90 protein-coding genes and 5 pseudogenes (2 of these 95 only partly in view) are annotated in these 115,343 nt (G+C 62.4%); 38 read left to right on the top strand and 57 right to left on the bottom strand.

Translation table 11 applies throughout. The annotated features are described in order from the left end of the window. The 17 genes from ACK3SD_RS06830 to ACK3SD_RS06750 all read right to left on the bottom strand — a co-directional run. On the bottom strand, positions 1 to 809 hold the 5' portion of the coding sequence (locus tag ACK3SD_RS06830; RefSeq protein ID WP_481127219.1) for a polysaccharide pyruvyl transferase family protein. It extends 151 nt beyond the left edge of the window; only the first 809 of its 960 coding nucleotides appear in the window; the start codon lies at positions 807 to 809; the stop codon falls past the left edge of the window. Between the two features lies 1 nt (position 810). After that, on the bottom strand, positions 811 to 2,292 hold the full coding sequence (locus ACK3SD_RS06825) for an MOP flippase family protein (protein ID WP_481127218.1): 1,482 nt from the start codon (positions 2,290 to 2,292) through the stop codon (positions 811 to 813). A 120-nt stretch (positions 2,293 to 2,412) separates the two neighbouring features. After that, complete coding sequence (locus ACK3SD_RS06820) at positions 2,413 to 4,338, bottom strand: hypothetical protein (protein WP_481127217.1); 1,926 nt, start codon at positions 4,336 to 4,338, stop codon at positions 2,413 to 2,415. Between the two features lie 157 nt (positions 4,339 to 4,495). Beyond that, positions 4,496 to 5,401 (bottom strand): UTP--glucose-1-phosphate uridylyltransferase GalU, encoded by a 906-nt coding sequence (gene galU, locus ACK3SD_RS06815; protein ID WP_481127216.1) that lies wholly within the window; start codon positions 5,399 to 5,401, stop codon positions 4,496 to 4,498. 41 nt (positions 5,402 to 5,442) lie between these two features. Next, on the bottom strand, positions 5,443 to 6,336 hold the full coding sequence (galU, locus tag ACK3SD_RS06810) for a UTP--glucose-1-phosphate uridylyltransferase GalU (RefSeq protein WP_481127215.1): 894 nt from the start codon (positions 6,334 to 6,336) through the stop codon (positions 5,443 to 5,445). Between the two features lie 73 nt (positions 6,337 to 6,409). Next, complete coding sequence (gene wbaP, locus ACK3SD_RS06805; protein ID WP_481127214.1) at positions 6,410 to 7,843, bottom strand: undecaprenyl-phosphate galactose phosphotransferase WbaP; 1,434 nt, start codon at positions 7,841 to 7,843, stop codon at positions 6,410 to 6,412. 82 nt (positions 7,844 to 7,925) lie between these two features. Further along, complete coding sequence (cpsG, locus tag ACK3SD_RS06800) at positions 7,926 to 9,302, bottom strand: phosphomannomutase CpsG (RefSeq protein WP_481127213.1); 1,377 nt, start codon at positions 9,300 to 9,302, stop codon at positions 7,926 to 7,928. An 81-nt stretch (positions 9,303 to 9,383) separates the two neighbouring features. Further along, positions 9,384 to 10,838, bottom strand: coding sequence for a mannose-1-phosphate guanyltransferase (gene cpsB / locus ACK3SD_RS06795; RefSeq protein ID WP_481127212.1), 1,455 nt, complete (start codon positions 10,836 to 10,838; stop codon positions 9,384 to 9,386). A 16-nt stretch (positions 10,839 to 10,854) separates the two neighbouring features. Beyond that, positions 10,855 to 12,009 (bottom strand): glycosyltransferase family 4 protein, encoded by a 1,155-nt coding sequence (locus tag ACK3SD_RS06790; protein WP_137762838.1) that lies wholly within the window; start codon positions 12,007 to 12,009, stop codon positions 10,855 to 10,857. Continuing rightward, entirely contained in the window at positions 11,999 to 13,006 is a 1,008-nt protein-coding gene (locus ACK3SD_RS06785) for a glycosyltransferase family 4 protein (RefSeq protein ID WP_137762837.1), read from the bottom strand. The genes ACK3SD_RS06790 and ACK3SD_RS06785 overlap by 11 nt, the downstream gene beginning before the upstream one ends. Further along, positions 12,999 to 14,234: an O-antigen ligase family protein gene (locus ACK3SD_RS06780; RefSeq protein WP_481127211.1), complete on the bottom strand. Its 1,236-nt coding sequence runs from the start codon at positions 14,232 to 14,234 to the stop codon at positions 12,999 to 13,001. The genes ACK3SD_RS06785 and ACK3SD_RS06780 overlap by 8 nt, the downstream gene beginning before the upstream one ends. Then, complete coding sequence (locus ACK3SD_RS06775) at positions 14,234 to 15,313, bottom strand: glycosyltransferase (protein ID WP_481127210.1); 1,080 nt, start codon at positions 15,311 to 15,313, stop codon at positions 14,234 to 14,236. The genes ACK3SD_RS06780 and ACK3SD_RS06775 overlap by 1 nt, the downstream gene beginning before the upstream one ends. 105 nt (positions 15,314 to 15,418) lie before the next feature. Beyond that, positions 15,419 to 16,006 carry an acyltransferase gene (locus ACK3SD_RS06770; RefSeq protein ID WP_240775738.1) on the bottom strand — a complete coding sequence of 196 codons (588 nt, stop codon included), beginning with the start codon at positions 16,004 to 16,006 and terminating at the stop codon, positions 15,419 to 15,421. Positions 16,007 to 16,034: 28 nt separating this feature from the next. Then, on the bottom strand, positions 16,035 to 16,868 hold the full coding sequence (locus tag ACK3SD_RS06765) for a glycosyltransferase (protein WP_137762835.1): 834 nt from the start codon (positions 16,866 to 16,868) through the stop codon (positions 16,035 to 16,037). Positions 16,869 to 17,023: 155 nt separating this feature from the next. Then, positions 17,024 to 19,195 (bottom strand): tyrosine-protein kinase Wzc, encoded by a 2,172-nt coding sequence (wzc, locus tag ACK3SD_RS06760; RefSeq protein ID WP_481127209.1) that lies wholly within the window; start codon positions 19,193 to 19,195, stop codon positions 17,024 to 17,026. 12 nt (positions 19,196 to 19,207) lie between these two features. Then, a complete protein-coding gene (locus ACK3SD_RS06755) occupies positions 19,208 to 19,642 on the bottom strand; it encodes an arsenate reductase/protein-tyrosine-phosphatase family protein (RefSeq protein WP_137762833.1) in 435 nt (144 codons plus the stop codon). Between the two features lie 6 nt (positions 19,643 to 19,648). Continuing rightward, on the bottom strand, positions 19,649 to 20,782 hold the full coding sequence (locus ACK3SD_RS06750; RefSeq protein WP_481127208.1) for a polysaccharide export protein: 1,134 nt from the start codon (positions 20,780 to 20,782) through the stop codon (positions 19,649 to 19,651). 1,108 nt (positions 20,783 to 21,890) lie between these two features. Here ACK3SD_RS06750 and ACK3SD_RS06745 point away from each other — a divergent pair. Beyond that, positions 21,891 to 23,477 (top strand): TerC family protein, encoded by a 1,587-nt coding sequence (locus tag ACK3SD_RS06745; protein ID WP_481127509.1) that lies wholly within the window; start codon positions 21,891 to 21,893, stop codon positions 23,475 to 23,477. A gap of 51 nt (positions 23,478 to 23,528) precedes the next feature. Here the strand turns inward: ACK3SD_RS06745 and ACK3SD_RS06740 are convergent, their stop codons facing one another. From ACK3SD_RS06740 to udk, 5 genes are all read right to left on the bottom strand, one after another. Next, positions 23,529 to 24,617 (bottom strand): acyltransferase family protein, encoded by a 1,089-nt coding sequence (locus tag ACK3SD_RS06740; RefSeq protein WP_481127207.1) that lies wholly within the window; start codon positions 24,615 to 24,617, stop codon positions 23,529 to 23,531. A 221-nt stretch (positions 24,618 to 24,838) separates the two neighbouring features. Continuing rightward, on the bottom strand, positions 24,839 to 26,200 hold the full coding sequence (gene dcuC / locus ACK3SD_RS06735) for an anaerobic C4-dicarboxylate transporter DcuC (RefSeq protein ID WP_481127206.1): 1,362 nt from the start codon (positions 26,198 to 26,200) through the stop codon (positions 24,839 to 24,841). A 189-nt stretch (positions 26,201 to 26,389) separates the two neighbouring features. Next, positions 26,390 to 28,225 carry an outer membrane assembly protein AsmA gene (asmA, locus tag ACK3SD_RS06730; protein ID WP_481127205.1) on the bottom strand — a complete coding sequence of 612 codons (1,836 nt, stop codon included), beginning with the start codon at positions 28,223 to 28,225 and terminating at the stop codon, positions 26,390 to 26,392. A gap of 37 nt (positions 28,226 to 28,262) precedes the next feature. Next, on the bottom strand, positions 28,263 to 28,844 hold the full coding sequence (gene dcd, locus ACK3SD_RS06725) for a dCTP deaminase (protein WP_137762828.1): 582 nt from the start codon (positions 28,842 to 28,844) through the stop codon (positions 28,263 to 28,265). Positions 28,845 to 28,870: 26 nt separating this feature from the next. Next, positions 28,871 to 29,512, bottom strand: coding sequence for a uridine kinase (gene udk / locus ACK3SD_RS06720; RefSeq protein ID WP_137762827.1), 642 nt, complete (start codon positions 29,510 to 29,512; stop codon positions 28,871 to 28,873). Between the two features lie 293 nt (positions 29,513 to 29,805). Here udk and ACK3SD_RS06715 point away from each other — a divergent pair, with 293 nt between their 5' ends. Next, positions 29,806 to 30,462, top strand: a complete 657-nt coding sequence (locus ACK3SD_RS06715) for a phosphatase PAP2 family protein (protein ID WP_481127204.1) — start codon at positions 29,806 to 29,808, stop codon at positions 30,460 to 30,462. A 49-nt stretch (positions 30,463 to 30,511) separates the two neighbouring features. Here ACK3SD_RS06715 and apbC read toward each other — a convergent pair whose 3' ends face one another. Beyond that, positions 30,512 to 31,624: an iron-sulfur cluster carrier protein ApbC gene (gene apbC / locus ACK3SD_RS06710; protein WP_137762825.1), complete on the bottom strand. Its 1,113-nt coding sequence runs from the start codon at positions 31,622 to 31,624 to the stop codon at positions 30,512 to 30,514. 161 nt (positions 31,625 to 31,785) lie between these two features. Here apbC and metG point away from each other — a divergent pair, with 161 nt between their 5' ends. Further along, positions 31,786 to 33,816, top strand: a complete 2,031-nt coding sequence (gene metG / locus ACK3SD_RS06705) for a methionine--tRNA ligase (RefSeq protein WP_137762824.1) — start codon at positions 31,786 to 31,788, stop codon at positions 33,814 to 33,816. A 52-nt stretch (positions 33,817 to 33,868) separates the two neighbouring features. Here metG and rhaR read toward each other — a convergent pair whose 3' ends face one another. Beyond that, a complete protein-coding gene (rhaR, locus tag ACK3SD_RS06700; protein WP_481127203.1) occupies positions 33,869 to 34,741 on the bottom strand; it encodes an HTH-type transcriptional activator RhaR in 873 nt (290 codons plus the stop codon). A gap of 50 nt (positions 34,742 to 34,791) precedes the next feature. Then, a complete protein-coding gene (gene rhaS, locus ACK3SD_RS06695) occupies positions 34,792 to 35,610 on the bottom strand; it encodes an HTH-type transcriptional activator RhaS (RefSeq protein WP_137762823.1) in 819 nt (272 codons plus the stop codon). Between the two features lie 381 nt (positions 35,611 to 35,991). Between rhaS and rhaB the strand changes: the two are divergent. The 6 genes and pseudogenes from rhaB (at position 35,992) to ACK3SD_RS06665 (ending at position 42,519) form a co-directional block, all read left to right on the top strand. Further along, positions 35,992 to 37,463: pseudogene (rhaB, locus tag ACK3SD_RS06690) on the top strand (rhamnulokinase). After that, positions 37,460 to 38,719, top strand: coding sequence for an L-rhamnose isomerase (locus ACK3SD_RS06685; RefSeq protein WP_481127202.1), 1,260 nt, complete (start codon positions 37,460 to 37,462; stop codon positions 38,717 to 38,719). Before rhaB ends, ACK3SD_RS06685 begins: the two are co-directional and overlap by 4 nt. An 84-nt stretch (positions 38,720 to 38,803) precedes the next feature. Then, positions 38,804 to 39,952 (top strand): lactaldehyde reductase, encoded by a 1,149-nt coding sequence (gene fucO / locus ACK3SD_RS06680; protein WP_481127201.1) that lies wholly within the window; start codon positions 38,804 to 38,806, stop codon positions 39,950 to 39,952. A 51-nt stretch (positions 39,953 to 40,003) separates the two neighbouring features. Further along, positions 40,004 to 40,318, top strand: coding sequence for an L-rhamnose mutarotase (gene rhaM, locus ACK3SD_RS06675; RefSeq protein WP_137762819.1), 315 nt, complete (start codon positions 40,004 to 40,006; stop codon positions 40,316 to 40,318). A gap of 119 nt (positions 40,319 to 40,437) precedes the next feature. Then, a complete protein-coding gene (locus ACK3SD_RS06670; protein WP_481127200.1) occupies positions 40,438 to 41,592 on the top strand; it encodes an iron-containing alcohol dehydrogenase in 1,155 nt (384 codons plus the stop codon). Positions 41,593 to 41,751: 159 nt separating this feature from the next. Then, positions 41,752 to 42,519, top strand: coding sequence for an SDR family NAD(P)-dependent oxidoreductase (locus tag ACK3SD_RS06665; RefSeq protein WP_481127199.1), 768 nt, complete (start codon positions 41,752 to 41,754; stop codon positions 42,517 to 42,519). On the opposite strand, the gene ACK3SD_RS06660 is transcribed toward ACK3SD_RS06665, so the two are convergent. Then, complete coding sequence (locus tag ACK3SD_RS06660) at positions 42,516 to 43,151, bottom strand: NUDIX hydrolase (RefSeq protein WP_481127198.1); 636 nt, start codon at positions 43,149 to 43,151, stop codon at positions 42,516 to 42,518. The genes ACK3SD_RS06665 and ACK3SD_RS06660 overlap by 4 nt on opposite strands. Positions 43,152 to 43,369: 218 nt before the next feature. On the opposite strand from ACK3SD_RS06660, the gene ACK3SD_RS06655 reads away from it, so the two are divergent. The 3 genes from ACK3SD_RS06655 to ACK3SD_RS06645 are packed head-to-tail and all read left to right on the top strand — an operon-like array spanning position 43,370 to position 47,449. Further along, positions 43,370 to 44,239 carry a hypothetical protein gene (locus ACK3SD_RS06655; protein WP_481127197.1) on the top strand — a complete coding sequence of 290 codons (870 nt, stop codon included), beginning with the start codon at positions 43,370 to 43,372 and terminating at the stop codon, positions 44,237 to 44,239. Next, entirely contained in the window at positions 44,125 to 46,269 is a 2,145-nt protein-coding gene (locus ACK3SD_RS06650; protein ID WP_481127196.1) for a hypothetical protein, read from the top strand. The genes ACK3SD_RS06655 and ACK3SD_RS06650 overlap by 115 nt, the downstream gene beginning before the upstream one ends. A gap of 10 nt (positions 46,270 to 46,279) precedes the next feature. Beyond that, complete coding sequence (locus ACK3SD_RS06645) at positions 46,280 to 47,449, top strand: hypothetical protein (protein ID WP_481127195.1); 1,170 nt, start codon at positions 46,280 to 46,282, stop codon at positions 47,447 to 47,449. A gap of 60 nt (positions 47,450 to 47,509) precedes the next feature. On the opposite strand, the gene ansP is transcribed toward ACK3SD_RS06645, so the two are convergent. After that, a complete protein-coding gene (ansP, locus tag ACK3SD_RS06640) occupies positions 47,510 to 48,979 on the bottom strand; it encodes an L-asparagine permease (RefSeq protein WP_481127194.1) in 1,470 nt (489 codons plus the stop codon). A 350-nt stretch (positions 48,980 to 49,329) separates the two neighbouring features. Between ansP and ACK3SD_RS06635 the strand changes: the two genes are divergently transcribed. Next, positions 49,330 to 49,725: a YgiW/YdeI family stress tolerance OB fold protein gene (locus tag ACK3SD_RS06635; protein ID WP_168195820.1), complete on the top strand. Its 396-nt coding sequence runs from the start codon at positions 49,330 to 49,332 to the stop codon at positions 49,723 to 49,725. Positions 49,726 to 49,764: 39 nt separating this feature from the next. Here the strand turns inward: ACK3SD_RS06635 and ACK3SD_RS06630 are convergent, their stop codons facing one another. The 3 genes from ACK3SD_RS06630 to ACK3SD_RS06620 form a co-directional block, all read right to left on the bottom strand. Beyond that, positions 49,765 to 51,309 carry a methyl-accepting chemotaxis protein gene (locus ACK3SD_RS06630; RefSeq protein WP_481127193.1) on the bottom strand — a complete coding sequence of 515 codons (1,545 nt, stop codon included), beginning with the start codon at positions 51,307 to 51,309 and terminating at the stop codon, positions 49,765 to 49,767. Positions 51,310 to 51,446: 137 nt separating this feature from the next. After that, on the bottom strand, positions 51,447 to 53,876 hold the full coding sequence (locus ACK3SD_RS06625) for a membrane-bound PQQ-dependent dehydrogenase, glucose/quinate/shikimate family (RefSeq protein WP_481127192.1): 2,430 nt from the start codon (positions 53,874 to 53,876) through the stop codon (positions 51,447 to 51,449). Between the two features lie 51 nt (positions 53,877 to 53,927). After that, positions 53,928 to 55,724, bottom strand: coding sequence for a thiamine pyrophosphate-requiring protein (locus ACK3SD_RS06620; RefSeq protein WP_481127191.1), 1,797 nt, complete (start codon positions 55,722 to 55,724; stop codon positions 53,928 to 53,930). A 202-nt stretch (positions 55,725 to 55,926) separates the two neighbouring features. Between ACK3SD_RS06620 and ACK3SD_RS06615 the strand changes: the two genes are divergently transcribed. Beyond that, complete coding sequence (locus ACK3SD_RS06615; RefSeq protein ID WP_481127190.1) at positions 55,927 to 56,319, top strand: VOC family protein; 393 nt, start codon at positions 55,927 to 55,929, stop codon at positions 56,317 to 56,319. A gap of 16 nt (positions 56,320 to 56,335) precedes the next feature. Here ACK3SD_RS06615 and ACK3SD_RS06610 read toward each other — a convergent pair whose 3' ends face one another. Beyond that, positions 56,336 to 56,896 (bottom strand): flavin reductase family protein, encoded by a 561-nt coding sequence (locus ACK3SD_RS06610; RefSeq protein ID WP_481127189.1) that lies wholly within the window; start codon positions 56,894 to 56,896, stop codon positions 56,336 to 56,338. A 151-nt stretch (positions 56,897 to 57,047) separates the two neighbouring features. Between ACK3SD_RS06610 and ACK3SD_RS06605 the strand changes: the two genes are divergently transcribed. Next, complete coding sequence (locus tag ACK3SD_RS06605; RefSeq protein ID WP_137762806.1) at positions 57,048 to 58,025, top strand: XdhC family protein; 978 nt, start codon at positions 57,048 to 57,050, stop codon at positions 58,023 to 58,025. Here ACK3SD_RS06605 and ACK3SD_RS06600 read toward each other — a convergent pair. From ACK3SD_RS06600 to ACK3SD_RS06590, 3 genes are read right to left on the bottom strand one after another with little or no spacing between them, the layout of a single operon-like run. Then, positions 58,022 to 60,385 (bottom strand): xanthine dehydrogenase family protein molybdopterin-binding subunit, encoded by a 2,364-nt coding sequence (locus ACK3SD_RS06600; protein WP_481127188.1) that lies wholly within the window; start codon positions 60,383 to 60,385, stop codon positions 58,022 to 58,024. The genes ACK3SD_RS06605 and ACK3SD_RS06600 overlap by 4 nt on opposite strands. Positions 60,386 to 60,431: 46 nt before the next feature. Beyond that, on the bottom strand, positions 60,432 to 61,379 hold the full coding sequence (locus ACK3SD_RS06595; protein ID WP_481127187.1) for an FAD binding domain-containing protein: 948 nt from the start codon (positions 61,377 to 61,379) through the stop codon (positions 60,432 to 60,434). Next, the gene (locus tag ACK3SD_RS06590) at positions 61,376 to 61,867 is read right to left on the bottom strand and encodes a (2Fe-2S)-binding protein (RefSeq protein WP_481127186.1); all 492 of its coding nucleotides are present in this window, start codon (positions 61,865 to 61,867) and stop codon (positions 61,376 to 61,378) included. Before ACK3SD_RS06590 ends, ACK3SD_RS06595 begins: the two co-directional genes overlap by 4 nt. Before the next feature lie 190 nt (positions 61,868 to 62,057). Here ACK3SD_RS06590 and ACK3SD_RS06585 point away from each other — a divergent pair, with 190 nt between their 5' ends. The 4 genes and pseudogenes from ACK3SD_RS06585 (at position 62,058) to ACK3SD_RS06570 (ending at position 65,414) form a co-directional block, all read left to right on the top strand. Next, positions 62,058 to 62,402: a hypothetical protein gene (locus tag ACK3SD_RS06585; protein ID WP_481127185.1), complete on the top strand. Its 345-nt coding sequence runs from the start codon at positions 62,058 to 62,060 to the stop codon at positions 62,400 to 62,402. Positions 62,403 to 62,612: 210 nt separating this feature from the next. Further along, positions 62,613 to 62,831, top strand: a pseudogene (locus ACK3SD_RS06580) (helix-turn-helix transcriptional regulator); the annotation flags it as partial. Positions 62,832 to 63,071: 240 nt separating this feature from the next. Beyond that, positions 63,072 to 64,427 (top strand): carbohydrate porin, encoded by a 1,356-nt coding sequence (locus ACK3SD_RS06575; RefSeq protein ID WP_481127184.1) that lies wholly within the window; start codon positions 63,072 to 63,074, stop codon positions 64,425 to 64,427. Between the two features lie 12 nt (positions 64,428 to 64,439). Beyond that, entirely contained in the window at positions 64,440 to 65,414 is a 975-nt protein-coding gene (locus ACK3SD_RS06570; RefSeq protein ID WP_481127183.1) for a nucleoside hydrolase, read from the top strand. Positions 65,415 to 65,475: 61 nt separating this feature from the next. Here the strand turns inward: ACK3SD_RS06570 and ACK3SD_RS06565 are convergent, their stop codons facing one another. From ACK3SD_RS06565 to ACK3SD_RS06545, 5 genes are all read right to left on the bottom strand, one after another. Continuing rightward, a complete protein-coding gene (locus ACK3SD_RS06565) occupies positions 65,476 to 66,312 on the bottom strand; it encodes an ATP-grasp fold amidoligase family protein (protein WP_481127182.1) in 837 nt (278 codons plus the stop codon). A 182-nt stretch (positions 66,313 to 66,494) separates the two neighbouring features. Beyond that, positions 66,495 to 67,772: an oligosaccharide flippase family protein gene (locus ACK3SD_RS06560; protein ID WP_481127181.1), complete on the bottom strand. Its 1,278-nt coding sequence runs from the start codon at positions 67,770 to 67,772 to the stop codon at positions 66,495 to 66,497. A 391-nt stretch (positions 67,773 to 68,163) separates the two neighbouring features. Next, complete coding sequence (locus ACK3SD_RS06555) at positions 68,164 to 70,368, bottom strand: TonB-dependent receptor (RefSeq protein WP_481127180.1); 2,205 nt, start codon at positions 70,366 to 70,368, stop codon at positions 68,164 to 68,166. 146 nt (positions 70,369 to 70,514) lie between these two features. Next, complete coding sequence (gene yghU, locus ACK3SD_RS06550) at positions 70,515 to 71,345, bottom strand: glutathione-dependent disulfide-bond oxidoreductase (protein ID WP_481127179.1); 831 nt, start codon at positions 71,343 to 71,345, stop codon at positions 70,515 to 70,517. A gap of 103 nt (positions 71,346 to 71,448) precedes the next feature. Then, complete coding sequence (locus ACK3SD_RS06545; RefSeq protein ID WP_481127178.1) at positions 71,449 to 72,747, bottom strand: ammonium transporter; 1,299 nt, start codon at positions 72,745 to 72,747, stop codon at positions 71,449 to 71,451. A gap of 532 nt (positions 72,748 to 73,279) precedes the next feature. Between ACK3SD_RS06545 and ACK3SD_RS06540 the strand changes: the two genes are divergently transcribed. Then, positions 73,280 to 73,858 carry a hypothetical protein gene (locus ACK3SD_RS06540; protein WP_481127177.1) on the top strand — a complete coding sequence of 193 codons (579 nt, stop codon included), beginning with the start codon at positions 73,280 to 73,282 and terminating at the stop codon, positions 73,856 to 73,858. 193 nt (positions 73,859 to 74,051) lie between these two features. On the opposite strand, the gene ACK3SD_RS06535 is transcribed toward ACK3SD_RS06540, so the two are convergent. The 3 genes from ACK3SD_RS06535 to umuC form a co-directional block, all read right to left on the bottom strand. Then, entirely contained in the window at positions 74,052 to 74,723 is a 672-nt protein-coding gene (locus ACK3SD_RS06535; protein WP_481127508.1) for an FRG domain-containing protein, read from the bottom strand. A gap of 395 nt (positions 74,724 to 75,118) precedes the next feature. Beyond that, the gene (locus ACK3SD_RS06530; protein WP_481127176.1) at positions 75,119 to 75,406 is read right to left on the bottom strand and encodes a DUF3892 domain-containing protein; all 288 of its coding nucleotides are present in this window, start codon (positions 75,404 to 75,406) and stop codon (positions 75,119 to 75,121) included. 476 nt (positions 75,407 to 75,882) lie between these two features. Continuing rightward, complete coding sequence (gene umuC / locus ACK3SD_RS06525) at positions 75,883 to 77,151, bottom strand: translesion error-prone DNA polymerase V subunit UmuC (protein ID WP_481127175.1); 1,269 nt, start codon at positions 77,149 to 77,151, stop codon at positions 75,883 to 75,885. Between the two features lie 201 nt (positions 77,152 to 77,352). Here umuC and ACK3SD_RS06520 point away from each other — a divergent pair, with 201 nt between their 5' ends. After that, entirely contained in the window at positions 77,353 to 78,057 is a 705-nt protein-coding gene (locus ACK3SD_RS06520; RefSeq protein WP_481127174.1) for a CerR family C-terminal domain-containing protein, read from the top strand. Positions 78,058 to 78,083: 26 nt separating this feature from the next. Here the strand turns inward: ACK3SD_RS06520 and ACK3SD_RS06515 are convergent. Next, positions 78,084 to 78,481, bottom strand: a pseudogene (locus tag ACK3SD_RS06515) (alpha/beta hydrolase); the annotation flags it as partial. Positions 78,482 to 78,784: 303 nt separating this feature from the next. On the opposite strand from ACK3SD_RS06515, the gene ACK3SD_RS06510 reads away from it, so the two are divergent. From ACK3SD_RS06510 to ACK3SD_RS06500, 3 genes are all read left to right on the top strand, one after another. Further along, entirely contained in the window at positions 78,785 to 80,098 is a 1,314-nt protein-coding gene (locus ACK3SD_RS06510) for a CitMHS family transporter (RefSeq protein ID WP_481127173.1), read from the top strand. A 158-nt stretch (positions 80,099 to 80,256) separates the two neighbouring features. Further along, complete coding sequence (locus ACK3SD_RS06505) at positions 80,257 to 80,793, top strand: carboxymuconolactone decarboxylase family protein (protein ID WP_481127172.1); 537 nt, start codon at positions 80,257 to 80,259, stop codon at positions 80,791 to 80,793. A gap of 208 nt (positions 80,794 to 81,001) precedes the next feature. Continuing rightward, entirely contained in the window at positions 81,002 to 81,538 is a 537-nt protein-coding gene (locus ACK3SD_RS06500; RefSeq protein ID WP_481127171.1) for a sterol desaturase family protein, read from the top strand. Here the strand turns inward: ACK3SD_RS06500 and crtB are convergent. From crtB to ACK3SD_RS06465, 7 genes and pseudogenes are all read right to left on the bottom strand, one after another. After that, a complete protein-coding gene (gene crtB, locus ACK3SD_RS06495) occupies positions 81,474 to 82,400 on the bottom strand; it encodes a 15-cis-phytoene synthase CrtB (RefSeq protein WP_481127170.1) in 927 nt (308 codons plus the stop codon). The genes ACK3SD_RS06500 and crtB overlap by 65 nt on opposite strands. Continuing rightward, positions 82,397 to 83,878: a phytoene desaturase gene (locus tag ACK3SD_RS06490; protein WP_481127169.1), complete on the bottom strand. Its 1,482-nt coding sequence runs from the start codon at positions 83,876 to 83,878 to the stop codon at positions 82,397 to 82,399. The genes crtB and ACK3SD_RS06490 overlap by 4 nt, the downstream gene beginning before the upstream one ends. A gap of 3 nt (positions 83,879 to 83,881) precedes the next feature. Next, positions 83,882 to 85,048, bottom strand: coding sequence for a lycopene beta-cyclase CrtY (gene crtY / locus ACK3SD_RS06485; protein ID WP_481127168.1), 1,167 nt, complete (start codon positions 85,046 to 85,048; stop codon positions 83,882 to 83,884). Then, positions 85,045 to 86,325 (bottom strand): glycosyltransferase, encoded by a 1,281-nt coding sequence (locus tag ACK3SD_RS06480; RefSeq protein WP_481127167.1) that lies wholly within the window; start codon positions 86,323 to 86,325, stop codon positions 85,045 to 85,047. The genes crtY and ACK3SD_RS06480 overlap by 4 nt, the downstream gene beginning before the upstream one ends. Then, positions 86,322 to 87,364: pseudogene (fni, locus tag ACK3SD_RS06475) on the bottom strand (type 2 isopentenyl-diphosphate Delta-isomerase). The gene ACK3SD_RS06480 and the pseudogene fni overlap by 4 nt, the downstream one beginning before the upstream one ends. A 135-nt stretch (positions 87,365 to 87,499) precedes the next feature. Beyond that, the gene (locus ACK3SD_RS06470) at positions 87,500 to 88,402 is read right to left on the bottom strand and encodes a polyprenyl synthetase family protein (RefSeq protein WP_481127166.1); all 903 of its coding nucleotides are present in this window, start codon (positions 88,400 to 88,402) and stop codon (positions 87,500 to 87,502) included. 99 nt (positions 88,403 to 88,501) lie between these two features. Further along, complete coding sequence (locus ACK3SD_RS06465) at positions 88,502 to 89,050, bottom strand: YtfJ family protein (RefSeq protein ID WP_481127507.1); 549 nt, start codon at positions 89,048 to 89,050, stop codon at positions 88,502 to 88,504. Between the two features lie 172 nt (positions 89,051 to 89,222). Here ACK3SD_RS06465 and ACK3SD_RS06460 point away from each other — a divergent pair, with 172 nt between their 5' ends. After that, the gene (locus ACK3SD_RS06460; protein ID WP_481127165.1) at positions 89,223 to 90,236 is read left to right on the top strand and encodes a zinc-dependent alcohol dehydrogenase family protein; all 1,014 of its coding nucleotides are present in this window, start codon (positions 89,223 to 89,225) and stop codon (positions 90,234 to 90,236) included. Here the strand turns inward: ACK3SD_RS06460 and ACK3SD_RS06455 are convergent. Then, on the bottom strand, positions 90,191 to 91,129 hold the full coding sequence (locus ACK3SD_RS06455; protein WP_481127164.1) for a LysR family transcriptional regulator: 939 nt from the start codon (positions 91,127 to 91,129) through the stop codon (positions 90,191 to 90,193). The genes ACK3SD_RS06460 and ACK3SD_RS06455 overlap by 46 nt on opposite strands. A 130-nt stretch (positions 91,130 to 91,259) precedes the next feature. Here ACK3SD_RS06455 and ACK3SD_RS06450 point away from each other — a divergent pair, with 130 nt between their 5' ends. Further along, a complete protein-coding gene (locus ACK3SD_RS06450) occupies positions 91,260 to 91,784 on the top strand; it encodes an isochorismatase family protein (protein WP_481127163.1) in 525 nt (174 codons plus the stop codon). On the opposite strand, the gene ACK3SD_RS06445 is transcribed toward ACK3SD_RS06450, so the two are convergent. Continuing rightward, the gene (locus ACK3SD_RS06445) at positions 91,781 to 92,185 is read right to left on the bottom strand and encodes a helix-turn-helix domain-containing protein (RefSeq protein WP_481127162.1); all 405 of its coding nucleotides are present in this window, start codon (positions 92,183 to 92,185) and stop codon (positions 91,781 to 91,783) included. The two genes, ACK3SD_RS06450 and ACK3SD_RS06445, sit on opposite strands and share 4 nt — an antisense overlap. An 89-nt stretch (positions 92,186 to 92,274) precedes the next feature. Between ACK3SD_RS06445 and ACK3SD_RS06440 the strand changes: the two are divergent. Further along, positions 92,275 to 92,756 (top strand): annotated as a pseudogene (locus tag ACK3SD_RS06440) (DUF2938 family protein). On the opposite strand, the gene ACK3SD_RS06435 reads toward ACK3SD_RS06440, so the two are convergent. Beyond that, positions 92,695 to 93,165 (bottom strand): DUF2000 domain-containing protein, encoded by a 471-nt coding sequence (locus tag ACK3SD_RS06435; protein WP_481127161.1) that lies wholly within the window; start codon positions 93,163 to 93,165, stop codon positions 92,695 to 92,697. The pseudogene ACK3SD_RS06440 and the gene ACK3SD_RS06435 sit on opposite strands and share 62 nt — an antisense overlap. 130 nt (positions 93,166 to 93,295) lie before the next feature. On the opposite strand from ACK3SD_RS06435, the gene ACK3SD_RS06430 reads away from it, so the two are divergent. Continuing rightward, on the top strand, positions 93,296 to 93,781 hold the full coding sequence (locus ACK3SD_RS06430) for an Lrp/AsnC family transcriptional regulator (RefSeq protein WP_481127160.1): 486 nt from the start codon (positions 93,296 to 93,298) through the stop codon (positions 93,779 to 93,781). Between the two features lie 188 nt (positions 93,782 to 93,969). On the opposite strand, the gene ACK3SD_RS06425 is transcribed toward ACK3SD_RS06430, so the two are convergent. After that, a complete protein-coding gene (locus ACK3SD_RS06425; protein WP_481127159.1) occupies positions 93,970 to 94,755 on the bottom strand; it encodes a hypothetical protein in 786 nt (261 codons plus the stop codon). 294 nt (positions 94,756 to 95,049) lie between these two features. Here ACK3SD_RS06425 and ACK3SD_RS06420 point away from each other — a divergent pair, with 294 nt between their 5' ends. Continuing rightward, positions 95,050 to 96,249, top strand: a complete 1,200-nt coding sequence (locus tag ACK3SD_RS06420) for a hypothetical protein (protein WP_481127158.1) — start codon at positions 95,050 to 95,052, stop codon at positions 96,247 to 96,249. A 13-nt stretch (positions 96,250 to 96,262) separates the two neighbouring features. Here ACK3SD_RS06420 and ACK3SD_RS06415 read toward each other — a convergent pair whose 3' ends face one another. Both ACK3SD_RS06415 and ACK3SD_RS06410 read right to left on the bottom strand, forming a co-directional pair. After that, entirely contained in the window at positions 96,263 to 97,246 is a 984-nt protein-coding gene (locus tag ACK3SD_RS06415) for an NAD(P)H-quinone oxidoreductase (RefSeq protein ID WP_481127506.1), read from the bottom strand. Positions 97,247 to 97,321: 75 nt separating this feature from the next. Beyond that, positions 97,322 to 98,455, bottom strand: a complete 1,134-nt coding sequence (locus tag ACK3SD_RS06410) for a DUF1615 domain-containing protein (protein WP_481127157.1) — start codon at positions 98,453 to 98,455, stop codon at positions 97,322 to 97,324. A gap of 211 nt (positions 98,456 to 98,666) precedes the next feature. Between ACK3SD_RS06410 and ACK3SD_RS06405 the strand changes: the two genes are divergently transcribed. Then, a complete protein-coding gene (locus ACK3SD_RS06405; protein ID WP_481127156.1) occupies positions 98,667 to 100,964 on the top strand; it encodes an FdhF/YdeP family oxidoreductase in 2,298 nt (765 codons plus the stop codon). Positions 100,965 to 101,019: 55 nt separating this feature from the next. Here the strand turns inward: ACK3SD_RS06405 and umuD are convergent, their stop codons facing one another. Next, positions 101,020 to 101,439 (bottom strand): translesion error-prone DNA polymerase V autoproteolytic subunit, encoded by a 420-nt coding sequence (umuD, locus tag ACK3SD_RS06400; protein WP_137762761.1) that lies wholly within the window; start codon positions 101,437 to 101,439, stop codon positions 101,020 to 101,022. A gap of 175 nt (positions 101,440 to 101,614) precedes the next feature. On the opposite strand from umuD, the gene ACK3SD_RS06395 reads away from it, so the two are divergent. From ACK3SD_RS06395 to ACK3SD_RS06360, 8 genes are all read left to right on the top strand, one after another. Further along, positions 101,615 to 102,061, top strand: a complete 447-nt coding sequence (locus tag ACK3SD_RS06395; protein WP_481127155.1) for an N-acetyltransferase family protein — start codon at positions 101,615 to 101,617, stop codon at positions 102,059 to 102,061. 155 nt (positions 102,062 to 102,216) lie between these two features. Next, on the top strand, positions 102,217 to 103,983 hold the full coding sequence (locus ACK3SD_RS06390) for a sensor domain-containing diguanylate cyclase (RefSeq protein WP_481127154.1): 1,767 nt from the start codon (positions 102,217 to 102,219) through the stop codon (positions 103,981 to 103,983). Positions 103,984 to 104,070: 87 nt separating this feature from the next. Beyond that, positions 104,071 to 105,069, top strand: a complete 999-nt coding sequence (locus ACK3SD_RS06385; protein ID WP_137762758.1) for a magnesium and cobalt transport protein CorA — start codon at positions 104,071 to 104,073, stop codon at positions 105,067 to 105,069. 89 nt (positions 105,070 to 105,158) lie between these two features. Next, positions 105,159 to 106,415 (top strand): acid phosphatase, encoded by a 1,257-nt coding sequence (locus ACK3SD_RS06380; protein WP_481127153.1) that lies wholly within the window; start codon positions 105,159 to 105,161, stop codon positions 106,413 to 106,415. A gap of 255 nt (positions 106,416 to 106,670) precedes the next feature. Continuing rightward, positions 106,671 to 107,933, top strand: a complete 1,263-nt coding sequence (locus tag ACK3SD_RS06375) for an MdtA/MuxA family multidrug efflux RND transporter periplasmic adaptor subunit (RefSeq protein WP_481127152.1) — start codon at positions 106,671 to 106,673, stop codon at positions 107,931 to 107,933. Further along, positions 107,930 to 111,106, top strand: a complete 3,177-nt coding sequence (locus ACK3SD_RS06370) for a multidrug efflux RND transporter permease subunit (protein ID WP_481127151.1) — start codon at positions 107,930 to 107,932, stop codon at positions 111,104 to 111,106. Before ACK3SD_RS06375 ends, ACK3SD_RS06370 begins: the two co-directional genes overlap by 4 nt. Further along, positions 111,103 to 114,249, top strand: coding sequence for a multidrug efflux RND transporter permease subunit (locus ACK3SD_RS06365; RefSeq protein WP_481127150.1), 3,147 nt, complete (start codon positions 111,103 to 111,105; stop codon positions 114,247 to 114,249). The genes ACK3SD_RS06370 and ACK3SD_RS06365 overlap by 4 nt, the downstream gene beginning before the upstream one ends. 5 nt (positions 114,250 to 114,254) lie before the next feature. Further along, positions 114,255 to 115,343 carry the 5' portion of an efflux transporter outer membrane subunit gene (locus ACK3SD_RS06360; protein WP_481127149.1) on the top strand. Its footprint extends 291 nt past the window's final position, so 1,089 of the gene's 1,380 nt are visible here — the first part of the coding sequence; the start codon lies at positions 114,255 to 114,257; its stop codon lies off the right edge, out of view.

Below are 115,343 nucleotides of genomic sequence, written 5' to 3'. Positions count from 1 at the left end.
TCACCGTAGGACAAGAACAGATCATTCACGCGGTCAACCAGCTTGTCAGTATACTTATACCACAGGTTGATGGTCGGGAAGAGATGGCCCGGCACCTTATTATTGATTCTCTCCCCTCGGCACATAGCGCGGAAGAACAGACGATCGTTGTCAGTACAGATATCTTCCCAGTCAACATAGTCGCTCTGGTAGTTATTTTCGTATGGGGATTTGGTGTTCCCTTCGATATCTTTGCGGATCATCATCATCTGTTCACGCTTGATATCTTCTGGCTTCTGCTGTGGCCAGATGTTCCACATGGCGTGGGCCATATCCGGACACATGATCACTTTATCCGTAAAGTTCTCTTTAAACAGATTAAAGGAGTTAATATCACGGGCGAAGATAGTCAGGTTTTTATGCTGGCTGATGATCTCCGCAGATTTGCGCATATTCTCAAATGAGGTGAAGTGCGCGGTCTGCGGCAGCATCACCACTTTGTTGTTCGGGAAGCATCTTACCACGGTCTCACGCAGGATCTGATGGTGCAGGTAAAGGTCGCCGAAGTTGCCGCCGCCCTGCAAAACGATAATGGTATCCTTGTCGATTTTCCCGTGGTGTTTCTCCACAAATTCCCGGCTGCACTTGTCGGTATAACGCCCGACAACCTGATACTGGTTCTCTTTAAAGAATTGTTCCGTGCCTTTTAAAATAAGCAGATCGCCAACGTTCAGATGAAGCGGTACATCAAGAAAAAGAATCTTGCTGGATTTCGGCACCACATCAGTAATGACATTTAGATTGTTTTTTAGCACTTGCATATGATGCATACTATTTTACTCCTGTAGCAGATCTGGAAAATTTAGATTTTTTAAAAAGCTGCTGCTTTATTTCAAAAATGAGTTCGTTACGAGAGAAGCTCAACGTCACACCATAAACAATGACCCCAAAGGCAATCTTGCTGATCAACACAACAAAAACAGGGAAATTGGCAGGAATAATCAATCCAAGCGCATACACCCCTACAAGCATGGGTATGGTTAATTTAACCGGCAACCAAATGCTATTAACGTACTCTTTGTAGCTTTTACCCAACACCGGTTTAATCAGTACAAAGTAACTCAGCAGCGTATTGAGCGTCTGCACGCAGAGGAAGCCAATCGCCACACCTAAACCGCCACCCCATTTAGCACCGAAATAGAGCGCCGGGGTAAACAGAAAGATTTTGAACACATTGAAGTAGAAACTTAAGTTGATCCGCCCTTTCGCCATGAGCAACGAGCCAATCGGGTTACCAATGGAGCGGAGGATACCCACCACGCATAACACTTGCAGGATAGGGATAATGAAAATCCACTTCTCGCCAAAGGCAAACCGGACAAACTCATCGGAGACCATCGCCAGCCCCAGCAGCGCAGGGAAGTTCAGAATGCCCACCAGCGACAGCAACTTGTAGAAATTCAGCCGCAGCTTCTCTTGGTCATCCTGAATTTTGGCAAAGGCCGGGAAGAGTACGCGGGTAATGATTGGGTTTAGGCGGGTCGGTGGCATGACGGCCACGTTGTAGGCCAGGTTGTAGCCACCGGTCACTACTGCCCCCAGCGTACGTGCCAATACCGCGGTGGAGATATTGGTGTTGATGAAGTTCACCAGACTGTCTGCGGTCAGGAAGGCACCAAATTTGATGTTGTCCTTAACCGTAGGCAGGGAGAACTTAAAGCTTGGCCGGTAGATTTTACGTCCCAGGTAGGCAAAGGAGAACGTGCGTACGCTGGCATTGATCAGATAGCCGACCATCGCGGCCATGGCGAAGGGGTAGAAGTAGGCCACGGTCAGGGTACTGACAAAGCCGACCAGCGAACAGAAGGACTCCACCTTGCCAATGGTGTTGAACTCCAGCTCCTTCTGCATCAAGGCGCGGAACTGCTGCCCATGAGGGATCACCAGGAAGGCCAGCGCCAGCACCTTGACCAGCGTCTCCAGCCCCGGCGAGTGCAGTGCGTTGGCAATGGTGCCACTGAGGCTGAAGGTCAGCACGCTGACGGTGATGCCAATGCACACGTTCAACCAATAGAGCGTGGTCAGCTGTACTTCGGTGATGTCCTTCTTCTGGATGATGGAGTTGGAGATGCCGAAGTCTGAAATGGTATCAGCCAACGCAATCACTACCATCGCGATGGTCAACAGCCCGAACTCATGGCTGTCAATCATGCGCGCCAGCAGGGTCATCTGTAAAAAGCTCAGGCCAATGACGATAAATGTCGACATGGCGGACCATTTGGCCCCTTTCACGGTCTTCTCGCGTAAGCTCATAGTGTTGTTTCCGCTTGCCAAAAGGTCATAATGTTTCCATCCCTACATAGCGCCGGGGGCTCTCCCACCCGCCGACGCCGTGTTTGTTTGTTCGATCTGCAAGTCATTGCACGCAGGCGATCACTTCTCACCTCGCCAACCGGTTTTGCCATCCACATTGACATAGCGGAATGGCTGGCCGGGCTGGATCTCGCCCAATACACTGGTGGTGGTGCCTGCGGGGAAGGTCATCTTCTGCGGATGTGCCCAATTGTTTACCTTCTCCGCCCTGACGCCCTGCGTAATGAACTCTGCGTCGCCCTGATAGCCAAAGCTGGCGCAGTTGAGATCGTAAAGCTCCACGCCGCTGCCGGAGGCCAGGTTAACGGTGTTGATGTAGCCGCCATAGAATCTGGCCCGCGACCCTTCTGCCCCCTGCAACGCCTCAATGCGGCAGTCCCGGAACACCGTGACGGCAAATCCCGGTTTCGGCCTGCCAAGTGCCTTGATGGTGTTGATGTTGCAGCGGGACAGATGAATATCACCCTGATACTGCGCGGTGAAATTAATTAAACCGACATCAACTGAGCTCATCGTCACATTTTTTGCGTTAAAGCGTAATTCGAATTCCTCTGAAATTACGCAGTTACTGAACTGAATATCGGACGAGGCCACCACCCGGCGCGCCCGCAGATCGGAGATCGACAGTTTTTGCGCCGGATCGGAGAAGTACCAGGCGTCACAGGCCACGACATCAAAGGTGGAGAGGTGGCCAAAGTTGGTACAGATAATGCCGCCGCGCGCGTTCAGGGTATTGACCGCGCCATAGTCCACATTCAGGTTGATGGAGAGCTTCTGGCTGGTGACCGGCTGGCCGTCAGGCGCGGTCTTGGTAGTGGCGGCATCCATCACCGCGTGGTTGATGATCGAGTTGCCCAGCAGGATATAGACGTTGCGGTAGTTGAGGTTGGACGGCAGCTTGCTGTTGTCGTCATTGGTCAGGATATAGGTGCGCTCAGCGTGGATATTGTCAATCACGTCGCGCAGCACATCGATATGCAGCGAGTAGTGGTAGGCCTGCTCACTCTGGATGCTGACGATGTGCGAGGCGTTGTGGGTGTCACCGTTACTGCCCAGCTTGATCTGCGGGGTGACGATGTTGCCGCACAACTCCGCCGAGAGGCGCTGGGTGGTGGAATCCCACACCGAATCCTGGTAGATGCCGATGCCGTTGAAGTTCTCGGCGCGCACGTGGCCGATGTTCAGCCAGCTCCCCTTCATGTAGATACCGTTCAGCTTCTGGCTGCGGCTGGTGGCGCGGGCCATCAAAATCCCCTCCAGCGAGATGCTGCCGCAACGGCCACGGCCCGCCTTCTGGTTGGGCTTGCCGAGCTGGATGGCCCAGTCACCGCGGAACCGCTCGGCATCGACGATGAAGCGGCCGGTGCTGTCGCTGATGATCTTGGCGACGTCGGTCAGGTCGATGGTGCTGCTGATGCGCCACGGCCCGTTGTTGAAGTTGACCACCCCACCCCGGCAGGCCTTGATGTAGCGGCGCATATTCTCGGTGACATCCTCCTTGCCGCCGGGCATACAGCCAAAGTGGCTGGGCAGCAGCTGGTCGGTGATGCGCTTCCAGCGTTTGCCGCCCTGCGTGACAATCACGCTGCCGCCATCATCCACAGACTGGGTGTCGGCGGCGTCATACCAAAACTCGCCGCCGCCGATTGCGCCGTTGGCGATATCTGACCAGCCGGGATGGTAGCTGGCGACATCAATTTTCTGGCCGATGATGGTTGGCTCAATGGTGCGCAGCATCGTGATGTTGGAGCAGCGGCCAATCGCCTTCAGGCCATCGCTGGCGCGCATCAGGCGGCGCAGCTCCGGGCCGGTCATGTCATTGCCGGTCGGGGCCGGGAGGGCGGGCGCAGCCGGTGCCGCCTGGGATTTTTCAAGGCTGAGTAATGCGACCAGAGGTGTTCCCACCAGCACTTTGGTCAGTGCCGAGCGGCGGGAGGTATTAATGGTATTTTTGGTTTTGTCCGTCAAATTTTTAAGCAGTCGCATCAGAACCTCATGTCAGAAACCTGGAAACAGAGCGCAGAAAAAGACAGGCCCGCCGATTGCCACGGCAGCCCATGTAGCCTGTCATACGAAAAAGGAGATAAAGGGGCAAAGAACAGGCCGCCTGTGGGCGGCCTGTGGCATTGCGAAGATCAGGAGATCAGGCGTTGGCTTGCTGTTGGAACTCAGCCAACCACTGTTTGAACTCTGCGCCCTGCTTGTCATGGCGCAGGCCATAGGTAACGTAGGCCTGCATGTAACCCAGCTTTTCGCCGCAGTTAAAGGCAGTGCCCTTCAGTGCCAGCGCATTGACCGGGCTGTGGTTTTTCAGCGCGTCAATGGCGTCGGTCAGCTGGATACGGCCCCAGGCACCCGGCTCGGTCTTCTCCAGGTAGGGCCAGATGTCCGCCGAGAGCACGTAGCGCCCGACCGCCGCCAGGTTGGAGTCGAGGCCGTCGGTGTTCTCCGGCTTCTCCACCATCTTGGTGATGCGGCTAGACTCGCCCGGCTGCAGCGACGGGTTTTCGCAGCTGATAACCGAGTAGTTCGGCAGTTCGTCGGCGGACAGGGGCTGGACCAGCACCTGGCTTTCGCCGCTCTCTTCAAAACGGCGCACCATCTCCGCCAAGTTGTCGTGGCGGTAGTCGGCTTGCTGGTTGTCCACCAGCACATCCGGCAGCATCACCACGAACGGCGACCCGCCCACCAGCGGCTTGGCGCACAGTACCGCATGGCCGAGGCCGCGCGGCTGGCCCTGGCGGATGTGCATAATGGTCACACCCTGCGGGCAGATGGATTGTACCTCTTCCAGCAGGGAGCGCTTGACGCGCGCCTCCAGCATGGCTTCCAGCTCAAACGAAGTATCAAAGTGGTTCTCCACCGCATTCTTGGAGGAGTGGGTAACCAGAATGATGTCCTTGATGCCCGCCGCCACACACTCATTGATGATGTGCTGGATAATCGGCTTATCGACAATCGGCAGCATCTCTTTCGGGATCGCCTTGGTCGCGGGCAGCATACGCATACCCAGTCCCGCTACCGGGATCACCGCTTTCAACGTCGTCATAGAAGTCCTCACTCGCACTCGGTTTGAAGAGAATCAGGCTATCAGGCGTTAGCCAGCGTTTTCAGCCACTCAGCGAACTTTTTGCCTTCGGTGTCATGGCGCACGCCATAGGTGACAAAGGCTTTCATGTAGCCCAGCTTGTCGCCGCAGTCATGGGACTTGCCGCTCATGTGGAAGGCTTCCACCGGCTGCTGCTTCATCAGCAGGGCGATGGCGTCGGTCAGCTGGATCTCATCACCGGCACCCGGCGGGGTCTTCTCCAGGATCGGCCAGATATCTTTCGACAGCACATAGCGGCCCACGACTGCCAGGTTGGACGGGGCGTCTTCTTGCGCCGGTTTCTCAACCACGGCGGTCATCACGGTGCTTTCGCCCGGCGCGATGTCCACGCCATTGCAGTCCGCCACGCCATACTTGGAGACATCTTTCTCCGGCACCGGCTCCACCATGATTTGGCTGTGGCCGGTCTCTTCAAAACGCTTAACCATTGCCGCCAGGTTTTCGCGGCGCAGGTCGGCGGTGGAGTCATCCAGCAGCACGTCCGGCAGCAGCACGATGAACGGCGAGTCGCCGACCATCGGCTGGGCGCACAGCACCGCGTGGCCCAAGCCCTTGGCCTGACCCTGACGCACCTGCATGATGGTGACGTCCGGCGGGCAGATGCCCTGCACTTCCTTCAGCAGCTGGCGCTTCACGCGGGACTCCAGCACGGCTTCCAGTTCGAAAGAGGTGTCGAAGTGGTTCTCAATGGCATTTTTGGAGGAGTGGCTCACCAGCACGATCTCCTTGATCCCTGCGGCGACGCACTCATTCACGATATATTGGATCAGGGGCTTGTCGACCACCGGCAGCATCTCTTTTGGGATCGCCTTGGTGGCAGGCAACATACGTGTCCCTAGCCCAGCTACAGGTATTACCGCTTTCAAACTCGCCATAGGTTTTTCTTCCCTTTCGTATAGGTATTCACTGTTGGTTATATGTTGACGATCATTAAGAGTAGTTGATTTCTTAATATGCACCATCGCGCTTAAGCACCACATTTACCGTCTTGAACAGAATGGCAATATCGTTCCACAGGGACCAGTTCTTCACGTACCACGCATCAAAATAGACGCGGGTGTCATAATCGACATCGTTACGGCCGCTGACCTGCCACAGGCCGGTCATGCCCGGTTTCGCCATCAGGTAGTAGTCCACCTCACCGGCGTAGCGCTCCAGCTCTTTCTCGATAATCGGGCGCGGGCCGACCAGACTCATCTCGCCACGGAACACGTTCCACAGCTGCGGCAGCTCATCCAGGCTGGTACGGCGGATGAATTTGCCCACCTTGGTGATGCGCGGGTCGTTCTTCAGCTTGAAGTCCTTGTCCCACTCGGCACGCGCTTCAGCATCGGTCTCCAGCAGGTGCTGCAATACCTCTTGCGAATTGGTGACCATCGAGCGGAACTTCAGGCACTTGAACTTCTTGCCGTCGAGGCCGACGCGCTCATGGCCGTAGATCGACGGGCCGCCATCTTTCGACACCAGGTACATCAGGATGAACAGCACCGGCGCCAGCAACAGCATAATCACCAGCGAGCCGAAGATGTCGAAGGCACGCTTGATCATACGTGAGGTGCGCTTCGCCAAATTGTTGCTGACCCGCAAAATCATCACCTCATGGCTGAAGATAAATGACATGTCGGTGCCATAGAGCGGTACGCCACGCAGCGTCGGGATCACGGAGACCGAACGGCAGTGATGTTTCGCCAGGTTCTTCAGCCAGTAGTCGCGCAGCGAATGCTCCTCGAACTCCACCGCCACGATGAACTGGGTATCCTCGGTGTTGGTCAGATTCCACAGCGCCCGCTCATCCTGGATCACCGGCTTGCCAAACAACTCCGTCTCATCGCACGGGGTCACGGCATAGAAGGCCACCACGTCAAAGCCCAGCACCTCTTCGCTCTGCAGGGCCACAAAGGCCTCGCGGGCGTTTTTCTGGTTGCCGATAATCACCGTCTGCTTGCGCCAGTAACCCATCTTGTTCAGCAGGCGCTTCACGATGGAGCGCGCCAGCGGCACGGTGATCAGGATAGTGACCCAAGTCAGCAGCCAGAAGTAACGGGACAATTCCCATTTTGAGAAACCGGCCGTCGCCAGCGCAATGATGGCGAAAATCAGCAGCGTGCGCAGTGTCTCTTTCAGTTCAAACCAAAATGGCTTGCGGTATGTGTAGTGGCGCAAACGCACCCAGAACCAAACAACGGCCAGCAGGGAGAGCAGCAGATGCGCAAAGTAGAATGACGTCATTTCATGGCGCGGAATGTACTGGTAAACGTCATCCGTCATGTGACGCAGTACCGCAATGGAGAAGTAGAGCGATAGGTTGAAGAACAGAAAGTCGGATATTGCCAGTGACAGCTTAACGAAAAAGCCACTCAAATTAACATTATAAACGCGCATAATTGACTCTTCTTATATATTCATACTTGCCTGGGCGGGTATGGCCGGGCGGCAGCGATACCGTCCGGCCACGCCAAGTAAATCAATCCCGTAACAGTGTTAAAATCTCTTCGGTTTTGGCGTTCATCAGCGCGGTATTCTGGCGAGACTCGACGTTCAGGCGAACCACCGGCTCGGTGTTGGAGCTACGCAGGTTGAAGCGCCACTCGGCGAACTCCAGGCTGATGCCATCGGTCTGGTCGATGTTCAGCGCTTCAGGCGCGAAGTGATCGTAGACGCGGGCAATCGCCTCTTTCGGGTTGGCAATCACGCTGTTGATCTCGCCGGAGGCCGGGTAGGCTTCCATGCGGTCAGAGACCAGCTCGCCCAGGGATTTGTTCTTCAGGCAGAGCAGCTCGGCCACCAGCAACCATGGGATCATGCCGCTGTCGCAGTAGGCGAAGTCACGGAAGTAGTGGTGTGCGCTCATCTCGCCGCCGTAGATAGCATCCTCTTTGCGCATGCGCTCCTTGATGAAGGCATGGCCAGTCTTGGACATCACCGGCTCGCCACCCGCCTGGGTCACGATGTCGATGGTGTTCCAGCTCAGACGCGGGTCATGGATGATCTTGGCGCCCGGCTGCTTCTCGAGGAACGCCTGTGCCAGCAGGCCAACAATGTAGTAGCCCTCAATGAAACGGCCCTTCTCGTCGAACAGGAAGCAGCGGTCAAAGTCACCGTCAAAGGCGATGCCCATGTCGGCGTTGTGCTCCAGCACCGCGGCGGTGGTGTCGGCGCGGCACTCTGGCAGCAGCGGGTTAGGGATACCGTTCGGGAAGTTGCCGTCCGGCTGGTGGTGCACCTTGATGAACTCCACCGGCACGCCCTGCGCCTTGAAGCGCGCCTCGATGGCGTCCACCACGTGGCCAGCCGCGCCGTTGCCGGAGTTCAGCACCAGCTTCAGCGGGGTGGTGAAGTTTTTCAGGTTCACGTAGCCCAGCAGGTGGTCGGTGTACTCCTCCAGCAGGGAGATCTGCTTGTAGCTGCCGCGCTTGGCCGGATCGACTGGCGCGAAATCATTGGCTTCCGCCAGACGCTGCACGTCGCGCAGGCCGGTGTCGCCGCTGATCGGTTTGGCGTTCTCACGCACCAGCTTCATGCCGTTGTAGTTCATCGGGTTGTGGCTGGCGGTGACTTCAATGCCGCCATCAATACCGAGGTGGAAGGTGGCGAAGTAGATCTCTTCAGTGCCGCTCAGGCCGATATCGATCACATGGGTGCCAGCATCCTGCAGCCCCTTGGCCAACGCCAGTTTCAGCCCTTCGCTGGTCAGGCGCACGTCGCCGCCGACCACGATGGTTTCCGGCTTCAGGTACTCCCCATAGGCACGCCCGATGCGATAAGCAATATCCTCGTTGAGTTCTTCACCCAACTGGCCGCGAATATCGTAGGCTTTAAAGCATGACAATGAAGTAGGCATAGACATTTCCTTGAGCATAATATCCCACACCGACGTGCCGGCAGGCGGCACGCCCTGGTGAATAGTAAAAGTATTTAAACGTTACACGCGGCCGTAGTTATCCTGGAAACGGACGATATCATCCTCTTCCAGGTAAGAACCGGAGCGAACTTCAATTAAATCCAGCGCAATCTTGCCGGGGTTTTCCAGCGAGTGGGTCTCACCCAGCGGAATGTAGATGGATTCGTTTTCCGTCAGGATGAACTGCTCTTCGCCCTTGGTGACCTTGGCGGTGCCGGCCACAATGACCCAGTGCTCGGCGCGGTGGTGGTGCATCTGCAGCGACAGCTTCTCGCCCGGCTTCACGGTGATGCGTTTCACCTGATAGCGCGCGCCAGCGTCGATGGAGTCATACTTGCCCCACGGGCGGTAGACTTCACGGTGGATATGGTGCTCCTGGCGGCCGGAAGATTTGATCTTCTCGACGATCTTCTTCACATCCTGCACCTGATTGACGTCCGCGATCAGCACCGCGTCCTTGGTCTGCACTACCACCAAGTTCTGCACGCCAACGGTGGTCACCAGGCTCGACTCCGCGAACACATAGTTGTCCTGTGAGTTGTGGCTGATGACATCGCCCTGATGCACGTTGCCAAGCTCATCCTTGTCACTGATCTCCCACAGGGAGGACCAGGAGCCGACGTCGCTCCAGCCAGCGTCCATCGGTACCACGATGGCGTCCTGGGTCTTCTCCATCACCGCATAGTCGATGGACTCATCCGGGCAGCGCAGGAAGGCGTCCACATCCACGCGCACAAAGTCCAGGTCCGGGTCGATGGTGCCAACCGCCTCGGCACAGGCACCGCCGATGTCGGCGCGGAACTTGTTCAGCTCCTCCAGATAGCGGCTGGCGCGGAACAGGAACATGCCGCTGTTCCAGTAGTAGTGGCCGCTCTCCAGATAGCTCTGGGCAGTCGCCAGATCCGGCTTCTCGCGGAACTCCGCGACGCGGAACGCTACCTCATCCGGCGCGTTGACCGGGTTGTCGAGGGCAACGGTCTCGCCGCGCTTGATGTAGCCATAACCCGTCTCCGGGCCGGTCGGCACGATGCCGAAGGTCACCAGCTTGCCCTCTTGGGCGTAGGGGATGGCGTCGGTCACGGCGCGCTGGAAGGCGGCCACGTCCTTGATCACGTGGTCAGCGGCCAGCACCAGCATCAGCGGGTCTTCATCCGTACCCTCGGCCTGATCCACGGTCAGGGCCGCCAGCGCGATGGCCGGGGCGGTGTTGCGGCCTGCCGGCTCCAGAATGATGTTTTTGGTCAGCTTGCCCATTTCGCGCAGCTGCTCGGCCACGATAAAGCGGTGTACTTCATTGCAGATCACCACCGGATTCTGGCAGCTCAGGCCATCCAGACGCTTCAGGGTGGACTGCAACATGGTTTCGTTGCCGTTCAGGTTCAGGAACTGCTTCGGGTACAGGATACGGGATAAGGGCCACAAACGGCTGCCGGAGCCGCCTGCCATGATCACCGGGTAGAGTTTGGTCGAGTTCATGTGTTTCCCCTTACGCCTAGTAAATAATCTTTTTGGATTCGTTGAACACTTGCCATTTGGCATCCACGTACTGCTGCATCTCTTCGCGGAACCGCGCCTCCGAGAACTTGGTGGCGTTGAAGCGGCAATCCTGCGCCAGGATGTCATCGCGGTTCTGCTCGAAGCGGTTAACGGCAGCCACCAGACTCGGCACGGTCTGCTCGTCGAAGAACAGGCCGGTCGGGCGCGCCACGCCGAGCGGGCGCACGGTCTCCAGCGCCCCACCCTTGCCGAAGGCGATGACCGGCGTACCGCAGGCCTGCGCCTCCACCGGGGAGATGCCGAAGTCCTCTTCTGCGGCGAACACGAAGGCTTTCGCGCGGCGCATGTAGTCCTGCAGGGTGGCGTCATCCTGGAAGCCCAGGATCTCGATGTTCGGTTTCGCCAGGCGTTTCACCTTCTCCATCTCGCTGCCGTCACCGATCACCACCAGTTTCTTGTCTGGCATGTTGGCGAAGGCTTCCACAATCAGGTCCATCCGCTTGTAGGGCACCATGCGGGAGGCGGTGAAGTAGAACTCCTCTTTGTTCTCGTTGAGCGAGAAGCGGTCAACGTTAACCGGCGGATAGATCACATCCGCCTTGCGGCCATAGACCTTATGGATGCGACGGGCAATGAATTGCGAGTTGCCGATAAAGTGGTCTACGCCCTTGGCGGTGCGGTAGTCCCACAGGCGCATCTTGTGCAGCAGATACTTGGCCAGCGAGCCTTTCATGCCCTTGTCCAAACCGGCGCCGCGCAGGTACTGGTGTTGCAAGTCCCAGGCGTAGCGGATCGGCGAGTGCACATAGCTGATGTGCAGCTGGTCCGGGCCGGTCAGCACCCCTTTTGCCACCGCGTGGGAGCTGGAGATCACCACGTCATGGCCGGAGACATCCAGTTGCTCAATCGCCAGCGGCAGCAGCGGCAGGTAGTTCTGGTACTTCTTCTTCACCCGCGGCAGGTTCTGCGCGAAGGTGGTGGTGGCACGCTTGTTGCCGATCTTCTGGCGATCCTGGTCAGAGAGGAAGTCGATCACCGAGTAGAGATCGGCCTCCGGGTAGACTTTTACCAGCTCGCTCAGCACCTTCTCAGCGCCGGCGTAGGTGACCAGCCAGTCGGTCACAAAACCCACGCTATAGTTATTTTCCATGGTGTTCCTCAGCAATCACTTCATTCAGGGCGTTCCGCACCTTCTCTGCGGTCTTGGCCCAGGAGAACTTCTTCGCCTGAATGAATCCTTTCGCAATCAATTTTTCCCGCAGCGCCTCATTGAAGTAGAGCTGGTTGATGGCGGTGGCGATGTCGTCCACATCCAGCGGATTCACCAGAATCGCCGCGTCGCCGGCCACTTCCGGCAATGACGTGGTATTGGAGGTAATCACTGGCGTTCCACAGGCCATGGCCTCGATCACCGGCAAACCAAAACCTTCATACAGCGAGGCGAATAACAGCCCGCTGGCGCTCTTATACAATGAGGGCAGATCTTCTAAGGCCACAAAATGGGTAAAGTGCACCCGATCCGCGACCTGCAATTTTTCCATTAATGTGGTCAGTTCTTCGCTTGGCTTACCTGTAAATACCAGCTTCACATCCGGTGGCAAATTCGCCTTGGCGAAAGCCTCCAGGGTGCGCAGCTCATTCTTGTGAGCCTTGCGATTACTGACACACAAGAAATATTTGAAGTCCACATTATAAGGCTTTACGTGAACATTAAAACTTTCTGAGACGCCATTACCGACATTAACGACCTTATTAGGATTAATACCAGACCACTCAACAATGCGTCGCTTGGAAAATTCTGAAACGGTCAGAATTTTCTTGGCTTTTCGGCAGCCATTCCGGATCACCACGTCATAAAACAAACGTTTGAACTTGCTGGAGTTTTCTGGACGATCCAAATGGTTCAAATCGTGTACGGTAAACACGTAAGGTATTTTCGAAAACAGCGGCGGGATATATCCCGGAAAAAAGATCACATCGCCGCGTTTCGACAGGCTCGCCATGGCAGTTTTAATCGTGTCGCCAGGTGAAACCGGCTTACCGGTGAAATTTGCATCTTCGTACTTATTTATTCGGTTGATCTCGTTCGCGAAAGTACCAATGCCGCCGGAACCGTCCCATCGGTTGTCGTAAATAATCCTACTCATCAGTCATCTCTCTACGATAGACACAATAAAACCCGAGGTATAACCACGGATACACCATATACAACTGCGCACCCAACAAGAATGGCAATACGAAAAGGATGAAAAAGACCATGCCCATTTCGTTAAATCGGAAATAACGGATGGTGGCAATTAAAAACAGGATTACACCTATTGCGCCATTTTCAATTAATAGGTTGAAGAACCCACCCAGACCGGTTAAATCCCAGCCCGGTACAATCGGGAAGGGGCCACGGTATTCTGAGTTGTTGCGCACCAGTGAGTAGGTGCCCAGCCCTACCCCGATAAAGGGGTTGTCGGCAATGATGCGTGGGCCGATAAAGGTGGCGGCGATGCGCCCCATCACCAGCGACGGGTCATTGCCGCGCTGCTCCAGCACCTGATGCAGGTTGCTCAGGTCATCCACATAGTTCTCGGCCACCTTGTACATCACGCCGCCGCCGAGCAGCACGCCCACCAGCACCAGGGTAGAGAAGCGGAATACCCTTTTGGGCGTCAGGAAGCTGCGCAGGAACGGGTAACGGAATGCCAGTGCCAAGAAGGCAAACACCGCCGCACCCACGATGCCGGCCTTCGACTGCGAGGCCAGCAGCGCCACGCCGAACAGCGCCAGCATCAGTTTGCGCTTGAAGAACATCAGCTCCAGCAGCAGCAAGGTACTGATGTAGAGGCCGTAGGGGCCGCCCTCCACGTAGAAGCCACGCAGGCGGTGGGTGGAGCCGTAGGAGACCAGACGCGTGCCGATGGCGATATCCACCATAAACAGCGCAAAGATCCCCAGACAGATAATGGCGTTGTATTTCAGGAACTTGTTGACGATGTCGTGGAAGCTCAACCCATTGTTGCGGTAGAAGTTGAACGGCAGGCAGGCGACCACCAGACAGAGCACCAGCTCCACAAAGCGCACCAGCGAGATCACATATTTGCTCTTCAGCCCACCGTAGTTGGAGAAGTAGACGTCGCCCATCGCGCCCTTCAGCAGCGACAGCAGCATCAGCACCACAAACACCACCAAGAAAATCAGCAGCTTGGTCTCAATGCGGCGGACAAAGAACGGGAACAGCGACAGTGCCATCAACTCCCACACCTTGACCGGCCCGAGCGCGACGTCCGTCAGCTGGCAGGCGACCGCGGTCAGGAAGATCAGGATGCTCGACATTGACAGGCCGCGGCTGTTATCCAGGCTGATGGCCCGGGAGCTACTCATCATCATAAGCGTTCTTCTTTTATTGGAGTATTAAGTGGCGTCGCGCCAGCGGCCGGGCGGCTGGCCGGGCGGGCCTCCGCCTGCGTGGCGCTGATGCCGTGCTGCTCGCGCAGGTAGTCGGCAATCTTGCCGGCGAGCGCGGCCGGCTCATCCAGTGGGCCATCGACGTCATAGATGGCGCGCGCGTCCAGATAGTCCTTCATGCCGTCACGGCGTGAGGCGATGATCGGGATATGGCGCTTTTGCGCCTCCAGCATCACCAGCGGCACGCCCTCATATTTCGAGGGGATAACGATGAAATCGACGTCGTAGGCGTATTCCCAGATGGGGTTGACCCAGCCGAGGAAGGTGACCTTGATCGAGGCTGGCAGCGTGGCCGCCTGCGCCTTGAGCGCCGCCAGATCCGGGCCATCCCCCGCCACCACCACCTCAATGGCGATCGGCAGGCCGGCCAGACGCTTCAGCGCCTCCATCAGCACATCCTGCCCCTTCTGGCGGAAGCTGACGCGGCCCGGCATCAGGATGCGCAGCGTGTCGGCGCGCGGCGTGAAGTGGTAACCCACCCCACGGATCTCGGCCACCGGCGGCGGCGCGACGAAGTTCGGCAGCACCCGCACGCGCGCCTTGGGGTTCCAGCGGCGCAGGTCGTCAGCGAAGCACTCAGAGATGGTGATGTAGCGGGTGCAGCGGCGGTAGGCCACCGCGCCCAGCGCGTCCTTGATGCCCGCCAGTTTGGCGTGCATCTTGCGGAAACTGTGTGCATAGGGGATATAGGAGATCACATCCAGCTTCTGCTGCGCCGCCATGTTGACGAACACCGAGCCAAGTTCGATGTCGCCCTGGATCAGTACGATGTCATCAAAGCGCGCCGCCAGATCCTTCAGCAGGCGCGCCGCACGGGCGCGCAGCGCCAGGTTGAAGAAGGCGTGCAGGATCTCCAGCTTCTGGTGGCGCACATCATGCGGCTGCCAGGCGATGCCCGCCTGATCGAGGGTCGCCATCAGCTTCTGGTTGTCATCCGGCACCATGCAGCACAGCTGCAGCCCCTTGCGCTGAAGTTTTTTAATATGCTCGACAGCCATAAGTTCATGGCCACCCACGATGGCGGCAGTGAAGACTATCGCAATGTGTCGATCTTTAAGCATAGGCATAGGGCATACGGCTCTGTGAGTTGTCGGAAAAGGGAATCAGTGGTGGATCTGGCGCTGGCTGACCACTTTTGCCGGCACGCCGGCCACGATGCTGTAGTCAGGCACGCTCTTGGTCACGATGGCACCTGAGGCGATCACGCAGCCATTGCCCACCTGGACGCCCGGCAGGATCACGGCGCCAGCGCCGATCCAGACGTCATCACCAATGGTGACGGAGGTTTTCACGTTGTCCCACAAGGCATCTTTCATGAATTCCGTGGTATTGATTTCATGGTTACTGGCGATCATGCTCACATATTGGGAAATAATGCATTTCTTGCCGATAACTATTTCCCCGCCTGATGCCCGGATGTTGTTATATTCATTAATGGCAGTGTCCGCGCCAATCTCAATACGGCTCTGGACACCCGGCTTGGCCATTTCATCGGAACAGGTAATGACGCTCCCTTTCCCGATGGAGACGCCGGGATGGAGGATCACCTCATTTTTATCCTGCTTGAACACCGAGGCGGTTTTATCAATACGCACCCGGTTGGCGCGCATTTTTGCCCGGAATCCCACATGGGAGAGATAATTCAGTGCATCCTTCACCATCAGAAGGACGAAATAGATCGCACGGCTCATTATTATTCCTTGCTCAAGCGCGTTTGGGTTACATCAATATTTTGCGTGCCTGGTACTTAATCACGTTGACCACGTTACCGGGGTAGCACACCTGCACCATGTCCTGGATGGAGAGCTTCTCGTCGCGCGCCATCTTGTAGTTGAACAGCAGGTTCTTGCGGTGCGCCGGTTTCAGCAATTTGCGGTGCTTGGTCACGAACTGGTTGTAGCCAATCTCCAGCTTGTTGCTCTTGGTGATGCGGCCAAACTCATGCTCCAGGTGCTGGATGTAGGTCGCCTCGCCGATGTTATAGCCCTCGCCGTAGCGGGCGCTCAGGCGAACCCAGGTGTCATAGTCCTGCCAGGCCTTGAAGCTCTCATCGAAACCGCCAATCGCACGCAGGTAGTCGGTCTTGGTAAAGATCTGGCTGCCGACAATGTTCTGATAGAGCAGCGCGTCAAGCTGGATATGGGTGACCTTATTAAAGCCCACCTTCTGGTGCTTGCCGAAATTAAAGATGATGCCTGAACTCAAATAAGGGTATTTGTGGCGGTTGAAGAATTTAACGAATTTCTCAATGCGCTCTGGCAAGAATTCATCATCATCATCCAGCCCGGTAATATATTCACCGGTGGCCGCGTTAATGCCCAAATTACGTGCCGCACAGGCACCTTTTGGCGTCTCATTTTTTAGATAACGGATATTGTCATGCTTTTGCTGATAACGCTCGACCAGTTGCTGGGTATCATCTGATGAGCCATCATCGCATACCAATATTTCAATATTTTTATAGGTCTGGTTAATAACCGATTTAATTGCCCGCTCTAACAGTGACGACCGGTTATGGGTCGGAATATACACCGATACGCGTTTTTCGTTCATAGTTTCACTCTCTGCGGTTAGTGAGTCCGGATATTGACTGACCAGTAAATTGCCTGACTGCCTTCCGGCGGCGGCAGGTGAAAGTGTGGGTGCAGCGAGCCAGCAGCAGGCCAGCCCCGTTGGGGGCCGGCCAGAGAGAGGGGTGCCCCCTCCCCTTACTGTTTGGCTGATTTGTACTCGTACTCGTAGTAGCCGTAAGCGCCGTAGTAGTTGCTCGCTTTCTTGATAACGGAGTTGAGGATAATGCCCTTGATCTCAATGCCGTTCTGGTCGAAGCGGTTGATACTCACCTCGATCTCTTTCAGGGTATTGACACCGTAGCGCGCCACCATCAGCGCCGTACCGGCCTTGCGGCCCACGATGGCTGCATCGGTCACCGCCAGGATTGGCGGGGTATCGACCAGCACCATGTCATAGTGCTGGCTGGCCCACGCTAACAGCTCGTCAAAGCGCTCGTTCATCAACAGCTCGGACGGGTTCGGCGGCACCTTACCGCGGGTAATCACGTCGAAGTTGGCGACGCCACTGCTCTTCACCGCGTTCGCCACGCTGCTCTGACCAGAGAGGATGTCAGAGAGGCCCAGCGTATTCGGGATGCCCAGCAGGTCGTGGGTGTAGCCCTTACGCATATCGCCATCGATCATCAGTACGCGCTTGTTGGTCTGCGCAATCACCACCGCCAGGTTGGTACAGACGAAGGTCTTACCAATCGACGGGCTGGCACCGGAGATCATCAGGATATTGTTTTTCGCTTCCAGCATCGCGAAGTGCAGGCTGGTACGCAGGCTGCGCACGGCCTCCACTGCCAGGTCGGTCGGGTTGCCCACTGCCAGCACACCCTGCGCCTGCTCTTTGCGCTTCGTGCCTTTCTGCGCGAACAGCTCGCGGTCTTTCTTCTGCTGCCACTCAGAGAGCGGGATGCTGGCGTAGACGTTGATGCCTGCCTCTTCCAGCACCTGCGGGTTCTCAATGCCGCGGTACAGCATGATCTTCACCACAATCCAGAAGATGGAGACGATCAGGCCCAGCATGATGGCGATGATGATGATCAGGATCTTCTGCGGCTTCACGGTGCCCGGCTGGGTCAGCGCGTTGTCCACCACCCGTACGTTGCCCACGGTGCTGGCCTTGGTGATGCTCAGCTCCTGCTGCTTGTTCAGCAGCTGCATGTAGACTTCCTGACCAGCCTGCACATCACGGGTCAGACGCAGGATCTCCTGCTGAGTCTCCGGCATGGAGCTGACACGTTTGTTCAGGTTGTTCTTCTCATTCTCCAGCGTCTGGCGCTTCTCCAGCAGGGTGCGGTAAGCCGGGTGAGACTTGGTGTAGAGCTTGGAGATCTCTGCCTCACGGAAGGTCAGCTCGTTAAGCTGGCTCTCCAGGCCGACCATCTGGTCCAGCAGCGATTTGGTCTCGAGGGACATGTCCACGGACTCATTCTGCTGGCGGTAGCGGTTCAGCTTGTCTTCGGCGATATCCAGCTTGCTGCGTACCTGCGGCAGTTGCACACGCAGGAACTCCAGGCTCTTCTCAGCCTCGGCGGACTTGCGCTCTACGTTCTGCATCAGGTAGTTGTTGGCGATGCTGGCCAGCGTCTGCTGGATCAGGTCCGGGTCTTCGCCGGTCAGTGAGAGGGTCAGCACGCCAGTGTCACGGCCCGCGTCCTCGATCAGCAACTGCCCTTGGATCTGCTTGATGGCAAAGATCTCCGGACGCTTGATGATGTCAAACACCGTGCCCTCTTCTGCCTTCACATCGCTCACCAGCAGGGAGATATCCCCTTTGGTCGCCAGCTGGCCCACTTCGCCCTTCAGCAGCTCCTGACCATCCTGGCTCAGCACATAGTGCTTGCCATCGACGATCTCCAGCGACATCGGCTTGTTCATCAGTTTGGTCGGCACATTGAAGCGCGACACGGCGATCTCTGCCGGGTCCTGGCCGCTGATGCGCGCCCAGCCCTTGCCGAACACCGGGAAGTGGTGCTCCTGCACCTGGGTGTCCAGGTTCAGGTCAGCCACGGTCTTGCCCAGCACCATACGGGACTGGATCAGCTGGATCTCTGCGTCAGAACCCAAACGGGCGCTCGGCATGAGGCTGTCCATATTGTCGATGATGGCATTGCCGACCGAGGACTCCACCTGCACCATCGCGTCCGCCTTGTAGATGGGCGTCGCGAACAGGGTGTAGATGATGCCGATCACGGCAAACAGGGAGGTGATCCCGATGATCAGCCAGCGGTGATCCAGCAGGGTTCCGAGGAGTCTGCCCAGATCGATCTCGTCATTGCCGCCCACGTGGCTTGATTGAACTCTATTTTTCTCAGACATCTTTTTCCCTGATTAGCTAGTAAGTGCTTTTGCCCATTTCTGAGCCGCATCATCAAGTAAACGGTATACGGACTCGAAGGCCTCGCGACTCTTCCGATAGGGATCGGGAATATCACGTTGCTGATCCCAGTGCCCGAACAGCATCGTTTTACCCCGGACTTCCGGCGCCAGATTGGTCACCGCATCGATATGGCGTCGCTCCATGACCAGGATCAGGTCAAACTCCCTGCACATGGCGGCAGTAAGTTGCCGGGCGCTGTGCCCCTCGAGGCGTAATCCGTGTTCCTCCGCCACCTGGCTTGCCTGCTCATCGGCAGGTTTCCCCACCAGGGCGGACAGGCCGGCCGATTGGATGATCGTGTTATCGGTGTATTTACGCAGTAACCGCTCCCCGGTTGGGGAGCGGCAAATGTTGCCGACGCAAACCACCAGAATCGAATTAAACATGGTGGCTTAGAAGCTCCTGAAGTCCTGTACCGTTTCGGTCACGTAACGGATGCTGTTGATGGTCGGCAGCAACTGGCTGATCAGACGGTTCCAACGCACGACTGGCGCCGCGGTCACGTAGACGATGTCATACGGCTGCAACTGGAACTCGGTGCCCAGTACCATACTGGAGGCATCCTGGGTATTGAGCTGATAGATGTTCGCCAGCTTGCTGCCCTCTTTGCCCTTCAGCGGACGGATCACGAAGATGCCGGTAGAGTTGGCGGCGTTCTGGTCTACGCCCTGAGCATTGCCCAGCGCCTCGGCCAGCGTCATGCCACTGCGGTCCATCTTCAGGGTGGACTGACGCGTCACTTCACCCATCACGAACACTTTCAGGTCATCGTTGCGCGGCACAAACAGGATGTCGCCCGGATAGAGCAGACGGTTCTGGCCGAGGTTGCCCTCCTGCATCAAGGATTGCAGGGAGATGTGCTCCTCGCGGCCATTGTGCGTCAACACCACATTGCGCCAGTCGGCGTCGGTGGTCAGGCCGCCAGCGGCGTTGATGGCGTCCAGAATGGTCAGCGGTACGTTGGTGATCGGCTGCTGGCCGGAGGTGCCCACTTCACCGGAGACATAGACCTTCTGCGAGCGGAAGGAGGCGATGCTCACGTCCACCTGCGGGCTTTCAATAAACTGCGCCAGACGGCCGGCGATCTCGTCACGGATCTGCGTGACGGTACGGCCCAGCACACGGACGCGGCCAATATAGGGATAGAAGATGGTGCCATCGGCGTGCACCCAGTTACCGGTGTCGCTGGCGCTACGGTAAGTACCGGCTGGCGTGGTCAGCTCCGGGTGGTCCCAGACGATGATGTTCAGCACATCGCCCACGCCCACGCGGTACTGGTAATTGGCCAACTCATTTTGCAGCGCCGGGTTTTGCTGTGCGACCAGCGGGCGGATACGCATTTGCTCCACCAATTTCGGCGTGAGCGGATAGACATTAACCAATTTATCGATGTCGTAATCGGCGTCGTCCTGTTTAACTACCATTTTCCCACTGGTCGAAAGATTCTGACCAGGAATGACGGCACAGCCACTGATCAGGGTGATCGATACCAAAAGCGGTATCAGTTTTAATTTTCTATTAGCCATTGCATTATCATCACTGTCGCTGATTTTCTGAAAAGGACGTATTCCGCCGTCCCTGATAAAGTCACTGCTCAACCTTTCAAAGCCCCAAGCGTGTAGTAGAAGCATCTGGTCACTGGCGTCTCGTAATAGCGGCTGGTTCCTTAACAAAATGAGTGAGCTTGATGCGTACTATAACGATCTTTATCAAACATTCATCTGTTGAATGCTCTTAGTTAACCGATTTCATATAAATTGCTTATCAATTTCACCTGAATTCACTTCTGCCCTTTCCGGCTCACCGCCATTACTTCATTGGCAGTGCCCGCAGGCCGCTTTCATTCCTGACGGAGGGCATCATGGCGTAAGTTAAAGAAATTGACGTTAGGAATGGTCTATATCTTGGTTCCCCTGCGAATATTTCGCAGCGGAACTGTTGACCTCCCCTTTACCCGGACACGCTACCGCCCTTGGCTTGCAGCTACCAATGCACTGTACGGAGAAAACGTCAACAACCTCGCGCCCTTACGCCGGCAGACGCGGCTTCAGGCTGGGCTAAGCCCGGTACGTAAATGATAGGCTTGTCACATAACTGACAATTTATCGCCACCATTTAGGCATTGGGTTGAACGTGATATATAAATTGTGTCTAAGATTCTTATACTATTGCTCGGGTGTTACAAGCCTGTTGTAGGCCTTTGCTATTCTTTTAGGAATAAGACTACCCCCCCTATTTCCCGCCGTTTTTCGATGTCGCAAAATTGAACGACAGCCGCCTGAATAGTAAGCTCTTTCAGATTTAACTGAGGTGAGGATACTTTATTAGCCAGAATTTCAAGCGGGATTGAGAAAAATTCGTATAATTCAGACTAATCATATTGCTCATTATTTCCCGACGAATGGCGCATGTATGAGAATGGCTACAGTGAATTTAGGAATTTCCTCATATATATTTCCACTTTTACCCGCTCGATTAACTGATTAATGTCACTTAACTGCGGCAATTTTCAAATATTAATCCCCGCTCACCCCGCTGGCCGGGGGGAGGCGGATTTAAAGTTGAATTTTCAGCGCCCGGCTTACATTATGGCGGACGCGGGGTGTCCCGTATGACATTGAGGCTGTAGACGTGATGGAATGGATCGCCGATCCGACAATTTGGGCCGGGCTGGCAACCCTAGTGGTACTGGAGATCGTGCTCGGTATCGATAACCTTATCTTCATCGCCATTCTGGCGGAGAAAGTACCGCGCAAACAGCGCGACCGCGCGCGCGTGACGGGCCTGATGCTGGCGCTGATCATGCGCCTGCTGCTGCTGGCCTCTATCTCCTGGCTCTCGACCCTGACCCAGCCGATGTTCACCCTGATGGCGCACCCGTTCAGCGGGCGTGACCTGATCATGCTGGTGGGCGGCGTGTTCCTGCTGTTCAAGGCCACGGTAGAGCTGAACGAGCAGCTGGAGGCGAAAGACCATCACGATGAGGGGCCGCGCAAGGCCGCCCGCTTCTGGCCGGTGGTGGCGCAGATTGTGGTGCTGGATGCCGTCTTCTCGCTCGACTCGGTGATCACCGCCGTCGGCATGGTGGATCACCTGCCGGTGATGATGCTGGCGGTCTGTATCGCCATTGGCCTGATGCTGCTTGCCAGCAAGCCGCTGACCCGTTTCGTCAACGCCCACCCTACCATCGTCATCCTGTGCCTCAGCTTCCTGCTGATGATTGGCTTTAGCCTGATTGCTGACGGCTTTGGCTACCATATCCCGAAAGGCTACCTCTATGCGGCGATTGGCTTCTCGGTGATGATTGAGGCGCTCAACCAGCTGGCGCAGTTCAACCGGCGGCGTTTCCTCTCCTCCCACCGCTCGCTGCGCGAGCGCACCGCCGAAACGGTGCTGCGTATGCTCAGTGGCCGGCATGAGGAGACCGATCTCGACAACCACAGCGCCAACATGGTGGCTGACAGCGGCGGCGGGCAGGAGGTGTTCAACGAGCAGGAGCGGCGCATGATTGAGCGCGTGCTGGGCCTCGGCCAGCGCAGCGTCAGCAGCATCATGACCTCACGCCATGACGTGGAGTGCCTGGAGCTGAACGATCCGCCTGAAGCGCTGGCGGCGCAGCTGTCGCGCAACCAGCACACGCGGCTGATGGTAACGGAGGACAACGCCACCGATGAGCCGCTGGGGGTGGTGCATACCATCGACCTGCTGCGGCAGTTGCTGGCGCAGCAGGCGCTGGATGTGCGAGCCGTGGTGCGCCAGCCGCTGATCTTCCCGGAGCAGTTGACGCTGCTGATGGCGCTGGAGCAGTTCCGTCAGGCGCAGACCCACTTTGCCTTCGTGGTGGATGAGTTTGGCTCGGTCGAGGGGGTCGTGACCCTGACGGACGTGATGGAGACCATCGCCGGTAACCTGCCGGTGGCCGGTGAGGAGAATGACCCGCGCCACGATATCCAGCAGACCGATGAGCGCACCTGGATCGCCAATGGCTATATTCCGCTGGAGGATCTGGCGCTCTACATCCCGGTGCCGACGGATGAGAAGCGGGAGTACCACACGCTGGCCGGTTTGTTGATGGAGTATGCGCAGGCGATCCCCACACAGGGGGCGGCCTACCAGATTGGCGACTACCTGTTTGAGGCGCTGGAGGTCAACAGCCACCGCATCACGCGGGTGAAGATCACCGCGCCAGTGCAGCCGGTGGAAGAGGATTACGAAGTGTAGCCGCAGGCGGCAGGAAAAGAGGCGGAGCCGGGTCAACCGGCTCCGCTTTTTTTATGGCTGTTTCACCAAGGGCGGCAGCGGCTTGTTCAGGCCGGGGTACTGGAACAGCGCCCTGCCCGGCCCACGGTTGATCACCCGCCAGATGCCAAGGGAGATAAACACGCAGAGCGACACGCCCACCAGCGGGAAGATCAGCATCCAGATGGCCGAGAAGATGCCGTTGGCGAACAGGTGGTAGTGCACCAGCATCCCCACCACACAGACAGCGATGGCCTCGGTGATGATCTTATGGATGACATAGACCTGGAGGGTATTCTTGCCCAACCAATTGAGGCTGGCCGGGTTCATGCGGCGGTTCACCTGCTGGCAGATGACGATGCAGAGCACAATGGCGATGGCACAGTGGAAAATGCTCTTGTCCATGCCAAACCAGCCGTGCAGCAGGGCGAACGGCAGCGCCAGCATAATCGCCAGCAGGATGTTACGGCGCATCCGCAGCGCCTCAACAATCTGCTTGCCGTAGAAGCAGCCGGTGCAGAAGTAGATGGCGTTCTGCGCCACACTATTCGGCCCCCAGCCCGGCAGCAGGCCACGGGCGGCGATGTAGTTCGCCATCACCGCCAGCAGCAGCAACGGCACAACGTTGTTTTTAAACAGCTTGCAGGCCACAAAGTAGATCGCCAGCGCGTAGAGATACCAGGCGTTGGACATTGCCGTCAGCACAAACATCAGGAACTGATTGAACGAGTCGGCGTAGACCGCGCCCACCATGTTGCGCACTTCCCACTGGTCAATGGAGAGGTGTTGGTTGATGAAGGTGACGAATGCCCACTGAATCACGCACCAGAGTAGGTAGACATACACCATGTTCACCACACGCTTGGTGAACACCTGCCGCCAGGCTTTGTTGATGACAGAGTTGGTGGCCAGCAGGCCAGAGATAAAGAAGAAGGAGGGCATCCGCAGCGGGGTGAGGTACGCATTCAACGTCAGCCACCACTGTCCGAAGATGCTCTCCTCACCAATGATTTTCAACGAAGGGATGAAACTGGTCAGCATTAAGTGGTGCAAGATAACCAGCAGGATACAGGCGCCTTTCAGCGTATTGATCCACTGTATTTCGCGATCGTTTCCACTCATAACATCTCCCGGTATCAGGCCGCGCCGCGGGTCGTTAACGCAGTAATGCAGGATAGGACTGCCAGATGACAGGCGTAATAAATCCCGAAAATAATATTGCTGGCGTCAAAAAGATGTCGAGTGAAATAGGGGGACCTTCCCATGAGATTACAAATTTTTCACTTTTAACAGCAGAGGATTCTGAAACCCGCCTCTGCTATAAATCGGCGGGTTATTGGTTTTTAATGTGGTGAAACTAACAATTCAGTAGTGATAATCACTATCATTAGTCCAACCATCACCGGCACGGCAGTGCGTTTCACCAGCTTGAAAGGTGAAATCTTAGCCATTCCCGCCACCGCCACAATGACCCCGGAAACCGGCGATAACGTGCGCCCGAGGTTGGAAGCCTGCAACATCGGGATCACCAGATAGGCGGGCCGGATGCCCATTTGTGCCGCCAGCGGCGGGATCAGCTCCACGAAAGCATAAAAGGGCGCGTTGCCAGAACCGGTGGTAATGGCGGCCAGCATGGTGATGGCCACCAGCACCAGCAGCATCACCAGCGCGCCGCCGCCCGCCCCCTGCGCCAGGTCAATCAGTGCGCGGATAAAGCCGAGTGCCCCCAGCCCCTGGGCGAACACACCCGCCGCCACCAGCAGGATCACCACGCTGGCGAAGGCATCGGCCATGCCGCGGTAGGCCACCTCCAACCCACGGAACACACTGCGGGCGTCGCGGCTGCGGAGAAACTCCAGCAGCGCCGTCAGCACCAGACAGATCACCAGCAGGGTGATGATATGCAGCGACGGCCCCCACTTGCCATCAAACACCAGCACGCCAACGATAGGCAAAAAGGGCAGCAGCGCATAGCCACGTGGCGCGGCGGTAGCCGGCGCGGCATCGGGTGCCGCCGGCGCCGCCGTTTCCGCGGGCGCGCGGCGATCGAGGAAGCGTTGCCAGAAGTAGTGCGTCAGCGCCATGCCCGCGATGGCGGCCGCTGAAATGGGCAGCGTGGTGCGGAAGGCGAAGGTCACCAGCGGCATCTCTGCCGCATTGGCGGCCAGCACCACGTCACCGGAGGTGGGAGAGAGGATGATGGCGGCCGGCGAGGCACAGATGGCAGCGGCGGCCCCGCGGCTGATGCCGACGTTGACCATCAGCGGGAACAGCGTTGCCATCAGCAGCACCCCCAGCCCGGTGGCGGAGGAGACCGCCAGCGACATCAGGCAGGCCACCAGATAGGCGGCCACCATCAGCAGGTAGGGTGAGTTGATGCGGCGCAGCGGCCGCGACGCCAAACTGACCACCTGATCATTGGCGCCGATGTGGGTCATGTAGGCGGCAAAGCCACACAAAATCATGATCATCATGCCGAGGTCGCCACCCCGGCTCATCAGCAGGCTTTTGACATACTCGGCAATGTCAGCAGCCGCCCAGCCGGTGCCAGGGGTGCCCGCCGGCAGCACCCCCTTCCCCAGCGCGGCACTGATTGCCAGCAATGCCACACCACCGGCCATCAGCACACCGCTGGCCGGGTAACCTTTGATAATGTAGCGGCCAACGATTATGGTCACGGCCAGTCCGATTCCCAGCTCCAGCATACAGGCTCCTCTTGTGATTAGGGTTGTGCACAGGCGTCATGCCTGTGGGTTCATCAGCCGCGACTGTGCCGAAAATCGGCCAGTGCGATACTGATTCCCGTCAAAGCAGAAGAGGATGAAGTAGGCAAAAAAGAGAAACGCCGCCGGGCGAGCCGGCGGCGTTTCAGGAAGGGATGAGTGCACGGGGGATCAGTTGTGTTTCAGCAACTTGTTTAACGGCTGGTCAACGCTGTTACGGTTCTTCTCCACCCACTCTTTCAACGCGCGCTTCGCCTCCTGCTGGAGCTGTTTGCGCAGCACCTCATCCACCTTGAGCTGGTAGTTGAGCTGTGCCCACGGCCCATAAATTCGCAGTGGCACGGCGGTGCGGCCCAGCGCCTCAATCAGCTTGCTGTTGCCGCGCCAGCCACCGGTGACGCGGGTGGAGAGCGCCACGTCGCACTGCTCATCCGGCAGGCTGAGGGTGCCAGCGCCAGTGATGGTCAGCAGCGGCGAGACCGCCTCCAGGTTGCTGAGGGCAATGACGCCCTCTTTCAGATCGCCGTGGGCACTCAACCGATCGACCTCGGTATAACGCTCGTAGCGATCCTGCCCCTGCACCCCACCGTTGTTGCGCGCCACCGCCTGCTGGATCAGCTGCTGGATATTCAGCCCTTGCAGGCGCGCGCCCTCCATTGACATCTCCGCCTGCCCCTGCCAGCGGCGGTTGACATCCTCTGCCGTCAGCCCCTCACCCGCCAGATTGCCCGTCAGGGAGAAGCGGCCGCTCAGCGCCTGTGGCAGGCCAGCGGCGCGCAGCAGCGGCGTCAGCTCCACCTGATGCAGCACCGGTGCCAGCGCCAGCCGCACCCGATCGCCGGTGGCGTCCAGCGTGCCGGGCAGGGAGAAGGTTCCCTGCCCCAGCGTGCCGGAGAGGGTACGCAGCGCCACCTGCCCGCGTTGGTTGTCCGCCTGCACATTAAATTGCTGCACCTGCAAACCGCGCCAAGTGAGACTGGTGGCTTGCAGGCCAATCTGCGCGTCGAAGTCCGCCAGTGCCGCCAGCTCATTGGCCTCCAGATGCGGCACACGGGCAATCACTGGCGTGGAGGTGACGGTCTGGCCGCGCTGGGCGGAGCCATCGTCGCTCGCCTGCCAGCCGCTGAGGGCATCCAGGTTGAGGCGATCGGCGGTCAATGCCACCTGATAACGGGGCGTTCCCTCCAACTGGGCGCTGATCTCGCCGCGCAACTGGCTCTCATTGGCCGACAGTGACAGTTCACGCAGGGTCAGGGAGGCGGGCGACTGCTGGTAGCTAGCCTGTACGCTGCCCTGCCCCTTGATGCCGCCGGGCGGGATGCCCGCGCCCTCCAACTGGTAGTCGAAACGTGCAATCTGCCCGCTGATCGCCTGCGGGAAGCGCGAGAGATCCGCCTGTCCGGCGAGGGAGAAGGCCAGATCACGCTGGTCACGGTTGATGCGGCTGGAGAGGGTGATCTCCGCCTGACGGTGATCCTGCTGGGTCAGGGAGAGGTTGATGTCACGCACATTGATCTGGCTATTGTCGGCGCGCTGCCAGACCAGCAGGCTATCGGCCACCTGCAACCTGTCGATGTCAAACTGCCAGTGGGCGTTGTCGCCCACCTCCGCTGGCTGGCCAGCCGGGGCCACCGGCGCATCCTGCTGGCGGGCCTCGCTCTCCGGCGTCAGGCGGATGACGGCGTTCTTCAGCATCACCTGCTTCACCGCCAGCTGGTGGGAGAGCAGTGGCCACAGCTTCACGTCAAGGCGCATGTTCTCCGCCGTGACCACCGCCGCCTGCGCGCCCGGCGCCGTCAGCGTCATTGGCCCGGCGATGATGCTGAGCTGCGGCCAGACATGCCAGCGCAGATCGCCCTCCAGCGCGAGCTGGTAGCCGCTGCGCTGCTCCACCTGCCGCGCCATGTATTGACGGAAATCGTTCGGGTTCACCAGCAGCACCAGGGCGGTCATCCCTGCCACCAGCACCAACAACAGAATAGCCAACGTGGTCAGTAGTCTTCTCATGCCTTCCTCATCGTGAAGCCGCCCGCCGTCGTGAGGGCTAATCCTTGTCGATACGGCTGGCGACAGCGCCCTGCTGGTCGCGGTACTTGGCATCCTCGCGACGGTTGTAAGGTCGCGCAGCGGGGCCGGACAGCGGTTCAAAGCTGAGCGCGCCGATCATCATGCCGGGGCGCAGCGCCAGGGGCAGCTTACCTGAATTATAGAACTCTAGTACAATCCGCCCCTGCCAGCCCGGATCGATGCGGTGCGCGGTCACGTGCACCATCAGGCCCAGACGCGCCAGCGAGGAACGGCCATCTAGCCAGCCCACCAGATCCGCCGGCAGCGTCACGGACTCCAGCGTTACCGCCAGCGCCAGCTCGCCGGGGTGCAGGAAGAAGGCCTCCCCCTCCGGCAGCACGATCTCATCACTCATTACGCGATCCAGCGCGGCGCTCACCTCATGCTTCGGGCCGCTCAGGTCGATGTAGGGCGCGGTGTGGCCGCGGAACACGCGGAACTGGTTGCCGAGGCGCACATCCACGGTGGCCCCGCTGATGCGCTCTACCGGCGGGCGCGGCGTGATGGCCAGCCGCCCCTCGTCCATCCAGGCTTCAATATCTCGATCGCAGAGTCTCATGGGTCTCTTCCTTGGCGTCACGACGCCTATTCAAAAAATTGGCTGATTTTCGCTTTCAGGATGTCGATGGCGATGCGGTTCTTGCCGCCGCGCGGCACGATGATGTCAGCATACTGTTTGGAAGGCTCGATGAACTGCATGAACATCGGGCGCACCGTGCTTTGGTACTGCTGCATCACGGAGTCCAGCGAGCGGCCGCGCTCGTTGATGTCGCGCTTCATGCGGCGCAGCAGGCAGATATCCAGCGGGGTATCAACGAAGATGGAGAAGTTCATCTCTTGACGCAGGCGGATGTCGGTCAGCAGTAGGATGCCCTCGACAATGATCACCTTCTTCGGCTTCAGGTGGATGGTCTCCGGCTTGCGGGTGTTCTCGACGTAGCTGTAGAGCGGCAGCTCAATCGGCTTGCCGGCCTTCAGCATCTGGAGGTGCTGGAACAGCAGGTTATGGTCCATCGCGCCCGGGTGGTCATAGTTGATTGCCCGGCGCTCTTCCATCGTCAGGTGGCTCTGGTCTTTATAGTAACTGTCCTCAGGGATGACGCCGATGTGCTCGTCGCCCACCTGGTCGCGCAGTTCGCGATAGAGGGTACTGGCGATAAGACTTTTACCTGAGGCGGAAGCGCCGGCGATACCGATAATGACGCATTGGTGGGGCTTGTCAGTCATAGCTATTTTAAAGACCTGATTCATTGTGGGAAAGGCGCGCCCCGGCTGGGACGCTGATCGCGGCAATTATAGGGAGTTACGGGGTGGGTTGCCAGCATAAAGGGCGCGGCCTTGCGGGGCTGGAAGGCAGATCGCAACTTGGTGGCGCGGCATGGCCACTTTTAAGAACAATCATACTACTGATTATTGAACCTCTTAAGTTAACATACGGTAAATTGCCCGCCGCAGGCCCGCTCTCCACACTGGCGCGCGCGCCGCATCCGGCACCACCACTTTTCGGGACACAAGACCGCATGAACTGGCACTGGTTAACTTATTTCGGCGACAGCATGTTGCTGCTGCCCTGCGCGGCGTTGATTATCGTGCTGCTGCTGGCGAATCCCGAGACGCGCCGTGCCACCTGGCAGTGGATGCTGCTGTTCGGCATCGCTGGCGGGCTGGTCTGCCTCTCCAAGCTGGCCTTTATGGGCTGGGGCATTGGCAGCCGCCGCTTTGACTTCACCGGCTTTAGCGGCCACTCGGCGCTCTCCTCCAGCATCTGGCCGGTATTGATGTGGATGCTGACCGGCCGACTGTCGCGCCCGGTGCGCGTCACTGCCATTCTGGCTGGCTATGTGCTGGCGTTCTTCGTCGGCTACTCGCGGCTGGTGATCCACGTCCACTCACCGGCGGAAGTGGTGGCTGGCCTGACGCTGGGCTTCACCATCAGCACCACCTTCCTGCTGTTGCAGACCTCCGCCGCCGCGCCGCGCCTCTCCTACGGCCAGCTGGCGCTGGCGCTGCTGGTGCCGCTGTTTTTGATCAACACCGGCAAGGTGGCGCCGACGCAGGGGCTGCTGGAGCGCATCGCCGTCGCCATCTCGCCGGCGACCCGCCCCTTCACCCGCGCCGACCTGCATGGCATGCGGCACTACCTGCCCGCCGCGGATGGGCAGGTCAGGTTCCACTGATTCGCAGCCACAAAAAAGCCCGCCTAGGCGGGCTTTTTTATTGCGCCAATTACAGCGCGCGGAAGGAGATCTCGGTAGGGATCGGCTCACCCTGCCAGTAGAGCGCCGCCGCCACGCGCCCGGCCAGCGCGCGGTAGAGGCCAGCCAGCTCGCCGTGCGGATCGGCAATCACCGTCGGCTCACCGCGATCCAGATCCTCGCGCAGCGCGATGTGCAGCGGCATCTGGCCGAGCAGCTCGCACTGGTACTTCTGCGCCAGCGTCTCAGCACCGCCGGTGCCGAAGATAGGCTCATGGTGGCCGCAGTTGCTACAGATGTGCATGCTCATGTTCTCAACAATCCCCAGCACCGGCACATCCACCTTGTTGAACATCACGATGCCCTTCATGGCGTCGAGCAGGGCGATGTCCTGCGGCGTGGTCACCACCACCGCGCCGGTCACCGGCACACTCTGCGCCAGCGTCAGCTGGATGTCGCCGGTGCCCGGCGGCATGTCCAGCACCAGATAGTCGAGATCGGGCCAGAGGGTGTCCTGCAACAGTTGCAACAGCGCCTTGCTGGCCATCGGCCCGCGCCACACCATGGCGTTCTCGTCATCCACCAGATAGCCAATGGAGTTGGTCGCCAGCCCGTGCGCCATGATCGGCGCCATGTGGGTGCCATCCGGCGAGGTCGGGCGCTCGTGCTGGGTGCCGAGCATGTTCGGCACCGACGGGCCATAGATGTCGGCGTCCAGCACCCCCACCTTCGCCCCCTCGGCCGCCAGCGCCAGCGCCAGATTGACGGCGGTGCTCGACTTGCCCACCCCACCCTTGCCGGAGCTGATGGCGATCAGGTTGCGCACGCCCTTGATGCCGGGGCGGTCGCCCACCCGCTTCAGGGTGGCGATCTCATGCTTCAGCGTCCACTCCACGCCATGCGCGCCGGTGGCCTGCATCAGCGGCGCGCTCATCTGCTGTTGCAGCGCCTCAAACGCGCCCTGCCAGGCAAAGGGCATCTGCAACTCCACATGCAATACGCCATCCAGTACCGCGCAGTGGTGGATCGCCTTTAGCGCGGCCAGATCCTGCTTGAGTGTCGGATGGGTAAAAGCGGCCAGCTCGCGTGTGACCACAGCGCGCAGCGCCACCGGGGTATTCTGCTCAGGGGATTTAGGGAACATCCCGACTCCTTAGGAACGGTTGCCAACGAGAAATAGTGCAAGCATACCAGATCCGCCCTGCCGCTGCCGTGTACCGCGGCAAGAAACCTGTCTGGCGAGCCGCGCCGCGATCGGGTAACATCGAAGGCCCTTTTTCCTCAAACAGAAAACAATTCCACACTATGGCTCAAGTCGCGAAAAAATTATTGGTGACGTGCGCACTTCCGTACGCCAACGGCTCTATCCATCTCGGCCACATGCTCGAGCACATTCAGGCAGACATCTGGGTTCGTTTCCAGCGGATGCGCGGCAACCAGGTGCACTTTATCTGCGCGGATGACGCGCACGGCACGCCGATCATGCTCAAGGCCCAGCAGATGGGCGTGGCGCCGGAGCAGATGATTGCGGAGATGAGCCAGGAGCACCAACAGGATTTCGCCGGCTTTGGTATCAGCTATGACAACTACCACTCCACCCATAGCGACGAAAACCGCGAGCTCTCCTCGCTGATCTACACCCGGCTGAAAGAGAACGGTTTCATCAAGAACCGCACCATCTCGCAGCTCTACGATCCGGAAAAGGGCATGTTCCTGCCTGACCGCTTCGTCAAGGGCACCTGCCCGAAATGCAAATCGCCTGACCAGTATGGCGACAACTGCGAAGTGTGCGGCGCGACCTACAGCCCGACCGAGCTGATCGACCCGAAATCCGCGGTCTCCGGCGCGACGCCTGAGATGCGTGACTCCGAGCACTTCTTCTTCGACCTGCCCTCCTTCAGCGCCATGCTGCAAGCCTGGACACGCTCCGGCGCGCTGCAAGAGCAGGTGGCGAACAAGATGCAGGAGTGGTTTGAGTCTGGCCTGCAACAGTGGGACATCTCCCGCGACGCGCCCTACTTCGGCTTTGAGATCCCGGACGCACCGGGCAAATATTTCTACGTCTGGCTGGACGCGCCGATCGGCTACATGGGCTCCTTCAAGAACCTATGCGACAAGCGCGGCGACCTTGACTTTGACGAGTACTGGAAGAAGGATTCCGAGGCTGAGCTGTACCACTTCATCGGCAAGGACATCGTCTACTTCCACAGCCTGTTCTGGCCGGCGATGCTGGAGGGCAGCGGCTTCCGCAAACCGACCAACCTGTTCGTGCACGGCTACGTGACGGTCAACGGCGCGAAGATGTCCAAGTCGCGCGGCACCTTCATCAAGGCCAGCACCTACCTGTCGCACCTGGATGCCGACTGCCTGCGCTACTACTACGCGGCGAAGCTCTCCTCGCGCATTGATGATATCGACCTGAACCTGGAGGACTTCGTCCAGCGCGTCAACGCCGACATCGTCAACAAGGTGGTCAACCTGGCGTCCCGCAACGCGGGCTTCCTCACCAAGCGCTTTGACGGCCAGCTGGCGGATACGCTGGCGGATGAGGCGCTCTACAAGACCTTCACCGACGCCGGTGCCTCGATCGCCGAGGCTTACCAGAGCCGCGAGTTTGGCCGCGCCATCCGTGAAATCATGGCGCTGGCGGACATCGCCAACCGCTACGTGGATGAGCAGGCCCCGTGGGTGGTGGCGAAGCAGGAGGGGCGTGACGCCGACCTGCAAGCCATCTGCTCGATGGGCATCAACCTGTTCCGCGTGCTGATGACCTACCTGAAGCCGGTGCTGCCGTCCCTGACCGAGCGCGCCGAGGCGTTCCTGCGCCTGCCGCTGGCATGGGATGAGATTCAGGCCCCGCTGCTGGGCCACCGCGTCCAGCCGTTCAAGGCGCTGTTCAACCGCATTGAGCTGGCCAAGGTGGAAGAGATGGTCAACGCCTCGAAAGAGGACATGGCGGCGGCCGCCAAACCGGCCACCGGCCCGCTGGCGGATGACCCGATTCAGGAGACCATCACCTTTGACGATTTCGCCAAGGTCGACATGCGCATCGCGCTGATTGAGCAGGCGGACTTCGTGGAAGGCTCCGACAAGCTGCTGCGGCTGCAACTGGATCTGGGCGGCGAGAAGCGCCAGATCTTCTCCGGCATCCGCAGCGCCTACCCAGACCCGAAAGCGCTGGAGGGCCGCCTGACCATCATGGTTGCCAACCTCGCGCCGCGCAAAATGCGCTTCGGCATCTCGGAAGGGATGGTGATGGCCGCTGGCCCAGGTGGGAAGGAGATCTTCCTGCTTAGCCCGGACAGCGGCGCACAGCCGGGGATGCAGGTGAAGTAACCGCTTCACCGCAACCGCAGGGGGCGTGGCCAGTGGCCGCGCCCCCTTTTTTTCAGCCTTGGAAACGCTGGCGGTAGTCGCGCGGCGCGACGCCAAAGGCGCGGTTGAACACCACCGAGAAGTAGTTGCTGTCCTCAAAGCCACAGGCCGCCGCCACCTCGCCAATGGAACCACGCCCGTGGCGCAGCAGCGCCATCGCGTTGCAGAGCCGCAGCTGGCGCAGGTACTGGCTGATGCTCATGCCGGTCTGCTGCTTGAACAGCGCGCGCAAGGTGCGCGGGGTAAGCTGGTGGCGCGCGCAGAAGGCCTCCAACTGGAACGGGGTGGCGATGCTGCCCCGCAACGCCAGCATCAGCAGATCCATCTGCTGGGCATCGGCCAGCTCGGCGCTGTCTGGCCGGTGGCGGTAGCGCTGCAACAGCAGCGCCAGTTGCAGCAGCAGCGCCTCGGCCAACTGCAAGGAGATCGGGTCAGACTTCATGCTCTCCTGCGCCAGCGCGTCCACTTTGCAGCGCAGCGCATCCATCCCCAGCATACTCAGCCGCCAGTAGCGCTCTGGCTGGGCCACCCCCGATCCCGGCAGCAGCGCCGGCCAGTCGGCGGGCAGCCGCAGCCGGTCACGCATAAACAGGATGTTGTCCAGCTCCAGCCCATTGACCGACTCATAGCTGTGGCGGTCACGCGCGTTGACGTAGAACAGGTCACCGCAGGTGATGCGATAGGGCACGTCATTCCAGAGATGCAGGCCGTTGCCGCGCCACACGATCACCAGCTCGTCAAATTCATGGTGGTGCAGCGGGAAGAGCGGCTGTGGGTGGCGCTCCGCCACGCTGACCACCTGCTGGTCAGTAAGGAAGTAGTCTTGGTGCTGAAGTTTCAGCGGCGGCATGGTGTCGGCGTCCCCGGCATGAAGGCAAACGCCCATCCTGCCATAACGCCGCCCGCCGCACGGGGGCGGGCCGGGAAATTTGCGTGTCAGCGCACACTGTTACGCATCATCTTCGGCGAGACGGCAAACTCGCGGCGGAACTGGGTGGAGAAGTGGTTGCTGTCGCCAAAGCCACACTCATGGGCGATCTGGGTGATGCTCTGGTCAGTCTGGAACAGCCGGCGGCGCGCCTCCAGCAGCCGCAAGCGGTTCAGGTAGCGTTGCGGCGTCATGCTGGTGTGCTGCTTCACCTGCCGGTGCAGGGTGCGCAACGCCAGCGAGTAGCGATCCGCTAGCTCGCCCCAATCCACCTCCTCGGTGAAGTTGCCATCCAGCCAGCGCAGCAGCGCCTGCACGTTGGCATCACGCCCGCCAGTCGCGCCCTGCTGGCAACAGCTGCGGTGCAACAGCAGCAGCAGTTGCAGGAACTGCCCCTCGCTGGCCGCCACGCCAGCATCACTGGGGTCGGCGGCCAGTTGTGCCAGCGTCTGGATGTGGCGGCGCGCCTCCTGCAACGCCCCCTGCCCGATGTGCCAGTGCACCTGCTCGCTCTCCTGCGGCAGGAAGCGGTCAATGCCGGTCAGGAAGCGGAAGGCGTGCGGTGACCGGTAGAGCACGTTGGTCAGGTGCAGCCCCTCCACGTTCTCGAACAGGTGGTGGTCGCGGTCACGCACAAAGCAGACGGTGCCGCTGCACAGGGTGTAGGGGCGGTCATTGAAGATGTGCACCCCCGCCCCGCTCTCCACCAGCACAATCTCGTAGAAGTCATGGTGGTGCTCCGGGAAGGGCAGCTGCGGCGCGCGGGGTTCCACCGTCACGGTCATTGCCCTGGACGCAAAAAATTCATCACCTGCCAGTAACGTCATTTTGGTGCCTCCGGTCAGTCGTCCACCCGCCAGCCGCGGGCATGGAACATCAATGAATCAAAATAATGCAAGCAGACCAATCGCTCATCTGAATAGGTCGCAGTGTAAAGCGCCGCCCGTCCCCACTGCCTTGAAATGGCGGCAGACCGTGGCGTGAATGCGGTCATTTTTTCAAGATTTGGCCGCTTTGGTTGCGAACTGTGTGGCAGATCACATCCCATTAACAACTGTGGCCAAAGGATCGATGGCCGGGAAATGTGATCTGTTTCACGACGATCTTTGCCATTTTGCCAACCGCTTTTGGCGGGTGGCACTCACCGGAAGGTGGCGCGGCGCGCCACTCCCTACACTCGCTGCATAGTCTGTTAAGGGATAACCACGATGACCGTACGCAATATCGCCACAGTGGATTTAGGCGCCTCCAGCGGGCGGGTGATGCTCGCCAGCTTCCACACCGGCAGCCGCCGCATTACCCTCAAAGAGATGCACCGATTCACCAACCAGCTGGTGCAGCGCGACGGGCATCACATCTGGGATGTGGATAACCTGGAGCAGCAGATGCGCCACGGCCTGCAACTGATTGACGCCGCGGGCATCGAGCTGGACAGCATCGGCATCGACACCTGGGGCGTTGACTTCGTGCTGATCGATGCCGACGGCGAGCGCGTCGGCCTGCCGGTCTCCTACCGCGACCACCGCACCGACGGCATCATGGCCGAGGCGGTGCGCGAGCTGGGCGCGGAGTGGCTCTATGGCCGCACCGGCATCCAGCTGCTGCCGTTCAACACCCTGTTCCAGTTGAAGGCGCTCAGCCGCCAGCGGCCGGAGTGGGTGGAAAAAACCGCCCACCTGCTGCTGATGCCGGACTACTTCCACTACCGCCTGACCGGCGAGCTGAACTGGGAGTACACCAACGCCAGCACCACCCAACTGCTGGATGTGCACAGCGGCGACTGGGATCGCACGCTGCTGGACTACGCCGGTGCCCCCGAGCGCTGGTTTGGCACGCCAAGCCAGCCGGGGCGCGCCCTCGGCCACTGGGCAGCCCCTCGGGCCGCCGGGTGCCGGTGGTCTCAGTGGCGACCCATGACACCGCCAGCGCGGTGGTCGCCGCGCCACTGGCCGGTGACGACTGCGCCTACCTCAGTTCCGGCACCTGGTCGCTGATTGGCATCGACAGCGATCGTCCCTACACCCACGCCGCCGCCCGCCGCGCCAACATGACCAACGAGGGCGGCATTGAGGGGCGCTACCGGGTGCTGAAAAACATTATGGGCATGTGGCTGTTGCAGTGCGTCTGCCGCGAGCTGGCGGTAAGCGACATTCCGGCGCTGGTGGCGGCGGCGGCGCAACAGCCAGCCTTCACCTCGCTGGTGAACCCCAACGACGCGCGCTTCATCAACCCGGTCTCGATGGTCGAGGAGATCCGCTGTGCCTGCCGCGAGCAGCAGCACCCGGAACCCCAGGAGGCGGCGGCGCTGGCGCGCTGCATCTTTGACAGCCTGGCGCTCACCTACCGCCAAGTGGCGCGCGAGCTGGGCGAGCTGCGCGGCGCGCCCTTGCAGCAGCTGCACATTGTCGGCGGCGGCAGCCAGAACGATTTCCTAAACCAGCTGTGCGCCGACGCCTGTGGCCTGACCGTCACCGCCGGGCCGGTGGAGGCCTCGACGCTCGGCAACATCGGCTGCCAGCTGATGGCGCTGGGCGATGTCAAAGACGCCGCCGACTACCGCCGCCTGCTGGCCCACAACTTCCCGCTGCGCCGCTACACGCCGCAGACCCACCCTGATTTTGATACCCACTGTCGCCGTTTTGAGGCGCTCAGCCACGCTCATGAGGAGTATTCAGTATGACCGCATCCATCGACCAGGCCTGGGAACTGGCAAAACAGCGCTTTGCCGCCCTGAACATTGACGCCGAGGCGGCGCTGGCTGCCCTCGACCACGTGCCGGTCTCCATGCACTGCTGGCAGGGCGATGACGTCGCCGGCTTTGAGAACCCCACCGGTGGCCTGACCGGCGGCATTCAGGCGACCGGCAACTACCCCGGCAAGGCGCGCAATGCCCAGGAGCTGCGTGCGGATCTTGAGCAGGCGTTCGCACTGATCCCAGGGCCTAAGCGCCTCAACCTGCACGCCATCTACCTGGAGTCTGACGCGCCGGTGGCGCGCAACGAGATTGAGCCGCAGCACTTCGCCAATTGGGTGGCGTGGGCGCGTGACCACCAGCTGGGGCTGGACTTCAACCCCTCCTGCTTCTCCCACCCGCTGAGCGCCGACGGCTTTACCCTCTCCAGCGCCAACCCGGAGGTGCGCCAATTCTGGATTGAGCACTGTCAGGCCAGCCGCCGCGTCTCCGCCTACTTTGGCCGCGAGCTAGGCACGCCGTCGGTGATGAACATCTGGGTGCCGGATGGCATGAAAGACCTGACCGTCGATCGTCTGGCCTTCCGCCAGCGCCTGCTTAGCGCACTGGATGAGGTGATCAGCGAGAAGCTGGACAGCCGCCACCACATCGACGCGGTGGAGAGCAAGCTGTTTGGCATTGGTGCCGAGAGCTTCACCGTCGGCTCCAACGAGTTCTACCTCGGCTACGCCGCCAGCCGCCAGACCGCGCTCTGTCTGGATGCTGGCCACTTCCACCCGACCGAGGTGATCTCCGACAAGATCTCCAGCGCGATGCTGTTCGTGCCGCGCCTGCTGCTGCACGTCAGCCGCCCGGTGCGCTGGGACAGCGACCACGTGGTGCTGCTGGATGACGAGACGCAGGCGATCGCCAATGAGATCGTGCGCCACGACCTGTTTGACCGCGTGCACATCGGCCTCGACTTCTTTGACGCCTCCATCAACCGCATTGCCGCGTGGGTCATCGGCACCCGCAACATGAAGAAAGCGCTGCTGCGCGCGCTGCTGGAGCCGACCGAGCAGCTGAAACAGCTGGAGCAGGCGGGCGACTACACCGGCCGGCTGGCGCTGCTTGAGGAGCAGAAATCGCTGCCGTGGCAGGCGGTGTGGGATGTCTACTGCCAGCGCCACAACGTGCCGGTCGGCAGCCAGTGGCTGGAGACAGTGCGCGGCTACGAACGCGGCGTGCTGGCCCAGCGCGCCTGATTGAGTGGGGGCCGGCTGGCCCGGCCCCAGATCCAGATCTCACGGCAAAAACAGTCTTATCTTTCTCTTTAAGAGGGTTTTGCCATGAGTTTTATGCTTGCGTTACCAAAAATCAGCCTGCACGGCGAAGGGGCGATTGCCGATCTGGTCAGCCTGCTGGCGCAGCGCGCGCCGGGCAAGGCGCTGGTGGTCACCGATGGCCAGCTGGTGGATCTCGGCCTGCTGGATGGCCTGTTTGCCGGGCTGGAGGCCGCCAGCCTGCCCTATGCGCTGTTCCGGGACGTCACCCCCAACCCCACCTCCGAGCTGGTGGACGCTGGCTACGCCAGTTTCCTCGACCACCAGTGCGACTACCTGATCGCCTTCGGCGGCGGCAGCCCGATTGATACTGCCAAGGCGATCAAGATCCTCACCGCCAACCCCGGCCCGGCCACCGTCTACGCGGGCGTCGGCAAGGTGGCGCAGCCCGGCGTGTTTCTGGTGGCGATCAACACCACCGCCGGCACCGCCGCCGAATTGACCAGCAATGCGGTGATCACCGACAGCCAGCGGCACGTCAAGGAGGTGATCATCAGCACCCACCTAATCCCGGACATCGCGGTGGATGACCCGGCGGTGATGCGCGCCATCCCGGCACCGGTCACCGCCGCCACCGGCATGGACGCCCTGACCCACGCCATTGAGGCCTACGTCTCCCTTGGCGCGCACACCCTGACCGACCACTCGGCGCTGGAGGCGATCCGCGTCATCAGCCGCTGGCTGCCGCGTGCGGTGGCGCAGGGCGACGACGGCGAGGCGCGCGAAATGATGGCCTACGGCCAATACCTGGCTGGCATGGCGTTCAACAGCGCCGGGCTGGGGTTGGTACATGCGCTGGCGCACCAGCCGGGCGCGACCCACAACCTGCCACACGGCGTCTGCAACGCCATCCTGCTGCCAGTGGTGGAGGCGTTCAACCGCCCGGCGGCGGCGGCGCGCTTTGCCCGCGTGGCGCAGGCAATGGGCGTCGATACCCAGACCATGACGGAGGAGCAGGCGAGCGAGGCGGCGATTGACGCCATCCGCGCGCTCTCGGCGCAGGTCGGCATTCCGGCCGGCTTCCGGGCGCTCGGCATCCGCGAGCAGGACATTGAGGGCTGGCTCGACAACGCGCTGGCCGACCCTTGCGCCCCCTGCAACCCGCAGCCCGCCAGCCGCGAGCAGGTGCGTGCACTCTATTTGCAGGCGCTCTGAGCGCCCTATCCCGCCGGGCGCGCCTGCGCCCGGCCTTCCCGAGGAGCGAAGATGATCCGGAAAAGTTTTGTGATGCAGGTCAACCCCAATGCCCACGCGGAGTACCAGCGCCGCCACAACCCGATCTGGCCGGAGCTGGCCGAGGTGCTGAAGCAGCATGGCGCGCACCACTACAGCATCTTTTTGGATGAGAAGCGTCATCTACTGTTTGGCTTTGTGGAGATTGAGTCCGAGGCGCGCTGGGCTGCCGTGGCACAGACGGAGATCTGCCAGCAGTGGTGGAAGCACATGGCGGACGTGATGCCCAGTAACCCGGACAACAGCCCGGTCAGCGACGACCTGCGCGAGGTGTTCTACCTCGAGTGACCCCTTGCCGCCGGGCACCCGCCCGGTGCGCACACTTCCCCCTTCCGCCCGCCGCAAAACCGGCTACCCTGAACACCAGATGCCCGCACTGTTTTGCTGACGTGACTAAGGAAAAACGCATGTTCAATTTTGATTACTACAACCCGACTCGCATCCTGTTTGGCACCCAACGCATCGCTGACGCCGGCCAGCACATCCCGCCGGAGGCGCGGGTGCTGATCACCTATGGCGGCGGCAGCGCCAAAAAGCATGGCACGCTGGAGGAGGCGCGGCTGGCGCTTGGCGGCCGCGAGGTGTATGAGTTCGGCGGCATTGAGCCAAATCCCCATGTTGATACCCTGATGCGGGCGGTAGAGCTGGTGCGTGAGAAGGAGATCACCTTCCTGCTGGCGGTCGGCGGCGGCTCGGTGGTGGATGGCACCAAGTTCATCGCCGTGGCGGCGCACTACCAAGGCGATGTCTGGGAGATGTGGTCGAAACGCCAGCCGCCGCAGCAGGTGCTGCCGCTCGGCTGCATCATGACCCTGCCGGCCACCGGCTCGGAGATGAACCCCACGGCAGTGGTGACCCACACCGGCCTGGGCGCCAAGGTGGGCTACAGCCACCCGGCGCTCTACCCGCGTTTTGCCATCCTCGACCCGCGTAAATCCTACACCCTGCCGCCGCGCCAGGTGGCGAACGGCGTGGTGGATGCCTTCGTGCACGTGATTGAGCAGTATCTCACCTACCCGGTCTACGCCAAGGTGCAGGATCGCTTTGCCGAGGGGCTGCTGCTGACGCTGATTGAGGAGGGGCCGAAGGCGCTCACCGACCACGAAAATTATGACGTGCGCGCCACCGTCACCTGGTCGGCGACGCTGGCGCTGAATGGCCTGATTGGCGTCGGCGTGCCGCAGGATTGGGCCACCCACCGCATCGGCCACCAGCTCACCGCGCTCTACGACCTCGACCACGCCCAGACGCTGGCGGTGCTGCTGCCCTCCCTGCTGCACGTGCAGCGTGACACCAAACGGCTGAAGCTGTTGCAGTACGCGGCACGCGTCTGGGGCGTGACGGAGGGCGATGAGCAGGCGCGCATCACCCGCGCGATTGACCTGACCCGCGACTTCTTCGAGGAGATGGGCGTGAAGAGCCGCCTCAGTGCCTACGGCCTGCCGGAAACCTGCATCGACGAGGTGCTGGCGAACCTGCGCCGCTTCAACCTGCTGCCGCAGGGCGAGCATCAGGACATCGACGAGGTGAAGGCGCGCCGCATCCTGAGCCTGAGTTACTGACCCGCCACGGCGGGGTGTACGCCCACCTCGCCGCTGCCACCCGGCCGTTTTCCATCCCTCTGTGCTGTGACGCCGCTTTTTTGTGGCGGGCGGTTGCATGATAAAACCTGATGGCGTAACACTCCTCTGGTTTCCTCCATAAACCCAGAGGGCACCACCATGAGACTGCAAGGCAAAACGGCATTGATCACCGGCGGCAACAGTGGCATTGGGCTGGCGACCGCCAAACTGTTTGTTGAACAGGGGGCGAAAGTGGCGATTACCGGGCGCAACCCGGAGACGTTGGCACAGGCGGCGGCCGCGCTGGGGCCAGACGCTCTGGCACTGAGCGCCGACGCGCAGGACGCGGATGCACTGGCGCAGGCGCTGGAGACCATCGCCAGCCAGTTTGGCGGGCTGGACATCGTGTTTGCCAACGCCGGTATCGCCGCGCCGACGCCGCTGGGCAGCACCGCGCCAGCCGACTTTGAGACGATCCTGCGAACCAACGTCACCGGGGTGTTCCTGACGGTGCAGGCGGCGCTGCCCCACCTGCGCGACGGCGGCTCCATCATTTTGAATGGCTCGGTGCACACCACGCTGGGGGCACCGGGCTTCAGCGCCTACGCGGCCTCCAAGGGGGCGGTGCGCGCCATGACGCGGGTACTGGCCGCCGAGCTGGCCCCGCGCCGCATCCGCGTCAATCAGGTGACGCCGGGGGCGACGCGCACCCCCATCTGGCCCAGCGAGGCGGAGGCGATGGCGCGGCTGGAGGCGGGCATTGTGGCGCAAACGCCGCTGGCGCGGATGGGCGAGGCGTGGGATCTGGCGCAGGCGGCGCTCTATCTGGCCTCTGATGACGCCGCCTATGTCACGGCGCAGGAGCTGGTGGTGGATGGCGGCCTGACCGGCGCCCCGGCGGGCGCGCCGGGGGCGCGGCAGGGCTAGTCAATGATGACCAAAGGCGTCGGGCTAAGGGCATAGCTGAAGGCGTCAAGGATGTCCGCCGCAATCACCCGCTGGGTAGAGAGCGGCGGCAGGTCATCCGGCGCGAACAGCCCGACCTCCAGCGTCTCGCCGCTGGCGCGGTAGGGGGTGGCATCCACGCGGCGGCAGAGGAAAAACAGCTTGTAGTAGTCGAGGATATCCTGGGTGTAGGGGTGCTTCGCCTTGTGGCGGATGCCGTAGAGCGACTGCACCTCCACCGTCACCCCCGCCTCCTCGCGCACCTCTTTCACCACGTTCTCCCGTGGCGACAGCCCCACCTCAGCGAAGCCGCCCGGCAGCGTCCACAGCCCATCCAGCCGCTCGCGCACCAGCACAATTTTGCCCTGTTCAATGATCGCCGCACGCACATCCACCTTGGGCGTCGTGTAGCCGCGCCCGCTGTCGGCGTAGATGCCCTCAATGCGATTGATCGGCACATCGGTGATCTCCGCCAGCATGGTGCGGGCGATCTCCGCGATCTCCTGATAGCGCTCGCGGTCAAACTCATCACGGCAGTAGTGCAACCCAGTGGAGGCGATGGCGTGCAGCTTCTTGGCTTGGCGCAACCAATTATTTTCATGGGAAACAGTCATGGCATACTCCTTATGGCGAGGGAAAGCCCTGATAACAGCATGGAACCCCTACTGGCTCAAATGCTTTTTTTTCCACCTGCCCCTCCACCCCCGCCTTTCGCATAAACAGAACTCATGCGATGCGCCGCTTCGCCGGGCAGCGGCAAATCGGGCTGCTACGCTTTCCCGAGGAGCCGTGCAACCCAGGATTTCTCCCTGCTACCCCGTGAGGCGTCGTCATGGCCGATCCCATCATCAGCGACATCTTTAAGTTTGTGGCAGTGCGCCCAGCCGACCTGATCACCCCGCCGCGCAGCGCCCGGCACTTTATTGACGATGCCCGCACCCACACCGACGAGGGGCAGCGCCATTTAAAGGTGCTGGCGCGCACGCTCGCCTCACCGCAGAGGGCGCGGGAGTTCCTGCAACAGGCCGATTGGGCGGCGCTAGTGCCGCTGGAGGAGGGGCGCGACCGGCTGCTGGCCGACTACCGGGCGCAACCAGCCAGCGACCCACTGCCCAGTTTCGAGCAGGCCGGCGGCGCGGAGGAGCTGCTGGGCGGCCAGAAGCCGGAGATGCTCGCCGGGCAAGCCTTTGACCTGCTCTATGCCGCCTGGCTGGCTGGCGCGGACACCGGCCGCCAGATGGCGACGCCCACCGCCGCGCTGCAACTGCTGCACTTTTTGCAGCGCTATCAGGCGCAACAACTGCCGGACGTGCAGGCGGCGCGGGAGGCGCTGCTGGCGCGGCCGCTGATCTACGCGGGGCTGCATGAGTTCATCACCCCACCGCCGCCGCCCCGCCCACCGAACCGTCGCCGCTGTCACAGGAGAAAACACGGCTGCGCCCGCTGTTTGAGGAGTACGCCGCCACCCGCCGCCTGCTGGCCGCCACGCGCACCGAGATCCCGCGCAAACCGCTGGCCGCGCAGCAAACGGGACAGGGCGCCAGCCAGCAGCTGCTGCTCTCCAATCTGGTGCGTTTCGGCGAGGCAATGGCCGAGCAGCCGCCGACGGCGACGCGCGCCCTGCTTGGCAAGCTGTCGCTCAACGATGAGAGCAGCCTGCCGCAGGCCAACCGGGTGCTGCAACAGCACCTCACCGGCCTGACCCAGCAGGTGCTCGCCAATCAGGGACAGGCGGTGCGCGAGTTGGTGGGCGAGTATGGCTTCACCGAGATCGGCACGCTGATCCCCGGCCTTAAGCCGCCGATAGTCGAGTTCCCGGCGCAGGAGACGGCGGCGGACGTTGATATGTCCGGCCGGTTGCGGCCGCTGGGCATCGGCGATCTGATTGTGGTGAAGCAGCAGCTGGTGGCCTACCAGCCCGGCGAGGTGGCGCACATTGAGAACGTGTTGCAGGGCGAGTTCCGCGAACGCAGCCATCGGATGCTGGATCGCAGCGAAACCATTCTGTTCCAGTCCGAGGAGGACAATCAGGAGGCGGAGCGCGACACCCAATCCACCGACCGCTTTGAGCTGAAAAAGGAGGCGGAGAAGAGTCTCAACGAAGAGATGAACGTCAGCGCCGGGGTGACGGTCAGCAGCGGCTTTGGGCCGGTGAAGATCACCGCCAAGGGCGATTTCGCCTACAAGACGGCCAGTGAGGAGTCCAACAAAAACAGCAGCACCTTCGCCCATGAGGTGGTGGATCGCGCCATCAGCAAGGTGCAGAAGCGGGTGAAAAGCGAACGCACCGACAAGACCTTCCATGAGGTGGAGGAGATCAACAAGCACGGCATCGACAACAAGGCGGGCGACGGCAATATCACCGGCGTCTACCGCTGGGTAGACAAGAAGTACCATGCCCAGCTCTACAACTACGGCAAGCGGCTGATGCTGGAGTTCATCGTGCCGGAACCGGCTGCCTACTACCGCGCCTCGCAGCAGAAACGGGCGATTGCCGGGCTATCGCCGCCCACGCCGTTCCGCGATCTGGCGGGCAACGAGCTAACGCCAGCGGACATCACCGAGGACAACTACCACATCTTCGCTGGCCGCTACAGCGCCAGCGTCGAGCCACCGCCGCCGGTGTGGGCCTACGTCTCCGCCACGCTGGAACAGAGCGGCATTGTCGATGGCGTCACGCTCTCCAAATCCTCCAAGGAGCTGATCGTGCCGGATGGCTATGTGTTGCAGATGTTCACCGTGCAGGGCGCGCTGCTGTGGCACAATTTTCCCCAATTCACCTTCCAGCTGGGCGAGTGGAGCTGGCACTGGCTGGACAACAGCCACGCCATGCGCAGCGCGCAGGCCACCAGCGGCTTCGTGCCGGTCGATTTCCTGAACCTGACCGATGAGCCACTGGCACCCAAGGGCACGTTGGTGATCAGCATCGCTGGCTATGATGTGAATGCTTATGCAATTAACGTCGCGGCCAACTGCCTGCGCACCCCGGCCAAATACCAGACATGGCAGGCCACCGCCTTCGACAAGATCCGCACTGCCTGGCAGGCGTTGCAGACCGCCTACGAGCAGAAGGTGGCACAGGCGGAGGCGCAGGCTGCCGCCGTGGTGATTGAGGGGCGTAACCCGGCCGCCAACCGCGAGATTGAGAAAGGGGAGCTGAAAAAACTCTGCATCACTATGCTCACCGGCCAGCACTATAACCAGTTCAACGCCATGACCCGCCCCACTGACATCCCCGCCCAGTTGCCGGAGCTGAAACCACTGGAGGCGCTGGCTGAGGGGCGCTACATCCAGTTCTTTGAGCAGGCGTTTGAGTGGACGCAGATGACCTACCTCTTCTACCCCTACTTCTGGGCGCGCAAGGCCAACTGGCTCGCGTTGAGCAACCTCACCGATAACGACCCGCTGTTCGCCCACTTCCTGCAATCTGGCGCGGCGCGGGTGGTGGTGCCGGTGCCGCTGGAGTACAGCGAAGCGGTGCTCTACTTCCTGCAAAAAAACCTGCCGGGCCAGACGGTGGAGGGCAAGCTGTGGGGCGGCGGCCAACCGCCAACGCTGGATGAACCGGAGTTCAAATCCATCGCCTATGAGATCCGCCTCCAGACCGATGACCTTTCCGGCGCAACGCCGCTGGAGCCGAAGGCCGCCCACAGCTGGGATTTCACCCTGCCCACCACGCTGGTGTGGCTGCAATCGGACAGCAGCCTGCCCACCTACCCGGTGACGCTGTAAGGAGCGCGGCATGAGCGAGATCCCAGATGACGGGCGCAATCTGGACGGCCCGGCCTTTGATGCCCTGTGCGGCGGGTTCGCCAAACCGGTGCCACGCGGCTCGTCGGTGCCGACCATTGCCCAGGCCTACGCCAGCGCCCTCTACCGCGAGAATTTGCGGCAGCGCTACACCATTAGCGAGGTCTTTTTTGAAACCGAGTACCAGTGGGTCGGCACCGGCGACCCGCTGCTGGATCTGGCGCTTAAGCATATCGTCCCGGAGATGCGCAACTACTATGCGCGCACCAAGGCCAACCGCGAGAAGATCGCCAAATCTGCCGCGCCCGGCGACCTGAAACAGGGCAACCCGCTGCGGCCGGATGTGCTGGGGCTGGCGTTGGACGTGCCACGGCGCACCATCGTCTGCGAACTGCTGGAGATCACCACCTTCAAAGAGGCGGAGAAGTGCATCAAGGAGGATCTGCAGCCCAAGCTCGCCATTTTGCGCGGGCCGGTGAAGACCCTGCTGGAGGAGACGCTGCTGCGCAAAAACCAGCTTGGCGCCTTCCCGAGGACTTTTCAGGCCGATGGCTCGCCGTGGATCATCCCGCCGCCGCTGATTATCGTGCCGCTGTTCCCGCAGGCTGGCAGCGCCACCGCCGCCACCCGCTACCGCTGGATCTGCTTTGGCAGCACCTACCAGTACCGGCCGATGCCCTTCTTTGGCGCGGTCAACGAGCCACCAGAGATGCCAGCACGCGGCCTGATCCTCTACACCTACCATGAGGCATCGATCGAGGGGGCCAAGGTGCCCTCTGAGGTGTTCATCAAGATGCGGCAGTGGCTGGAGCAGCGCAAGCGCGCCTATGCCCGGCTGGAGTTGCTGCCGGTGCAGGAGTATACCCAGTACTGGCAGCAGAACCGCAGTGACCTGAAGCAGCTGCTCGGCTATCTGGCGGCGGGGGTCGCGATGGTGGCGGTGGTGGCGCTGGCGATCTATCTGGCGCCGCTGATTGCTGGCTCCGCCGCCGCACTGCTCAGTGAACTGGCGGTGGCCGCCAGCGCCGAGGCGATGATCGCCCAAGGTACGGCGGTGGCCGCCGCGCTCTCCACCTTCCTGCCGCAGATCATGCGCACCGCCCAGACCGCGGTGGGCAGTGCCGCCAACCTCGGCGGCCTGACCCTGTCACCGGGCTTTTGACGGCGCATAAAACAGAACGGGCGGCCAGTTGGCCGCCCGTTCGGGAGAGTGCACGTCCGATTAGCTGGGAAGGTGCTGCTCTTCGTGCGCCTGCTTCTCAGCATTGATCTCATGCGCGCGTTTACGCAGGCCAGCCCAGCCCACCGCCATCAGGATACCGATGATCGGCAGGGTCGCCACGGTGTAGGTGCCGTTCGGGTAGTCGAACGCCATCAGCACCAGCACGCCCAGCAGGAACGCCAGCGTCAGCCAGGAGGTAAAAGGCGCGCCCGGCATCTTGAAGGAGACATCCTCGACGTGGCCCTTCTTCACTTCACTGCGGAAGCGCATCTGGCAGACGATGATGAAGCCCCAAGAGCTAAGGATGCCCAGCGACGCCACGTTCAGCACGATCTCAAACACCTGCGTCGGCACGTAGTAGTTGAGCACCACGCCCACCACATAGACACAGGCGGTGATCAGGATGCCGACGTACGGCACCTGCTGGCTGCTCATCTTCGACATGATCTTCGGTGCGGAGCCACCCTGCGACAGCGAGCGCAGGATACGCCCGGTGGAGTAGAGGCCGGAGTTGAGGCTGGAGAGCGCCGCAGTCAGTACCACGATGTTCATCACACTGCCGATGTAAGGCACGCCCAGCTTGCTGAAGAAGGTGACGAACGGGCTTTGGCCCGCCTGATAGGCGTTCCACGGCAGCAGGCAGACCAGCAGCACGATGGAGCCGACGTAGAACAGCGCGATACGCCAGATAACACTGTTGATCGCCTTCGGCAGCACACTCTTCGGATCCTTGGTTTCGCCAGCGGCGGTGCCGACCAGCTCCACAGCGGCGAAGGCGAACACCACGCCCTGAACCAGCACCAGCGCGGGCAGCAGGCCATGCGGGAACAGCCCGCCATTGTCCGAGATCAAATGCAGGCCGGTGGTGTTGCCATCCAGCGGCTTGCCGGTGCCGAGGAAGATGGTGCCGACAATCAGGAACAGCGCAATCGCCGCCACCTTGATCAGCGCGAACCAGAACTCCATCTCGGCGAACCACTTCACGCCAACCATGTTCATGGTGACCACAATCGCCAGCGCGCCCAGCGCGAACATCCACTGCGGCACATCGGCAAACGCGCCCCAGTAGTGCATGTAGAGCGCCACGGCGGTGATGTCCACGATGCCGGTCATCGCCCAGTTGAGGAAGTACATCCAGCCCGCGACAAACGAGGCTTTCTCACCCAAAAACTCACGGGCGTAGGAGACGAAGCTGCCGCTGGTCGGGCGGTGCATCACCAGCTCACCCAACGCGCGCAGAATGAAGAAGGAGAACAGCCCACAAACTGCGTAGACCAGCGCCAGTGACGGCCCGGCCATCTGCAAGCGTGCGCCAGCACCCAAAAACAGCCCGGTGCCGATGGAGCCGCCAATGGCGATCATCTGTACCTGCCGGTTGCCCATGCCCTTGTGGTAGCCGTCCTCGTGAGATTCCAGCCAGCGGCGCTTGGCGGCATGGCGCGTACTCTCGGATTTCTTATGTGCTTTCATTGATATCCTAATTTCCTGTCTGCCAGCGCTCTCCCCTGCCAGGCAACCGTTTGCCAATGACAGGTGGGCAAGCGCCCGATCTCTACTCTTTTGTTGTGTTGCCGTCGCGATGACGCGGTAATACGGCGGTGAATCCTACCTGTTCTCGCGGTGAGAGGCAAAAAATCCTCATTCATAAATCGTGATTATTTATGTGATGCCACATATTCATATAATTAGAGTTGCAAGTACGGGAGAAGTGCGGGAAGCCTTCCGCACTTTGTCTGGCAAAACAGGGACTTTGTGCCATGCTTAGAGATAAGCATAACAAGCGTCGGGCCGTGCCAGACGCAGACCAAGGAGAGCACCCGATGAAAAAGATGACCATTGCTGCGCTATTGGCCCTGATGACCCTGCCGGCATTTGCCGAAGATAATGGCGGCTTTAAGGCCGAAGGCACTGCCCCGCCGCAGGAGAAGCATGATAGCGGCCTGCGTGGCACCGAGGATGCGCGTGGCGCGACCATTGAGCTGGCGCGCACCATGCACGAGGACGCGTGGGTGACGCTGGAGGGCTACATCACCAAGGAGTCCGGCACCAACCAGTACCACTTCCGCGACAAGACCGGCACCATCAACATCCAGGTTGATGAGAAGCGCTGGAACGGCGACGAAGTGACGCCAGAGGATCTGGTGATGATCAGTGGCCGGGTGAAACACAAAGGCAACAGCACGATGGTAGCCGTGGAGCACCTGGAGAAGCAGTAACCTGCCTGACCGGGGGGCGTCCGCCCCCCAAGTTGCTGGCTAGCGGAACACGCTCAGCGCCTGCCCCAACCTTGATACCTGCTGCTTCATCCGCGCCGAGGAGATCGCGCTCTCCTGCACCTGCTGCGCGTTCTGCTGGGTGATGCGCTCCAGCTCCTTCACTGCCCGGCCCACTTCATCCAGCCCGGTGCCCTGCTCCGCCGTCGCGGCGCTGATGCGCGCGATAAGTGCGGTGACGTTGCTCACCTGGCTGACGATATCTTCCATGGTGTCACCGGCGTCATTCACCTGGCGCGAGCCTGACTGCACCTTGCCGACGCTGGCGTCAATCAGCGTCTTAATCTCGCTGGCGGCGGTGGCGCTGCGCTGCGCCAGATTGCGCACCTCGCCAGCCACCACGGCAAAGCCCTTGCCCTGCTCGCCAGCGCGCGCCGCCTCGACTGCCGCGTTGAGCGCCAGAATGTTGGTCTGGAAGGCGATACTGTCAATTACGCCGGTGATGGTGCCGATCTTCTTCGAACTCTCGGCAATCTCCTCCATCATGCGCACGATCTCGCTCATCGAGTCACCGCCCCGCTCCGCCGCAGCGCTGGCCGAACTGGAGAGCTGGTTGGCCTCGCCAGCGGTGGCCGTGTTGCTGCGCACCGTGGCGGTCATCTGGTGCATGGTGGCGGAGGTCTGCTCGACGTTGGCGGCGGTCTGGTCGGTGCGGCGGCTTAGCTCCTCATTGCCCTCGGCCAGCACATCGCTGGCGTGGCGCACCGTCTGCACCTGATGGCTGACATCATCCACCAGCCAGCGGAACATCACGCCAAGCTGGCCAATGGCGCGCAGCGTCATGCCAATCTCATCCACCCGATCCAGATGATCCACGCGGTAGTTCGCACCGGTCGCCACGTCAATCGCCTGCTGGCACACCCGCGCCATCGGCCGGGCGATCTGTGCCTCCAGCCAGGCGCTCACCAGCGCCAGCAGCAGTGCCATCACCCCGGCAAAGCCGAGCAGCCCGACGCCGCCCAGCCCCAGCGCCCCGGCACCCAGCAGGCTCAACGGCCAGAGCGCCAGCAGCGGCGAGCGGATGCGCCAGCGCAGCGGCATCACCTTCAGGACGGAGCGCCAGCGGCCAAGGCCGGTGACCAGCATCACGCCCTTGTGCATCCGCCGGTTTTTTAGCGTGCCCTCGCGCATTGCTTGGTAGCGTGCGTCGGCCTCGTGCACCTCCTCTGGCGTCGGCTTGATGCGCACCGACATGTAGCCCAGCAACCGGCCATTGCGGATCACCGGATTGACGTTGGCGCGCACCCAATAGTGATCGCCACACTTGCGGCGGTTCTTCACCAGCCCGGTCCACGGCTCGCCCTGTTGCAGCGTCGCCCACATGTCAGCAAACGCCTCCGGCGGCATGTCCGGGTGGCGCACCAGATTGTGCGGCTCGCCGGTCAGCTCCTCGGCCTCAAAACCGCTGATGTTGATAAAGGCATCGTTGGCATAGAGGATCCGACTCTGGGTATCGGTGGTGGACATCAAGGTCGCATCGTCCGGGAAGGGGTAGTCGCGTTGGGTAACGGGCTGGTTATGACGCATGGGAACTCCTGTTCGCTGTGTCGGGGCAGTGGCCCCGATTCCGTCAAAAATAAACAACCTGTTTTCGGCAGCGGCCAGTAAAACTTTAGGGCGGGCAGGCGGCGATAAAAAAGGGAGCCAGCGGCTCCCTCTCTCTATCAGCCCTGCGTGTTGGGCAGCGCGTAAGCCATGATGGCATCGCCGGGTTCGGTGCCGAGGCCGCCGTGGCCGCCAGCGGCAATCACCACGTACTGGCGGCCATCCTTGCCACGGTAGGTCATCGGCGTGGCCTGCCCACCGGCTGGCAGGCGCGTCTCCCACAGCACCTTGCCGCTCGCCTCATCAAAGGCGCGCAGGTAGTTGTCTGCCGTCGCCCCCATGAAGATCAGCCCACTGCCAGTGACGATGTTGCCGCCCATCGAGAAGATGCCGGTCGGCAGCGGCGCGTTGGTGTGGGTGCCGAAGACGTTCATGTCGCGGGTGGTGCCGACCGGGCGCTCCCAGGCGATCTGGCGCGTCTTCAGGTCGATCGCCACCAGCTTGCCCCACGGCGGCGCGCTGCATGGCGCGCGCAGCGCGGTCAGCCACGGCTTGACCACTGCCGTATAGGGGGTGCCGTACTGCGGGCCGACGGCAAACTCCTTCGGCTTCGGATAGGGCTGCTTGCTCTGCCAGCCGGCCCACGGTTTCATCAGCCCCTGCTTGATCGCCTCTTCGCTGTGCATCAGCTCCATGGTGAACGGGATGTAGCTGGTGTTGGCGATCAGCAGGTGGTGCACCGGATCAATCGACGCGCCATACCAGTCCAGCACGCCATCAAAAGCCGGATAGGCGATGCTGGTGCCAAGCGCTGGCGGGGTGTACTGCCCCTGATAGCGGTAGCTGCGGAACTGCACGCGGCAGATCAGCTGGTCAATCGGCGTCGCGCCCCACATGTCACGCTCGGTGATATCCGGCGGTGCCAGCGAAGGCATCCCGGTTGAGTAGGGCTGGGTGGTGGAGAGGCGCTCACCCGGCAGCGACGGCGAGGTCGGCACCGGTTTCTCCTCCACCTTCGCCAGCGGCTTGCCGGTGCGGCGATCCAGCATAAACAGCTGGCCCATCTTGGTGGTCTGCACCAGTGCCGGAATGGTCTGGCCATCCGGGCCGGGCAGGTCAACCAGCGATGGCCCAATCGGCACGTCGAAGTCCCAGACGTCATGGTGCACGGTCTGGAAGTGCCAGCGCTCCTGCCCGCTGTCAACGTCCAGCGCCACCAGCGAACTGGAGTAGCGGTCGTCGAACGGCCGACGGTTCGCGCCATAGTAGTCCGGCGTGGCGTTGCCGAGCGGGATGTAGATCAGCCCCAGCGCCGGGTCGGCGGTGTAGGTGCCCCAGCCGTTCGGCGTGCCGCGCGTATACTCTTCGCCCGGCTGCAACGGCGCGGTCGGGTTCTGCTTGCCGAGATCCCAGGCCCACGCCAGTTTGCCGCTGCGCGGATCGTAGGCGCGCACCACGCCTGACGGCTCGCCCTGCGCCTGATTGTCATAGATCCAGCCGCCCAGCACGATGCGGTCATGCATCACCATCGGCTGCGAGGTAATGAAGTGGAAGCCCGGTGGCACCGGCCCCATCTGGTCGGTCAGGCTGACGTAGCCCTGCTGGCCGAAGGAGGCGCAGGGCTTGCCGCTGTCGGCATCCAGCGCCACCAGACGCGCGTCGCTGGTGGTGGTGAGGATGCGGCGCGGGCAGTCGCCCGGCTGCGGCGCGCCACTGGCCGGGGCGCTGGCCGCTGGCGTGGCGTAATAGGCTACGCCACGGCAGGCCAGATAGGAGTTGGCCTGGGTATCGGCGTGCGGATTGAAGCGCCACAGCTCCTTGCCGCTGGTGTCATCGAGCGCGATCACCTCACGGTGCGGCGTACAGATATAGAGGCGGTCGCCGACGTGGATCGGCGTCACCTCATCATTGAACTCGCGCCCGGCGCTGGCCTCGCCCTCGCGCGGCAGGTCGCCGGTGTGGAACGCCCACGCCGGTTGCAGTTTGCTGACGTTAGCGGGCGTGATCTGCGCCAGCGGCGAGTAGCGATCGCCGGCCGGCGTACGGCCATAGTAACGCCACTCGCTCTCCCCCGGCGCGTCGCTGGCGGGCGGCGGCGTCAGGGTGAGCGATTCCGGGTGCACGAAGCGGGTGTCACTGATGTGCCAGCCGCCCCAGAAGATGCCTGCGACCACCAGCAGGTAGACCGCCGCACTGCCCCACGCCTGCCCACGGCCGCCCTGTAGCGGGCGGGTAACCCACGGCATACAGCACCAGAGGCCGAGCAGCGCCGGGGCGAACAGCCGCGGCATCAGCCGCCAGCCATCCAGCCCCACCTCAGAGATCGCCCACACGATGCTGGCGACAAACACCAGCAGGTAGAGCCACAGCCCGGCGCGGCGGCGGCGCACCACCAGCACGCCGCTGGCGATGAGCGCCAGCCCGGCAATCACGTAGTACCAGGTGCCGCCCAGCCAGGCGAGCCAGCCGCCGGGCAGCAGGTACGCCAAGCCAAGCAGGGTAATGACCGCCCCGGTGAGGGCAGGCAAGGTAAACCATCTGCGAAACATAGCTCCATCCCTTATGGTGTATCCCGCCGGTCATGGCCGGCGGGTTATTGTTTACTTCTCTTTGTGCGGCAACACTTCATTGATTAACTGGCGGGCGGTGTCCGCGATCACCTGCCCTGCCCCCCGGTCACCCTTGATCAGCGACGAGGTGAAGGATTTCGCCTGCTGCAGCGTGATGTGCGGCGGCAGCGGCGCGATTTCCGGGTCGGTTTTCACCTCCAGCACCACCGGGCGGTCGGAGCTGAGCGCCTCGGCCCACGCGGGCTGGAGCGACTCCGGCTCATCGACAAAGATGCCCTTCAGGCCGAGCAGGTTGGCGAACTGGGCGTAGGGCACATCCGGCAGTGACTGGCTGGCCGGGTAACGCGGGTTGCCCTCCATCACCCGCTGCTCCCAGGTGACCTGATTAAGATCCTGGTTGTTGAACACGCAGATGATCAGGCAGGGGTTGGCCCAGCGACGCCAGTACTTCTGGATGGTGATCAGCTCCGCCATGTTGTTCATCTGCATCGCGCCATCGCCCACCAGCGCCACCACCGGGCGATCCGGGTGGGCGAACTTGGCGGCGATGGCATAGGGCACGGCCGCGCCCATCGACGCCAGCCCACCGGAGAGCGAGGCGCGCTGCCCGGCCTTCACCTGATAGTCCCGCGCGAACCAGTTGGCGCAGGAGCCGGAGTCCGAGGTGACAATGGCGTTGTTCGGCAGCAGCGGCGACATCTCCCACACCACGCGCTGCGGGTTGACCGGCTTGGCCTCGGCCATCGCACGATCCTTGAGCGTCTCGCGCCACGCCTCCATCTGCTTGGTCAGGCCATCCTGCCAGCGGCGATCCTGCTTGTGCTTCAGCAGCGGCAGCAGCGCGCGCAGGGTGGCGGCCGCGTCGCCGTGCAGGTTGACATCGACCGGGTAGCGCAGGCCGAGCATTCCTGGATCAATGTCAATCTGCACCGCACGCGCCTGCCCATCCTTCGGCAGGAACTCGCCCCACGGGAAGCCGGTGCCGATCATCAGCAGGGTGTCGCACTCCGCCATCATGTCAGAGGAGGGCTTGGTGCCGAGCAGGCCGATAGAGCCGGTGACGAACGGCAGGTCATCCGGCAGCACATCCTTGCCGAGCAGCGCCTTCGCCACCCCGGCACCGAGCGCCTCCGCCGTCATGATCACCTCATCCGCCGCTCCGCGCGCGCCCGCGCCGATCAGCATGGCTACCTTGCGCCCCTCGTTGAGCAGATCCGCCGCCTGTTGCAGGTCAATCTGGTGCGGCACCACATCCGGGCGACGGTAGCCCGCGCCGGATCGGGTAAAGCCGTGCGCCTGTTTTGGCTCCTCCCACGGCTCATCCTGCACATCCTTCGGCAGCACCAGCGCGGTGACGCCATTGCCCGCCACGGCGATGCGCACGCCACGGTCTATCAGATGGCGCACCTGCGCCGGGGCCGCCGCCTCCTGCACGAAGTCCGCCACGTCCATGAACATGCGGTCGAGGTTGATCTCCTGCTGGTAGTGCGCGCCGCGCGCCGTGCTCTCCGCCTGCCCGATGATCGCCAGCACCGGCACGTGGTCCTGCTTGGCGTCATACAGCCCGGTGATCATATGGGTCGCGCCCGGCCCGCCGGTGGAGAGGCAGACGCCCAGCTCGCCGGTGAACTTGGCGTGGGCAGTCGCCATAAAGGCGGCCATCTCCTCATGCCGCACCTGAATGAACTCGATCCCCTCCCCCTTTTTCTCGGCACGCTGCAATGCCCCCAGCACGCCATTGATGCCATCGCCGGGGTAACCATAGATACGCGTCACACCCCACGCCTTCAGCCGCTCCACAATAAAATCGCTTGTCAGTTTCGCCATCGTCGCTCCTCCTCTGCTGGCCACTCCACCGGGCCGTAGCCCATTGATGAGCCTTAAACATAGTGTATTTAGCGCCAGCCTGCGTCGCGGCCCGGCCGAAGGCCACCTGCGGAATGCGTAAGGGAGTGTGTCTAAACACACCATGACAATGGGCAGAAAAACCGTGGTAGGTTGAGGAAAACAGCCATCATGGAGAGACAGAATGATCCCTACCCTGCGTATCGCCCGGCCGGTCAGCGACCTGGCGCAGAGCCGCGCACTCTACCAGCATGGCCTTGGGCTGGCGGTGTTGGGCGAGTTTCGTGACCATCAGGGCTTCAGCGGCGTGATGCTCGGCTACCCCGGCGCGGCCTGGCATCTGGAGTTTACCCACTGCCAGCACCATCCGGTGATACCGGGGCCGGGCGCGGAGGATCTGCTGGTGCTCTATGTGCCTGACGTCGCCGAGTGGCAGGCGCGCGGCGCTGCCATGATGCAAGCGGGCTTCCAGCCGGTGGCGGCGTTCAACCCTTACTGGGACGCCGCCGGGCGCACCTACCTCGACCCGGACGGCTACCGCACGGTGCTGCAACAGCGGCCCTGGCCGCCAGCCTGAGCATAATTCACCCCCCCTACAGCATCTCCGGCCGAAATAGCCCGCGGCGGCTGATTACCTTACCGGCGACCATAAATACCCCGTCGCCGGTGTAGTGCAGGGTCTCCGGGTGTTTGGGGGTCGGCGCGACGTGCGCTTGCACGATCTCAAACACAAAGAAGCTGTAGCGTTTGACCAGCGCGTCCTCCACCAGCCGGCACTCGAAGTTGGCGTGGCACTCGTCAATCAGCGGTGCGCCCACCTGCGTGGCGGGCCGGGCGGTGAGGTGGAAGTGGTCGAACTTATCCAGATCCGTGCCGCTGGTGTTGCCGATGCCGACCACGGTGTCGGTCAGCGCGGTGGTCGGCAGGTTGATCACGCACTCGCGGCTATGGCGGATCAGGCCGTGGCTGTGGTTGCCGCTGGCGATCATGCAGCCCACCAGCGACGGCGTGAAGGCCAGGATGGTGTGCCAGCCCAGCGTCATGATGTTGCGTTCGCCCTGCCAGCAGGAGGAGAGCAGCACAATCGGCCCCGGCTCCAGGTAACGGCGCGCCTCACTCACCGGGAAGGCCGCTTTATGGGGATGGCGTGGCATCACAGGCTCCTTCAATACGCGGCCCGCCGCCGCCCCTTAGGCTTAGCCGAAAACCGCCGTGGCTGCAAAGTGCGGCCCGGCATTTCCCTTTCCGCCAACCGCAACCATAATTAACCCTCCTTTACCCGCCAATGAATCAACAGGATGGCCTATGCAAAGTCTTGATCTGTCGGTCGCACGCCAGGCGCAGGCGTGGATCGGCCACCAGCCGGTGTGGTTGTGTACCGTGCTCGCCACCTTCGGCTCCTCGCCACGCTCGCCCGGCGCGCTGCTGGCCGCCACCGCCGATGGCCGCTACAGCGGCTCGCTCTCCGGCGGCTGCGTGGAGGAGGACTTCATCGCCCGGCTGCGCGCCGGTGAGTTCCGCCAGCCCAGCCAGGTGGTGCGCTACGGCGACGGCGGCCTGACGCCTAACCGCGCGCTGCCGTGCGGCGGGGTGCTGGATATTTTGATTGAGTACCTGCCGTGCAACGCCGACAGCGCCCACTATCTGGGGCAGCTTGCCACCGCGCTGGCTGGTCACGGCGCGCTGACCAAATCCCTGCGCCTGCCGGGTGCCTGCCATGCGCTCACCCTGAGCGACCAGCCACCGGCCACCGGCGTGGCGCGTGACGGCGACCTGCTGACGCTGCATATCGCCGCCGCGCCACGGCTGATTGTCGCTGGCCTGTCGCCGGTGGCGCTCTACTGCGCCGGTTTTGCGGTGGCGCTGGGGTTCGAGACGGTGGTGTGCGAGCCGCGTGAGGAGGAGCTGGAAAACCTCGCGCCGCAGCTGCCGGAGGGGGTGCTGCTGGAGCGGCGTTTCCCGGCGAAGTTCATTGAACAGGGTGGCTGCCACGCCCAGACGGCGGTGGTGGCGCTGACCCACGATCCCCGGCTGGATGACCTGACGCTGATGGAGGCGGTGCAGACCGAGGCGTTCTATATTGGCGCGATGGGATCGATGAAAAACAGCCGCAACCGGCGTGAGCGGCTACAACGCATCGCCGGGCTGACCGAGCAGGAGCTGGCGCGGGTACATGCGCCGATTGGGTTGGATATTGGCAGCAAGACGCCAGCCGAGATCGCGCTGGCCGTGATGGCCGACGTGGTGGCGCACAAGAACCGCCACGTCGGCCTGGGGGGTTAGAGCAGTTTGTCGAGGGTGATCGGCAGGTCACGTACCCGCTTGCCGGTGGCGTGGAACACAGCATTGCTGATCGCCGCCGCCACACCGACAATCCCCACCTCGCCGATGGTCTTGCCGCCCAGCGCGCTCGCCAGCGGGTCTGGCTCCCCGACGTTGATGGTCTGGATCTCTGGGATGTCCGCGTTGACCGCCACCAGATAGTCAGCCAGGTTGGCGTTGAGGATGCGCCCGTCGCGCGGGTCCACCATCCCCTCCTCCAGCAGCGCCTGACCGATGCCCATCACGATGCCGCCAATCCACTGGCTCTCTGCCAGCGTCGGGTTGTAGAGCCGGCCGCAGTCGAAGGCGCTCACTACCCGCCGCACGCGCACGGTGCCGAAATCCTCATCCACCGCCACCTCGACAAAGTGGGCGCACCAGCTGTGGGCGGAGACGCCATTCACATCGGTCGCCCCCTTCATCAGGGTGGCCGTGCGGTCCGCGGTGTCACGATCCTGCTCGGTGGCGTCCGGTTCGAAGGTGTCCTGATGCACCACCAGCTCATCGTGGTTCGCCAGCGCCAGCAGGGTGCCGAAGCTGACGGTACGCCCGTCGGCGTGCAGCCCACCGGCCGCCAGCGTCACTGCTTCCGGCGGCTGGCCCTGCAACGGCGAGTTGGGCGTGGTGACCGCCAGGTTCACCAGCATCTCCCGTACCTTCAGCGCGGTTTTGTGCACCGCGCCGGTCAGCAGGTTCGCCAGTTGCGAGCCACCGGCCACCGGCGCGCGCGGCAGGCGGGTGTCGCCCAGCTCCACCTTGATATCCGAGGAGGGCACCTGCAACACCTCGGCGGCGGTCTGCGCCAAGATGGTGTAGGTGCCGGTGCCGATGTCCGCGCCGCTGCTCTGCACCGTCAGCTGCCCGTGGCGGTCAACGATGATGCGCGCCTCGCCCGGCGTGCGGTGCACCGGGTACGTACCGGCCGCCATGCCCCAGCCCACCAGCTCGCGCCCACGGCGCATGGAACGCGGTGCCGGGTCACGCTGCGCCCAGCCGAAGGCCTCGGCCCCGGCCTGATAGGCCTCGCGCAGGCGGCGGCTGCTCCACGGCAGCTTCTCCTGCGGGTCTTGATCGGCCCAGTTGCGCAGCCGCAACGCCAGCGGATCCATCGCCAGCGCGTGCGCCAGCTCATCCATCGCCGTCTCCAGCGCGTAGGTGCTGGGATTCTCGCCCGGCGCGCGCATCCAGCCGGGGTTGACGGTGTGCACCCGCACCAGCCGGTGGCGCGAGAAGACGTTGTCGCAGGCGTACATCAGCGGCGTCACCGAGTTGCTCGGCTCCTGGTGGGTATCCTCGATCGACGTCTCGTTCCAGCCATCATGGACAATCGCCAGCAGCTTGCCGTCGTGGTCAGCGCCCAACGACAGCGCCTGATGGGTGCGCGGCCGCCCGCCGTAGCCGGTGAAGGTCTGCGGCCGGGTCAGCACCACCTTCACCGGGCGGTGCAGCAGGCGGGTGGCGAGGCAGGCCAGCGCTACATGGCCGTGCGGCGTGGCCTTGCAGCCGAACCCGCCGCCGACGTAGGGCGAGATCACCCGCACCCGCTCCACCTCCAGCCCGAACCACTCGGCGATGGTGTTGCGCTCGCCGCCGACCCACTGGCTCGGCTCCCAGACCGTCAGGATCTCATCCTGCCACTGGGCGATGCAGCCATGCAGCTCAATCGGCGAGTTGTACTCGCGCGGCGTGGTGTAGACGCCATGCACCCGCACCGGTGCGGCCGCCATCGCCTGATGCGCCTGCCCCCACTCGACGTCCAGCGCCTCCACCGGCTCCGGCCGCGCCTGCGGGTCATCCGGGTCAATCAGCGCTGGCTCTGGCGCGTACTCGGCCCGCACCAACGCGGCGGCCTCAGTGGCCTGCTCCAGCGTCTCCGCCACCACCAGCGCGATGTGCTGGCCGTTCCAGCGCACCACCTCGCTCTGCAATGGCACATATTTGGCGGCCGCCGCGCCGCCGCTGTTAAACGGCGTACCGGGGTTGAGCTCCAGCTTGTCGAGGTGGGTCAGCACCGCCTGCACGCCGGGGGCCTGTTTCGCCTCCTCGATGTGCATGGCGGTGATGCGGCCATGCGGCACGGTGGCGTTCACCACCACGCCGAACAGCAGATCCTCAGGCTGGTGCTCAAAGGCGTAGCGCGCCGCGCCCTGCACCTTCAGGTTGCCCTCCAGACGCGGGCGCTTTTCGCCCAGCGCCTCCAGCGGGCGGGCCGGTGTCTGGGTCGGGGCCGGCGGCGTCAGGGTTTCGCTGGCGGCAGCTGGCGGGGTCAGGGTCTCAGCGCCGGCTTCCAGCTCGCGGCGCGGTTGATCGGTATGGCTCATGCCAGGCCTCCGGCGGTCATCAGCGCGCGTGCGATGACGCGCGGGATCAGGGTGATTTTGTAGCCGTTGTGGGCGTGGGCGACCGCCCCTGCGTGGCCAGCTCGGCGGCGCGGCGCAGCACCGCCTCCTCCAGCGGCTGGCCCTGCAACGCCTGCTCCACCTCACGGGCGCGCCACGGCACGGTCGCCACACCGCCAAGTGCGACACGCGCCTCGCGGATGGTGCGGCCATCTTCTGCCAGATCCAGCCCGACGGCGGCGCTGGCGGCGGCAAACTCATAGGAGGCGCGATCGCGCACCTTCAAATAGTGGGAGCGGCGCAGGGCGGCGCTGGCCGGGATCTCAATCGCGGTGATCAGCTCGCCGGGCGATAGGTCATGCTCAATGTCCGGCCGATCGCCGGGCAGCCAGAAGAAGCTTGAGATCGGCACCTGGCGCACCGCGCCATCCACCGCACGCAGGTGCAGCTCGGCGTCAAAGGCGGTCAGCGCCACCGCCAGATCGCCGGGATAGGTGGCGATGCAGTGGGCGCTGGTGCCGAGCACCGCATGGTTGCGGTTGACGCCATCCATCGCGGCACAGCCGGAGCCGGGCTGGCGCTTGTTGCAGGCGCGGTAGCCCTGCGGGTCACGGAAGTAGCTGCACCGGGTGCGCTGCAACAGGTTGCCGCCCAGCGTCGCCATGTTGCGCAGTTGCGCCGAGGCGGCCAGCGACAGGCTGTCGGCCAGCGCCGGGGCGGCGTCACGCACCTGCGGGTGGTCAGCGACGTGGCTCATCTTCGCCAGTGCGCCCAGCAGCAGATGGTCGTGGGTGATGTGGATGGCGTCCAGCCCCGGCAGGTGGCTGATATCCACTAGCCGCGCCGGGCGCTCCACCTCGCACTTCATCAGGTCAATCTGGGTGGTGCCGCCCGCCAAAAAACGCGTGCCGGGCTGATTAGCCCCCTGCTGCGCGGCGTCAAGGTCGCTGGCGCGCTGGTAGTCAAATGCCCTCATGCCGGCCTCCCGTGGGTCAGGGTCTCGGCCGCCTCACGTACCGCGGCGACGATGTGGGTGTAGGCACCGCAGCGGCAGAGGTTGCCGCTCATGTATTCGCGGATCTCCTCGTCAGAGCCGGCGTGCCCCTCGCGGATACAGGCCACTGCCGACATGATCTGCCCCGGCGTACAGTAGCCGCACTGGAAGGCATCATGGGCCAAAAAGGCTTGCTGCACCGCATTCAGGGTGCCGTCCGGGGCGGCCAGCCCCTCGATGGTGGTGATCTCCTGCCCCTCCGCCTGGGCGGCCAGCGTCAGGCAGCTCAGCACCCGCTCGCCGTTGACATGAACGGTGCAGGCACCGCACTGCCCCTGATCGCACCCCTTTTTCGCGCCGGTCAGCCCGGCATATTCTCGCAGGGCGTCAAGCAGGGTGACGCGTGAGTCGAGGGTAAGGGCAATCTCCTCGCCGTTGATCCTGAGCCGTAAAGGCTGTTGCTGCGCCATGATGGCCTCCTGGTCAATACACAAAGGCGGCAGGCCGGGCCTGTCGCCAGTAAGGGTTTTTACCCCTATAAGTATTGCGGTAAATCAGCAGAGAGCCAGTCCGCCCGGCGTAAGCGGACATTTCCTGCCCGCCGGGGAGGCGATCCTTGCACTACAATCATAGATTTACCCCTGACAACGGAGTTTACCCATGGCACACCCTGACCAAAACCCGCGCCGCTACTACACCCTCTATCTGGCGGAGAACCATGTGCTGGCGCGCAACGGTGACCAGCACCTGATTGACCTCGGGCTGGTGGAGCAGGAGCCGGATGGCCTGCACTATCTGCTGGACGGCGATAAGACCGAAGGCCACGGCCTGCCCGATGCCAATGCGCTGCTGGCCGACGTGGAGCGCAAGCTGACCTTCCTGTTTTTGGATGGGCAGTTCACCAGCCTGCCGGATCTGAGTGAGGAGCTGAACGAGTCGCTGGAGGGCGCGCCATCGCGCGAGATTGCGTTGGATGAGCTGGCCAGCGGTTTGGACGAGGCGTAAGGGTCAGGCGCGCTCCCTCCCCTGTATTCCCGCGCCCGCCCTACGCCCCACCTTTCAGCATGGGGTCTACGTTAACCCTGTATTCGCCCCGGCAGGATGGCGGTGGCGGCCAGCCAGAAGGCACCGCCGCCTTGGGTGGGCATGAAAGAGGCGAGGAACTGGCCGGAGAAGAGTGCCATCGACAGGCGTGCCCGCTGGGCGCCGCGGGTGGCCGACGGGCTGACGCCGGAGGCCTACCTGAAGCGGCTGCGGCTGCTCTCCGCGCGGGTGAAGATCCGCGAAACCGAGATGCCGATCACCGATATCGCCTTCCTGTGCGGCTTCAGCAACGCCTCCCACGTCACCTCCTCCTACAAGCGGCTGTTTGGCGTGCCCCCTTCGCAGGAGCGCATCGCCCCGCGCTGTCCGGTGCTGCCACTGGCCGGGTAAACCGCGACCAGTATCACGAATCCGGCGGCGGCGGCTTGCCAAACCCATTCAGCTGATAAATGATTGCCGCCGACGGATTGCTACTGCACCGCAGGCAAAACCCAGACCGCCCCTCCCTTACTTAAGGGATTGGCGGTCTGGGTTTTTTTTTGCCCCCCTTCGGCACGGCCCCTGTTTAACGGCTGCCCACGCGGCCCGGGATCGCTTTGCCTTTTTTTCATCCTGACCAAGGCCACGATAATGAAAAAATCCTCTGTCGCCCTGCTTCTCCCACTGCTGCTGGCCGCCGCCCCGGCGCTGGCCGATGACCCCGACTGGAATGGCATGGTGCTCGGCTTCGAGCCGCCGCCCGCGCCGCTGCTCGGCGAGATGCTTGGCGTCCGCCCGCTGCTGACCGACCTCGGCTTCCACTACCAGCTCGGCTACCTGAGCCAGCTGGCCTACAACGCTGGCGGCGGTTACAACCACGATGACCACGCCGCCTACATCGACCAGTTCTCGCTGACCTTTACCCAGGATCTGGAGCGCTACACCGGCATCCCGGATGCGCGTCTGGAGGGCAACATCGTCAACCGCAACCACAATGACAACCTGACCATGAAGCGGTTGCAGGATCCGCGCGTCAGCTTTAACGACCTGTCGCAGGAGAGCTACGGCGGCCAGTCCATCACCCGGCTCGGCTGGTTGACCTTCGCCCGCAGCTTTTTTGATGACCGGCGGCTCACCTGGCGCATCGGCATGATGAACAAGGTGCAGACCTTTGACCAAATCATCCCCTGCGACTTCCAGATGCTGTCGCAGTGCGGCGGCAAGTCGGCCAACTCGCTTACCTGGAACAACTGGAATGTGCACACCTGGGGCACCACGCTGGAGTACCGTCTGACGCCTGAACTGACGCTCAAGGGCGGCATCATGGAGCAGAACCCGGAGGCCGCCTCGCGCAGCCACGCCTGGAGCTGGTCAACGCGCGGCAGTCAGGGGTTCCTGCTACCGGTAGAGCTGGAGGCGCGCCCGCACCTCAACGGTTTGCCGGGAGTCTATAACCTTGGCGTGCTGTTCACCAACGCGCCGCTGGCCGATCTCTACAGCGGCAAGAGCCAGGACGCTGGCGCGACCGACCCGGAGGGCTACCGCATCCATCGCCGCACCTGGTTCCTCTACAGCGGCTTCAACCAGCAGGTGACGCAGCGCGCGGGCGATCCCAACCGCGGCCTGAGCCTCTCTTGGAGTCTGGGCGTCGGCGATCCGCGCAGCACCTATATTCACACCACCACCTCGGCCTCGCTGCGCTACCGTGGCCTGTTCGACGCGCGCCCCAATGACTGGATTGGTTTCGGCGTCAGCTATATCGAGATGAGCAACCACTACACCCGCAACTTCGCCTACCTCAATCAGGTGCGCGGCGTGGATGACTACGGCAATGCCCTCTACAGCCCGCTGCCCGGCCAGTCGATCAACGCCGAACTTTATTACCGCTTCCGCCCGCTCGACTGGCTGGAACTGCAACCGGATATCCAGTACTGGCACCACCCCGGCGGCGTGCGTGAGACACAGGACGCCTGGGTCACCGGCCTGAAAACCGTGATCTCATTCTAAGGAGCGATAACGATGCGCATCATTCTGCTGTTACTGACCCTGCTGGTCACCGCCGCCTCCGCCACCCCCGGCCGGCCGCTGCCCTTCACCCCCGACCCGGCCAAGCAGGTGCGGGTGATGATCAGCAGCGACGCCAAAAACGAGGCGGATGACGACTTTGCCGTCGCCCACGCGCTGCTGACGCCGACGTTCGAGGTGCGCGGGCTGATTGCCGCCCACTACAGCCGCACCGCCGCGATGCTGGGCAATCACCAGCCCACCATGCCAGAGAGCTATCTGGAGCTACAACGGCTGCTGGCAGTGATGAAGGCCGACGTGCCGCTGTTCCACGGCGCGCAACAGCCGTTGGGTGACACCGCCCCGCCGCTGAGCGAGGGCGCGCGGGCGATCATTGAGGAAGCGCAGCGCGCCGACAGCCGCCCGCTGTTTGTGCTGGTACTTGGCCCAGCCACCGACATTGCACTGGCGCTGCGCGCCGAGCCGTCGATAGCCGGCAACCTGACGGTGATCTGGATTGGCGGCAACCCCTACCCGGCCGGCGGCTGGGAGTACAACCTCTACAACGACCCGCGCGCCGCCGCCGAACTGTTCCGCTCCCCGGTGGCGCTGTGGCAGGTGCCGCACAATGTCTACATGTCGATGCGCGTCTCGCTGGCGCAACTGGCGCTGCGCGTCAAGCCACAGGGCGCGCCCGGCCGCTACCTGTTCCAGCAGATGCTCGACTTCAATGCATGGGCCTCGCAGCGCATCAAGCATGTGCCGTGGCCGAAAAGCGAGGTGTGGGTGCTGGGCGACAACCCGGCCATCGGCCTGCTGCTGGATGACCACGAGTACCAATACCGTATGCGTCCGGCCCCGGTGCTCAACGACGACCTGAGCTACGCGCCCGGCAGTGCCACGCGGCAGATCCGTGTCTATGAGCAGATTGACCCGCACTTTGTGCTGGAGGATCTCTTCGCCAAGCTGGCGCTGGCGTATGGGGAGTAGCGAGGGCTGGATGCTCCCCGGCCGGGTGGCCGGGGAGCGTGTCACGGGAACAACGAGCCGATCAGGCGAACTCGGCCTCACGCGGGCGGGCCTGCGGCGCTTGCAGGTGCCACTTGTCGCCCATCAGGCTGTCGAGCGTCTCACCGTAGCCGGTGCCGAAGCCGGCGGCCGGGGTCAGGGTGATCTCGCCGAAATAGAGTTTGCCGCCGTCGATGTACCAGTCCACGCGCGCGTACTCGAGGTAGCCCAGCAGTTCGATGCTCAGCGCCAGCCCCTTCTCCACCAAGGGCATCAGCTGGCTGTCGAGGGCATTTTTCCCGGAGTAGACCGTGGAGAGCTCGTTGACGTAAAACGTCCTCGACAGCTCACCCTCGAAACGATCGTCGATCAGCTGCAGCACATAGAAGATGGAACCGTCCGGCTGGCGGAACAGGTGGAATTTATAGTCCTTCAGGGCGGAGACACCGTTACCGAGGCGTTTTTCCACCAAGATTTTGCGATCGATTCTACTGTAGTGGTACTCGCCACAGGTCTTGGAGAAGTCGGTTTTCAGCCAGCGCGCGGCCTCTCGCACAATCTCATCCGCCTCCTGCTTCTGCGGCTTGTGGCTAATCAGTTTGACCATGCCCGCGCCATGGTTTGGCTTGACCACACAGTTCTCCAGTGTGCCAATATCCTGGGAAAAGCGCTGGACGTCATCATAATGGGCCAGCAGCGGGATCAGGTACTCTTCACCCACCCGTTTCGCCACATACTCGCGTACACGATATTTATCCGCCAGCATCGGGAAGTTTTCATCACTCAGGCAGGCGTAGCGCTTACGGTGAATCACTTTCTCATTAAAGGACTTGGGCTGTGAAATATTGGGGAAACGGCCAAAGCGCCGATAAAACTCCACGTTATCCCTGACCGACCACGGCATTTTATTAAAAATCAATCTGGCTATTTTTTTCATCTGAAATTCCATCCTGGTAAGATGTTTAGGTAAAAGCCCACCGCCCCCTTTGGAAAAGGCGGTGTATCACTGTGGCAAAAGGCTGATAAAGCGCCGGGAGACAACCGGCCTTCAGCAGGATTAGGTCATTTAGCGCCCCAGGCAAAACCGATACTGCCAATATGCAATTTAACGATCAGTCCATTCTTGAAGAAATAGTTCATGACGGTCAGGGAGAGCAGCTCTACCAATACCACGCTGACGGATGCGCCAATTAATCCATGCTGCTTAATCAGCAGGTAGGAGACCGGCAAACTGAATGCCAGGATCAGGAACATCTTTTTCGACAGGTAGGAGAAGCCGGAATATTTGATGACATACCGGTAGGCAATGGAGCCCATCAGCGAGAGCATGGTGCCCACGCTCAGGATCAGCGCTGGCAGGTAGGCCGCCGCATACTGTGCGCCATACAGCAGCGCGATCGCCTGCCGGCCAAACAGCGCGAAGCCGGCAATAACCAGCGCCGAGCAGAGGAACACGATGCGGTTGAGTTTGACCGCCTTCGCCATCGCCGTGCGATCGTTGGTATCAGCATAGATGGAGGGGTAGAAGGAGGTGATGATTGAGGCCAGCGCAAAGGTCCAGGCAGTCGCCAGCGTCAGCGCCACCGAGTAGATGCCCAGCTGGTAACTGCCGAGAAAATCAGAGATAAAGATCTGGTTAATGCGGGTGTAGATCGCCACCGAGATGCTGGAGAGCACAATGCTGCTGCCCGACATGATCATATATTTGGAGTACTTTTTGGCGGCACTCTTCCAGTTGCGCCCCATCATCGTGACGCTGGCGCTGCGCGTGATAAAGTCGTGGCGGCGGATAAAGAACGGGATGGCGGTGGTCAGCACAATCGGGATCGCCAGCAGCGCCGGGTCCCACTGCATTAGGGCGATCAGGTAGCGGATGCCCAGACCAATCCCCAGACCAATCACGTTGGAGATAGTGTTATATTTGGAGCGTAGCTGCGAGTTATTGTAAATCGCGTAGACATCCAGCGTGGTAAAGAAGCTGGCAATACAGACCGCGATGCAGAAAATAAACGAGGTGGTGTCATCCACGGTATAGAAATAACCCAGCACCGCCACGGAGATGGCCACATATACCGCCAGCCGCATCAGGAATGAGGAGCGAATCAACCTGACGCCGGAGTCGGGATTTTTACTGACGCGCTTGAAAATAATATTGTCGCCGCCCATTTGGGAGACAATCTGGACAATCTGGAAGATTGCCACCGCCAACGAGAGTTCACCAAACAGTGACGGGCCGATATATTTGGCGACATAAGAGGTGACGAAAAAAAGTCCAAATATAGAGATGATCTTTTCCAGCATCATCCAGATGGAATTTCTTCCAATCTTATTCAGGCCCATGCTCTAACTTCCTTTTAAAGTGGAACACTGTCTCTGTGCTAACAGATAGAGGGAGTGCATAAAATCAGCGGCGGCGTATGGCCCCTTCGCCTTTTTCTGGCTCTTTACGGCGTAACCGAGAACCACGCATCAATACCCTTTTCAAGCATTGCGTCAGACACGTTAATAAACCTTTATCCCGCCCGGCTCAAAGACGCGTCAAAAAGTAAAATAAGATTATCTTATGGTTACTTTTATCGTGTCAACAAACCGATCCCCATTTGGAAAACATTTATTTAACTTAAGTCAGCATAAACCAGATAGCTCTGATTGCCCCGCTCCCCGTCTCTCGCTCCTGCCGCGCGGGCAATAAAAAGCGCCCCGTAGGGCGCCTGTTTTCTCTGCCTGCCGATTAGAAATCGACGGTCATGGAGACCTTCACCTCACGCGGGTCGCCCTGCGTCAGGTAGCCGCCGTTGGCGGAAGACCAGTAGCGCTCGTTGGTGACGTTCTCCACGCCAGCGCGCCAGACGATGTTGTTGACCGGCAGGTTCATGTCGTAGCGCACGCCCAGATCCAGGCGCGTCCAGGCCGGCAGCTCCAGATTGTTGGCTTCGTCGGCATACTGCGAACCCGTGCGGATCACCTTGCCGGTGGCGGTCAGGCCGGTCACGCCAGGGATGTCATACTCACCCGACACCACCCAGTGGTAGCGCGGCACGCCCACGGCCTTTTTGCCGTCATAGGTGCCATCCTGCGTCTGGGTCAGGGTCGGGTCGAGCAGCGACAGGCTGCCGTTCAGGCGCACGCCATAGACCGGTTCACCATACAGGCTCACTTCCATGCCACGGGTGCGCACCTCGCCATAGTTGCCGAAGGTGTAGCTGTCGCCCGAGGCGGTGTACATGCTCTCTGGCTTCTTGATCTCGAACAGCGCCAGTGATGCCGCCACGCGGCCGAAGTCCGCCTTCACGCCAATCTCATTCTGCTTGGAGATGGCGACGCCCGCGGTCTGGCCGCCATTGGTCACGGTCTTGCCGTTGTAAGTGGTGCCAGCGGCGTCGCCCGCCTGCAACGCCTCAATGTGGTTGGCGTAGAGGGAGATGTGCTGCCACGGCTTCACCACCAGACCAAAAGCGGGCGTGACCTTGGTTTCGTCAAAGGTGTTGGACTCCACGCCGTTATAGTTGTAGTTGCGCACCGCGATGCTCTGGCGGCGCAGGCCACCAATCAGCTGCACGCGGCCATCCAGCACTGACAGGGTATCCGAGAGGTTGTAGCCCTCGTTGCGGATGCGGCTGCGCACGTGCGGGTCGCCCATGTCGCCACCGGAGTAAAGGTTGGTCAACGGCTCGCTGGTTGCCACCGGTGAGTAGATGTTGGTGGTCACCGAGGCAGAGGTCAGGGTGTAGGCGGAGCGGGTTTTGGTGTAGGTCTGCGAGTAGCCAAGGTTGATGCTGTGGTTGACGAAGCCGGTGTCGAAGCTGCCGCGCAGGCCGGTGTTACCCGCCACGGTGTCGGAGAAGTAAGGCACCGTCATGCGGCTCATGGTGGCGTCGCCGTCGTCACCCACCAGCGTCGGCGAGCCATACTTGCCATACTCGTGGTTGTGGCTCATGCCGAATGCGCCGTAGGCCGTCCAGTGCTCCGCCAGATCATACTCGCCCTTGAGCATACCGAACTCGCTCTCCAAATCGGTGTAGGCCCACTGCTGCCCGTAGTTGCCGGTGGCCTTCGGCACCTCTGGCACCGAGGTGGCGCTACCGAGGTAGACCACCGGGCGGCCGCCGTGCACCGTCTGGCGCATCGCGCCGACGTCCAGCGAGCCGCGCAGACGGTCGCCGCGGTAGTCCAGGCCGAGGCTGCCGCCGGTCAGGCGGCGCTTCTCGCCATCAATCGCCGTTTCGCCCTCGCGGTGGATCAGGTTGACGCGCGCGCCGAAGCGGTTGTCCTCACCAAAGCGGCGGCCCACGTCCAGCGATCCCCCCACCTGCGAAGAGGAGGTGTAGTCGAGGGAGACGCGGTTCAGCGGCGTGTCGTCCGCCCGTTTCGGCTCAATGTTGACGTTGCCACCGACGCCGGTGCCGCCGGGCGGCACGCCATTCAGGAAGGCGCTGGAGCCTTTGAGCAGCTCCACGCGCTCGGCGAAGAAGGTCGGCGCGATCTGGCGCGGCATCAGGCCATACAGGCCGCCGAAGGAGATGTCATCCGCCGCCAGCGAGAAGCCACGGATCACGTAGTTCTCGGAGAAGTTGCCGTAGCCGTAGCTGCTCTCAACGGAGGCGTCGTTGTCCAGCACGTCCGTCAGGGTGCGTGCCTGCTGATCCTGAATCAGTTTGGAGGTGTAGCCGATGATGCTGAAAGGCACATCCTCGGCCTTCTGCTCACCGAGCACGCCGAGGCGGCCGCCGTTGGCGATCTGGCCGTCCAGGTAGGCCGGCACCAGATCGTTGCTGCCGGCATTGAATTGGCTGTCTGGGGGAGTGGCATTGACCACCACGGTGTCACCCTGCTGGCTGGTGGGGGTGCTCTCTGCGGCACTTGCCGCACCGCTGAAGGCGAGCAGCGCAACCGCTACCCCGCCCGCGAGGGGAGTTTTTTTGAATAATGTGTGCATGCGCATAATCCCTGATAAAAAGAAATGATAATTCTTATCATTATCACGCGCATTATTGCGATGGTGGTGCCGCTTTGCAAGACTCACTGCCTCGCGCGCCGGCGATTTTTCACCCCGGCGCGCATGGAACCCGTTCCAGCCGGGCGTTACTTCACTACCGCGTCAATGTCCGCGGCGTCATGGCGCTCGGCCAGCGTCTGGGTATTGACGACCCGCCCGCGCCGCACCGCCGGACGTTCGACAATCTCCTGCGCCCAGCGCACCACGTGGGTATAGCTGTCGGCGTCGATAAAGGTCTTCGCCTCATACAGCTCGCCCAGCACCAGCCCGCCGTACCAGGTCCAGGTGGCGATGTCCGCGATGCTGTACTCCTCGCCCGCCAGGTAGCGGTTCTGCGCCAGACGCTGGTTCAGCACGTCGAGCAGCCGCTTGGTCTCCATGGTGAAGCGGTTGATCGGGTACTCCAGCTTCACCGGCGCATAGTGGTAGAAGTGGCCGAAGCCGCCGCCGACGTAGGGAGCGGAGCCTTGCAGCCAGAACAGCCAGTTGAGCGCCTCGGTGCGGCCCGCCAGATCTTTCGGCAGGAAGCGACCAAACTTCTCCGCCAGATAGAGCAGGATGGCGCCGGACTCAAACACCCGCACCTCTGGCTGGGCCGAGGTGTCGAGCAGCGCCGGGATCTTGGAGTTGGGGTTGACGCCGACGAAGCCGGAACCAAACTGGTCGCCATCGCCGATGCGGATGATGTGGGCGTCATACTCCGCCCCCCGCTCGCCGGCGGCCAGCAGCTCCTCCAGCAGGATGGTGACCTTTTTACCGTTCGGCGTGCCGAGGGAGTAGAGTTGCAGCGGGTGCGTGCCGCGCGGCAGTGCCTTCTCGTGGGTCGCCCCGGCCACCGGGCGGTTGAGGTTTTTCCAGACGCCGGCATCGCTGCCTTCGTCGCGCCATACTTTCGGCGGCTGGTAGGTGTCGCTCATGATCTCTCCTTAATGGGTAACGGACTTACTCACTGTGCCGGTTTTCCGGCGCTCCGTTTAGGTTAGTGTGCGGCGCGCCGGATGGAGAAGAAATATGTGCGCCCTACCCCTGCCGGTAACCCACCTCACCGTGGCTGGTGAGATCCAGCCCGTCGTACTCCGCCTCATCATCCACCCGCAGGCCGCGGTAGAACCGCGCGACCAGCGCCAGCGCCAGCCAACTGGTGACGGCGGAGAAAGCGATGCTGAACAGCAGCGCGCCGCCGTTGACCGCCAGTTGCTGCCACAGGCCGCGCCCGGCAACGAAGCCCAGCCCGCCGAGCGCTGGCAGCGCGAACAGCGGCGTCAGCAGCCCGCCGACCATGCCGCCCACGCCATGCAGGGCGAAGACATCAAAGGCATCATCGAGCTTCAGCCGCTGCTTGACCAGCGTGACCGCCAGCAGGCAGCAGGGCGCGGTGAGCAGCCCAACGCAGATCGCCCCGACCGGCCCGACGTAGCCGCAGGCCGGGGTGATGCCGACCAGCCCGGCCACCGCGCCGCTCACGACCCCCAGCAGGCTCGGCTTTTTCAGCAGCCGCCACTCTAGCCCCATCCAGGCCAGCGCGCCGCCGAACGCGCCCATCAGCGTGTTGAGCACCACCAGCATCGAGAAGCCGCCGACCGCCAGCGCGCAGCCGCCGCAGAACCCCAGCCAGCCAATCAGCAGCAGCGCACCGCCAGTCATGGTCATGGTCATGTTGTGCGGCGTCAGCGCCACCGAGCCGAAAAGGCGGCGGCGACCAATCATCACCGCCGCCACCAGCGAGGCGACACCCGCGTTGACGTGCACCACGTTGCCGCCGGCGAAGTCCTGTACCGACAGCGCCGCCATCCAGCCGCCGCCCCACGCCATGTGCGCCAGCGGGATGTAGTTAATCGTCGCCCAGATCGCCATGAACAGCAGCACCGCCGGGAACTTGATGCGCTCGGCAAAGGAGCCGGCGATCAGCGCCGGGGTGATGGCGGCGAAGGTCATCATAAAGAAGATGTAGGCGTACTCCGGCACGCTGCCGACCAACGACTCCACGCTGATATTTTTCAGCAGCAGCTTGTCCGGCCCGCCGAGATAGGGCTGCCACGCGCCGCCGTCGGCAAAGGCGAAGCTGTAGCCGTAGAGCACAAACAGCAGCGAGACCAGCGCGGCGACGCTGAACACCTGCATCAGCACCGACAGCACATTTTTGCTCTGCGCCAGCCCGCCGTAGAACAGCGCCAGGCCGGGCAGGCTCATCAGCAGCACCAACACCGAGGTGAGGAAGACAAAGGCGGTATCCGCGCCGTTCAGGGTATCAGCGGCAAAGGCCGGGCTGGCGCAGAGCACCAGCGCAAGGGTGGTGAGCAGGCGGTGAGTCATTGGCATGGCGTACCCCATCGTCAGGTTCCCTGCCGGGCGGCAGGCCTGTGAGCCAAGCACAACGCGTGCCAGCCGCGCGCGCTTCACCGGTGAAGCGCGCCAGCCGCCAGCCAAGGGTTTATGGGGTAAATCGTCCTGCCCCGCCACACTTTCATGCCCGCTTGCCGCGCGCACTTCACCGGCCAAAAAATCGGGCCGAGGCGGTGCCCCATTTTGCGGCAGTGGCTGACGCCGGTCAGGCCGAGGAACGCCCCATCCATTAAGAGGATCGCCAGCGCCTCCCGCAGACCCATCACCCGCTCGCTTATGTCGACAGTTATATGGAATGGAAGGGCTACAGAGATTTTTGACGCTTTACATCGCAGCAGTAAGCGATGAGCGGACAGTATGCTCCAACGATATGCAGGATACATGCAGGGCTTTTTCCTCTATAACCGGAATCAGGCATGATTGGCGTACACGCCTCCAGAAATCACAGGATCTTGTTTGCTATAAGGCATCTGTTCTGGCTAGGCTTGAAGGATAACAAGGAGGTAACATGCTGAACCCCGGATTCGTTACCAGCAGGGCACTTGCCCAATGGCAGAATATCCCCATTTTTTTGCCACAGTTTCAGTTCTATGAAAAACATCAGACCGTCATTAAGACACACGCGCCTGAAAAAATTTTGCCGTTAATAGCAGAATTCGATATTCAGCAGGACGCCGTCATCCGGCTATTGATGTCTGTGCGACAAATTCCGCAAAAATTTCGACGTAATAAACCATCCCAAGCCGTTAACAGCTTTGGCCTAAACAGTTTTACGCTTCTAGAAAAGAGCTCATCCGAGCTCTGCTACGGTTTGCGCGGCCAATTCTGGCGTGCAGATTTTGGTCTGGAAAACGTGCCGGATAGTGACGCTTATCTGTCGCCAATCGCGCCGGGCAGCGCAAAACTCTTACTGCGCTATCGGGTAACGGAAATCAGCGAAGGGCAACACGAGTTGCGAACAGAAACGTTCGTTTACTGTCCGGATCGGGCTACCCAGCTGAAAATGACCGCCTACTGGCTGGCAATACGGGCAGGCAGTGGATGGATCCGAAAAAGGACGCTTATGGCTGTTCAGTCCAGTATTTGATAACAGGGACAGGCGCAAGGCAGAGTTTGCTATGAGCGAAGAGCGGACGCTGGCCATTATCTGCCAACCTGAAAAATGTCTATTGAAATCGTGGCTATTCATACTAGGAATAGCCGAAAGGTATAGCGGAAAATCAGAAGGGTAAATGAGCTATAATTTTGATGCATCGCAAATGATAACGATGCATCATTTCTTACAAAAGAAATTTTTGGCGTAATTTTTCATCCTCAATGTTTTTGAGGAAGTCTAAATGATTGGCAATACCATGATACCCAGGATATATACGAGGGTAGTCATACCCCATCAAAATTAACATCCGATATAGCTCCATTCGCTGGGAGTTTGGTAACGTGATTTTTATAAAAAGCGGTTCATCTCCAAGATTCGTATTTGAGCTTTTTGTTAGTTCATCAAACACAACTTCATTCAATGCTCTTGTGTCAACTTTGTCCTCTTGACCTAATATAATACCCCTCCGTTCATGTGAAAATAATAAAACTTCTCTTGGGAAAATATTTCTTTTAAGAGTGGACGAGCAGTATGTGAAAAGTCCCTTTTGCGCTGCCACGTTATCATTGTTTTTATAGTTTGGTGTGAAGAAGTTTATTTTGTTTAATTTTCCAGATTTTTTCAACAAACTTATCCAGTTAGCATTCATAGCCCAAACGCATAAATCCTTTTTGCTTTCAACTTCTGAGGTACAAGCAAAGAAACAAGCTATCAATGCATCATGTGTCCAATCCATAAGTCTGGTAGGGATACCATAATGTTGAGCTAAAGCTGCAAGTTCTAATAATTCTTTTGGTAGCAATTCTTCATCATCATGACGATCAGCTACCGAAAATTGATTTGTAACTAAATGAATGTTATCTTTAAACCAATATTCTGTAGGTGGTGTAAATAGCCCATTTCTATTGGCTATCTTATAAAACTTCCTAAGGATATTTGTTTCGGCTTGAATTTGCTTTGATTCGTAAAAAAATCCGTTTCAGTTATAGATATTAAAGTACTCATGGCTTTAATTCTTTTAATTATTGAGGCATCTATTCTTAGAACTAATGGGGTTAGTTTGTGATTTGCATTCCCGTGCCCTCTGAAATAAAGTCCCTGAAGTCAAATTCTTTATTTAAATACGGTGAGAAAAAGCTCAGGAAGACTTGCGCTGTCTCAAGGTTCATTTCAAGATGTTTTTTAGGACGTCTTCTTCATTCAGCATGTTTATGTTTTTGAGTTATTGAAGGGGCTTTCGCCCCTATGGATTTAACATTGTGGTAATGAAAGAAGATTGTTGTTCCATTTGCCATCGGCGTAAGTTCGAATAAATTTCTTTCGCCCATCTTTGGGATCTACAACGCCAACATAGGCTGTGTTGCCGGATGCATCAGTTACATGAAACGTATGCTCGTTTTTTTCAATAGCCGCAATAACTTGCGCAACCGTCCATTTACTCCCTTGAGGGTTGAATTGGGGGCTGCCTACATGAGTAATATGCTCGTGAATAGCATTGGTATCAGAGAGTGTGATGCATGTGATACGTACATCAGTCATATGAATCTCCTTATCGCTGTATGAAGGCAAAAAATATAAACTGATTAATTAAAATTCAAAGTTCTAGTAAATGCATGTGAGAGCACTGTATTGCAATAGAGTAAACTGATCTTTTTTTAGTCTCTTTTTTGTTTTTAGTCAACCTCATACGTTCATATTTGACTCATGTTTCCCAAACATGTGACCAACTCATCATAAATTAATATATCGCGATGTAAGCAACGTCCGCTTCTGGCACAAAACGGCCCATTCCCCCTCCAGGTCTGAAGGTCAATCTTTTAGAGTCCTTTCTATTCTCTCCGCATCCTGTTCCACAATGGCCTTTTCATCAGGTGTGAGCAGGACCTCCCTAAGGACGCTTCCCCCATCAGCCCGCATGCACTGCCAAAATCGCAACCAGTAGCCCTTCTATGCGGACAGGGTGCCGACGAGGCTGAACATGCTTCCTCCGTCACAGCCGGATGCCGAACCACAGCTCAGCGGCAGTAAGCGGGCATCAGCTCTGCCCAGCGGGTGGTGTAGGCCGGTGAGAGCATCTCGCGCTTCATTGCCCACGGCTGCTGGGTGCCCTGCCCGGCGAACCACACTTTGCCGCGGCCGCCGTGGTTGATGGCGTCCATCACCGCCATCAGCTGCGCGCTGTTGTGCCGGGGGGCGAACTCGTCAAACAGGTTGAGTTGCGCCACGCCTTGGCTGAAGAAGTCCCCCAGCATCACGCCGCCCTTTAGGTAGCGCAGGCCGGGCCGCCAGATCGCCTGCAAACAGCGCAGCGCGGCGGCGATGATGTCACGGCTGTCCTGCGTCGGGGTCTGGAGGGTGAGGCCAGCTTGGTTGCTGTAGCAGGGGTGCTGCGGATCGTGCGGGCTGGTCTTGATAAAGGTGGCGACGTGGCGGCAGTACTGGCGCTCCGCGCGCAGGCGCTCGGCGGCGCGTGCCGCGTAGCTGCAAATCGCCTCGCGCATCGCCTGCGGGTCAGTGACCCGCTCACCAAAGGATCGCGAGCAGACAATCTGCTGCTTGGCGGCGGGTGCCTCCTGCCACAGCAGGCACGGCTCGCCGCGCAGCTCACGCACCGTGCGCTCCATCACCACGCCAAAGTGCTTGCGCATCAGCGCTGGCGGGCTGTCGGCCAGATCCAGCGCGCGGGTGATGCCCATCAGCGCCAGCCGCTTGCCCAGCCGGCGGCCGATGCCCCACACCTCCTCCACCGGCACCAGCGCCATCAGCTTGCGCTGGCGCAGCGGCGCGGAGAGATCGACCACGCCGCCGGTCTGGCGCCAGGTCTTGGCGGCATGGTTCGCCAGCTTCGCCAGCGTGCGGGTCGGCGCAATGCCGACCCCCACCGTCAAGCCGGTGCACCGGCTGACGGTGGCCTGCACCTCGCGGCCAAACTCCACCAGATCGCGGCAGTGGCTAACGCCGGTCAGGTCAAGGAACGCCTCATCAATCGAGTAGATCTCCAGCGCCGGGGCCATCGCCTCCAGCAGGCTCATCACCCGCTCGCTCATGTCGGCATACAGCTCATAGTTGGAACTGAACACCGCCACCTGCCGCTGGCGCAGCAGGTCGCGCAGCGCAAAATAGGGCGCGCCCATCGCGATGCCAAGCGCCTTGGCCTCGCGGCTGCGGGCAATCACGCAGCCATCATTGTTGCTCAGCACCACCACCGGGCGGCCGCGCAGGTCGGGCCGGAAGGCGGTCTCGCAGCTGGCGTAAAAGGCGTTTACATCCACAAGGGCAAACATAAAGGTATCGTCCACGGCAGAGAGTGCCGCACCAAAGACACTGTATTGATATACAGTAGACGCACTCCGCCCGCCAGATCAAGGCCCGCCGGGCGGAGTGCCGGAAAAAGCAGCGGCCTGTCGGGTGCCGAGCGGCCACTGGCGTGTCTGCTGGCGGCAAACTCCCCTATACTCCCTCTATTCAGGTTCAGGAGATCCCGTGTGACAGGCAAGAAAGTGAAACCGCTGCGCCACTCTCCCGATGGGGGGTACGCGCGCGGCGACGAGACGCGGCAACGCATCATCGCGGCCGCGCTGGAGGTGTTCGGTGAGCAGGGTTTTGATGCCGCCACGACCCGGCAGATCGCGGTGCGCGCCGGGGTCAACCCGCCAGCGCTGCAATACTACTTTGAGAATAAGGAGGGGCTGTACCTGGCGTGCGCGGCGTCGCTGGTGAGCGGCAACCTGCCAGCCTTCGAGCCGCTGCTGGCGCGCATCCACCAGCAGGTGGCGGGTGCCACGCCCGAGGCGTGCATCGATCTGTTCTGCCAGTTGATGGAGGCAGTGCTGGACCGCATCTTCGGCACACCCTACGCCCTGCCGCAGCACCTGTTCAATGCGCGCATCCAGCTTGGGCAAGGCCCGGAGGGGGCGTTCCGGCTGATGCGCGACCAGCTGGGCGAGAAGCTCCACCACGCCGGCGCGGTGCTGATCGCCCGCATCAGCGCCATGCCAACGGAGAGCGAACAGACACAACTGCGCACGCTGGCGCTGTTCGGCCAGGTGGCGACCTTCCACATCATGCGCCGCTCGGTGTTTGACCAGCTCGGCTGGCACGAGGTGGACGCGCGCCGGTTGGCGACCCTCAAGCAGATGACGCGCGAGCACTGCCGCACCCTGATGCAGAGCTGGGCCGCGCCGGTGTGATGCAGGAAGCCCGCCCATGCTGCGGCCTAGCGCAGGTTGGCCGTGAAGAACGCCGTCAGCTTGCCAAACGGGATCCGATCCACCCGGTCATAGAGATCGACATGCCCGGCATCCGGCACCACCACCCGCTCCTTGGGTTCAGCCGCCGGCCGGTAGGCCTCCTCGCTGAACTCGCGCGAGTGCGCCCGCTCGCCGGTGATGAACAGCATCGGGCGTGGCGAGATGGTCGCGATGTCATTGAAGGGGTAGAAGTTCATGAACTTGGCGTTGCTGGTCAGCGCCGGGTGGGTGGTCAGCGCTGGCGACCGCCCGGCTGGCGTCACCTCGCCGCGTAGTGTGCGGTAGAAGTCATAGAACTCACGATCGGCGTGGAGTCCGCGTCTAGCCGGTGCACGGTGCCGCTGGTGTAGCGGGTCTCGCCGCCGCCAGCCCTCGCCCGCCTTTTCACTGGTGATCGAGGCGCTGCGCGCGCCCCTGCCACCGCTGCCACAATGATACCGCTATCACAAAATCGTCTATTGATAGGGATAAATCATGACGCCGATCACCATTCTTCTGCGGCATGAACTGAATGTTAAAAATTGTTGCTAGGTTGTATAGAAAAAAGCCGGCGGCAAATTAGCCAGTCAGATCAACACAATAATCATGCTTTTCAGGGAGAGGCCTCGCGTGGCGGGGCATGTGCAGTACTCATTTTTTCATTCCCGTTGATTATAAGGAGCGTAATGTGCTGACCGTGCTGGGCTTTTCCATGGTGACCTGTTTCATGTACCTGATCATGACCAAGCGCATGTCCGCGCTGATCGCCCTGATCATCGTGCCGACGCTGTTTGCGGTGATCGGCGGCTACTACCACGGGCTGGGCGACATGATGCTGAGCGGCATCAAGGCGCTGGCCCCGACCGGGGTGATGCTCACCTTCTCGATCCTCTACTTTGGCCTGATGATTGACGCCGGGCTGTTTGACCCGCTGGTGCGTGCCATCCTGAAGGTGGTGCGGGGCGATCCGCTAAAGGTACTGGTAGGGACGGCGGTGCTGACGCTGCTGGTTTCGCTGGATGGCGACAGCTCCACCACCTACATGATCGCCGTGGCGGCCTTCCTGCCGCTCTACCGCAAGCTGGGGATGAACATCCTGGCGATGACCTGCCTGGTCAATTTGGCGAGCGGCATCATGAACCTCTCGCCCTGGGGCGGGCCGACCGCCCGCGCCGCCGCCGCGCTAAACATTGACGCGCTGGATATCTTTATCCCGATGATCCCGGCGATGCTGTTCGCCTGTGCCACGCTGGTGGCGATGGCGGTGCTGTTCGGCGTGCGGGAGCGCCGCCGGCTGGGGGTGATGGAGATGGACAGCAACCACCTCAATGACATCAGCCTTGGCTTTGGCGACGCGCAGGAGTGTGAAGCCAACCGCCGACCAAAGATGTTCTGGCCCAACTTCATCCTGACCACCGCGCTGCTGGTGCTGCTGGTGCTGGGCGTGATGCCAATCCAGATCCTGTTTATGCTGGCCTTCGCCATCGCGGTGATGCTGAACTACCCGACGCTGGATCAGCAGAAGGCGCGCATCAGCGAGCACGCTGGCAACGTGCTGGCGGTGACCTCGCTGATCTTCGCCGCTGGCATCTTTACCGGCATCCTCTCCGGCACCGGCATGGTGGATGCGATGGCCAAGAGCCTGCTGGCGGTGATCCCGCACAGCTTCGGCCCCTATCTGGCGCTGTTTACCGCCATCGTCAGCCTGCCCTTCACCTTCTTCATGTCCAATGACGCTTTCTACTTTGGCATCCTGCCGGTGATTGCGCAGACCGCCGCGGGCTATGGCATCTCGACGGCGGAGATTGCCCGCGCCTCCATCATCGGCCAGCCGTTCCACCTGCTCAGCCCGCTGGTGCCGTCGGTCTACCTGCTGGTGGGACTGGCGAAAGTGGACATCGGCGATCACCAGCGCTTTGCCATCAAGTGGGGGATTCTGGTCAGCTTCGCCCTGCTGGCGGGCGGGGTGATCTTCGGTGCCTTCCCGCTCTACCACGGCTAACCCCTGATGCCCCTGCGGGGGCATCGTGCCGTTAACCGATTGTCCTGAATCCTGCCCATGTACGTCATTTCCGCCACGTCGATTTGCCCTATTCTGGTTTCAACGGGCACGCCATCAGGCGATGCCGACCTAACCCCCACATGAGTAAGGAGTTCACCATGAGCCGTTTACACACCCTGACCGCCAGCGACGCCACCGGCCAGGCCGCCGACCTGTTTGGCACGATTCAGAAAAGCATGGGCAAGGTGCCCAATGCCTACCTGACCATCGGCAGCAATGCGCCAGCGCTGCTCGGGCAGATGCTGCAACTCAACGCCAGCCTGCATAAGGGCAGCCTGAGCGCCCGCGAGCTGGAGGCGATCAATCTGGCGGTCAGCGAGGAGAGCGGCTGTGACTACTGTCTGGCGGCGCACACCCTGGCGGCGAAAAAGGCCGGCTTTAGCGAGGCGCAGACCCTGAAGCTGCGCGAGGCACGCTATGACGAGGATGCCCGCCTCGACGCGCTGGTGCAGTTTGTGCAGTACGTGGTCTCCACACGCGGCACCCTGCCCGCCGCCCGCGTGGAGGCGCTGCGCGCCGCTGGTTTCAGCGACCAGCAGGTGATCGAGACGCTCGGCGCGGTCAGCGCCATTCTGTTCACCAATATGGTCAACCGCGTCAATGACACGGCGGTTGACTTCCCGCCGGTGAACTAGCCCTCTGCCCCGCCTAGCCGGGCGGGGCCGCCTGCCGACACGACAGGCACGGTAGAAAGATGCACGAGCAAGAGACACGCGCTGGCGGGAGTAGCCGATTATCGACTACCTTGATAGTTGGCCCTGACGCCGCCCCCGGCATGGGCGGCATCAGGTGAAGGAACCGGCCAGCGATGGCCAACGCCCGCGTGGGCGACCAGGAGAAATTATGCTTGTGCTCTGGAATACCCTGATAGTGCTGCTGACCGTGGTGATCATGGAGGGGGTGGCGACCTTTTCGCACAAATACATCATGCACGGCTGGGGCTGGGGGTGGCACCTGTCGCACCATACGCCGCGCCATAGCTGGTTTGAGCTGAACGATCTCTACGCGGTGCTGTTTGCCGTGCTGGCGATCGTGCTGATCGCGGTGGGCACCGCTGGCGTCTGGCCGTTGCAGTGGATTGGCGCGGGCATGACGCTCTACGGCCTGCTCTACTTCATCGTCCATGACGGGCTGGTGCACCGGCGCTGGCCATTCCGCTATGTGCCGCGCCGTGGCTACCTCAAGCGCCTCTATCTGGCGCACCGCCTGCACCACGTGGTGCGCGGCAAGGAGGGCGGCGTGTCGTTTGGCTTCCTCTACGCGCCGCCGGTGGAGAAGCTACAGGCCGAGTTGCGCCGCCAGCATGGCCGCCCGGCTAACGCGGGCGCTGCCAGAGTCCGGCGGGACGCGGCGCAGCAGAGCGCGCCACCCGAGAAGTGAGCGCCTGTCCGGCACCGGCCACCAGCAGCAGCAGTTTTTCCGGCTTGCTGGTCCCCTGCCGACGATCCCAGGCGTGTGGCCCGGCGCGGCGCACCTTGACGCCAATCTCCCGGTAGACGCCGCGCGCGGTGGCGATCGCCCAGGCCGAGCGCAGCGGCAGCCCGGCCAGCCCGGCGCGGGCGGAGGCGTAGTAGGGTTCCGCCTCCTCCACCAGCCGCGTCGCCAGCCGCGCCAGCGCCTCGCGGTGCGCCGGATCGGCCAGGTTGCGCCCGGCCAGCCCGGCCGCCGCCAGCCAGTCCTCGGGCAGGTAGCAGCGGCCAATCTCCGCATCCTCCACAATGTCGCGCGCGATGTTGGTGAGCTGGAACGCCAGCCCCAGATCGCAGGCGCGATCCAGCACCTTCTCGTCATTTACCCCCATCACCCGCGCCATCATCAGCCCCACCACGCCCGCGACGTGGTAGCAGTAGCGCAGCGTGTCGCCAAAGTTGCGGTAGTGGGTGTCGCGCACGTCCATCGCGAAGCCCTCCAGGTGGTCGAACGCCTGCTGGCGCGGGATGGCGTGCGCCAGCGCCACCTCCTGAAACGCGGCGAAGGCCGGGTCTTTCATCGGCACGCCGCGGTAGGCCTGCTCTGTCAGGTCGCGCAGCGCCGCCAGCCGCTCGTCGGCGCTGTCGGTGATGCCCGCGCCGGCAAAGCCCAGCGTTTGGCCGTCAATCACGTCGTCGCAGTGGCGGCACCAGGTATAGAGCATCAGCGCGCTGCGCCGCGTCTCGGCGTCAAACAGCTTGGCGGCGGTATCAAAGCTCTTGGAGCCAGCGGCCATCGTCTGGGTGGCGTGGTCAAGCAGTGGCTGGTTCATGGGGTAACCTCCTCCATCATTAGCCCGGCGGTAGCCTTGGCAGAGCCAATCACCCCCGGCACCCCGGCGCCGGGGTGGGTGCCCGCGCCGACCAAATAGAGATTCTTGAAGCGGCTGTCGCGGTTATGTGGCCGGAACCACGCGCTCTGGGTCAGAATCGGCTCAATGGAGAAGGCCGAGCCGTGGTGCGCGCCAAGCTGGTCGCGGAAATCGACCGGCGTGAAGATGCGGTGCGTCACCAGTTGGCTGCGCAGGCCGGGCATATAGTGCTCCTCCAGATAGTCGAAGATGCGGTCGCGCAGGCGCGGCCCCTCCACCGCCCAGTCGAGGTCGGCGGTGCCCAAATGTGGCACCGGGGCCAGCACATAGTGGCTGCCGCAGCCGGGCGGGGCCAGCGACGGGTCGGTAACACAGGGGGCGTGCAGGTAGAGCGAGAAGTCCTCCGCTAGCCCGTTGCGGTTGAAGATGTCATCAATCAGCTCGCGGTAGCGCGGGCCGAAGCAGACGGTGTGGTGCGCCAGCTGGCTATGGTGGTGGTTCAGGCCAAAGTAGAGCACGAACAGCGAGTTGCTCAGGCGTTTGCGCTTCAGCGTCCGGCCCTGCGCCGCGCCGTGTGGGTGGCGGCTGAGCAGGCGGTCATAGGTGTTCACCACATCAGCGTTGGAGGCCACCGCCGCCGCCTCAAAGCGGCGGCCATCGGTCAGCGCCACGCCGCTGATGCGCGCGCCCTGCGTCTCCAGTTGGCTGACCTGCGCGTTGAGCAACAGCTCGCCGCCCAGATCCTCAAACAGCCGCACCAGCCCCTGCACCAGCGCGCCGGTGCCGCCCCGGGCGAACCAGACGCCCCACTCACGCTCCAGCGCATGGATCAGCGTGTAGATGGAGGAGGTGGCGAACGGGTTGCCGCCCACTAGCAGCGAGTGGAAGGAGAACGCCTGCCGCAGGTGCTCATTCTCAATAAAGCCGGAGACCATGCTGTAGACGCTGCGCCACGCCTGTAGCCGCGCCAGTTGTGGTCCGGCGCGCAGCATGTCGCGGAAGGAGAGGAAGGGCACGGTGCCGAGTTTCAGGTAGCCCTCCTTGAACACCGCGCGCGAGTAGTCGAGGAAGCGGCGGTAGCCCTCCACGTCACGCGGGTTGAAGCGGCGGATCGCCTGCTCCAGCCGCGCCTGATCGTTGTCGTAGTCCAGCACCTGCCCATCCTCCCAGCAGAGGCGGTAGAAGGGGGTGACCGGCAGCAGATCCACATAGTCGGCCATCCGCTTGCCAGCGAGGGTGAACAGCTCCTCGATCGCGGTCGGGTCGGTGATCACCGTCGGGCCAGCGTCAAAGGTGAAGCCCTGATCCTGATAAACGTAGGCGCGGCCGCCCGGTTTGTCGCGCTGCTCCAGCAGCAGGGTGGGCCGGCCCGCCGCCTGCAGGCGGATGGCGAGGGCCAGGCCGCCAAAGCCGGCGCCAATGACAATATTTTTTTTCATTCGTTAGAAGGCTCGCAGCCGAGGGTTGTGCTTGAGCACGGCCTGTAGCGCCTCACCCACCGGAACCGGGGGTTTGCCTGTCAGGATCCGTACCATGTCGAGCGGGGTGAGTTGCCCGGCGTAAAAGCGCGCGATCAGCCCCTCCCCCAGCCCATAAAAGCGTTGCATCACCTGCCAGCGCTGCTCCGGCCGCCCGGCCAGAAACAGCATCCGGTTGAGCAGGCGGAAAAAGCGTTGCCGCCGCCAGTGGCGCGCCGCGGTCTGCCGGATCAGCGCAAACAGCGCCGGATGGCTGAGATCGCGCTGTTCGCTGATGGCATCGGCCAGTGCCACCGCCTGCGGCAGGGAGTAGCCGGTGGTGGCGTGAAACAGCCCGGCGCGCAGCCCGCTGCACGGCTGGCCAGCGGCGGCCTGCCAGAAGGCGTCCGGGTCGCCAGCGAGAGTGATGGGCAGGCTACCCTGCTCCTCGCGCAGCAGTGCCTCCAGCGCCCAGCCCTGTGCGGCGGCGTAGTCGCGGATGCGTCGCCGCGCCGCCTCGGCCGCCAGCGCTGGCTGGTCAATGTAGTGGGTATCCTCAATCAGCAGCGTGTCGGCGGAGAGCGGCAGGGTGTAGACGAAGCGATAGCCCGCCAGCTGGTCAACGGTGGCATCCATCAGGATCGGCCGCACCAGCCCGTGCGGGCGCGCCAGCCGCCACGTCTGGCCGAGGAACGCCTGAAACCCCAGCGCCAGATGCGGGCTGGGCTGGTAGCCGCGCCCATCGATCACTGCCGCCGCCGCGAGGTGCTCGCCGTCCGCCAGCGTCACGCCATCCGGCGAGAGGTGCGCCACCGGCGCGTGGGTGCGCAGCGTATCGCCCAGCTCTGCCGCCATCACGGCGGCGAAGCGCTCATCGCTGATGCTCAGGTAGTCGCCCGGCAGGGTGCGCGCCCGTTGCGGGAAGCGCACGTCGTAGCCCTGCCAGCGGTGCGTTACCAGCGGCGCGATCCACGCGTGCTGCTCGGGCGTCACGTCATCCTGATGGAATGACCAGGTGTGGGTGCCGCCAGCCTGCGGCCCGGCCTCCAGCAGCAGCACCCGCCGCTCGGGCTGGCGCTGGCGCAGCCGCCAGGCGATCAGGCCGTTCGCCAGCCCGCCGCCCACCAGAATCACATCCCAGCGCGCGTTCATGCCACCTCCCCCGCCACCACCGGGCGGCGGCTGCCGAGCGCCCGCTCAACAATCCCGGCCGCCCGCACCGCGCCACCGGCGGCCTGTAACTGTGGGCTGACCGCCGCCAGCCGCTGCCGGTAGCGATCGTTCTCCAGCAGCGCCTGTAAATTATCCGCCAGCGCCCGGCGGCCGCTGAAGCGCGACGCCCGCCGACCAATGCCGCTGTAGGCCACCCGCGCCGCCACGCCCGGCTGGTCAAAGGCGATGGGCACGGCGAGGATTGGGGTCTGGCTGGCGATGGCGTCCATCACCGTGTTCAGACCGCCGTGGGTGATCACCGCCTGCGCCTGACGCAGCGCCGCTGGCTGGTCAGCAAAATCGGTGACGCAGGTCGCGCCGCTCTCCAGCAACCGGTTGGACTGGTTGGCATCCAGCCCGCCGCAGTGCGCCACCAGCAGCTGGGTATCCAGGCTGCGACAGGCGCGGGCGATGGCGCGGAACAGCCGGAAGCGGTGTCCCTGAAGGGTGCCGAGGGAGGCAAACACCAGCGGCTTTGCGGGATCGATCGGCAGGGCGAGCGGCGCGATGGCACGGCTGGCCGGGCGCAGCGGCCCCACGGCGTGGAAGCAGGCCGGCAGTTCACGGCGCGGGAAATCAAGCGCCGGGATGGTCTGGCTGATCTGCGCCAGCGGCGACAGGCACTGGTGCAGCGCCTCACGCGGGGCCAGCCCAAAGCGCCGGGCGTGGCGGGCGATCACCCGGCCCTGCCCGCGCATCAGCCAGTCATAGACCTGGCTGCTGCTCTGGTAGAGCCGCAGCGCGCGTGGGTCTTGATCGTAGTTGAAGGGCATCACCGGCAACGGCAGGCCCGGCTCGCGGTTGACCGGCAGCGCGCAGGCCACCGAAACAAACGGCAGCCCCAGCCCCTCGGCCACCACGCCGCCCGCCGCCTCCATCTGGTCAACGATCAGCCCATCCACCCCCAGCCGCTCCAGCACGCCGGGCAGCTCGCGGCACAGCATCTCGGTGGAGTCAGAGAGATCGCGGATCACCCGCAGCAGGGAGAAGCCAGCCGGGTTGCCAGTGAGTTTCAGGGTGCGCGCCAGCGAGCCAGCCGGGTGGCTGTTGCGGCCGACCGGGCAGAAGGCGATGCGCGGGTCGTTGATCAGCGCGCTGGCATCTTCCTGTTGGATAAAGGTGATGCGGTGGCCGCGCGCCATCAGCGCCCCGGCCAGCGCCTGCATCGCCTGCATGTGGCTATAGAACGGCGGGGCCACCACGGCATAGTGGCTCATGCCGCGCCCCCGCTGGCGTGCAGCGGCGCGCGGCGCAGGGCGGCCAGGTTGGCGCTGCCGGTGCAGAAGCAGGCGACGCGCAGTTGCTCAATCACCACGCGGAAGTGCGCCACCACCGCGGCGGTGGAGGTGGTGGCGCTGCCGAGCACCGCCGCCGCCTGCCCCACCAGATCCGCGCCGAGGCGCAGTGCCTTGGCGGCGTCAATACCATCGCGGATGCCGCCGGAGGCGATCAGGGCATCGACGGCAGCAGCTCACGCAGGGCGCAGAGCGCATCGGCGGTGGGGATGCCCCAATCCGCGAAGGCCATCGCCACCGCGCGGTCGTGGGCGCTGGCGGCGCGCTCGCCCTCCACCGCCGCCCAGCTGGTGCCACCGGCGCCCGCGACATCCAGCATCGCCACCCCGGCCGCCGCCAGCGCGCGCCCGACCGCCGGTGACAGCCCGGCCCCCACCTCCTTCACCACCAGCGGCACCGGCAGCGCCGCTGTCACACGCTGGATATCCTCCAGCACGCCGCGCCAGTCGCGGTCGCCGCCCTGCTGCACCGCCTCCTGCAAGGGGTTGAGGTGGACAATCAGCGCATCGGCCTCCACCATCTCCACCGCCCGCTGGGCATACTCCAGCCCGCGCGTGCCGCGCAGTTGCGCCGCGCCAAGGTTAGCCAGCAACGGGATATCCGGGGCCAGCTCGCGCAGCTCGCGCGTCAGCCCCCAGTCGCCGTCGCTCTCCAGCGCCACCCGCTGCGAGCCGACGCCCATCGCCAACCCCAGCGTCTGCGCCGCCTCCGCCAGGTGGCGGTTGATGTCACGCGCCCGGCTGGCCCCGCCGGTCATTGAACTGATCAGCAGCGGCGCGCGCAGCGACCGGCCAAACAGCGAGGCACTGAGGTCAATCGCATCCAGATCCAGCTCCGGCAGCGCGCAGTGCTCAAAGCGCCAGCGCTCAAAGCCGGTGCCGCACCGCGCGGCCGCCGCGGGGCGCTTTAGCACAATGTCCAGATGATCGTTTTTACGTTGAATCAGGTTTGCGTCCTTCATTGATTCTCCGGTCAGTGAAACCACGTCATAACCGCCCAGCGTTCACTCCTTGCCGGGCAATCGGGCACGCCATCAGGCGGGAAAAGGGGGACGAGTTGGCCCAAAACAGTGGGAAAACGGGAAAGGCGCGGGGCGTCACCCCATCATCGCCAGTTGCTGGCCGAACCACGCGTGCATAAAGCGCCGCGTCGCCATGCCCTGATCGCAGGCGTAGGCCAGATGCTCGTCGGCGCTGCGCAGGTGGTCGCGCAGGCGCTGGTGCACCACCTCCGCGCCCAGCATCGCCACTAGCGTGGACTTGCCGGCATCCTGATGGAGATCCTTGCCGGTGCCAGCCAGCCCGTCGGCCAAATCATCCAGCAATTGGAACGCCTGCCCGAGATCCTGCGCGAAGCAGCGCAGCTTCTGGCGCACCGCGGCAGAGGCCCCGGCGGCGATCGCCGCCATCTGCAAGGTGGCGCAGAACAACATGCTGGTCTTGAGATCGTTGGTGGTGGAGATCGCCTCGGCGCTGCGCGCCTGCCCCCCCTCGCTTAAATCCTGGAACTGGCCGCGCACCAGCCCCTGCATCCCGACGGCCGTCGAAAGCTCCGCCACCGCCTGCGCCCGACAGACGCCCGACAGCCCGTGGGCGGCGGCCACCACGCCAAAGGCGCGGCTGAGCAGCGCCACGGCGGCCAAAATCGCCACGCTCTCGCCATACTGGCGGTGGATGGTGGGGCGGCCGCGCCGCAGCAGCGCGTTGTCCATGCAGGGAATATCATCGAGCACCAGCGAGGCGGCATGTACCATCTCCACGGCGCAGGCCAGATCCATCAGGCCGGGCTGGCGGGCGTCACAGCCCAGATCGCTGGCCGCCAGCAACATCAGCAGCGGGCGGATGCGCTTGCCCGGGGCCAGTGTGCCCTCGCGCATCGCGGCGCTGACCAGATCGCGCTCGTCGCCGGCCGGCAACAGTTGGTCGAGGCGGGCCTGCAACGCATCGCGCATCGCCCGCAGTTCGCTGTCCTGACGTAAAGTTTCGGCGTTCGCATTCATCGTGGCTATCCCTGGTTTCCCGCGTTGGTTATTTATTGACCATAATCGAAGAGTGTGAATGCGGCAACTGCCTGGCCACACCCTCGCCCTTGCCCGGCGCTAGCCCAGCAGCTGCTGCAACAGGCTCATCACCTGTTGCACCTCAGCGGGCGTCAGCGCCCCGTCCTTCGCAAAGCGCGTGCGCCCGTCGGCATCCAGCACCACCACCGCCGAGCCGCCCTGCCGCAGTTGCCAAGCACGCTGGGCCGCGCCCCGGTCATCAATCACGAACTGTGACCAGGGGGAGACCTTTTTGCTCGCCTCAATGCTGTTGCGCACAAAGATCCCACTGCCGGGGATGGCGTCATCCGTGTTGACAATGGTGGTGGTCTGGTAGCGATCGTGCGGCAAATTCGCCTGCTGGATCGCCTCAATCACCGCGCGGTTCATCTCCTTCGCCGACAGCCGTCCGGCGATGTGCAGCACCACCCGCACCTTGCCGGTGAGCTGCGCGCTGTTCCACTGCTGGTAGCGAAACGCCTCCTGCTGCCACAGCACTTCGCCGCGATCCGCCACGCCCACCGGCGCGACCCGCTGGCCAGCGACAAAGTCATGGGCCTGTCCCGCCAGCGGCAGCAGGCCAAGGGCCAGGGCCGCAGCCCGCATCATCTTCCTGTTCACGCATCTCTCTCCTGGCGGGCCGGTGCGGCGCTATTCATCAGTATAGACAGGGATTTTTAAATGCGCGGCTTGGGATGCTGTTGAACTGTAAGCCTATTGCTGCGCCAGCGGGCGTGGGGGTCTACACTAAGGGGCGTCACTGTCCAAAATAGGAGCCAGCATGAAAGCCTTTATTGTCCCTGCCCGCGGCGGCCTTGACCGCCTGACCCTAACCGACCTGCCCGATCCCGGTGCGCCCGGTGCCGGCGAGATCCGCGTGGCGATTCACGCCACCTCCCTCAACTACCATGACCTGCTGGTCGCCAACGGCTCCATCCCCACCGAGGATGGCCGCATCCCGATGGCCGATGGCGCGGGCGTGGTGGAGGCGGTGGGCGAAGGCGTCACGGCGTTCCGCGTGGGCGATCACGTGGTCTCCTGCTTCTTCCCGCAGTGGCAGGATGGCCTGCCGCACGATGAGGCGGGCAGCTTCGCCCGCACGCCGGGGGATGGTGCGCACGGCTTCGCCGCCGAGTATGTGGTGCGGCCCGCCGACCACTTCACCCTCGCGCCCACCGGCTGGCGCCATGAGGAGTCCGCCACCCTTACCACCTCCGGCCTGACCGCCTGGCGCGCGCTGGTGGTGGAGGGGCAGCTAAAAGCCGGTGACACGGTGCTGGCGCTCGGCACCGGCGGCGTCTCCATCACCGCGTTGCAGATTGCCAAGAGCATGGGCGCGCGGGTGATCATCACCTCCTCCTCCGATGAGAAGTTGGCGCGCGCCCGTGCGCTGGGGGCGGATGAGGTGATCAACTACCGCACCGAGCCGGAGTGGGGGCGCGTCGCTTTTCAGCTGGCAGGCGGCCACGGCGTTGAGCAGGTGATTGAGGTGGGCGGCCCGAACACCATGGCGCAGTCGATTCAGGCGGTGCGGATTGGTGGGCAGATCGCGCAGATTGGCGTGTTGACCGGCGTGGAGGGCACCATTCCCACCGCGGCGCTGATGGGCAAGCAGGCGCGCATTCAGGGGCTGATTGTCGGCAACCGCCGCCAGCAGCAGCAGTATGTCAGCGCGATGAACCAGACCGGCCTGCGCCCGGTGATTGACAAGGTGTTCCCCTTCGAGGCGTTGCCGGAGGCGTTCCGCTATCAGGAGAGCGGTGAGCACTTCGGCAAGATCTGCGTCGCCTGGTAGTCAAACAGGGCGTAGATCTGGGCGCGCAGCCAGCGCTGGCCGGGATCGCGGTGGCTGCGCTCGTGCCAGGCCAGCGTCTTGGTGAAGCCGGGAATCGGCAGCGGCGGCGGCATGATCGCCATGCCCGCCGTTCCTGCCGCCAGCCGACGCGGCGTGACAGCCACCAGATCGCTGATGCGCAGCATCTCCGGCAGCATCAGGAAGCTGTTGACCGCCGCCACCACCTGCCGACGGCGGCCGAGCGCGGCCAGCGCGGCATCAGTCGCGCCCTGAAACGTCTGCCCGCTGTGGGAGACCAGCACATGCTCAAGGGCGCAGAAGCGATCCAGCGTCAGCGGGCGCGCGGCGTCCGGGTGATCGGCGCGCATCATGCAGACATACTCCTCGTCATACAGGTCGCGGGCGTGCAGGTCAGGCGCGACCGTCTCGGGCGTCACCAGCGCCAGCGCGACGTCGCCGCGCTCTAGCTGGCCCGGCAGCCGCGCCTCCTCCACCGATACCACCGCCACCCGGATGCCCGGTGCCAGCGGGCGCAACCGGGCGATCAGCGGCGCAACCACCGCTTTCAGCGCATAGTCGGTGGCGGCGAGGGTCACGGTCATCTGCGCCTGTGCCGGGTCAAAGGCGCGCGGCTGCAACAGCGCCTCCGCCTCGCTCAGGATCTGCTTTACCGGCGCGGCCAGCTCCAGCGCCCGCAGGGTCGGCACCATGCCGCGTTGCGCCCGGCTGAACAGCGGATCGTTGAAGCACTCCCGCAGGCGGGTCAACATGCCACTCACCGCAGGCTGGGTCAGCGACAGCCGCTCGGCGGCACGCGTCACGCTGCGCTCATCCAGCAGCGCGTCCAGCGCCTTCAGCAAGTTGAGATCCAGATTCTTGATATCAGTTTTCATGATGAGAGTTACCGGTTAGGCGATTCAGCCTGATTTCAGCATGGTGCGCCCGCGGCGGCAAGGCGCAGGTTTCACCTGACTGCCGCTCGCCCCCTGTGCCAGAATGGGGCGACATCGACAAGGAGAGCCTATGAATCTGGTAATGGTCATTGATATGCAAAATGGGGTGTTCGCCCAGCCGCGCTACGACGTCGCCAACCGGGTGGCGCGCATCAACCAGCTGACGCGCGCCGCTGACAGGACGCTGTTTATCCAGCATGAGGAGGGCGCGATGGTGCGCGGCACCCTCGCCTGGGATCTGCTGCCTGACCTCCACCGCCCGGCGGACGCCCTCAGCCTGAACAAAACCGCCTGTGATGCCTTCTGGCAGACCGGGCTGGCAGCGTTGCTTGACCAACTGGGGGTCAACCAGCTGACGGTGTGCGGCTGCGCCACCGACTACTGCGTGGATACCACCATTAAGGTGGGAGCCAGCCTTGGCTACCGTTTTACCGTTGCTGAGGATGCCCACACCACCGCTGACCGCCGCCATGTCACCGCGCCGCAGCTGATCGCCCAGCACAACGAGGTGTGGGCCAACCTGAGTGGCGTACCCGTCCCGCAGGTGAAGGGCACCGAGGCGATTCTGGCGGCATGGCGCGACGCGGCGCGCTAACGCCCCTTGCGCTGTCGCACCTGCGCCGCGCGCAATAATTGCTGGAACGCCGGGCAGGCCATGTGCGCCGGGGCCGGGCAGGCGGCAACGTGCCGCAGGCCATCGCGCACCGCCATCAGACGCTGGATCTGCTGATCCACCTCATCGGCGCGGGCCGCCAGCTGGGCGCGATCCAGCGCCGCCTCCGCGCCCTGCCCCAGCATCCCGGCTATCTCCCGTAGTGAAAACCCCGCCTGCTGGCCGAGCGCAATCAGCGCCAGCCGTTGCAGCACATTGGGGTGGTACTGCCGCCGCAGGCCGCGCCGCCCCACCGGGCGAATCAGCCCTTGTGCCTCATAAAAGCGCAGCGTGGCGGGCGTCACCCCGCTCTGTGCCGTTACCTCGCCAATATCGAGTTCCATGCTTGACCTCAAGTGAAGATGAAGTTGCAGAATGGCGCACTCTACCACGCCGGGCGGGAGGCCGTCCGGCCCTGATCAGGAGTGTACTGATGGATCTGCTGTTACCTACGCTGGCCGTGGGAGCTGGCGCGACGCTGATAATGGATGTATGGGCGCTGGTGCAACGTCGGCTGTTTGCCACGCCGTCGCTGGATTACGCGCTGGTGGGGCGCTGGGCGGTGGGCATGGCACGCGGCCAGTTCTGCCGTACCGCCCTGCCCGCTGCCGCGCCGGAACGGGGTGAGCGGCCACTCGGCTGGCTGCTGCACTATGGGATTGGCATGGCGTTCGCGCTGGCGCTGGTGGGCGTGGCCGGGCCGGGCTGGCTGGCGGCCCCGACCCCGGCCCAGCGCTGCTGGCGGGCCTGCTGGCGCTGGCCGCCCCGTGGCTGGTGATGCAACCGGCCTGGGGGCTGGGCATCGCGGGCGCGAAGCTGCCGGCCCCCGCCGTGGCGCGGTGGCGTAGCCTGCTCACCCATCTGGTGTTTGGGCTGGGGCTGTGGCTGAGCGCCTGCCTGCTGCGCATGATTTAGCGCAGCAGCTTGAGCGCGCCGGTGAGGAGGTGACCCACTTTTTCGGGCCGCAGAAGGCGATGCCGTCCAGCGCCTCCTCCGCCAGCCGACGCTCCGGCAGCTGCTGCCGGTAGTCATCGAAGTTGTGCAGCTGGCGGGCGAAAGCCGGGAACACCGCCACCGCCTTGATGGCGTTCGCCCCCTCACTGCGCTGCCACAGCGCGCGGAGGGTGTCGGCGTCCGCCTGCAAAATCGGCACCGGCAGTTTGGCGCTGAGGTCGAGCAGCAGCCCGCTCCCCTCCGCCAACTGGCCGCCCAGCAACTGCGGATGGCGCGCCCCCAGCCCGGCCGCCAGCGTGGCGGCGGTGTTCGCCACCAGCCCCAGCGGCAGCACCGGGTTGATAACAATGGCTACACGATAATCATTCATCCTCTTCCTCCTTGTGGTGAAGGGGCCATTGTAGCCGTCGCCGCCGGGTAAAAATTTCCTTTCTCTCCCCTGTAACACTGAATTATGGTAGGGATAACCCTATTTAACGTCTTACTGGGAAAATCCTTTCATGAAGCTGGATCGCAAAGATGTGCGGCTGCTGGCGCGCCTGCAAACCGACGGGCGCGTCACCAATCAGGAGCTGGCGGAGCACGCTGGTATGGCCCCCTCCCCCTGTTGGCGGCGGGTACGGCAGTTTGAGGAGGCAGGGGTGATTCAGGGTTACCGCGCGGCGCTGGATCGCAAACGGCTTGGGCTGGGCATTCTGGCGTTTATCCGCATCAAGATTGACAGCCATAGCGAGCAGGAGGCCAGCCGTTTTGAGCACGAGGTGCAGCAGTTGCCGCAGGTGATCGCCTGCTACGCCACCGGCGGCAGCGCCGATTTCCTGTTGCAGGTGGTGGCGCGCGACCTTGACCAATATTCAGAGTTCGCCATGACAGTCATTCGCCGGCTGCCGGGCATCAAGGAGATGGAGACCTCCTTTGTGCTCAAGGAGATCAAATCCCCCGATCTGCTTCCGCTGGAGATCGGCAACCCTCCGCCAACTGGCTGAATTTTAAACACGGGGATTTCATGGGGATGGGATAACCGGATGGCGGATGGAAAAGCCCGGCAAGCCGCGCCAAATGGGGCTTGCCGGGGGACAAGTATGCTCTTCTCACCGCTTACCCACACCCTGATGGCCTATTTATCCACAGAAAAAGTGGATAACTTTGCCGGGCGTGGTGATAACCTGAGGCATTAAGGTGTCAGGTAGAAAGGCTTGCACTCATTACCAAAGGGTTGGTCAATCTCTGGCTGGCCTGTACAGCAGTCCATACCATCTTTGCCGACGTAGGTGCCTTTATAGCAGGCGCCTGGCTGTAGTGTGTCCCATTTTTTATTGACTTTATTTTCTGCATAGGCACAGTTGAGTTTACGCTGTTCAGCCGGGCCGACGTGTTTATTGAATTCTTCCTCAGTTAATTTTATGCACCTGTCATAGATTACGGTATCAGCTTGTTGACGCTGCTCCGCCTGCGCCATTATTTCCCGACACCGCTCATGCTGAGGCTGCTTAATACAGTTAATACTTGACCGGAAAGTACGCGAGTTAGGCTTTAGGTTCTTGCAGAAGTGACCCAATTCAGGCGGAACCTCCCTGCCATCGCAATACTCATTAATAAAAGCCGGCGTAAAGTCGAATCTATTTATTGCTGGCCCCCCCTTCCTATACATTACATTCATACAGTGGTCTCCTTGGGCATCAAAGCAGATACGACAACGTTGGCCATCTATACAATCCTTGATAACACCGGGTTTCTGACCGGGTAAAAAGGCGTTCAGAGTCCCATTATGCTTATTATTAAATACGACATGGGCATCACAGTGATTTGGGCAAGCCTTACCGTCACTGTAAACGGTGATGATCATGGTTTCCCCAGCCTGCGCACTGGCCAGCGGCGCGGAGAGCAGTAGGGAAAAGAGCATAAAGGGTAACAGGCCAAGCCAGAGGCAAAAATGCGGTAACGCGGGTTCTGTTTTCATGATGGCGCTCACATAGATTGAACAGGGGAGGCCAGCCGCTGCGCTTTATCAGCCAGCAGCCCAAAATTAACCACGCTTTTTATTTCTTTGCTAAGAAATAAAAAATTACGGCGGGTACTGGCCTGTTCTACTATTGAAGAGTATTACGGTGGATTGTAAATACCCTCCCTCCTCTTTTATTAAGGAGTGCTACCGGCACCTCAGTATAAAACGGTTCAACTTACCCGCGGGCTAATTATGTGCAATGAACGTGTTGCACAGGATATTCCATATCTCTGAACAAGGTATTTAACAATGAAAACAACGATGCCTTTTCCGCGTTATGCCATGCTGCTGGTGATGCTGCTCCCGGCCTGCGCCGACTACTTTAAGCCCTATATTCCGCTTGAGGTCGCGCCACTATTATCAGTAGAACAGATGACCGAAGCGCAAGAGAAAAAATCACTCATAAATACCCAGAAAAGCGTAACAAGTATCCAAGGAACCATTGATGACGTTACCTACCGGCTGAATGGGCGTACCATCACCAACCGTGCGCTTAATCTTACCACCTATGCCTTAACGCTGGGGCTGGCGGGTGGGCTGGCGACCGGGGCCTCGTTAACGTCCTCCAGCTCGCAGGTGCTGGCGCTGAGTGCCGCCGCCGCCTACGGTGCCAATACGCTGTTCTTCCCGACCACGGTAGAGGGGGCTTATCTAGGGGCCAATGTGGCGCTGGTCTGCCTTGCCACACGCGGCACCCACCTTGTAGCGGCCTATGATCAGGCGCAGACCTATTTAAAAAACCAAAAAGACAATTGTGAAGAGACCACAGAGCTCAAGGCGCAACTGCAAAATACCCTGGATGGTGTCTCACTCAATGATGGAGTATTTGCCGCGAAATTGCTGGATGCACGCAACCAGGTGATCAATGCGCTGAACCTGCAACTGCTAAGCGCTAACCCCAATCCACAAGCGGTGCTTCAGGCGGCCCAGAGTGGCCTGGCGGTAGTGATGGGGTTTGCAACGACGATGAAGAATGATGCCAATCAATCTCAACTAGATTCGGCTGGGCGCGATCCCGAAGATGGCGACAAAGAAAGACCAGAATGCGGCGGTCTGAAATATGAAGAACAACAAACCGTTAAAAATGCCCTAATCACCCTTAACAAAAACCTGGAAGAACAGGTGAATTTGGCGGGGGTATCAGACACCTCCTGCCTGTCGGCTAACACCGTGGTTCAGCCCCTCACCGTGCTTAACCAGCACGTTATCTTGTCCAAAACCGAAAGCATGCAGATCGCCATCAGCGGTGGCAAGCCCCCCTTTAGCGTGCAGTGGCAAGATAAAGCGCTGCCTGCCGAGGTTCTGCGCATCACGCTTGATCAGTCCGCCCGCCTCCTGCGGTTAGAGGTATTGACGCCCCCTAAACAGGCAGTGGAGGGCGAACTATGGCTGATTGACGGCAATGTGGTGCCGCAACGGGTTGCCCTTAAGGTCAGCGTAAATCCCTAAGGGCATCGGGGCGTTACTCCCCTACCGTCAGCACAATCTTGCCGATGTGCTCACCGTTCTCCATGCGGCGGTGGGCGTCGGCGACGTCGCGCAGTGGGTAGGTTTTGTCCACCATCGGCAGGCACTCGCCTTTGGCGAGCAGCGGCCAGACGTGCTGGGAGAGCGCGTCGGCGATTTCGCCCTTCTGCTCCGCAGTGCGTGAGCGCAGCAGCGAGCCGGTGATGATGGCCTGTTTGGCGAGGATCGGCAGGATGTTGATCTCCTTGGCGACGGCGGAGCCGAGGAAGCCAATGATCACCAGCCGACCACATTGCGCCAGCGAGGCGATGTTACGCTCAACGTATGGCCCGCCCATGATGTCGAGGATCACGTCCACGCCCTTGCCGCCGGTGTGCTGCTGGATCGCCTCGGCGAAATCCTGCTCGCGGTAGTTGATGGCGGTCGCCCCCAGCGCGCGGATCTCCTCACACTTCTCCGCGCTGCCAGCGGTGGCGTAAGCCTCAATGCCCCATGCGCGGCAGAGCATCAGCGCGGTGGTGCCGATGCCGCTGGTGCCGCCGTGGATCAGCACCCGGTCGCCGGCCTTGGCGTTGCCCATTGCGAACAGGTTGGCCCAGACGGTAAAGAAGGTCTCTGGAATGGCGGCGGCCTGCACCATCGACATGCCCTCTGGCACCGGCAGCGCCTGCGTGGCGGGCACGGTGCAGTACTCGGCGTAGCCGCCGCCGTTGGTCAGGGCGCAGACGCGGTCACCCACCGCATAGCGGATGACATTCGCCCCGACCGCCACCACCTCGCCAGCAATCTCCAGCCCCGGCACCGGGTTCATGCCCGGTTTCATCGGGTAGAGGCCCGCGCGCTGGAGCACGTCCGGGCGGTTGATGCCCGCCGCGTGCACCTTCACCAACAGCTCGCCGTCCGCTGGCTGCGGCACTGGCGCACTCTGTGGTTGCAACACTTCCGGCCCGCCGGTCTGCGGGATGGCAATAAAGGTCATGCTGGTTGGTTGTGACATAAGCTCTCTCGGTGTTAGGAATGTTGTTACAGCTTAGGCGATCGCCACCCGTGGCGATTAGCTACCTGTGGCCTTTGCCATGCAGCGCTGGTAGCGCGCGTCCACCCGCTGGGCGAACCACGCGGTGGTCAGGTTGCGGGTGATCTTCGGGCTTTCCAGCTTGATGCCCGGCAAGATGGCGCGCGGCACCGGCTTGCCGTTCTGCTGGTCGGCCAGCGCGTAGAGGCGGCGGTAGAGCGTGCTCTCGGCGAAGTCCGGCTGTTCGCCCTGCTCCAGCGCGCGGTGGATGGCGCGCTCGCTGAGATCCAGCCGCGCACTGAGGGTGCGTACCGCCAGTTCGGTGGCGCTGGCTTCATCGCTGCCGTAGCGGATCAGGTCGCCGTCCAGCGCCAGCGGAATGCCGCTGAGCCGGCTCACCGCCTGCTGGAAGGCGGCGTTGCGGCTGGCGTACCAGCCCGCGTTGAAGTCGGCGAAGCGGTAGAGCGGCTGCGAATAGTCCACCGGGTAGCCCAGCAGGTGCAGGGTGCCAAAGTAGATCCCCCCACGGCGGCTGAACACCTCCTGACGGATGGTGCCCTTCACCGGATAGGGGTAGCCGCGCGCGTGCGCCTCGGCGAAGGCGATGCTCACCTGCATCGGCCCGCCGGTGTGCACCGGGTTGAGGCTGCCAAACAGCCGCTGCCCCATCGGCACCATGCCGATAAAGTCATCGAAGATGTCGCTCAGCTCCTTCTCGTTGCGCACCTTGTCGAGCCGCTCGCTGTAGGACTTGCCATTCGACGAGGGGATCAGCAGCGCGGTACGCACCACAAACGCCGGAATGTGGCGCTCGCCAGCGCGGCGCTCAATCTCTTTCCACGCGATGTTGCCCAGCCCGGCCACCGGGGCATCTGCCTTAAAATTGGACTCCTGTTCCGTCACCGCCAGCACCGCGCAGAGGTTGGCGGCGCTGGGTGTCAGTTGCTGGGCGCTGAAGGCGGCGACGATGTCGGTGGCCCAACCCTGCCGATCGGCGGCGGAGGGCGGCATCAACCGCACCACCTGCGCGCGCACCTCGGCCGGGCGCATGACCGGTGCCTCCGGGCTTTTTTTGCTGGTGCAGCCAGCCAGCGCCAGCAGGGCCGCCAGGCCCAGCAGGGGCCAGCGGCGAAGGGGGGTGGCTCGCAGGCCATTGGCTATGGTCAGTTCCATACGTTCCCTGTGTCGTCGGGGGGATGCGGCCGGTCTGGCGCGCGAAGATGTTGCCACGGTAACAAATCTCACCGGGTTCAACCACCCTCGCCCACCACCCTTGCCGCCCGCTTAAGCATTGGGCGCCGTTTACCGGTTACCGCGCGCTTTTAGCGCCATGAACTACAATTTTTCTTACTGGTTTGGCAAGCATGTGTGAGAGAGGAATAACATGAAACAGAAAAATGGCGCGATTGGCATTGCCCCCTACGGCGGTTCCGCTGGCGGTTGGGGCGCGCTGAAGGCGGTGGCAGACGCCATCCGTGGGCAGATGTCAGTGAAGCAGGATGTGATCGCCCTGTTCAAGGTCAACCAGCCGCAGGGGTTCGACTGCCCCGGCTGCGCCTGGCCCGATCCGCTCCACACCTCCTCGTTTGAGTTCTGTGAGAACGGCGCGAAGGCGGTCTCCTGGGAAGCGACCAAAAAGCGCGCCACCCCGGAGTTTTTCGCCGCGCACCCGGTGAAGGAGCTGTGGGAGCGCAATGACTTCAACCTGGAGAATGAGGGCCGTTTGACCCATCCGATGAAGTACCATGCCGAGAGCGACACCTATCAGGCCATCGAATGGGAGACCGCCTTCAGTGAGATTGGCGCGCTGATGCAGGGCTACGACGACCCGGACAGCGTGGAGTTCTACACCTCCGGCCGCGCCTCCAATGAGGCGGCGTTCCTCTACCAGCTGTTCGCACGCGAGTATGGCACCAACAACTTCCCCGACTGCTCGAACATGTGCCATGAGCCGACCAGCGTCGGCCTGCCAGTTTCGATTGGCGTCGGCAAGGGCACGGTGGAGCTAGAGGATTTCGACCACTGCGATCTGGTGCTGTGCATCGGCCACAACCCCGGCACCAACCACCCACGGATGCTCGGCACCCTGCGCGAGGTGGCGAAACGCGGCGGCACCATCATCGCCTTCAACCCGTTGCAGGAGCGCGGGCTGGAGCGCTTCACCTCACCGCAAAGCCCGCTGGAGATGCTGACCCTCAGCTCCACCCGCCTCTCCTCCACCTACTACAAGGTGCGGGTCGGCGGCGATGCGGCGATGGTCAAGGGGATCATGAAGTCCCTGCTGGCGCTGCATGACGAGGCACTGAGCAAGGGCGAACCGGGGGTGATTGATGAGGCATTCATCCGTGAGCACACCGAGGGCTTCGAGGCGTTGAAGGCGGATGTGCAGGCCACCGCTTGGGCTGACATTGAGCGCGTCTCCGGCCTGAGCCACAAGGACATCCTGCACGTCGCGCGGCTCTACGCCCGCGCCGAGCGCACCATCCTCTGCTACGGCATGGGCATCACCCAGCATCAATACGGCACTAAGAACGTGCAACAGCTGGCGAACCTGCTGCTGATGCGCGGCAACATCGGCAAAAAGGGCGCTGGCATCTGCCCGCTGCGCGGCCACTCCAACGTGCAGGGCGACCGCACGGTGGGCATCACCGAGATCCCTAATCAGGATCTGCTCGATGGCATCGAGCGCACCTTTGGCTTCAAGCCACCCACCAAGCATGGCCACGGCGCCATCGCCTCCATCCACGCCATGCGCGAGGGCAAGTCCAAGGCGCTGTTCTGCCTCGGCGGTAACCTGCCGGTGGCAATGCCCGACCCGGAAGTCTGCTTTGAGGCGATGCGCAAGCTCGATCTGGCGGTACATATGGCGACCAAACTCAACCGCTCCCACCTGGCGGTGGCCAAGCACACCTACCTGTTCCCGGTAATTGGCCGCACCGAGCGCGATACCCAGCGCTCCGGCGACCAGTCGGTGACGGTCGAGGACTCCATGTCGATGGTGCACGCCTCGCGCGGCTCGCTGGAGCCGGTTTCGCCGCACCTGCGCTCGGAACCCAATCTGGTGGCGGCGCTGGCGAAGGCTTCACTGCCCAACAGCGTGGTGCCGTGGGACAAGCTGGTGTCGGACTACCACTTTATCCGTGATGCCATCGAGTCAGTGTTCCCGGCCTTCAAGGATTACAACCAGCGCATCATGAAGCCCGGCGGTTTCCGGCTCTACAACGCCGCCTCGGAGCGCAAGTGGAACACCCCCTCCGGCAAGGCCAACTTTTTGGTGATGGAGGGGATCAACGAAGACCCACGCTCGGCGCAGGGGCATGAGCTGGTGCTGACCACCCTGCGCAGCCATGACCAGTACAACACCACGCTGTATGGCCTGAATGACCGCTACCGCGGCGTGACCGGCCGGCGTGACGTGCTGTTTATTAATGCGGATGAGGCGGAGAGCCGCCAGCTGCGGGTGGGCGACAAGGTGAACGTGATTGCGCTGGACGCCAACGGCCAGCCGTCGCCGGAGCGGCGCATGGATAACCTGACGGTGGTGGTGTATGACATGGCGCCCGGCTCGGTCGCCACCTACTACCCGGAGGGCAACGTGCTGGTGCCCCTCAACAGCCACGATGAGGAGAGCGGCATCCCGGCCTACAAAAACGTGCCAATCGCCCTTGAGCGCTGCGCCTGAGGCACGGCGCACATAGGCAGAGACGCAACGGGCGGCCCATGGGCCGCCCGTTTTTTCAGCGCAGGCCGCGCAACGTGTAGGTGACCACGCCGAACAGCTCCACTGAGTCCTCATCCTGTAGCACGATGCTGGGGAACGCCGGGTTCATCGGCTCCAGCCGCACCTGCGGATGCAGGCAGAGCCGCTTGACGGTGTACTCACCGGAGACTGCGGCGATCACGATGTCACCGTGGCGCGCCTCCAGGCTGCGGTCAACCACCAACAGCGATCCCTCGAAAATGCCGGCGTCCACCATCGACTCGCCCGTGGCGCGGACAAAATAGGTGGCGGCCGGGTGCGTCACGCACATCTCATTGAGATCGAGGCGTCGCGCAACGTAATCCTGGGCCGGGCTGGGGAAGCCCGCGGGCACGCTGTCCTGGAACAGCGGCGTCTCTGCCACCGGTGGTTCGGTCATGGCGCGATAAACGTCCATCACTTAACTCCATATATACTGGTTTTTTATACAGTATATGCATGACTTTAGCGCGAGGGAAAGGCTGGCAACCGTTTTTTTCGCCCAGCCTGTGCTGAATGCCGCGAAAATAGGCGGCATTTCGCCAAGCGAGACGGCAAACTACCCCTATCTCCCCCTGAAAGAAGAGGCACCGATGCTGCGCACCATGACCCCAACCGAGTTTGACCAGTGGGCAATCTATTTTGTCGCGGACTACGCCGAGGATCTGCAAGCCAACTATGGCTATGCGGCGGAGCGGGCGCAGGCAGAGGCGCGCCACGCCCTGACCAGCGTGCTGCCCCACGGCATCGCCACCGCGCACCAGCAGCTGCTGACGCTGGAGGAAGCCGGGGCGGTGGTCGGCTATCTCTGGTATCAGCAGAATGAGACCAACGCCTTTATCATGGACTTTATGGTGCTGCCGCACTGCCGTGGGCAGGGGCATGGCCGCCGGGCACTGGCAGAACTGGAGGCACACCTGCGGGCGGCGGGCGTGGCGGAGATGCGCCTGCGGGTGGCAGCAGACAACCCGCGTGCGCGCCACCTGTATGAGGCGTGCGACTTCCAGCTGACGGGCTATAACATGAGTAAACGGCTGTAAACACAGCCCTTGTTGCGTGCGGCAGCGCCAGTCCACCGGATTAAATCGGGGGAATTTTGTTTATTGCAGACTTTTGGAATTTATTTGTCATTACTTGTTGTCTTTTTTAAAGAAATGTCTGTAATGAGGAGTTCACAGCCCTTAAGGTATCGCTCATGTCTACCCCCTCAAGTCAGGATGAACAGCAACGCTTGCAGGCACTGAAAGAGCTGCAAATCCTTGACATGTCGCAAGACGAAATCCTTAACAAAATCACCAGCCTGACCTGCAAGCTGCTCGACATGCCCACCAGTCTGGTGACCCTGATCACCGCCGACCGGCAGTTGATCAAGGCCAAGACCAACTTCCCGTTGGATGAGACCGACAAAGAGGACGCCTTCTGCCTCCACACCCTGAACCATGACGGGGTACTGGTCTGCCCGGACACCCAACTCGACGCGCGTTTCCGCCACCTGCCGCTGGCGAATGCGGCCCAGCCGCTGCGCTTCTATGCGGGTGCGCCGCTGAATACCGCCAGTGGGGTCGCCATCGGCAGCCTGTGCGTGATTGACTACCAGCCGCGCGCGTTCACGCCGGCGCAGTGTCGCACGTTGCAGGAGATGGCGACGGTGGTGATGGCGCTGTTGCAGTCGCGCAGTGCTATCGGGCTGGTGGATGGGGTGACCTGCCTCCCCAACCGCCAGCGGCTGATTGAGGATCTGCGCGAGCTCAATGGCGCGCCAGCGCAGGGGGTGCTGATTCTGGTGGACTGCATCGAGATCACCTACGCCTACGAGATGGGGCGTTCGCTGGGCCTGCCGGTGCTGGAGCAGATGCTGCGTGACATTGGCCACTACCTGCGCAAGACGTTCGACTTCCGTGAAAAGCTCTACTGCGTCGCCACTGGCCGCTTTGCCCTGTGGGTGCCAGCCGCGCACCGGGAGGCAGTGCTGGAGACGCTGCTGCACTGCGTTGACACCATTCAGGGCGCGCTGACGCTGCCGGTGCCGATCCGGCTGGAGCCGCATATCGGCTACGTGGATTTCTCGCTGCCGGTGCAAGACCCGCAACGGGTGCTGCGGCAGGCGATGAGCGCGCTGCATGACGCCATCAACCAGTATGAGCGCGTGCTGCCCTACCAGAAGGAGACCGATCTGGCGCAGCGCATGGCCTTCCGCCTGCTGAGCGATCTGGTGGAGTGCCTTGACCGCGACACTGGCCTCTATCTGGTCTACCAGCCGAAATTTGATGTGCAGAGCGGCCAGGCGGTCGGGGCCGAGGCGTTGCTGCGCTGGCAGCACCCGGAGTTTGGCGCGCTCTCCCCGGCGCAGTTCGTGCCGCTGGCGGAGAACACCACCCTGATTCGCCCGCTGACCGAGTGGGTGATTGGTCAGGCGCTGCGGCAGATCCGCCAGTGGCGCGATTTGGGCATCACCCTGCCGGTGGCGGTCAACGTGGCGGTCAGCAACTTTGGCGAGCCGGACTTTGTCGAGCGGCTGCTGGCGCAACTGGCGCGCCACGACCTGACGCCGGCCGATCTGGAGCTGGAGTGTCTGGAGACGCAGAGGATCCTCGACTGCCCGGTGGCGCTGGCCTGTTTGTTCCGCCTGAAGTCCGAGGGCTTCGTGCTGGCGCTGGATGACTTTGGCAGCGGCCACAGCAACCTCACCTACCTAAAGAAGATCCCGGTCGAGGTGATCAAGCTGGATCAGTCGCTGATCCGGCCACTCGAACAGGATCCCAACAGCCGCCTGATTGTCGAGCAGACCATCAACATGCTGCATATGCTGCACTATGTGGTGGTGGCCGAGGGGGTGGAGAATGCCGCCACCCTCGCCTACCTGCGCGATTTCGGCTGCAATCTGGCGCAGGGCTTCCATCTGGCGCGGCCGATGCTGCCGGAGGCGCTGAGCGCCCTGCTGCTGCCCGCTGCCGCCTCCTGATCCTGTCAATTTGCGGCGGATTCCTACCGCCGCAGCGCGTGACATTGTCTATCCTTGAAGAAATTTTTCAGTAAGAGACAGGACGTTATGCACCCTTCAGACGACAAACAGCATCCCAAGGATCAGGTAGTAAAAAGCATGGCCTATCGGCAGGGCAAGCCGGTTGGTGAGGTGACCTCCGACAACATCAGCCAGATGCTGGCGGAGCCGGAGACCTTTATCTGGCTGGGGCTATGGCAGCCAGAGGATGACTACCTGCGCCACATCCAGCGCGAGTTCGGCCTGCACGATCTGGCGATTGAGGATGCGCTGACCGCCCACCAGCGGCCCAAGATTGAGCAGTATGGCGACACCTTCTTTATCGTGGTGCAGACCGCCCAGAAGATCCGCGAGCGGATTGAGTATGGCGAGACCCACATCTTCTATGGCAAAAACTTCCTGATCACCGTGCGCCACGGCGCCTCCTCCAGCTATGCCGACGTGCGCCACCACGCCGAGCAGTGCCCGGAGCAGCTGGCGCTCGGCCCCGGCTACGGGCTGTACTGCGTACTCGACTTCGTGGTGGACAACTACCTCTCCATCGTCACTGAGTTCTCCAGCCAGTTTGACGAGATTGAGTCACGCATGTTCAAGACCGAGTTTGACCAGAAGGCGGTGCGACAGGTCTACCACCTGCGCCGCCACCTGCTCTCGCTACGCAACGCGGCGGTGCCGATGCAGGACATCTGTGGCCAGCTGCGTCACCACGACGGGCTGCTGCCGGAGGAGCTGCACGCCTACATGCGCGACGTGCAAGACCATGCCAATCAGGCGATCACCATGACCGATGACATGCGCGAGATGCTGACCAACGCCACCCACGTCAATCTGGCGCTGGTGTCGGTGCGGCAGAATGAGGTGGTACAGCGGCTGGCGGGCTGGGGGGCGATTCTGGCGATCCCGACGGTGATCTTTAGCCTCTACGGCATGAACTTCAAGGACATGCCAGAGCTGGACAGCACCCTCGGCTATCCGCTGACCATCGGCGTGACCGTGCTCGGCTGCCTGTGGCTATACCTGAAGCTGCGGCGCTCCGGTTGGCTTTGATTGACAATCTCTTGACGTAAATTGACATAAAAGTGTCATCACTCAGGTTTACCTTGTTGACGGCTAAGACCATTTCACAAGGACTGATTATGCGCTTTTCCCGCACCCTGATCGCCGGCGCGCTGCTGGCCGCCCACGCCGCCGTGGCGGCGCCAGCCCTCACCAGCCTCACCCCGATTGTTGACAGCACCACGCCAGCCGCCGATTCGGCCACCTTCGTCGCCCTTGAGTCCACCATGCTGCACACGCTGCGGCAGGCCATCCAGGGCGATGCGCCGTCACTGGCGCGCGACCAGCTGGAGAAGGCCGGGCAGACCCGTCAGGCGGACGCCAGCTGGCTGAAGGCCAGCGGCTATGACTTCGGCACGCAAGCCAACCAGCAGGCGGACATCGCGCTGCTGGAGCCGTTCAACCGCCTGTCGGCGGCGACCAAGGCGGAGAGCCTGGAGACGGTGACGCTTATCAACCGCGACGCGACGCAGGGCGAGCGCCATCAGGCGCTGGCGGATGCCGAGGGGATTGGCTACCTCTACTTCTTGGCCGACGCGATGGGGCCACGGCTGGGGCAGGCGTTCCTGACCGCCTATGACAAAGGCGAGCTGGGCAAGGCGGCGGCGCTGATCAAGGCCAGCGAGGTAAGCACTGGCGCGGCGAAGAAGCACTTCAACTATTCGCGCCCCTTCCTGCAAACCGGCAACACCATTCATCTGGTGCCGGATGACGTGGTGATTGGCGACGACCACCCCTACACCGCCGATGGCGGCGCCTTCCCGAGCGGCCACACCAACACCGGCTACACCGACGCGCTGCTGATGGCGGAGATGGTTCCGGAGCGCTTTGTCGAGCTGGTGGATCGTGGCGCGCGCTACGGCTTCTCGCGCGTGGTGCTGGGCGTGCACTACCCGCTGGACGTGATGGGCTCGCGCATGGTGGCGCAGCGCAACGTCGCCCACTACCTGAATGATCCGGCCTACCGTACGCTGTTTGAGCAGGCGAAGGCCGAGCTTCGCGGCGCGCTGGAGAAAGCGTGCGGCATGAGCCTGGCGCGCTGCGCCCAGCCGCAGGGGCATGATGACCCCTACGCCGCCCCGGCGATGCGCAGTTTCTACCGCTTCACCATGACCTATGACCTGCCGAAAACCACCGCCGCCGCCACGCCGCTGGTGGTGCCGGCTGGCGCGGAGGTGCTGCTGGAGGCCCCGCTGCCGCAGCTGAGCGCCAACCAGCGCCGCCAGCTGATGAGCCACACCGCGCTGGCGGATGGCTACCCGCTCTCCGGCGGTGAAGGCGAGCAGAACTTCTGGCAGCGTCTGAACCTGCACGACGCGGTGCTGGCCGCCCAGTAATGCCCCCGCCCCGCCGGCTTGTCGGCGGGGCGTCCTGCCCTGTCCGTTTGCCCTGCCCCTCCCCCACACTTTCTCCACGCTTTGCCTGTAAAACCGTTGGCTGGCCCGCCTGCCCGCGGCGGTGGGTCACATTTAGAAAGGATGCTAATCTATTGAGGACGAACTTTTACGTAATGCTTACGGAATACGGTCTATAACCCTTCCCCCCGCAGTTGGCATAATGCTTCACTTTTAACAGGACACCTTGGCTCTGGCATGAAATCCCATACACCTCTCTCACGGCGAAACCTTCTTCTTTTGCTGATTGCTGCCGCGCTGATCGCGGGTGGCGTCTATCTCTCACGCCACCTCTCTGGCAATGGCGCGCCCGGTGGCATGGGGCCGCCGGGCATGGGCCGGCCAGGGATGGGCGGCGGCATGGCGACGCCGGTACAGGCTGGCAGCGCGCGGCTGGCGGATGTGCCGGTCTACCTGTCGGCGCTCGGCACCGTGGTGCCGAATGCCAGCGTCACCGTCACCAGCCGGGTCGATGGTCAGCTGATGAAGGTCTACTTTACCGAGGGGCAGCAGGTGCAGGCGGGCCAGCTGCTGGCGCAGATTGACCCGCGCAGCTATCAGGCGACGCTGGACCAGTACCGCGGCCAGCTGGCGGAGAATCAGGCGCTGCTGAAGAGTGCCCAGCTGACGCTGGCGCGCTACCGCACGCTCTATAAACAGGACTCGCTGGCCCGCCAGGATCTGGATACCCAGATCGCCACCGTCGGCCAGTACCAAGGCGCAATCAAGGCCGATGAGGCGCAGATTGCCGCCGCGCAGCTCAACCTGGAGTACACGCGCATCACCGCGCCGGTCAGCGGCCGCGTCGGTTTGCGGTTGGTCGATCCCGGCAACATGGTGCACAGCAGCGACACCACCGGCATCGTCACCCTGACCCAGACCCAGCCGATTGCCGCCACCTTCAGCGTGCCGCAGGCCAGCTTGCAGACCGTGCTGAAGCCGCTGCGCGCCGGGGAAAAACTGCCAGCCACCGCCATCGACCAGGATGGCAGCAGCGTGCTGGCGCAGGGCGCGCTCAGCTTCATCAGCAACGAGATTGACACCGCCACCGGCAGCATCAAGCTGAAGGCGCTGTTCGCCAATGAGGATGAGCAGCTCTACCCGAACCAGTTCGTCAATGTTCGCCTCCAGACCGGCACCCTGAAAGATGCGGTGGTGATCCCGGCGCAGGCGTTGCAGCTCAGTAGCGACGGCGATTTCGTCTATCTGGTGAACAAGGACAACAGCGTAACCCGCAAGGCGGTGCAGAGCGGCCCGGCGTTCGGCAATGATTTCCGCGCCATCCTCTCCGGCGTCGCCGCTGGCGATCGCGTGGTGACCACCGGCATCGACCGCCTGCAAGATGGCGCGAAAGTGCGGGTGGTGGAGGCGCAGGCCACCGACACCCCCACCCCGGCCGCCGGTGGGCAGCCACCCACCGCCAGTGAGGCGCAGGCCCCGGCCGGGAAGCCAGCACCATGAACCCGTCCCGCCTGTTTATCCAGCGGCCGGTCGCCACCCTGTTGCTGATGGCCGCGATTTTGCTTTCTGGCCTGTTCGCCTACCGGATGCTCTCCACCTCGGCGCTGCCGCAGGTGGACTACCCCACCATCCAGGTGACCACCCTCTACCCCGGCGCCAGCCCGGACGTGATGGCCTCCGCCGTCACCGCGCCGCTGGAGCGCCAGCTCGGCCAGATGGCGGGCCTGAGCCAGATGTACTCCACCAGCTCCAGCGGCTCCTCGGTGATCACGCTGAAGTTCAGCCTCGATCTGTCACTCGACGTGGCGGAGCAGGAGGTGCAGGCGGCCATCAACGCGGCCAACAGCCTGCTGCCGAACGACCTGCCCAACCCGCCGACCTACAAGAAGGTCAACCCGGCGGACAGCGCGGTGATCACGTTGGCGGCCACCTCCTCCTCGCTGCCGCTGATCAAGGTGCAGGATCTGGTCAACACCCGCGTCGCGCTGAAGCTGTCGCAGATCTCCGGCGTCGGCATGGTGACGCTGGCTGGCGGCCATCAGCCTGCCATCCGCGTACAGATGAACCCACAGGCGCTGGCGGCGCACAACCTGACGTTGGAGGATGTCAACACGCTGATTGGTAACAGCAACGTCAACGGCTCCAAGGGCGGCTTCGATGGCCCTTACCACTCCATCACCATTGACGCCAACGACCAGCTGCGCACCGCCGAGGAGTACGGCAACCTGATCCTCACCTATCAGGATGGCGCGGCGCTGCGGCTGCGCGACCTCGCCACCATCACCGAGGCGGAGGAGAACAGCTTCCAGTCCGCGTGGGCCAACCGCCAGCCAGCGATTGTGATCGGCGTGCAGCGCCAGCCGGGCGCCAACGTGATTTCGGTGGTGGACAGCATCAAGCAGAAGCTGCCGCAGTTGCAGGCGGCGCTGCCGGAGGGGGTGAAGATTTCGATCCTCTCCGATCGCACCCAGACCATCCGCGCCTCCATCAGCGACGTGCAGTTTGAGCTGATGCTCTCCATCGCGCTGGTGGTCATGGTGACCTTCCTGTTCCTGCGCAACGTCGCGGCGACGCTGATCCCCAGCGTGGCGGTGCCGCTGTCGCTGGTCGGCACCTTCGGCGTGATGTATCTGGCCGGTTTCAGCCTCAACAACCTGTCGCTGATGGCACTGACCATCGCCACCGGTTTCGTGATCGATGACGCCATCGTGGTGGTGGAGAACATCTCGCGCCGGCTGGAGCAGGGCGAATCACCGATGCAGGCGGCGCTCAACGGCTCGCGGCAGATTGGCTTTACCATCATCTCGCTCACCTTCTCGCTGATTGCGGTGCTGATCCCGCTGCTGTTTATGGGCGACGTGGTGGGCCGGCTATTCCGCGAGTTCGCCATTACGCTGGCGGTGTCGATTCTGGTGTCGATGGTGGTGTCGCTGACGCTGACGCCGATGCTGTGCGCCTACCTGCTGCACCACATCCCGGAGGAGCGCCAGAGCCGCTTCTACCGCAAGGGCGGCCAGATTTTCGACCGGCTGATCGCTGGCTATGACCGCCTGCTGACGGTGGTGCTCAACCACCAGCGCCTGACGCTGCTGGTGGCGCTGGCGACCGTCGCCCTCACCGCCCTGCTCTATCTGGCGGTGCCGAAGGGCTTCTTCCCAACGCAGGACACCGGCCTGATTCAGGGCATCACCGTGGCGTCACAGGATGTGTCGTTCAAGGAGATGAGCCGCCGCCAGCAGGCGCTGGCAGACGTGGTGTTGCAGAACCCGGCGGTGGAGAGCCTCTCTTCCACGCTGGGCATTGATGGCAGCAACACCAGCCTCAACAGCGGCCGGATGCAGATCAACCTGAAGCCATTTGATGAGCGTGACGAACGCGCCGACGCGGTGATCGCCGAGCTACGGCAGGCGGTGCGGCAGGTGCCGGGCATCCAGCTCTACCTGCAATCCGCACAGGATTTGACGGTCAATGATCAGGTGACGCCGAGCCAGTACCAGTTCACGCTGGACGACGCCGATAGCGAGAATCTGGTGACCTGGACCCCGAAACTGGTGGCGGCGATGCAGGCCAACCCCGCTTTCAGCGAGGTGACCAGCAACTTGCAGGATCAGGGACAGGTGGCCTATGTCGAGCTGAACCGCGATGCGGCGGCGCGCTATGGCATCACCGCCTCGGACGTGGACACCGCGCTCTACAACGCCTTCGGCCAGCGGCTGGTTTCCACCATCTTTACCCAGTCGAACCAGTACCGCGTGGTGCTGGAGGTGGCGCCGCGCTTCCAGCAGTCGCCCGCCTCCTTCGATGACATCTATCTGGCGGCCAGCGACACCTCGGGCAGCAGTTCAAGCGACAGCAGCGCCACCAGCAGCACGGAGAGCAGCTCCACCAGCAGCACGGAGAGCACGGGCATGGTGAAACTGACCGCCATCGCCACCATCCACCAGCGCACCGGCTCACTGGTGCACGCCCGGCTGAACCAGTTCCCGGCGGTGACGTTGTCGTTCAACCTGAACGACGGCTACTCGCTGGAGCAGGCGCAGCAGGCGATTGCCGACCTGAGCGCGCAACTGAAGCTGCCGGAGAGCATCAGCCTGCGCTACCAAGGCGAAAGTTCCGCCTTCCAGAGCGCCACCGGCAACACCCTGTGGCTGATTCTGGCGGCGCTGCTCACCATGTATGTGGTGCTGGGCATTTTGTATGAGAGCTTTATCCACCCGGTGACCATCCTCTCCACCCTGCCCTCGGCGGCGGTGGGCGCGCTGCTGACGCTGCTGCTGGCTGGCACCGAGTTCAGCCTGATCGCGCTGATTGGCGTGATTCTGCTGATTGGCATCGTGAAGAAGAATGCCATCATGATGATCGACTTTGCGCTGGAGGCGGAGCAGAAGCAGCACCTGTCGCCACGTGACGCCATCCACCAAGCCTGCCTGCTGCGCTTCCGGCCGATTCTGATGACCACCATGGCAGCGCTGCTCGGCGCGCTGCCGCTGATGCTGGCGCACGGCTCCGGCGCGGAGCTGCGCCAGCCGCTGGGGCTGGTGATCGTCGGCGGGCTGGTGTTCAGTCAGGTGCTGACACTCTTCTCCACGCCGGTTATCTACCTCTACTTTGACCGGCTGGCCGAACGTGGCCGACGCTTCTGGCGCCGCAAAGGCCCGCAGGGGGCGCGATGAGTGAACCGACCGCGCGCCGCGCACGGCCGTGGAACCTGTCACGGCTGTTTATCTTCCGCCCGGTGGCGACGCTGCTGCTGACGCTGGCGATCCTGCTGCTCGGCGGGCTGGGCTACCGGCTGCTGCCGGTGGCCCCGCTGCCACAGGTGGACTTCCCGACCATCATGGTCAGCGCCAGCCTGCCGGGGGCCAGCCCGGAGACGATGGCGGCCACCGTCGCCACGCCGCTGGAGCGCGCGCTGGGGCAGATCGCGGACATCAGCGAGATGACCTCCAGCAGTTCACAAGGCTCCAGCAACATCATCCTGCAATTTGACCTCGACCGGGACATCAACGGCGCGGCACGCGATGTGCAGGGGGCGATCAATGCCGCGCGCAGCCTGCTGCCGAGCAGCATGCCGTCGCTGCCAACCTACCGCAAGGCCAACCCCTCCGAAGCACCGATCATGATGCTGGCGCTCACCTCCTCCACCCGCACCAGCGGCGAGCTGTATGATCTGGCCTCCAGCCAGATCAAGCAGAAGGTGGCGCAGGTGCAGGGCGTCGGTGAGGTGTCACTGTTCGGCAGTGCCCTGCCGGCGGTGCGCATCGACCTGGAGCCGCAGCGCCTGACCCACTTTGGCCTGTCGCTGGACAGCGTGCGCAGCGCCATCGCCAACGCCACCAGCAACCAGCCAAAGGGGATGTTGCAGGGCAGCGGCCAATCCTGGGTGGTGGACAGCAACGGCCAGCTTGATCAGGCCAAGGCGTACCGCTCGCTGGTGATCCGCTATCAGGATGGGCAGGCGGTGCGGCTGAGCGACGTGGCGAAGGTCTATGATGCGGTGGAGGACAACTACAACGTCGGCTACTACAACGGCGCGCGCGCGGTGATGCTCGGCGTCACCCGTTCGGCCGGCGCCAACATGCTCCAGACCATCGACGCCATCAAGGCGCAGATCCCGGCGCTGCGCGAGGCACTGCCGAGCGACACCGGCCTGCAAATTGTGGTGGATCGCTCGCCCAATATCCGCGCCTCGCTGCATGATACCGAGGAGACGCTGCTGATCGCGGTGCTGCTGGTGATTGCGGTGGTGTTCGTCTTCCTGCGCGACATCAAGGCGGTGATCATCCCGGCGCTGGCGTTGCCGGTGTCGCTGATTGGCACCTGCGCGCTGATGTACCTGCTCGGCTACAGCCTCGATAACCTCTCGCTGATGGCGCTGATCATCGCCACTGGCTTTGTGGTGGATGACGCCATCGTGGTGCTGGAGAACATCACCCGCTACATCGAGCAGGGGCTGGGGCCGGTGCGCGCCTCGCTGAAGGGGGCGCAGGAGGTGAGTTTCACCGTGCTGTCGATGACCCTGTCGCTGATCGCGGTGTTTCTGCCGATCCTGCTGATGGGCAGCATCGTCGGCCGGTTGTTCCGCGAGTTCGCCGTTACCCTGAGCATCTCGCTGGGCATCTCAATGCTGGTGTCGCTGAGCCTGACGCCGATGCTCTGCTCACGCCTGCTGCGCCGCAAGCCGCCGGTGGAGAAGCGCCCGCACCCGCTCTACATGGCGATTGAGCGCGCCCTCACCCGCCTACTGGCGGCCTACAGCCGTGCGCTGAACTGGGTGATGCGCCACCAGCGGCTGACGCTGTTCAGCCTGCTGCTGACCATCATGCTCAATGTCTTTTTGTATGGCGTGGTGCAGAAGGGCTTCTTCCCCAATCAGGATACCGGCCTGTTGATGGGGATGTTGCGCGCCGACCAGAGCACCTCCTTCCAGTCGATGAAGCCGAAGATGGAGGCATTTTCGAAGATGATCCAGGCCGACCCGGCGGTGGATGGCGTGATGTCATCAATGGGCAGCGGCGCGTTTGGCTCGCGCAACAGCGCCAACTTCTTTGTGCACCTCAAGGACTTTGACCAACGCGACGCCACCGCCGCCGAGGTTGCCAACCGCCTGACGATGAAGGGCATGAGCCAGCCGGGGCTGCAACTGTTCCTGATGCCAGCGCAAGACCTGCACATCGGCGGGCGCAGCGCCAACGCCTCCTACCAGTTCAGTTTGCAGGCCGATGACCTCGACACGCTGCGCACCTGGACGCCGAAGGTGCAGAAGGCGCTGGAGGCGCTGCCGCAGCTCACCAGCGTGGACAGCGACGCCCAGACCGGCGGCCAGGAGGTGATGCTGACCATCGACCGTGACGCCGCCACCCGGCTGGGCGTGGACGTCAATATGCTCGATACCATGCTGAATAATGCCTTCAGCCAGCGGCAGGTGGCAACCATCTACAAGACGCTGAACCAGTACCATGTGGTGATGAACCTCAACGCCAACTTCACCGGCGACCCGGCGATTTTGCACCAGCTGCATGTGGTGAACGATCAGGGTGACGCGGTGCCGCTGGACGCCTTCACCCGCCTGAGCGGGGCCAACGCGCCGCTGTCGGTGGCGCACCAAGGGCAGTCGGCCACCAGCACCGTGGCCTTCAACCTGGCGGATGGCGTGTCGCTGGAGCAGGCGCAGCAGGCGATTGATGAGGCGATGGCGAAGATTGGCCTGCCGGACACCATTCAGGCGGGCTTCCAGGGCACGGCGAAAGCCTTCAGCGCCCTGACCGCCAGTATGCCGTGGCTGATTTTGGCGGCGCTGGCGGCGGTTTACATCGTGCTGGGGATGCTCTATGAGAGCTACATCCACCCGCTGACCATCCTCTCCACCCTGCCCTCGGCGGGCGTCGGCGCGCTGCTGTTGCTGCTGCTGACCAACACCCAGCTGACGGTGATCGCCCTGATCGGCATTCTGCTGTTGATTGGCATCGTGAAGAAGAACGCCATCATGATGATTGACTTTGCGCTGGCGGCGGAGCGCGATCGCGGCCTGACGCCGCAGCAGGCGATCACCCAAGCCTGCCTGATGCGTTTTCGCCCGATCATGATGACCACGCTGGCCGCCTTCTTTGGCGCGCTGCCCCTGGCGCTCGGCAGCGGCGGTGACGCCGACCTGCGCAGCCCGCTGGGGATGGCGATTGCCGGTGGGTTGGCGCTGAGCCAGCTTTTGACCCTGTTTACCACCCCGGTGGTCTATCTCTACCTCGATCGCCTGAGCCGCCGCACCCGATCGGCCTGGCAACGGGTGCGCGCCCGCGGCGCGACAACTGGACATTGATTGTTATGACGAAGAATTTCGCTCCCCTTTTTCTGGCGCTGCTGCTGGCGGGCTGTACCGTCGGCCCGGACTACCAGCGCCCACCCGTCCCGATGACCGCCCAGTTCAAGGAGGCGAAGGGCTGGACGCAGGCCACGCCGCAGGACGCCGCAGCCAAGGGCGACTGGTGGGCCGGCTACCATGACCCGGTGCTCTCCAGCCTGCTGGCGCAGGTGCGTATCTCTAACCAGAACGTGGCGCAGTATGAGGCGCAGTACCGTCAGGCACAGGCGCTGGTCTCTGGCGCGCGCGCCAGTTTCTTCCCGACCGTGACCGGCACCGCGAGCAGCACCCGCAGCGCCACCTCCGGTGGCTCGCCCGGCAACAGCCATCAGGCACAGGTGGGTGCCAGCTGGGAGCTGGATCTGTGGGGCAAGCTGCGCCGCCAACTGGAGGAGGAGAGCGCCACCGCCGATGCCAGCGCCGCCGAGCTGGCGAACATCACCCTGAGCGCCCAGTCGGAGCTGGCGCAGGACTACTTCCAGATCCGCATTTTGGATCAGCAGATTGCGCTCTACCAACGCAGCGTGGCGGCCTATGAGCGCTACCTGACGGTGATTGAGAACAAGTACCGCGCTGGCAGCGAGTCACGCGGCACCCTGTCGCAGGCGCAGACCCAGCTGGAGAGCGCCCGCGCCTCGGCGCAGGATTTGCAGTGGCAGCGCGCCCAACTGGAGCACGCGGTGGCAGTGCTGATGGGCCGCCCACCGGCCACCTTCACGCTGGCCGTTGCGCCGTTGACTGCCACCCTGCCGGCCATTCCGGCCACCCTGCCCTCGCAGCTGTTGCAGCGCCGCCCGGACATCGCCTACGCCGAGCGTAGCCTGGCCGCCGCCAACGCCGCGGTGGGGGTGGCGATTGCCGGTTACTACCCGGATCTGACGCTGAGCGCCAGCGGCGGCTACAGCAGTTCGGCGCTGCATAATTTGATCTCCGCGCCGAACCGCGTTTGGTCACTTGGCCCGGAGTTGAGCGGCACCCTGCTGGATTTCGGCGCGACCCGCGCCAGTGTTGAGCAGGCGCGCGCCAGCTATGACGCCAGCGTCGCCAGCTAC

The sequence above is a fragment of the Chimaeribacter sp. YP20170169 genome, from assembly GCF_056739715.1.
Note: the sequence above shows the minus strand (reverse complement) of the source record. Positions and strands in the feature narration are given on the sequence as shown.

Coding starts and splice junctions, on each gene's coding strand:
- ACK3SD_RS06685 (WP_481127202.1), top strand. CDS start 37,460: ATGACCGCATCCATCGACCAGGCCTGGGAACTGGCAAAACAGCGCTTT.
- ACK3SD_RS06395 (WP_481127155.1), top strand. CDS start 101,615: ATGCTGCGCACCATGACCCCAACCGAGTTTGACCAGTGGGCAATCTAT.
- ACK3SD_RS06780 (WP_481127211.1), bottom strand. CDS start 14,234: ATGATGAGTAGCTCCCGGGCCATCAGCCTGGATAACAGCCGCGGCCTG.
- ACK3SD_RS06375 (WP_481127152.1), top strand. CDS start 106,671: ATGAAATCCCATACACCTCTCTCACGGCGAAACCTTCTTCTTTTGCTG.
- ACK3SD_RS06825 (WP_481127218.1), bottom strand. CDS start 2,292: ATGAGCTTACGCGAGAAGACCGTGAAAGGGGCCAAATGGTCCGCCATG.
- ACK3SD_RS06590 (WP_481127186.1), bottom strand. CDS start 61,867: ATGGCGCAGCAACAGCCTTTACGGCTCAGGATCAACGGCGAGGAGATT.
- ACK3SD_RS06785 (WP_137762837.1), bottom strand. CDS start 13,006: ATGAGTAGGATTATTTACGACAACCGATGGGACGGTTCCGGCGGCATT.
- galU (WP_481127216.1), bottom strand. CDS start 5,401: ATGACGACGTTGAAAGCGGTGATCCCGGTAGCGGGACTGGGTATGCGT.
- ACK3SD_RS06365 (WP_481127150.1), top strand. CDS start 111,103: ATGAGTGAACCGACCGCGCGCCGCGCACGGCCGTGGAACCTGTCACGG.
- ACK3SD_RS06380 (WP_481127153.1), top strand. CDS start 105,159: ATGCGCTTTTCCCGCACCCTGATCGCCGGCGCGCTGCTGGCCGCCCAC.
- ACK3SD_RS06505 (WP_481127172.1), top strand. CDS start 80,257: ATGAGCCGTTTACACACCCTGACCGCCAGCGACGCCACCGGCCAGGCC.
- ACK3SD_RS06625 (WP_481127192.1), bottom strand. CDS start 53,876: ATGTTTCGCAGATGGTTTACCTTGCCTGCCCTCACCGGGGCGGTCATT.
- ACK3SD_RS06715 (WP_481127204.1), top strand. CDS start 29,806: ATGAACTGGCACTGGTTAACTTATTTCGGCGACAGCATGTTGCTGCTG.
- ACK3SD_RS06500 (WP_481127171.1), top strand. CDS start 81,002: ATGCTTGTGCTCTGGAATACCCTGATAGTGCTGCTGACCGTGGTGATC.
- ACK3SD_RS06740 (WP_481127207.1), bottom strand. CDS start 24,617: ATGAGTGGAAACGATCGCGAAATACAGTGGATCAATACGCTGAAAGGC.
- ACK3SD_RS06600 (WP_481127188.1), bottom strand. CDS start 60,385: ATGAGCCATACCGATCAACCGCGCCGCGAGCTGGAAGCCGGCGCTGAG.
- ACK3SD_RS06570 (WP_481127183.1), top strand. CDS start 64,440: ATGCGCATCATTCTGCTGTTACTGACCCTGCTGGTCACCGCCGCCTCC.
- umuD (WP_137762761.1), bottom strand. CDS start 101,439: ATGGACGTTTATCGCGCCATGACCGAACCACCGGTGGCAGAGACGCCG.
- ACK3SD_RS06415 (WP_481127506.1), bottom strand. CDS start 97,246: ATGACCTTTATTGCCATCCCGCAGACCGGCGGGCCGGAAGTGTTGCAA.
- ACK3SD_RS06420 (WP_481127158.1), top strand. CDS start 95,050: ATGAAAACAACGATGCCTTTTCCGCGTTATGCCATGCTGCTGGTGATG.
- ACK3SD_RS06575 (WP_481127184.1), top strand. CDS start 63,072: ATGAAAAAATCCTCTGTCGCCCTGCTTCTCCCACTGCTGCTGGCCGCC.
- asmA (WP_481127205.1), bottom strand. CDS start 28,225: ATGAGAAGACTACTGACCACGTTGGCTATTCTGTTGTTGGTGCTGGTG.
- ACK3SD_RS06560 (WP_481127181.1), bottom strand. CDS start 67,772: ATGGGCCTGAATAAGATTGGAAGAAATTCCATCTGGATGATGCTGGAA.
- ACK3SD_RS06490 (WP_481127169.1), bottom strand. CDS start 83,878: ATGAAAAAAAATATTGTCATTGGCGCCGGCTTTGGCGGCCTGGCCCTC.
- rhaM (WP_137762819.1), top strand. CDS start 40,004: ATGATCCGGAAAAGTTTTGTGATGCAGGTCAACCCCAATGCCCACGCG.
- ACK3SD_RS06655 (WP_481127197.1), top strand. CDS start 43,370: ATGGCCGATCCCATCATCAGCGACATCTTTAAGTTTGTGGCAGTGCGC.
- ACK3SD_RS06460 (WP_481127165.1), top strand. CDS start 89,223: ATGAAAGCCTTTATTGTCCCTGCCCGCGGCGGCCTTGACCGCCTGACC.
- ACK3SD_RS06620 (WP_481127191.1), bottom strand. CDS start 55,724: ATGGCGAAACTGACAAGCGATTTTATTGTGGAGCGGCTGAAGGCGTGG.
- ACK3SD_RS06450 (WP_481127163.1), top strand. CDS start 91,260: ATGAATCTGGTAATGGTCATTGATATGCAAAATGGGGTGTTCGCCCAG.
- ACK3SD_RS06530 (WP_481127176.1), bottom strand. CDS start 75,406: ATGACTGATGTACGTATCACATGCATCACACTCTCTGATACCAATGCT.
- ACK3SD_RS06660 (WP_481127198.1), bottom strand. CDS start 43,151: ATGACTGTTTCCCATGAAAATAATTGGTTGCGCCAAGCCAAGAAGCTG.
- ACK3SD_RS06545 (WP_481127178.1), bottom strand. CDS start 72,747: ATGCCAATGACTCACCGCCTGCTCACCACCCTTGCGCTGGTGCTCTGC.
- crtB (WP_481127170.1), bottom strand. CDS start 82,400: ATGAACCAGCCACTGCTTGACCACGCCACCCAGACGATGGCCGCTGGC.
- ACK3SD_RS06470 (WP_481127166.1), bottom strand. CDS start 88,402: ATGAATGCGAACGCCGAAACTTTACGTCAGGACAGCGAACTGCGGGCG.
- ACK3SD_RS06650 (WP_481127196.1), top strand. CDS start 44,125: ATGGCCGAGCAGCCGCCGACGGCGACGCGCGCCCTGCTTGGCAAGCTG.
- ACK3SD_RS06480 (WP_481127167.1), bottom strand. CDS start 86,325: ATGAGCCACTATGCCGTGGTGGCCCCGCCGTTCTATAGCCACATGCAG.
- ACK3SD_RS06370 (WP_481127151.1), top strand. CDS start 107,930: ATGAACCCGTCCCGCCTGTTTATCCAGCGGCCGGTCGCCACCCTGTTG.
- dcd (WP_137762828.1), bottom strand. CDS start 28,844: ATGAGACTCTGCGATCGAGATATTGAAGCCTGGATGGACGAGGGGCGG.
- cpsG (WP_481127213.1), bottom strand. CDS start 9,302: ATGCCTACTTCATTGTCATGCTTTAAAGCCTACGATATTCGCGGCCAG.
- ACK3SD_RS06455 (WP_481127164.1), bottom strand. CDS start 91,129: ATGAAAACTGATATCAAGAATCTGGATCTCAACTTGCTGAAGGCGCTG.
- ACK3SD_RS06430 (WP_481127160.1), top strand. CDS start 93,296: ATGAAGCTGGATCGCAAAGATGTGCGGCTGCTGGCGCGCCTGCAAACC.
- cpsB (WP_481127212.1), bottom strand. CDS start 10,838: ATGAACTCGACCAAACTCTACCCGGTGATCATGGCAGGCGGCTCCGGC.
- ACK3SD_RS06820 (WP_481127217.1), bottom strand. CDS start 4,338: ATGCGACTGCTTAAAAATTTGACGGACAAAACCAAAAATACCATTAAT.
- ACK3SD_RS06630 (WP_481127193.1), bottom strand. CDS start 51,309: ATGCGTCATAACCAGCCCGTTACCCAACGCGACTACCCCTTCCCGGAC.
- ACK3SD_RS06645 (WP_481127195.1), top strand. CDS start 46,280: ATGAGCGAGATCCCAGATGACGGGCGCAATCTGGACGGCCCGGCCTTT.
- yghU (WP_481127179.1), bottom strand. CDS start 71,345: ATGAGCGACACCTACCAGCCGCCGAAAGTATGGCGCGACGAAGGCAGC.
- ACK3SD_RS06670 (WP_481127200.1), top strand. CDS start 40,438: ATGTTCAATTTTGATTACTACAACCCGACTCGCATCCTGTTTGGCACC.
- ACK3SD_RS06665 (WP_481127199.1), top strand. CDS start 41,752: ATGAGACTGCAAGGCAAAACGGCATTGATCACCGGCGGCAACAGTGGC.
- ACK3SD_RS06615 (WP_481127190.1), top strand. CDS start 55,927: ATGATCCCTACCCTGCGTATCGCCCGGCCGGTCAGCGACCTGGCGCAG.
- ACK3SD_RS06405 (WP_481127156.1), top strand. CDS start 98,667: ATGAAACAGAAAAATGGCGCGATTGGCATTGCCCCCTACGGCGGTTCC.
- ACK3SD_RS06635 (WP_168195820.1), top strand. CDS start 49,330: ATGAAAAAGATGACCATTGCTGCGCTATTGGCCCTGATGACCCTGCCG.
- ACK3SD_RS06540 (WP_481127177.1), top strand. CDS start 73,280: ATGCTGAACCCCGGATTCGTTACCAGCAGGGCACTTGCCCAATGGCAG.
- ACK3SD_RS06605 (WP_137762806.1), top strand. CDS start 57,048: ATGCAAAGTCTTGATCTGTCGGTCGCACGCCAGGCGCAGGCGTGGATC.
- wzc (WP_481127209.1), bottom strand. CDS start 19,195: ATGTCTGAGAAAAATAGAGTTCAATCAAGCCACGTGGGCGGCAATGAC.
- ACK3SD_RS06445 (WP_481127162.1), bottom strand. CDS start 92,185: ATGGAACTCGATATTGGCGAGGTAACGGCACAGAGCGGGGTGACGCCC.
- rhaS (WP_137762823.1), bottom strand. CDS start 35,610: ATGACGTTACTGGCAGGTGATGAATTTTTTGCGTCCAGGGCAATGACC.
- ACK3SD_RS06755 (WP_137762833.1), bottom strand. CDS start 19,642: ATGTTTAATTCGATTCTGGTGGTTTGCGTCGGCAACATTTGCCGCTCC.
- ACK3SD_RS06790 (WP_137762838.1), bottom strand. CDS start 12,009: ATGGAAAATAACTATAGCGTGGGTTTTGTGACCGACTGGCTGGTCACC.
- metG (WP_137762824.1), top strand. CDS start 31,786: ATGGCTCAAGTCGCGAAAAAATTATTGGTGACGTGCGCACTTCCGTAC.
- galU (WP_481127215.1), bottom strand. CDS start 6,336: ATGGCGAGTTTGAAAGCGGTAATACCTGTAGCTGGGCTAGGGACACGT.
- ACK3SD_RS06385 (WP_137762758.1), top strand. CDS start 104,071: ATGCACCCTTCAGACGACAAACAGCATCCCAAGGATCAGGTAGTAAAA.
- wbaP (WP_481127214.1), bottom strand. CDS start 7,843: ATGCGCGTTTATAATGTTAATTTGAGTGGCTTTTTCGTTAAGCTGTCA.
- ACK3SD_RS06595 (WP_481127187.1), bottom strand. CDS start 61,379: ATGAGGGCATTTGACTACCAGCGCGCCAGCGACCTTGACGCCGCGCAG.
- ACK3SD_RS06610 (WP_481127189.1), bottom strand. CDS start 56,896: ATGCCACGCCATCCCCATAAAGCGGCCTTCCCGGTGAGTGAGGCGCGC.
- ACK3SD_RS06750 (WP_481127208.1), bottom strand. CDS start 20,782: ATGGCTAATAGAAAATTAAAACTGATACCGCTTTTGGTATCGATCACC.
- udk (WP_137762827.1), bottom strand. CDS start 29,512: ATGACTGACAAGCCCCACCAATGCGTCATTATCGGTATCGCCGGCGCT.
- umuC (WP_481127175.1), bottom strand. CDS start 77,151: ATGTTTGCCCTTGTGGATGTAAACGCCTTTTACGCCAGCTGCGAGACC.
- ACK3SD_RS06770 (WP_240775738.1), bottom strand. CDS start 16,006: ATGAGCCGTGCGATCTATTTCGTCCTTCTGATGGTGAAGGATGCACTG.
- ACK3SD_RS06425 (WP_481127159.1), bottom strand. CDS start 94,755: ATGAAAACAGAACCCGCGTTACCGCATTTTTGCCTCTGGCTTGGCCTG.
- ACK3SD_RS06465 (WP_481127507.1), bottom strand. CDS start 89,050: ATGATGCGGGCTGCGGCCCTGGCCCTTGGCCTGCTGCCGCTGGCGGGA.
- ACK3SD_RS06410 (WP_481127157.1), bottom strand. CDS start 98,455: ATGGAACTGACCATAGCCAATGGCCTGCGAGCCACCCCCCTTCGCCGC.
- ansP (WP_481127194.1), bottom strand. CDS start 48,979: ATGAAAGCACATAAGAAATCCGAGAGTACGCGCCATGCCGCCAAGCGC.
- ACK3SD_RS06435 (WP_481127161.1), bottom strand. CDS start 93,165: ATGAATGATTATCGTGTAGCCATTGTTATCAACCCGGTGCTGCCGCTG.
- ACK3SD_RS06555 (WP_481127180.1), bottom strand. CDS start 70,368: ATGCACACATTATTCAAAAAAACTCCCCTCGCGGGCGGGGTAGCGGTT.
- fucO (WP_481127201.1), top strand. CDS start 38,804: ATGAGTTTTATGCTTGCGTTACCAAAAATCAGCCTGCACGGCGAAGGG.
- apbC (WP_137762825.1), bottom strand. CDS start 31,624: ATGTTCCCTAAATCCCCTGAGCAGAATACCCCGGTGGCGCTGCGCGCT.
- ACK3SD_RS06585 (WP_481127185.1), top strand. CDS start 62,058: ATGGCACACCCTGACCAAAACCCGCGCCGCTACTACACCCTCTATCTG.
- ACK3SD_RS06765 (WP_137762835.1), bottom strand. CDS start 16,868: ATGAACGAAAAACGCGTATCGGTGTATATTCCGACCCATAACCGGTCG.
- crtY (WP_481127168.1), bottom strand. CDS start 85,048: ATGAACGCGCGCTGGGATGTGATTCTGGTGGGCGGCGGGCTGGCGAAC.
- ACK3SD_RS06745 (WP_481127509.1), top strand. CDS start 21,891: ATGGAATGGATCGCCGATCCGACAATTTGGGCCGGGCTGGCAACCCTA.
- ACK3SD_RS06775 (WP_481127210.1), bottom strand. CDS start 15,313: ATGGCTGTCGAGCATATTAAAAAACTTCAGCGCAAGGGGCTGCAGCTG.
- rhaR (WP_481127203.1), bottom strand. CDS start 34,741: ATGGGCGTTTGCCTTCATGCCGGGGACGCCGACACCATGCCGCCGCTG.
- ACK3SD_RS06390 (WP_481127154.1), top strand. CDS start 102,217: ATGTCTACCCCCTCAAGTCAGGATGAACAGCAACGCTTGCAGGCACTG.
- dcuC (WP_481127206.1), bottom strand. CDS start 26,200: ATGCTGGAGCTGGGAATCGGACTGGCCGTGACCATAATCGTTGGCCGC.